Annotated in this window: 101 protein-coding genes and 3 tRNA genes (1 of these 104 running past the window's edge); 74 read left to right on the top strand and 30 right to left on the bottom strand. The window is 53.4% G+C overall.

Annotated features, from left to right (window positions below):
* The 8 genes from ACT3R4_RS06430 to ACT3R4_RS06395 all read left to right on the top strand — a co-directional run.
* Window positions 1-388: the 3' portion of a type IV pilus inner membrane component PilO gene (locus tag ACT3R4_RS06430; protein ID WP_193056484.1), read on the top strand. 335 nt of this gene lie to the left of the window's left edge; only the last 388 of its 723 coding nucleotides appear in the window; its start codon lies off the left edge, out of view; its stop codon occupies window positions 386-388.
* Window positions 385-915, top strand: a complete 531-nt coding sequence (locus ACT3R4_RS06425; RefSeq protein ID WP_319643842.1) for a pilus assembly protein PilP — start codon at window positions 385-387, stop codon at window positions 913-915. Before ACT3R4_RS06430 ends, ACT3R4_RS06425 begins: the two co-directional genes overlap by 4 nt.
* A gap of 60 nt (window positions 916-975) precedes the next feature.
* Entirely contained in the window at window positions 976-3,015 is a 2,040-nt protein-coding gene (pilQ, locus tag ACT3R4_RS06420; RefSeq protein WP_193056485.1) for a type IV pilus secretin PilQ, read from the top strand.
* A complete protein-coding gene (gene aroK / locus ACT3R4_RS06415; protein ID WP_192526567.1) occupies window positions 3,015-3,581 on the top strand; it encodes a shikimate kinase AroK in 567 nt (188 codons plus the stop codon). The genes pilQ and aroK overlap by 1 nt, the downstream gene beginning before the upstream one ends.
* Window positions 3,578-4,684: a 3-dehydroquinate synthase gene (gene aroB, locus ACT3R4_RS06410; protein ID WP_172118668.1), complete on the top strand. Its 1,107-nt coding sequence runs from the start codon at window positions 3,578-3,580 to the stop codon at window positions 4,682-4,684. Before aroK ends, aroB begins: the two co-directional genes overlap by 4 nt.
* Window positions 4,685-5,294: 610 nt before the next feature.
* Entirely contained in the window at window positions 5,295-6,494 is a 1,200-nt protein-coding gene (gene ltrA / locus ACT3R4_RS06405; protein WP_441678023.1) for a group II intron reverse transcriptase/maturase, read from the top strand.
* Window positions 6,495-6,983: 489 nt separating this feature from the next.
* On the top strand, window positions 6,984-11,426 hold the full coding sequence (gltB, locus tag ACT3R4_RS06400; RefSeq protein ID WP_441678021.1) for a glutamate synthase large subunit: 4,443 nt from the start codon (window positions 6,984-6,986) through the stop codon (window positions 11,424-11,426).
* 33 nt (window positions 11,427-11,459) lie between these two features.
* Window positions 11,460-12,878 (top strand): FAD-dependent oxidoreductase, encoded by a 1,419-nt coding sequence (locus ACT3R4_RS06395; protein ID WP_441678019.1) that lies wholly within the window; start codon window positions 11,460-11,462, stop codon window positions 12,876-12,878.
* 98 nt (window positions 12,879-12,976) lie between these two features.
* Here the strand turns inward: ACT3R4_RS06395 and ACT3R4_RS06390 are convergent, their stop codons facing one another.
* Entirely contained in the window at window positions 12,977-13,912 is a 936-nt protein-coding gene (locus tag ACT3R4_RS06390) for a helix-turn-helix transcriptional regulator (RefSeq protein WP_192537406.1), read from the bottom strand.
* 405 nt (window positions 13,913-14,317) lie between these two features.
* On the opposite strand from ACT3R4_RS06390, the gene ACT3R4_RS06385 reads away from it, so the two are divergent.
* From ACT3R4_RS06385 to ACT3R4_RS06375, 3 genes are all read left to right on the top strand, one after another.
* Window positions 14,318-16,066 carry an ABC transporter ATP-binding protein gene (locus ACT3R4_RS06385; RefSeq protein ID WP_192537405.1) on the top strand — a complete coding sequence of 583 codons (1,749 nt, stop codon included), beginning with the start codon at window positions 14,318-14,320 and terminating at the stop codon, window positions 16,064-16,066.
* Window positions 16,063-17,808 carry an ABC transporter ATP-binding protein gene (locus tag ACT3R4_RS06380; RefSeq protein ID WP_087107924.1) on the top strand — a complete coding sequence of 582 codons (1,746 nt, stop codon included), beginning with the start codon at window positions 16,063-16,065 and terminating at the stop codon, window positions 17,806-17,808. Before ACT3R4_RS06385 ends, ACT3R4_RS06380 begins: the two co-directional genes overlap by 4 nt.
* A gap of 68 nt (window positions 17,809-17,876) precedes the next feature.
* Entirely contained in the window at window positions 17,877-19,118 is a 1,242-nt protein-coding gene (locus tag ACT3R4_RS06375; RefSeq protein ID WP_087107926.1) for an MFS transporter, read from the top strand.
* A 72-nt stretch (window positions 19,119-19,190) separates the two neighbouring features.
* Here ACT3R4_RS06375 and ACT3R4_RS06370 read toward each other — a convergent pair whose 3' ends face one another.
* Genes ACT3R4_RS06370 through ACT3R4_RS06360 form a run of 3 tightly spaced genes read right to left on the bottom strand, consistent with a single transcriptional unit; the run spans window position 19,191 to window position 23,808 of the window.
* Entirely contained in the window at window positions 19,191-20,228 is a 1,038-nt protein-coding gene (locus tag ACT3R4_RS06370; RefSeq protein WP_087107928.1) for an HlyD family secretion protein, read from the bottom strand.
* Window positions 20,229-20,233: 5 nt separating this feature from the next.
* Complete coding sequence (locus ACT3R4_RS06365) at window positions 20,234-21,766, bottom strand: MFS transporter (protein WP_087107930.1); 1,533 nt, start codon at window positions 21,764-21,766, stop codon at window positions 20,234-20,236.
* 17 nt (window positions 21,767-21,783) lie between these two features.
* Window positions 21,784-23,808 (bottom strand): TonB-dependent receptor, encoded by a 2,025-nt coding sequence (locus ACT3R4_RS06360; protein WP_217883853.1) that lies wholly within the window; start codon window positions 23,806-23,808, stop codon window positions 21,784-21,786.
* 319 nt (window positions 23,809-24,127) lie between these two features.
* Between ACT3R4_RS06360 and ACT3R4_RS06355 the strand changes: the two genes are divergently transcribed.
* The 4 genes from ACT3R4_RS06355 to ACT3R4_RS06340 all read left to right on the top strand — a co-directional run bounded on the left by ACT3R4_RS06355 (window position 24,128) and on the right by ACT3R4_RS06340 (window position 30,041).
* On the top strand, window positions 24,128-25,783 hold the full coding sequence (locus ACT3R4_RS06355; RefSeq protein ID WP_192526570.1) for a CTP synthase: 1,656 nt from the start codon (window positions 24,128-24,130) through the stop codon (window positions 25,781-25,783).
* 11 nt (window positions 25,784-25,794) lie between these two features.
* Window positions 25,795-26,658 carry a 3-deoxy-8-phosphooctulonate synthase gene (gene kdsA, locus ACT3R4_RS06350; protein ID WP_087107934.1) on the top strand — a complete coding sequence of 288 codons (864 nt, stop codon included), beginning with the start codon at window positions 25,795-25,797 and terminating at the stop codon, window positions 26,656-26,658.
* A 57-nt stretch (window positions 26,659-26,715) separates the two neighbouring features.
* The gene (eno, locus tag ACT3R4_RS06345) at window positions 26,716-28,005 is read left to right on the top strand and encodes a phosphopyruvate hydratase (RefSeq protein ID WP_087107936.1); all 1,290 of its coding nucleotides are present in this window, start codon (window positions 26,716-26,718) and stop codon (window positions 28,003-28,005) included.
* Window positions 28,006-28,649: 644 nt separating this feature from the next.
* Entirely contained in the window at window positions 28,650-30,041 is a 1,392-nt protein-coding gene (locus ACT3R4_RS06340) for an L-cystine transporter (RefSeq protein WP_193055333.1), read from the top strand.
* 167 nt (window positions 30,042-30,208) lie between these two features.
* Here ACT3R4_RS06340 and fdxA read toward each other — a convergent pair whose 3' ends face one another.
* Together fdxA and mutS are read right to left on the bottom strand one after the other, a co-directional pair.
* Complete coding sequence (fdxA, locus tag ACT3R4_RS06335) at window positions 30,209-30,532, bottom strand: ferredoxin FdxA (RefSeq protein ID WP_087107940.1); 324 nt, start codon at window positions 30,530-30,532, stop codon at window positions 30,209-30,211.
* 157 nt (window positions 30,533-30,689) lie between these two features.
* Window positions 30,690-33,278 carry a DNA mismatch repair protein MutS gene (gene mutS / locus ACT3R4_RS06330; protein WP_193055334.1) on the bottom strand — a complete coding sequence of 863 codons (2,589 nt, stop codon included), beginning with the start codon at window positions 33,276-33,278 and terminating at the stop codon, window positions 30,690-30,692.
* Between the two features lie 148 nt (window positions 33,279-33,426).
* On the opposite strand from mutS, the gene ACT3R4_RS06325 reads away from it, so the two are divergent.
* The 9 genes from ACT3R4_RS06325 (at window position 33,427) to ACT3R4_RS06285 (ending at window position 40,580) form a co-directional block, all read left to right on the top strand.
* Window positions 33,427-33,960: a CinA family protein gene (locus ACT3R4_RS06325; protein ID WP_193055335.1), complete on the top strand. Its 534-nt coding sequence runs from the start codon at window positions 33,427-33,429 to the stop codon at window positions 33,958-33,960.
* 88 nt (window positions 33,961-34,048) lie between these two features.
* Complete coding sequence (gene recA, locus ACT3R4_RS06320; protein WP_087107947.1) at window positions 34,049-35,110, top strand: recombinase RecA; 1,062 nt, start codon at window positions 34,049-34,051, stop codon at window positions 35,108-35,110.
* Window positions 35,111-35,115: 5 nt separating this feature from the next.
* Entirely contained in the window at window positions 35,116-35,577 is a 462-nt protein-coding gene (locus tag ACT3R4_RS06315) for a regulatory protein RecX (protein WP_193055336.1), read from the top strand.
* A 170-nt stretch (window positions 35,578-35,747) separates the two neighbouring features.
* The gene (alaS, locus tag ACT3R4_RS06310; RefSeq protein ID WP_441678015.1) at window positions 35,748-38,357 is read left to right on the top strand and encodes an alanine--tRNA ligase; all 2,610 of its coding nucleotides are present in this window, start codon (window positions 35,748-35,750) and stop codon (window positions 38,355-38,357) included.
* A gap of 98 nt (window positions 38,358-38,455) precedes the next feature.
* Window positions 38,456-39,706, top strand: coding sequence for an aspartate kinase (locus ACT3R4_RS06305; RefSeq protein ID WP_087107953.1), 1,251 nt, complete (start codon window positions 38,456-38,458; stop codon window positions 39,704-39,706).
* A 192-nt stretch (window positions 39,707-39,898) separates the two neighbouring features.
* A complete protein-coding gene (csrA, locus tag ACT3R4_RS06300; protein ID WP_087107955.1) occupies window positions 39,899-40,090 on the top strand; it encodes a carbon storage regulator CsrA in 192 nt (63 codons plus the stop codon).
* A 124-nt stretch (window positions 40,091-40,214) separates the two neighbouring features.
* Window positions 40,215-40,307: transfer RNA gene (locus ACT3R4_RS06295), tRNA-Ser, on the top strand.
* Between the two features lie 17 nt (window positions 40,308-40,324).
* Window positions 40,325-40,401 (top strand) — tRNA-Arg (locus ACT3R4_RS06290).
* Between the two features lie 102 nt (window positions 40,402-40,503).
* Window positions 40,504-40,580 (top strand) — tRNA-Arg (locus ACT3R4_RS06285).
* Between the two features lie 135 nt (window positions 40,581-40,715).
* On the opposite strand, the gene ACT3R4_RS06280 is transcribed toward ACT3R4_RS06285, so the two are convergent.
* Window positions 40,716-41,723, bottom strand: coding sequence for a tRNA dihydrouridine synthase (locus tag ACT3R4_RS06280; RefSeq protein WP_226913703.1), 1,008 nt, complete (start codon window positions 41,721-41,723; stop codon window positions 40,716-40,718).
* A gap of 126 nt (window positions 41,724-41,849) precedes the next feature.
* On the opposite strand from ACT3R4_RS06280, the gene ACT3R4_RS06275 reads away from it, so the two are divergent.
* The 3 genes from ACT3R4_RS06275 (at window position 41,850) to ACT3R4_RS06265 (ending at window position 45,341) form a co-directional block, all read left to right on the top strand.
* On the top strand, window positions 41,850-42,107 hold the full coding sequence (locus ACT3R4_RS06275; protein WP_193055338.1) for an OadG family protein: 258 nt from the start codon (window positions 41,850-41,852) through the stop codon (window positions 42,105-42,107).
* Window positions 42,108-42,198: 91 nt separating this feature from the next.
* On the top strand, window positions 42,199-44,007 hold the full coding sequence (gene oadA, locus ACT3R4_RS06270; protein ID WP_193055339.1) for a sodium-extruding oxaloacetate decarboxylase subunit alpha: 1,809 nt from the start codon (window positions 42,199-42,201) through the stop codon (window positions 44,005-44,007).
* A gap of 11 nt (window positions 44,008-44,018) precedes the next feature.
* The gene (locus tag ACT3R4_RS06265) at window positions 44,019-45,341 is read left to right on the top strand and encodes a sodium ion-translocating decarboxylase subunit beta (protein ID WP_087107962.1); all 1,323 of its coding nucleotides are present in this window, start codon (window positions 44,019-44,021) and stop codon (window positions 45,339-45,341) included.
* A gap of 43 nt (window positions 45,342-45,384) precedes the next feature.
* On the opposite strand, the gene ACT3R4_RS06260 is transcribed toward ACT3R4_RS06265, so the two are convergent.
* Window positions 45,385-46,047, bottom strand: coding sequence for an IMPACT family protein (locus ACT3R4_RS06260; protein WP_441678012.1), 663 nt, complete (start codon window positions 46,045-46,047; stop codon window positions 45,385-45,387).
* The gene (locus ACT3R4_RS06255; RefSeq protein WP_087107966.1) at window positions 46,048-46,485 is read right to left on the bottom strand and encodes a LexA family protein; all 438 of its coding nucleotides are present in this window, start codon (window positions 46,483-46,485) and stop codon (window positions 46,048-46,050) included. It lies immediately after the preceding gene.
* Window positions 46,486-46,753: 268 nt separating this feature from the next.
* Here ACT3R4_RS06255 and ccmA point away from each other — a divergent pair, with 268 nt between their 5' ends.
* From ccmA to smc, 10 genes are all read left to right on the top strand, one after another.
* A complete protein-coding gene (gene ccmA, locus ACT3R4_RS06250) occupies window positions 46,754-47,374 on the top strand; it encodes a cytochrome c biogenesis heme-transporting ATPase CcmA (RefSeq protein WP_193055340.1) in 621 nt (206 codons plus the stop codon).
* Between the two features lie 3 nt (window positions 47,375-47,377).
* Entirely contained in the window at window positions 47,378-48,106 is a 729-nt protein-coding gene (gene ccmB, locus ACT3R4_RS06245) for a heme exporter protein CcmB (protein ID WP_193055341.1), read from the top strand.
* Window positions 48,107-48,120: 14 nt separating this feature from the next.
* Window positions 48,121-48,867 carry a heme ABC transporter permease gene (locus tag ACT3R4_RS06240; RefSeq protein WP_193055342.1) on the top strand — a complete coding sequence of 249 codons (747 nt, stop codon included), beginning with the start codon at window positions 48,121-48,123 and terminating at the stop codon, window positions 48,865-48,867.
* Window positions 48,867-49,076, top strand: a complete 210-nt coding sequence (gene ccmD, locus ACT3R4_RS06235; RefSeq protein ID WP_193055343.1) for a heme exporter protein CcmD — start codon at window positions 48,867-48,869, stop codon at window positions 49,074-49,076. Before ACT3R4_RS06240 ends, ccmD begins: the two co-directional genes overlap by 1 nt.
* Entirely contained in the window at window positions 49,066-49,542 is a 477-nt protein-coding gene (gene ccmE / locus ACT3R4_RS06230) for a cytochrome c maturation protein CcmE (protein WP_193055344.1), read from the top strand. The genes ccmD and ccmE overlap by 11 nt, the downstream gene beginning before the upstream one ends.
* Before the next feature lie 49 nt (window positions 49,543-49,591).
* Complete coding sequence (locus ACT3R4_RS06225) at window positions 49,592-51,595, top strand: heme lyase CcmF/NrfE family subunit (RefSeq protein ID WP_193055345.1); 2,004 nt, start codon at window positions 49,592-49,594, stop codon at window positions 51,593-51,595.
* A complete protein-coding gene (locus tag ACT3R4_RS06220) occupies window positions 51,592-52,119 on the top strand; it encodes a DsbE family thiol:disulfide interchange protein (RefSeq protein WP_193055346.1) in 528 nt (175 codons plus the stop codon). Before ACT3R4_RS06225 ends, ACT3R4_RS06220 begins: the two co-directional genes overlap by 4 nt.
* Window positions 52,110-52,577 carry a cytochrome c-type biogenesis protein gene (locus ACT3R4_RS06215; RefSeq protein ID WP_193055347.1) on the top strand — a complete coding sequence of 156 codons (468 nt, stop codon included), beginning with the start codon at window positions 52,110-52,112 and terminating at the stop codon, window positions 52,575-52,577. Before ACT3R4_RS06220 ends, ACT3R4_RS06215 begins: the two co-directional genes overlap by 10 nt.
* Entirely contained in the window at window positions 52,574-53,464 is an 891-nt protein-coding gene (ccmI, locus tag ACT3R4_RS06210) for a c-type cytochrome biogenesis protein CcmI (protein WP_193055348.1), read from the top strand. The genes ACT3R4_RS06215 and ccmI overlap by 4 nt, the downstream gene beginning before the upstream one ends.
* Window positions 53,465-53,547: 83 nt before the next feature.
* Entirely contained in the window at window positions 53,548-57,042 is a 3,495-nt protein-coding gene (gene smc / locus ACT3R4_RS06205) for a chromosome segregation protein SMC (RefSeq protein ID WP_193055349.1), read from the top strand.
* A gap of 8 nt (window positions 57,043-57,050) precedes the next feature.
* Here smc and ACT3R4_RS06200 read toward each other — a convergent pair whose 3' ends face one another.
* Complete coding sequence (locus ACT3R4_RS06200) at window positions 57,051-58,220, bottom strand: mandelate racemase/muconate lactonizing enzyme family protein (RefSeq protein WP_193055350.1); 1,170 nt, start codon at window positions 58,218-58,220, stop codon at window positions 57,051-57,053.
* 78 nt (window positions 58,221-58,298) lie between these two features.
* On the opposite strand from ACT3R4_RS06200, the gene ACT3R4_RS06195 reads away from it, so the two are divergent.
* The 4 genes from ACT3R4_RS06195 to ACT3R4_RS06180 all read left to right on the top strand — a co-directional run bounded on the left by ACT3R4_RS06195 (window position 58,299) and on the right by ACT3R4_RS06180 (window position 63,880).
* Window positions 58,299-59,198 (top strand): LysR family transcriptional regulator, encoded by a 900-nt coding sequence (locus ACT3R4_RS06195; RefSeq protein WP_442353072.1) that lies wholly within the window; start codon window positions 58,299-58,301, stop codon window positions 59,196-59,198.
* 512 nt (window positions 59,199-59,710) lie between these two features.
* Window positions 59,711-61,465 carry a cell division protein ZipA gene (gene zipA, locus ACT3R4_RS06190; RefSeq protein WP_193055352.1) on the top strand — a complete coding sequence of 585 codons (1,755 nt, stop codon included), beginning with the start codon at window positions 59,711-59,713 and terminating at the stop codon, window positions 61,463-61,465.
* Between the two features lie 109 nt (window positions 61,466-61,574).
* Window positions 61,575-63,611 carry an NAD-dependent DNA ligase LigA gene (gene ligA, locus ACT3R4_RS06185; protein ID WP_193055353.1) on the top strand — a complete coding sequence of 679 codons (2,037 nt, stop codon included), beginning with the start codon at window positions 61,575-61,577 and terminating at the stop codon, window positions 63,609-63,611.
* The gene (locus tag ACT3R4_RS06180; protein WP_172118191.1) at window positions 63,608-63,880 is read left to right on the top strand and encodes a YheU family protein; all 273 of its coding nucleotides are present in this window, start codon (window positions 63,608-63,610) and stop codon (window positions 63,878-63,880) included. Before ligA ends, ACT3R4_RS06180 begins: the two co-directional genes overlap by 4 nt.
* Here ACT3R4_RS06180 and mnmC read toward each other — a convergent pair.
* Window positions 63,874-65,871: a bifunctional tRNA (5-methylaminomethyl-2-thiouridine)(34)-methyltransferase MnmC2/FAD-dependent 5-carboxymethylaminomethyl-2-thiouridine(34) oxidoreductase MnmC1 gene (gene mnmC / locus ACT3R4_RS06175; protein WP_441678005.1), complete on the bottom strand. Its 1,998-nt coding sequence runs from the start codon at window positions 65,869-65,871 to the stop codon at window positions 63,874-63,876. The two genes, ACT3R4_RS06180 and mnmC, sit on opposite strands and share 7 nt — an antisense overlap.
* 156 nt (window positions 65,872-66,027) lie before the next feature.
* Entirely contained in the window at window positions 66,028-66,327 is a 300-nt protein-coding gene (locus tag ACT3R4_RS06170; protein WP_172118189.1) for a YciI family protein, read from the bottom strand.
* Between the two features lie 199 nt (window positions 66,328-66,526).
* Between ACT3R4_RS06170 and ACT3R4_RS06165 the strand changes: the two genes are divergently transcribed.
* From ACT3R4_RS06165 to ACT3R4_RS06155, 3 genes are all read left to right on the top strand, one after another.
* Window positions 66,527-67,468 carry a PHP domain-containing protein gene (locus ACT3R4_RS06165; RefSeq protein ID WP_193055355.1) on the top strand — a complete coding sequence of 314 codons (942 nt, stop codon included), beginning with the start codon at window positions 66,527-66,529 and terminating at the stop codon, window positions 67,466-67,468.
* A 64-nt stretch (window positions 67,469-67,532) separates the two neighbouring features.
* On the top strand, window positions 67,533-68,156 hold the full coding sequence (locus tag ACT3R4_RS06160) for an L-threonylcarbamoyladenylate synthase (RefSeq protein WP_087108002.1): 624 nt from the start codon (window positions 67,533-67,535) through the stop codon (window positions 68,154-68,156).
* Between the two features lie 229 nt (window positions 68,157-68,385).
* Window positions 68,386-69,162 (top strand): 5'-nucleotidase, lipoprotein e(P4) family, encoded by a 777-nt coding sequence (locus tag ACT3R4_RS06155; RefSeq protein ID WP_172118187.1) that lies wholly within the window; start codon window positions 68,386-68,388, stop codon window positions 69,160-69,162.
* Window positions 69,163-69,216: 54 nt separating this feature from the next.
* Here ACT3R4_RS06155 and ACT3R4_RS06150 read toward each other — a convergent pair whose 3' ends face one another.
* Together ACT3R4_RS06150 and ACT3R4_RS06145 are read right to left on the bottom strand one after the other, a co-directional pair.
* On the bottom strand, window positions 69,217-70,092 hold the full coding sequence (locus tag ACT3R4_RS06150; protein ID WP_193055356.1) for an ion transporter: 876 nt from the start codon (window positions 70,090-70,092) through the stop codon (window positions 69,217-69,219).
* A gap of 88 nt (window positions 70,093-70,180) precedes the next feature.
* Window positions 70,181-71,098 carry a CYTH domain-containing protein gene (locus ACT3R4_RS06145; RefSeq protein WP_193055357.1) on the bottom strand — a complete coding sequence of 306 codons (918 nt, stop codon included), beginning with the start codon at window positions 71,096-71,098 and terminating at the stop codon, window positions 70,181-70,183.
* Between the two features lie 137 nt (window positions 71,099-71,235).
* Between ACT3R4_RS06145 and ACT3R4_RS06140 the strand changes: the two genes are divergently transcribed.
* The 3 genes from ACT3R4_RS06140 to argA all read left to right on the top strand — a co-directional run bounded on the left by ACT3R4_RS06140 (window position 71,236) and on the right by argA (window position 74,696).
* A complete protein-coding gene (locus ACT3R4_RS06140; RefSeq protein WP_193055358.1) occupies window positions 71,236-71,916 on the top strand; it encodes a TIGR00153 family protein in 681 nt (226 codons plus the stop codon).
* Between the two features lie 9 nt (window positions 71,917-71,925).
* Entirely contained in the window at window positions 71,926-73,191 is a 1,266-nt protein-coding gene (locus tag ACT3R4_RS06135) for an inorganic phosphate transporter (RefSeq protein WP_193055359.1), read from the top strand.
* 188 nt (window positions 73,192-73,379) lie between these two features.
* Window positions 73,380-74,696 carry an amino-acid N-acetyltransferase gene (argA, locus tag ACT3R4_RS06130; protein WP_193055360.1) on the top strand — a complete coding sequence of 439 codons (1,317 nt, stop codon included), beginning with the start codon at window positions 73,380-73,382 and terminating at the stop codon, window positions 74,694-74,696.
* 159 nt (window positions 74,697-74,855) lie between these two features.
* Here the strand turns inward: argA and ACT3R4_RS06125 are convergent, their stop codons facing one another.
* Complete coding sequence (locus ACT3R4_RS06125; RefSeq protein WP_193055361.1) at window positions 74,856-75,710, bottom strand: SDR family oxidoreductase; 855 nt, start codon at window positions 75,708-75,710, stop codon at window positions 74,856-74,858.
* Window positions 75,711-76,425: 715 nt separating this feature from the next.
* On the opposite strand from ACT3R4_RS06125, the gene ACT3R4_RS06120 reads away from it, so the two are divergent.
* The 3 genes from ACT3R4_RS06120 (at window position 76,426) to ACT3R4_RS06110 (ending at window position 78,782) form a co-directional block, all read left to right on the top strand.
* A complete protein-coding gene (locus ACT3R4_RS06120; protein ID WP_193055362.1) occupies window positions 76,426-77,091 on the top strand; it encodes a hypothetical protein in 666 nt (221 codons plus the stop codon).
* A gap of 93 nt (window positions 77,092-77,184) precedes the next feature.
* Window positions 77,185-77,622, top strand: coding sequence for a phage holin family protein (locus tag ACT3R4_RS06115; RefSeq protein WP_193055363.1), 438 nt, complete (start codon window positions 77,185-77,187; stop codon window positions 77,620-77,622).
* Complete coding sequence (locus tag ACT3R4_RS06110; protein ID WP_193055364.1) at window positions 77,619-78,782, top strand: DUF3618 domain-containing protein; 1,164 nt, start codon at window positions 77,619-77,621, stop codon at window positions 78,780-78,782. The genes ACT3R4_RS06115 and ACT3R4_RS06110 overlap by 4 nt, the downstream gene beginning before the upstream one ends.
* A 112-nt stretch (window positions 78,783-78,894) precedes the next feature.
* Here the strand turns inward: ACT3R4_RS06110 and ACT3R4_RS06105 are convergent, their stop codons facing one another.
* Entirely contained in the window at window positions 78,895-79,827 is a 933-nt protein-coding gene (locus tag ACT3R4_RS06105; protein ID WP_193055365.1) for a MurR/RpiR family transcriptional regulator, read from the bottom strand.
* Between the two features lie 193 nt (window positions 79,828-80,020).
* Between ACT3R4_RS06105 and ACT3R4_RS06100 the strand changes: the two genes are divergently transcribed.
* Both ACT3R4_RS06100 and ACT3R4_RS06095 read left to right on the top strand, forming a co-directional pair.
* Window positions 80,021-81,346 (top strand): aspartate aminotransferase family protein, encoded by a 1,326-nt coding sequence (locus ACT3R4_RS06100; RefSeq protein ID WP_193055366.1) that lies wholly within the window; start codon window positions 80,021-80,023, stop codon window positions 81,344-81,346.
* Between the two features lie 38 nt (window positions 81,347-81,384).
* Window positions 81,385-81,957, top strand: coding sequence for a carboxymuconolactone decarboxylase family protein (locus ACT3R4_RS06095; RefSeq protein ID WP_193055367.1), 573 nt, complete (start codon window positions 81,385-81,387; stop codon window positions 81,955-81,957).
* A gap of 19 nt (window positions 81,958-81,976) precedes the next feature.
* Here the strand turns inward: ACT3R4_RS06095 and xseA are convergent, their stop codons facing one another.
* A complete protein-coding gene (xseA, locus tag ACT3R4_RS06090; RefSeq protein WP_441678003.1) occupies window positions 81,977-83,317 on the bottom strand; it encodes an exodeoxyribonuclease VII large subunit in 1,341 nt (446 codons plus the stop codon).
* A 109-nt stretch (window positions 83,318-83,426) separates the two neighbouring features.
* Between xseA and ACT3R4_RS06085 the strand changes: the two genes are divergently transcribed.
* Complete coding sequence (locus ACT3R4_RS06085; protein WP_441678002.1) at window positions 83,427-83,939, top strand: opioid growth factor receptor-related protein; 513 nt, start codon at window positions 83,427-83,429, stop codon at window positions 83,937-83,939.
* Window positions 83,940-83,959: 20 nt separating this feature from the next.
* Here the strand turns inward: ACT3R4_RS06085 and ACT3R4_RS06080 are convergent, their stop codons facing one another.
* Window positions 83,960-84,712, bottom strand: coding sequence for a hypothetical protein (locus ACT3R4_RS06080; protein WP_172118174.1), 753 nt, complete (start codon window positions 84,710-84,712; stop codon window positions 83,960-83,962).
* 106 nt (window positions 84,713-84,818) lie between these two features.
* A complete protein-coding gene (locus ACT3R4_RS06075; RefSeq protein ID WP_441678000.1) occupies window positions 84,819-86,549 on the bottom strand; it encodes an SWIM zinc finger family protein in 1,731 nt (576 codons plus the stop codon).
* Window positions 86,550-86,765: 216 nt separating this feature from the next.
* On the opposite strand from ACT3R4_RS06075, the gene guaB reads away from it, so the two are divergent.
* The 3 genes from guaB to ACT3R4_RS06060 all read left to right on the top strand — a co-directional run bounded on the left by guaB (window position 86,766) and on the right by ACT3R4_RS06060 (window position 91,402).
* Window positions 86,766-88,235 carry an IMP dehydrogenase gene (gene guaB, locus ACT3R4_RS06070; protein WP_172118172.1) on the top strand — a complete coding sequence of 490 codons (1,470 nt, stop codon included), beginning with the start codon at window positions 86,766-86,768 and terminating at the stop codon, window positions 88,233-88,235.
* Window positions 88,236-88,329: 94 nt separating this feature from the next.
* Complete coding sequence (guaA, locus tag ACT3R4_RS06065) at window positions 88,330-89,907, top strand: glutamine-hydrolyzing GMP synthase (protein WP_441677998.1); 1,578 nt, start codon at window positions 88,330-88,332, stop codon at window positions 89,905-89,907.
* A gap of 307 nt (window positions 89,908-90,214) precedes the next feature.
* Window positions 90,215-91,402 (top strand): tyrosine-type recombinase/integrase, encoded by a 1,188-nt coding sequence (locus tag ACT3R4_RS06060; RefSeq protein ID WP_441677996.1) that lies wholly within the window; start codon window positions 90,215-90,217, stop codon window positions 91,400-91,402.
* Between the two features lie 247 nt (window positions 91,403-91,649).
* On the opposite strand, the gene ACT3R4_RS06055 is transcribed toward ACT3R4_RS06060, so the two are convergent.
* The 5 genes from ACT3R4_RS06055 to ACT3R4_RS06035 form a co-directional block, all read right to left on the bottom strand.
* Window positions 91,650-91,961, bottom strand: coding sequence for a hypothetical protein (locus ACT3R4_RS06055; RefSeq protein ID WP_213971709.1), 312 nt, complete (start codon window positions 91,959-91,961; stop codon window positions 91,650-91,652).
* Window positions 91,958-92,584 carry a nucleotidyltransferase domain-containing protein gene (locus ACT3R4_RS06050; protein ID WP_238117414.1) on the bottom strand — a complete coding sequence of 209 codons (627 nt, stop codon included), beginning with the start codon at window positions 92,582-92,584 and terminating at the stop codon, window positions 91,958-91,960. The genes ACT3R4_RS06055 and ACT3R4_RS06050 overlap by 4 nt, the downstream gene beginning before the upstream one ends.
* Window positions 92,585-92,586: 2 nt before the next feature.
* Complete coding sequence (locus tag ACT3R4_RS06045) at window positions 92,587-93,396, bottom strand: pentapeptide repeat-containing protein (RefSeq protein WP_441677993.1); 810 nt, start codon at window positions 93,394-93,396, stop codon at window positions 92,587-92,589.
* A 155-nt stretch (window positions 93,397-93,551) separates the two neighbouring features.
* Window positions 93,552-94,061, bottom strand: coding sequence for a ClbS/DfsB family four-helix bundle protein (locus ACT3R4_RS06040; protein ID WP_441677991.1), 510 nt, complete (start codon window positions 94,059-94,061; stop codon window positions 93,552-93,554).
* Window positions 94,062-94,457: 396 nt separating this feature from the next.
* Window positions 94,458-95,600, bottom strand: coding sequence for a hypothetical protein (locus ACT3R4_RS06035; protein WP_441677989.1), 1,143 nt, complete (start codon window positions 95,598-95,600; stop codon window positions 94,458-94,460).
* A 199-nt stretch (window positions 95,601-95,799) separates the two neighbouring features.
* Here ACT3R4_RS06035 and ACT3R4_RS06030 point away from each other — a divergent pair, with 199 nt between their 5' ends.
* From ACT3R4_RS06030 to ACT3R4_RS05960, 15 genes are all read left to right on the top strand, one after another.
* A complete protein-coding gene (locus tag ACT3R4_RS06030; protein ID WP_089111233.1) occupies window positions 95,800-96,024 on the top strand; it encodes a helix-turn-helix transcriptional regulator in 225 nt (74 codons plus the stop codon).
* A gap of 12 nt (window positions 96,025-96,036) precedes the next feature.
* Window positions 96,037-97,044 (top strand): replication protein RepA, encoded by a 1,008-nt coding sequence (locus ACT3R4_RS06025; protein ID WP_441677987.1) that lies wholly within the window; start codon window positions 96,037-96,039, stop codon window positions 97,042-97,044.
* 968 nt (window positions 97,045-98,012) lie between these two features.
* Complete coding sequence (gene traJ / locus ACT3R4_RS06020) at window positions 98,013-98,387, top strand: conjugal transfer transcriptional regulator TraJ (protein WP_001929520.1); 375 nt, start codon at window positions 98,013-98,015, stop codon at window positions 98,385-98,387.
* Window positions 98,384-100,144, top strand: a complete 1,761-nt coding sequence (gene traI, locus ACT3R4_RS06015) for a TraI/MobA(P) family conjugative relaxase (protein ID WP_441677985.1) — start codon at window positions 98,384-98,386, stop codon at window positions 100,142-100,144. The genes traJ and traI overlap by 4 nt, the downstream gene beginning before the upstream one ends.
* 237 nt (window positions 100,145-100,381) lie before the next feature.
* The gene (trbJ, locus tag ACT3R4_RS06010; RefSeq protein ID WP_065770638.1) at window positions 100,382-101,155 is read left to right on the top strand and encodes a P-type conjugative transfer protein TrbJ; all 774 of its coding nucleotides are present in this window, start codon (window positions 100,382-100,384) and stop codon (window positions 101,153-101,155) included.
* Window positions 101,156-101,157: 2 nt separating this feature from the next.
* Entirely contained in the window at window positions 101,158-101,355 is a 198-nt protein-coding gene (locus ACT3R4_RS06005; RefSeq protein ID WP_025795234.1) for a hypothetical protein, read from the top strand.
* 2 nt (window positions 101,356-101,357) lie between these two features.
* Window positions 101,358-102,650, top strand: a complete 1,293-nt coding sequence (gene trbL, locus ACT3R4_RS06000; protein WP_441677983.1) for a P-type conjugative transfer protein TrbL — start codon at window positions 101,358-101,360, stop codon at window positions 102,648-102,650.
* Window positions 102,625-102,903, top strand: a complete 279-nt coding sequence (locus tag ACT3R4_RS05995) for a hypothetical protein (protein WP_441677981.1) — start codon at window positions 102,625-102,627, stop codon at window positions 102,901-102,903. Before trbL ends, ACT3R4_RS05995 begins: the two co-directional genes overlap by 26 nt.
* Before the next feature lie 20 nt (window positions 102,904-102,923).
* A complete protein-coding gene (locus ACT3R4_RS05990; protein WP_441677979.1) occupies window positions 102,924-103,178 on the top strand; it encodes a hypothetical protein in 255 nt (84 codons plus the stop codon).
* A gap of 131 nt (window positions 103,179-103,309) precedes the next feature.
* On the top strand, window positions 103,310-104,098 hold the full coding sequence (locus ACT3R4_RS05985) for a hypothetical protein (RefSeq protein ID WP_144166405.1): 789 nt from the start codon (window positions 103,310-103,312) through the stop codon (window positions 104,096-104,098).
* Complete coding sequence (locus ACT3R4_RS05980) at window positions 104,091-104,366, top strand: hypothetical protein (RefSeq protein WP_441677977.1); 276 nt, start codon at window positions 104,091-104,093, stop codon at window positions 104,364-104,366. The genes ACT3R4_RS05985 and ACT3R4_RS05980 overlap by 8 nt, the downstream gene beginning before the upstream one ends.
* An 83-nt stretch (window positions 104,367-104,449) precedes the next feature.
* Window positions 104,450-107,377, top strand: a complete 2,928-nt coding sequence (locus tag ACT3R4_RS05975; RefSeq protein ID WP_441677975.1) for a DEAD/DEAH box helicase — start codon at window positions 104,450-104,452, stop codon at window positions 107,375-107,377.
* A 15-nt stretch (window positions 107,378-107,392) separates the two neighbouring features.
* Window positions 107,393-107,578, top strand: a complete 186-nt coding sequence (locus tag ACT3R4_RS05970; RefSeq protein ID WP_441677973.1) for a hypothetical protein — start codon at window positions 107,393-107,395, stop codon at window positions 107,576-107,578.
* Window positions 107,579-107,726: 148 nt separating this feature from the next.
* Window positions 107,727-108,470, top strand: a complete 744-nt coding sequence (locus ACT3R4_RS05965) for a zeta toxin family protein (protein ID WP_441677972.1) — start codon at window positions 107,727-107,729, stop codon at window positions 108,468-108,470.
* Window positions 108,467-108,616 carry a hypothetical protein gene (locus tag ACT3R4_RS05960; protein WP_441677970.1) on the top strand — a complete coding sequence of 50 codons (150 nt, stop codon included), beginning with the start codon at window positions 108,467-108,469 and terminating at the stop codon, window positions 108,614-108,616. The genes ACT3R4_RS05965 and ACT3R4_RS05960 overlap by 4 nt, the downstream gene beginning before the upstream one ends.
* A 398-nt stretch (window positions 108,617-109,014) precedes the next feature.
* Here ACT3R4_RS05960 and ACT3R4_RS05955 read toward each other — a convergent pair whose 3' ends face one another.
* The 5 genes from ACT3R4_RS05955 to ACT3R4_RS05935 all read right to left on the bottom strand — a co-directional run bounded on the left by ACT3R4_RS05955 (window position 109,015) and on the right by ACT3R4_RS05935 (window position 112,070).
* Window positions 109,015-109,860, bottom strand: coding sequence for a hypothetical protein (locus ACT3R4_RS05955; RefSeq protein ID WP_441677968.1), 846 nt, complete (start codon window positions 109,858-109,860; stop codon window positions 109,015-109,017).
* 44 nt (window positions 109,861-109,904) lie between these two features.
* The gene (locus ACT3R4_RS05950; RefSeq protein ID WP_441677966.1) at window positions 109,905-110,255 is read right to left on the bottom strand and encodes a hypothetical protein; all 351 of its coding nucleotides are present in this window, start codon (window positions 110,253-110,255) and stop codon (window positions 109,905-109,907) included.
* 30 nt (window positions 110,256-110,285) lie between these two features.
* A complete protein-coding gene (locus ACT3R4_RS05945; protein ID WP_441677964.1) occupies window positions 110,286-110,474 on the bottom strand; it encodes a hypothetical protein in 189 nt (62 codons plus the stop codon).
* An 11-nt stretch (window positions 110,475-110,485) separates the two neighbouring features.
* Window positions 110,486-110,896: a hypothetical protein gene (locus ACT3R4_RS05940; protein WP_441677962.1), complete on the bottom strand. Its 411-nt coding sequence runs from the start codon at window positions 110,894-110,896 to the stop codon at window positions 110,486-110,488.
* 232 nt (window positions 110,897-111,128) lie between these two features.
* Window positions 111,129-112,070, bottom strand: coding sequence for a LysR family transcriptional regulator (locus ACT3R4_RS05935; protein ID WP_192539878.1), 942 nt, complete (start codon window positions 112,068-112,070; stop codon window positions 111,129-111,131).
* 46 nt (window positions 112,071-112,116) lie between these two features.
* Between ACT3R4_RS05935 and ACT3R4_RS05930 the strand changes: the two genes are divergently transcribed.
* From ACT3R4_RS05930 to ACT3R4_RS05920, 3 genes are read left to right on the top strand one after another with little or no spacing between them, the layout of a single operon-like run.
* On the top strand, window positions 112,117-113,100 hold the full coding sequence (locus ACT3R4_RS05930; protein ID WP_192539877.1) for an aldo/keto reductase: 984 nt from the start codon (window positions 112,117-112,119) through the stop codon (window positions 113,098-113,100).
* The gene (locus ACT3R4_RS05925) at window positions 113,097-113,477 is read left to right on the top strand and encodes a carboxymuconolactone decarboxylase family protein (RefSeq protein WP_192539876.1); all 381 of its coding nucleotides are present in this window, start codon (window positions 113,097-113,099) and stop codon (window positions 113,475-113,477) included. The genes ACT3R4_RS05930 and ACT3R4_RS05925 overlap by 4 nt, the downstream gene beginning before the upstream one ends.
* Window positions 113,478-113,506: 29 nt before the next feature.
* Complete coding sequence (locus ACT3R4_RS05920) at window positions 113,507-114,694, top strand: MFS transporter (RefSeq protein WP_192539875.1); 1,188 nt, start codon at window positions 113,507-113,509, stop codon at window positions 114,692-114,694.
* 179 nt (window positions 114,695-114,873) lie between these two features.
* On the opposite strand, the gene ACT3R4_RS05915 is transcribed toward ACT3R4_RS05920, so the two are convergent.
* A partial coding sequence (locus ACT3R4_RS05915; RefSeq protein WP_496201207.1) for a hypothetical protein occupies window positions 114,874-115,343 on the bottom strand: 470 nt, incomplete at its 5' end.

Below are 115,343 nucleotides of genomic sequence, written 5' to 3'. Positions count from 1 at the left end.
GCGTGCCCTGTTAACACTCCAGGCGGCGCTTCCAGCGTTACGGGATAGCATTAGAGACGCTGCTGATGAGAACCAGCTCACCATCGATGATATTTATCTGCGTCCTGTCGTTAGCCAAGTGTCAGAACATCCTATTGATATTCAGGTAGTAGGCGATTATCACCAGTTGGCGCAGTTTGTTACTGATATTAGTCGGTTGGAACACCTTGTCACGCAGCATGACATTACGCTTGCGCCGATTGATCAAGCTGCGAGCAGATTGTCTCTGTCGTTTGTGGCTAAGGCCTATAGCGACGCTGATGCTGTCAGCCAGGATGAAAGCGAAGAGGCTGAAGGCGAAAAGGGTGGCGGCGAAAATAGCTTAAATCGGCGGGAGGAAGATCAGTGAAGTGGCTTGCCCGCGTGATGAGCTGCCTGGTCAGCGTCGTTTTGCTTTCTGGTTGTCATGGGCCTGAGCTTGATCAACTGGATGACACGCTCTCAAGGATTCGCCAAACCCCAGGCACTCCCTCCGCTTCGCGTATTGAGCCACTGGTTGTATATCCCGTAGAGGCGTATGGCTACTCAGACACGCGCAGTCCTTTTCAAGCAGTGCAGTCGCCTTTGCAGATAGCTGACGTAAACCAGGATGCCCCGCTGGTGCCTGACGCACAGCGAACCCCCGAGCCGCTTGAGCGTTTCTCTATTTCGGAGCTTCGCCTGGTGGGCACGCTGGTTATGGGAAAGCGCCATGTCGCGTTGATAGAAACGCCAGATGGGCATGTAACCAGTGCCCGTGCGGGAGACCATGCGGGCAGCAATGGCGGGCGTATCACGCATATTGAGGCGCACAAAGTCCGTATTACCGAGCGCATTACTACTCAGCAGGGGTGGCAAGAGCAGCAGGTTCTCCTTTCGCTGACATCGCCGCCATGATCAACCCAGGCAACTCGGTGAGCTTACCGAAAGCCTCTTTTTTTCTTATCGGAGCACGCCATGGCCGTGGTTAGTCGAATCATTATGCTTGTGTGGGTGGTACTGCCTTGGCAGGCAGTGGCGTCGGTGTTAACCGATATTGAGGTGCATCCTGTAAGTGCTGGCGCCGTGGATATTGATCTGCACTTCAGCGGTGGCGTCGCCAACGTTCAGGGTTATCGCCTGGAGGCTCCGCCACGCCTGGCGCTGGACCTGGTCGATACACAAAATGGCTTGGGTCATCGCCACATTGAGGTAGCGCGTGCGGGTGTAGAGCACATTAAGGTATTGGAAGGCAGTGGCCGTACGCGGTTAGTTATCGGCCTGGCCAACTCGTCGAATTACACCTCCCGGGTAATGGGGGATCGGCTACGAATTTCCTTGCGTGAATCGACAACGCTTGAATCGCCAATAGAGGGCTCCCTTGACGCCCTCCAGGGCCCGCAGATTAGCGCTATTGATTTTGAGCGTGGGGCTGATCAGGCAGGTCGCTTGCTGGTGACGTTTGACCGCGAAGGCGTCGTCGCAAGCGTTCAGGAAAGCGGCCATGCGAATGTATCGGGCGGCGAGGTAATTGCCACATTGCCTAACGTAACGCTGCCGGATGCGCTTAGCCAGATTTATGACGTCACCGATTTTGCGACACCGGTGATGCGGATCACCCCTCACGTTGATGCGCAGGGAGCGCGTTTGGCACTTACCATCGACGGCCCCTATACCATGCTCTCTTCACAACATGGCCGTGTGCTGAGTATCGAAGTGCAGCCTGCTGACCAGCAACGCTTGGCCGATCATGAGCTCCCGCAAGATAGTTTTAGTGGTGAGCGGATAAGCCTGAACGTCCAGGATATGGAGGTACGTGCGGTGCTGGTAACGCTTGCTGAATTTACGGGGCTAAACCTGATTGCCAGCGAAAGTGTGACCGGACGTATCACGCTGAACCTTAATGAGGTGCCCTGGGATCAAGCGCTTGCCTTGATGTTAAAAAGCCAAGGACTTGCAAGTCGTGAGCATGGCAACGTTATCCTGGTGGCGCCTGTCGCCGAGCTTGCTGAGCTTGAACGCCAGGAAATTGAGGCTCACCGCTATCATGAAGCACTGTCACCAACCATTGATGAATTTATCGAGGTTAAGTACGCGCGTGCTGAAGATCTTGCTCAGTTGCTGCAGGGTGAGGATGGCTTTGGGCTTCTGACCGAGAAAGGGCGGATCAGTGTCGACCCAAGAACCAATGCCTTATTGGTTCAGGACACGGCGAACCAGGTAAGTATTATCAAGCGTACTCTGGAGCGCCTGGATGTGCCGGTGCGTCAGGTGCAAATTGAAGCGCGCATCGTTATCGCCCGGGACACCGCTTCTCGAGCGCTAGGCGTTAACTGGGGCGCTTCGACGACGCGAGGTTTTCAGGCGTTGGATAACGGCAATGTTGGCGCGCGCAATATCAATCCGGATGGCTTGAACCGTGCCCGCAGCGGTTTAGCGGTAGACCTGGGCGCGCCTTCAGGGCCAGGTACAGGATTTAGCTTTGGTTACTTGTCCGGCGACATTTTGCTGGACCTGGAGCTTCGTGCGCTGGAAAGTGAAGGCAAAAGCCAAACCATCTCGCAGCCAAGGGTCATCACGGCCAATCAGCGTACGGCAATTATTCGCCAAGGCGAGGAGCGCGCATTTCAGAGTGTCGATGCGCAGGGAAACCCCGATACTGAATTTAAAGAGGCCGAGCTTTCGTTGGAAGTGACACCGCAGATTACGCCGGATAATCGTATTATCATGGACCTGGTGGTGAAAAATGATAGTTTCAGGGAGTCGGGATTTGGCGGAGAACCGCCCATCGATACCAATCAAATTGAAACGCAGGTGCTGGTCGATAATGGCCAAACGGTTGTATTGGGCGGCATTTTGACCACGGAACAATTAAACCAAATGACCAAAACACCGCTTTTGGGTGATATTCCTTTGCTCGGACACCTGTTTCGCTATACCGAAGAGAGCAATGAAAAGGTAGAGTTGTTAGTCTTTATTACTCCACGACTACTTGACGATGGCTTGGCGGTTCGCTGATGCAGGATTTACCCAACCTTTTTTTGATCGGCCCCATGGGGGCTGGTAAAAGCACAATAGGTCGCTTGTTGGCGGCAGAGCTTACGCGCACGTTTTATGATAGTGACCACGCCATACAGGATCGCTGCGGTGCGGATATCCCGTGGATCTTTGATGTAGAGGGTGAACCCGGTTTTCGCCAGCGTGAGCTGCAGATGATCGATGAGCTGACAAGGCTCTCCTGCGTGGTGATGGCAACCGGCGGCGGCGCCGTGCTGCACCAGGATAATCGCCGGATGCTGCGTGAGCGCGGAACGGTGATCTACCTGATGACCACGGTTGAACAGCAGCTTAAACGCACGGCGAAAGACCGTAATCGCCCGCTTCTTCAGTGCGCAAACCGGGAGCAGGTGCTCAACGATATGTTTGCTGCCCGCGACCCGCTTTATCGCGCCACCTCGGATATTTCAGTGCGCACGGATCGGCGTAGCCCGCGCGCCGTAGTCAATGAGATATTGCGCCGAGTGCGGCGTTTGACCGACCCGCTGGAAAATAGCGCCACGCTTAACTCAAAGGTATCCCAATGACACAGCCCGCCAGTGCTCAGCGTACACTTCATGTTGCGTTGGGTGATCGCAGTTATCCGATCCATATTGGCGCCGGCCTGCTGAGCGACCCAGAGGCGATAACGCCCTATCTGGCCGGTAAGCAGGTGATGGTGGTGACGAATGAAACCATCGCGCCCCTTTATCTGGAGGCACTGTGCGCCAATCTTCCTGACGATGTGGAGGTGCGTACCGTCGTTCTACCTGACGGGGAACAGTACAAGAGCATTGAGCAGGTTAGCCGCATTTGGGACGCGCTGTTGGAGGCAGGGTTTAACCGCCGCTGTACGCTGATTGCGTTAGGCGGCGGCGTAATTGGTGACATGGCTGGGTATGCCGCCGCGTCGTACCAGCGCGGCGTGGCCTTCATTCAGGTGCCCACCACGCTGCTTTCCCAGGTGGACTCTTCTGTCGGAGGGAAAACGGGCGTTAATCACCCGCTTGGCAAAAACATGATTGGTGCTTTCTGGCAGCCGAAAGCGGTACTGATCGACATTGCAACGCTTGCGACACTGCCCGAGCGAGAGCTTTCTGCCGGGCTTGCTGAAGTTATCAAGTATGGCTTTATTCGTGATGAAGCGTTTCTTGGCTGGCTTGAGGCCAATATGGCCGCGCTGCGTCATATTAGCCCCGACGCCATTGTCGAAGCCATCGCACGCAGTTGCCAGATTAAAGCCGACATTGTGGCCGATGACGAAACGGAGCAGGGCGTGCGCGCATTGCTCAATCTTGGTCATACCTTTGGTCACGCGATTGAGGCCCACCAGGGGTATGGCAACTGGCTGCACGGCGAAGCAGTCGGTGCAGGCATGGCCATGGCGGCTGCCCTTTCTCAGCAACTGGGGCGTATCAGTAGTGCTGATTTAACGCGTATCCAGGCGGTGATTGAAAGCGCTGGCCTTCCTCTTCATGCCCCAGCGGATATGCTAAGTGACGACTTTTTAGCCCGGATGCGTCTGGATAAGAAAAACGTGGATACCAGACTTCGGCTGGTGCTGCTAAACGCTACCGGCGATGCATGTGTTGATGACACGACGCCAGAGGCGTTAGTGCGTGCTTTGTTGGATAACTACCCACGGCTGTAACCCGCCTGTAAACGTATTTTGTGCTCACTAAGCCCACCGACAAGGTGGGTTTTTTTGTGCGCCCGGCACGGGCGCACTCCTGGAGGTGCAAGTCCTCCCGTAAGCTGGCCACAGCGAACGAAGCGAAGCGCAACTGCGGAAGGGTGACCAACCGTGGGAAGGAAGCGTGGAGCGTAAACCGCGAGCCGATGAACAAGAACCGGATAGGAGGCGCTGCCGAGCAGGGCGAGCGGGCAAGAAGCCGCGAAGCTCTTGTGGCCAAGGCGACGTAGCGTATATCCGGCGGTTGTGCGGTGAAGGAGTGTGTTCTTACCCGGGGAGATCTCGCCTTATGCCTGAAAGGGCAACGTGACCCCACGGAGCGAGAAGTCAGCAGAGGCCGTAGTAGCTCCTCGTTTTTTTTTTGGAGCAAAGGGCCGAACGAGAAGGAGCGTCAAACGTCTTGTCGATGAGATCAGTAACGCATCAGATGCCCGCGACTGCGGGGCGGGAGAAGGCATGCCAAGGTGAAACCTTGTCGTCCTGCTCCAGCGATGAAACTGGCCTCCCGCGACAAGTGCCGGAGGACGCAGGGCAAGGTCTGCTTGAGCGGGCCTTCGCAAGAGAGAACATGCTACGTGCATGGAAGCGCGTGCGTGCCAACAAGGGAGCAGCAGGCATCGATGGTCTGGATATTGCTCAGACCGCCGAGCACCTAAGGTGGGCCTGGCCCGATATTCGACAGCAGCTTCTTGCCAGTCGATATTATCCTCAGCCTGTCCGCCGAGTGGCTATTCCGAAGCCAGATGGAAGCGAACGAGAACTGGGGATACCCACCGTGACTGACCGTCTTATTCAACAGGCGCTGCTGCAAGTTCTACAACCGCTGATCGATCCCACTTTTAGCGAGCACAGTTACGGTTTCCGTCCGGGCCGCCGGGCCCATGATGCCGTACTAGCTGCTCAGAGCTACGCCCAGCAGGGTTACCACACCGTTGTCGATGTTGACTTGTCTCGATTCTTTGACCGAGTCAATCATGACATTCTGATAGACCGCCTGAGGAAACGCATCCAGGATACTCGTGTTATCCATCTGGTTCGTGCGTATTTGAATGCGGGAATAATGGAGGGAGGGGTGGTCATTCATCGGCATGAAGGGACGCCGCAGGGTGGCCCATTATCGCCGCTACTGGCCAATATCCTGCTGGATGAGGTGGATCGCACACTGGAACGTCGCGGACACCACTTTGCTCGCTATGCCGACGACTGCAACGTTTACGTGCGTAGTCAGAAAGCAGGGGAGCGAGTCATGGCTTTGCTACGTCGCTGTTACAGCAAGCTGCGCTTGACGATCAATGAGTCCAAAAGCGCGGTCACCAGCGTGTTTGGCCGCAAGTTCTTGGGCTACGCTCTATGGGAAGCCAAGGGTGGAGATGTCCGACGTGGTATATCAGCAAAAGCGTTGGGGGCATTTAAACAGCGGATTAGGCAGCTGACACGCCGAAATGGCGGGCGCAGCATCGCACAGGTCGTCGCCTCTCTGCGACGCTACCTTTTAGGCTGGCAAGGCTACTTTAAGCTGTCGCAAACACCTCGTATCTGGCGATCGCTGGACGGGTGGATACGACGACGGTTAAGAGCTTTGCACCTTAAGCAATGGCGTCGGGGTAAGACGATTTATCGTGAGCTGATGCGTCTTGGCGCTACGCCGAGGGTGGCACAATCGGTGGCGGCGTTGAGTCGTCGCTGGTGGCACAACAGCCTGTCGGGAGTCCATCATGTACTAACGGTGGCCTACTTTGATCGGCTGGGCGTGCCCCGTCTCTCATAACCTCAACTTCTCGAACCGCCCGGTGCGGACCCGCATGCCGGGTGGTGTGGCAGGGGACCGGTCAGCCATGCTGACCGCCCCTATGCCGATATGGCCCGATGTTACCAGGTGATGCGCCGAATAATGTTATTAGCATGCCGTATGCACTATCGGCATGGCTATATTAGGGGTGTTTAGACTAAAGTTTAACGCTCGACACCCTTCGTTGAAATAGCGTTATATGGCTTTTTAAGTGTTTGAAGTGTATGCATTTTTCGTTGAAGGGTGGTTTGCAACTATAGGATTTGAAAAGACTTTTCGGGGTTTTGATGTTGGCGGTGATTGCGCTGGCGGGGAGCAAGTCGCTATGCTGAGCGACCATTTTCTTGCGGCAGTGAATCGGGGAAACACCCAGTTATAGGCGGGTAGAGGTTTGTGTGTGAAAAGAAAAACCGTCTATTAAATCATAATAACGCTGCTAATAAAACACCTTTGACTAGAGGCACGCCCATGAATAAAGGTCTTCACCAGCCCGGCGAGTTTCGCGATAACTGCGGCTTTGGCCTTATTGCCCATATGGAAGGGCAGGCCAGTCACGATTTGCTGAAAACCGCTATCGAATCACTCACCTGTATGACGCATCGGGGCGGGATTGCCGCTGACGGTAAAACCGGTGATGGCTGTGGGTTGCTGCTTAAAATGCCGACCCGTTTTATGCGCGAAGCCGCACAAGACGCGCTGGAGATTACGCTGGGCGACCAGTTCGCCGTGGGCGTTGTTTTTCTACCCAACGATGATGCCCGTGCCGAGGCTGCGCGCGAGACGTTTGCGCGCGAGCTGAGTGTTCGTGGCCTAAATGTCGTCGGCTGGCGCGTTGTGCCCACTGATTCAAGCGTTTGTGGCCCCATGGCGCTTGACTGCCTGCCGCGTATCGAGCAGGTCTTTATCGAGCCCGGTGAGAGCGAGCAGTTCACTGTTGATCTGTTTATGGCGCGCCGTTATACCGAGCAGGCTTTACGGGCCGAAGAAGACTTTTATGTCGCATCGCTCTCCTCTGACGTGGTGTCGTATAAAGGCCTGGTCATGCCGGAAGATCTTCCGGCGTTTTATAAAGACTTAAACGACCCGCGTCTGGAAACTGCTATCTGTGTTTTCCACCAGCGCTTTTCAACCAATACGGCGCCGCGCTGGCCGCTGGCACAGCCGTTTCGACTGTTGGCGCACAACGGTGAAATCAATACGATTGAGGCTAACCGCGGTTGGGCGAACTCACGCAAAGCCAACTTTGTTAACGAGCGCCTGCCCGATATCGCCCAGTTGGATGAAATCGTTAATACCACGGGGTCCGACTCTTCCAGCATGGACAATATGCTGGAAGTGCTGCTGACGGGTGGGATGGAGCTGCACCGTGCGGTACGCATGATGGTACCGCCTGCCTGGCAGAACGTTGAAACCATGGATGCTGAGCTGCGCGCCTTCTACGAGTACAACTCCATGCACATGGAGCCGTGGGATGGTCCGGCGGGTGTGGTCATGACCGATGGCCGCCAAGCGGTGTGTATGCTGGACCGTAACGGCCTGCGTCCCGCTCGTTGGGTCATCACCAAAAACGGCTATATCACCCTGGCATCTGAAATTGGTACTTACGGTTACAAGCCTGAGGACGTGGTCGCCAAAGGCCGCGTAGGCCCTGGTCAAATGCTGGCGGTTGATACCCAAACCGGCGAAGTGCTGCATACCCGGGATATTGATGACCGCCTGAAGTCTGCTTATCCCTATAAGCGCTGGCTCAAGCAGGAAGCCAACTATCTGGAATCCGCGCTCACCGAGCTTGCACGCTTCCAGACCATGGAGGCTGATGCGCTGAACGTGCACCAGAAGATGTTCCAGGTGACGTTTGAAGAGCGTGACCAGGTGCTGCGCCCGCTGGCCGAAAGTGGCCAGGAAGCCGTGGGTTCCATGGGTGATGACACCCCCATGGCGGTGCTTTCTAGCCGTCCGCGCCTGTTAACCGACTTCTTCCGCCAGAAGTTTGCTCAGGTAACCAACCCGCCGATTGATCCGCTGCGTGAAGCCATCGTGATGTCGCTGGAAACCTGCTGCGGTGCTGAGCTTAACGTTTTCAAGGCAACGCCTGAGCACGCGCATCGGTTGATCCTGACTACACCGGTACTTTCACCACGTAAATTTACCGCGCTGGTTAGCCAGGACGACCCGGCCTTTGCAAGCCACACGCTGTCAATGGGCTACGACCCGGAACAGCAGAGCTTAAAGCAGGCGCTGAATGCGCTCTGCCAAGAGGCCGAAGCCCAGGTGAAAGCGGGCAAGGTGATCCTGGTACTTACCGATGCGGAGCTGCCCAAGGACATTATTCCTATTCAGGCGCCGCTCGCCGTTGGCGCGGTGCATACGCACCTGGGCCGCCTGGCATTGCGTCCCAACGCCAATATTATCGTTGAGACTGGCTACGCCCGGGATGCCCACCAGATGGCTGTGCTGTTTGGTATCGGTGCGACCGCCGTGTATCCGTGGCTTGCCTATCAGATTATGGCCGATATGCACCGTACGGGTGAGCTTACCGGCAACCCGGCCGACGACCGTGAGAACTATCGCAAAGGCTTGCAAAAAGGCCTGTTCAAGATTCTCTCTAAAATGGGCATCTCAACGCTGGCCTCCTATCGTGGCTCCATGCTGTTTGAAGCCGTAGGCCTTTCTGATGACGTGATGGATACCTGCTTTGCAGGCATGGCATCGCGTATTCAGGGCGCGGGTTTTACCGAGCTGCAAATGCAGCAGGAGCTGTTGGCCAAGGATGCCTGGATTACCCGTAAAGGGATCTCCCAAGGCGGTATGTTCAAGTATGTGCATGGTCATGAGTACCATGCCTATAACCCTGATGTGGTGAAGTCGCTGCAGGCTGCCGTGCAGGAGGGCAGCTACGCCAAGTGGAAGGCGTTTGCTCAGCTGGTTAATGAGCGCCCTGTTGCCACTATTCGTGATTTGCTGACGCTAAAGCCTGCCGCGACGCCGTTGCCGCTTGAAGAGGTCGAGCCGGTTGAAGCGCTGTTGCCGCGCTTTGATAGTGCCGGGATGTCGCTGGGAGCGCTCTCTCCTGAAGCGCACGAGGCGCTGGCCCAGGCAATGAACGAGGCGGGCGGGCGCTCCAACTCGGGTGAGGGCGGCGAAGACCCGGCCCGTTACGGGACGATCCGCAGCTCTAAAATCAAGCAGATCGCCTCGGGGCGCTTTGGAGTAACGCCTGCTTACCTGGTCAATGCAGAAGTGCTGCAGATTAAAGTCGCCCAGGGCGCGAAGCCGGGCGAAGGTGGCCAGCTACCTGGTGGCAAGGTCAACCAACTTATTGCGCGTCTGCGCCACGCGGTGCCTGGCGTCACGCTGATTTCACCGCCGCCGCACCACGATATTTACTCAATTGAAGACCTCGCGCAGCTGATCTTTGATCTTAAACAGATCAATCCGGATGCGCAGGTGTCGGTCAAGCTGGTATCTGAGCCGGGGATTGGCACTATCGCCACCGGCGTTGCCAAGGCTTACGCCGACCTGATCACCGTGTCGGGTTACGACGGCGGCACCGCAGCAAGCCCGCTGACCTCTATCAAGCATGCGGGCTCCCCTTGGGAGCTGGGCCTGCCTGAGGTGCACCAGGCGCTGCGTATCAACGGTCTGCGCGACAAGATTCGCCTGCAAACCGACGGCGGCCTCAAAACCGGATTGGACGTGGTCAAAGCGGCCATTCTGGGGGCGGAAAGCTTTGGTTTTGGTACCGCACCGATGGTGGCGCTGGGCTGTAAGTTCTTGCGCATTTGCCACTTGAACAACTGCGCTACCGGGGTCGCTACTCAGGATGACTTCCTGCGCGGCGAGCATTTCCGCGGCACGGTGGATATGGTCAAAAACTACTTCCGCTTTATCGCTGAAGAAGTGCGTGAGCTGATGGCTATGCTGGGCGTGCGCCAACTGACCGACCTGATTGGGCGTACTGACCTGCTGGAAGTGCTTGAAGGCAACACGGCAAGCCAGCGCAAGCTCGACCTGATGCCGTTATTGGCCAATGACTTTGTACCCGCCGAAGCCCCTCAGTTCTGCACGGTGAGCCGTAACGTGCCGCACGACCCGGGGGCCAAAAACCAGGAAGTGTTGGCGGCGCTGAAAGATGCCATTGAGCATCAAACCGGCGGTGAGTTCAGCTTTACGATCACCAACTGCGACCGCAGCGTTGGCGCACTTACCTCCGGCGCTATCGCCAAGCGTTATGGGGAAGAGGGCCTGGAAAGCGCGCCCGTTACTGCACGCTTTACCGGTGTGGCAGGGCAGAGCTTCGGCGTCTGGAATGCCCGAGGCCTTAACCTGTACCTGGAAGGCGATGCTAACGACTACGTGGGTAAGGGCATGAACGGCGGCAAAATCGTTATCGTGCCACCCAGAGTCAGCCAGTTCGAAAGCTATAAAACCGCGATTATCGGTAACACCTGCCTGTATGGCGCAACCGGCGGCACGTTGATGGCTGCGGGCACCGCTGGCGAGCGGTTCGCGGTGCGTAACTCCGGCGCCACGGCGGTGATTGAGGGCGCAGGCGACCACTGCTGCGAATACATGACCGGCGGCCTGGTATGTGTGCTGGGTGAGACGGGCGTTAACTTTGGCGCAGGCATGACCGGTGGGTTCGCTTATGTGCTGGATGAAGACCGCACCTTCGTGGACAAGTACAACCACGAGCTGGTCGAAATTCATCGCGTCAGTACCGAAGCCATGGAGGCCTACCGCCGCCATCTTCGCGAGCTGATTAGCACCTACGTCGAAGAGACGGGTTCTAGCCGTGGGGCAGCGATTTTAGAAGACTTTAGCGACTACTTGCGTCATTTCTGGCTGGTGAAGCCAAAAGCGGCGAGCCTGGGTAGCCTGCTGGATCAATCTCGGCGTCAGCCGCAATAAACCGCCTGTGTCTACGCTTCGAGGAGAAATATCATGGCTAACCGTTTAAATAACGATTTCCAGTTTGTTGATGTGGGTCGTCAAGACCCACAGAAAAAAGCCGCCCATGCGCGTGCCAAAGAGTTCGCCGAGATTTACGAGCCGTTCAAACCCACTGATGCGGCAAGCCAGGCGCACCGCTGCCTGCACTGCGGCAACCCGTACTGTGAGTGGAAGTGCCCGGTTCACAACTATATTCCCAACTGGCTGCAGTTGGTGGTGGAAGGCAACATCATTGAAGCCGCTGAGCTTTCGCATAAAACCAACTCGTTGCCGGAAGTGTGTGGCCGCGTATGCCCGCAAGATCGGCTGTGTGAAGGCGACTGTACGCTTAACGACGGCTTTGGCGCGGTCACCATTGGCTCGGTTGAGAAGTATATTACCGATACCGCGTTTGCCATGGGCTGGCGCCCGGACATGTCCAAGGTCGTGTGGACAGATAAAAAAGTCGCCATTGTAGGCGCAGGCCCTGCCGGGCTTGGTTGCGCTGATATTCTGGCGCGCAACGGCGTTAAACCCGTGGTGTTTGATAAGTACCCGGAAATCGGTGGCCTGCTAACCTTCGGCATTCCTGAGTTCAAGCTTGAAAAGAACGTCATGGAGCGTCGCCGGGCGGTGTTCGAGGAAATGGGCATTGAATTTCGTCTGAACACTGAAATCGGCACGGATATCGAGTTCGACACGCTGCTTCAGGAGTACGACGCGGTTTTCCTGGGCATGGGAACCTATAAGTACATGGAAGGCGGCTTCCCCGGGGAAGACTTGCCCGGCGTATATAAAGCGCTCGATTTCCTGATCGCTAACGTCAACCGCTGCCTGGGATTCGAAAAAGATCCAAACGATTACATCTCGATGGAAGGCAAGCGCGTCGTTGTTCTCGGCGGTGGCGATACCGCCATGGACTGTAACCGCACCTCGATCCGACAGGGTGCTGCGAGCGTTACCTGTGCTTATCGCCGTGACGAAGAGAACATGCCCGGCTCTCGCCGTGAAGTAACCAACGCGCGCGAAGAGGGCGTTGAGTTCCTGTTCAACCGCCAGCCGGTGGCGGTGGTGGGCGAAGAGAAGGTCGAAGGCGTGAAGGTTGTGCGCACTCGACTCGGCGAGCCTGACGAAAACGGTCGCCGCCGCCCTGAGGTGGTACCAGGTTCTGAAGAGATTATTGCCGCCGATGCCGTGGTCGTAGCGTTTGGTTTCCAGGCAAGCCCTGCGCCCTGGTTTGAGGGCTCGCGCATTGATCTGAACGAGCGTGACCTGGTAAAAGCCCCAGAGCACGGCCAGTTCGCCTTTCAGACCAGCAATGAAAAAATCTTTGCCGGCGGCGATATGGTGCGCGGCTCTGACCTGGTGGTCACGGCTATTTATGAAGGCCGCCAGGCCGCAGAAGGCATCATGAACTACCTGGGCGTGTAATTCACCTTTACTCCAGCTGTCCGGGGCCTTAATTGGCTCCGCGACTACCCCGGCATCAGGCAAACGCGAGACTCCCCAGCCTTTGATTCGACATACTGCTAGTGTGCTCCTCGCACCGATTTCGGCGTACAGCCGAAAAACTTTGTGAAGGCGGCAGTGAAATTATTTGGGTGCTGGTAGCCGACCTGATAGGCCGATTCCGATACCCGATATCCTGCGGCCAGTAATTCTTGCGCTCGCTGCATGCGCATTGCTAGCAGGTGTTGGGCAGGGCTTGTGTCATAGGCTTGGCGAAAGCACCCCTTGAGTTTGTATTCACTGATACCAAGTTTGGCGCACAAGTAGGCATTGTTTAGAGGCTGATCCAAGTGCGCACGCATATAGGCTTCGATTCTTTCAAGCAAGTCCACGTCTCGCCCGATAATTCGTTCTTTCTGCCCCTCCGCAGGGGTTAGCAGGTTGAGTTGTTCGCCGAGTAAGCTGAGGGCATGGATACGCTGGCGTAATCCGTCCTGCTCACCTACCCACGGGTGCTTGTAAAAGCTTAGATGTTGACTGGCGCGGCTGTTAACGTGAGATAGTTGGCGAAAGCTTTCATTGTGACGCAAGGGCTTACCGAGCAGTTGGTCACAGCGCTGTGGTCCGATATAACGCCTTAATGCCGATTCCGATACCACTAATCGTAACTGCTGAGTCTGCTTGTCGGCGGCGTAGCGGCGCTCACCACCCCCTTCCTGAAATACAGACACTGTCGTTTGGTTAGCCGAGAAGTGCAGACGATTGCCTGTACGGTCAAGAAACTCTGATTGACCAGATAAGCCGAAAGTAATCACCAGGGTGCGCTCATTGCCTTCGTGTTGACAGACTTCACGTAATACACGTCCAGACGAGATTTTGGAACGAACAACGGAAAAGCCTGCTTCGCAATCCAGCCGCTCAATCAGGGTATGGCGATGGGGTAAATCGCACTTATGGGAAACCCATTCAGTTAGATGTTGAGCAGTGGTCAACGTTGGGCGTGACAAATTATTCACAGCAAAGCCTTCCTTATTTCCATCCTACTGAGTGCTCTCTATTGCAGAGCATCCAATCATTGCAGAACCAGTCGCCTTGTGATTGAGCTCATAAGAGCACAAGCCCCATAGGCATAAAAACAGCCTAGTCGGAATAGGATATGAATAACGCTGGATGCAATATTAAATGAGAATGATGTGTATTTATTTTGAAAGTATCATTCGTTGACTGCTCAGCCAAGTGGAAGTTGCCGCTTACACACCGTCTGAGTTGGTGTTGAGCGGGGAGTGTGTTTTTAGGGCATATCCGTTTCAGTGTATGTGGTCAAAAGAGGAGGAACTGATGATTTCGATCCTTGTAATATCATCGCTGACAGGCAAATACCCATCATTAGTCTCTGCGCTGACTAACGCGAAGGAGAATTCATGAACCCGGTTCTCTGGCGCTTGTCGCGGCCTTTGCGTCCTTCGATTTTACTGGCTGCGTTCGGCCAAGTGGTTGTCACCGCCTGTCATGTTGGTCAGGCGCTATGCTTAGCCAGTGCTTTGGCCGGGCTATTCGCTGACCAGCCATTGTCCGAACTATGGTGGCCGCTGTCGGTTTTTTTTGTTTTTACTTGGCTACGCATCGTGCTGATGGGGTTGTCTGAAGCACTCGCTATGCGTGTGGCAGGGCTTGCCCGGCACTACTTGCGTCAGCGCCTGATTGGTCAGGTATTACGTGTGGCGGCTGATCCGGCCAGCGACCGAGATAGCGGGGAACTGAGTACCACCTTGGTGCAGTCGGTGGAAGCCTTGCAAGCCTATTACAGCCGTTATGTGCCTGCAGTGCTGGGTGCGGTGTTTGGTGGCGGGGGTGTGCTACTGCTAATGGCGTATTTCGATAGCCGTTCTGCCCTTGTGGCTGCTCTTGCTGCGCTGGCGCTACCCTTTACTGATCGCCTCTGGTTGCGTTGGCGGCGCGCTTCTGCAGGTGGGTTGTTCGCGAGTATGGGGCGTTTTTCCGCGTATTTGCTCGACAGCTTGCGCGGCGTCACCACGCTCAAGGCCTTCAATGCTCAGACCCGGCGCCGTCAGGTACTCAGTCAACAGGCACGGGATCTGCGTGAGCAGGCCATGGGTGTGCTTTACGCCATTCTCATGCGTAACGGCGCAACAGGGCTGCTTAGCTTGGGTGGTTTAGCGTTGGTGACTGCGCTTAGCGCTCAGCGCGCCGTTGCCGGTGAGCTATCGCCGTTTGCGTTGTTGGCCGTTGTGCTGCTGGCCCGCGAGGCCTTCGGTACGCTGGAAAAGCTTGATAAGACCTTCCACATTGCATGGTCGGGTAATGCGGCGGCGGCCCCCGTCATTCGTTTACTTGACGCTATACCTGGGGTGCCAGAGCCGATTGAGGCCCGGGCTTTACCGACCCATCATGGAGTGGCCTTTGATAGCGTTAGTTATACCTGGCCGGGTGGCTGCGAACCTGCGTTGCACAATGTGAATTTTACGCTTGAGCCTGGTGAGTTCGTGGCTGTGGTAGGGCCCTCTGGCGCAGGAAAATCGACCCTGGCAGCTCTATTGATGCGCTTTGTTGCACCTGACTGCGGCCGCGTCAGCCTGGGCGGCGTTGATCTTCGCGATTTGCGCGTCAATGACGTATACGAAAACGTCAGTGGCGTGTTCCAACATAGTGTGCTGCTGCATGGCAGCATCGAAGAGAACTTGAGGATGGGGGCTCCTCAAGCCAGTGATGAGGATCTGGCTGAGGCATGCCGGGTAGCGTCACTGGAATCGTGGATTTCAAGTCTTGAAAAAGGCGTTGCCACTGCCGTGGGAGAAGGCGGCGCGCGACTTTCTGGCGGTCAGCGACAGCGCATAGCTATCGCACGTGCTTGGCTAAAAAATACACCGGTCATGGTGTTGGACGAGGCGACCGCGAACGTGGACGTTGCCAGCGAAACCCACATTGGAGAGGCCATCGAGCGGCTTCGCGGTCAGCGTTCGCTACTGGTGATTGCACATCGTCTAGCCAACGTTCGGAATGCCGACCGCATTCTGGTGCTTGATCGTGGTCGTTTAGTTGAGATCGGTGATCACCACAACCTACTGACCCGAAATGGCCTCTATGCGCGCCTCTGGAACCGGCAGCACGCCCACGAAGCGTCGCCCCAAACCGAGGAAGAACTAATATGAAAGTCAATGTCCACGAAATTCCCCAGGGGCCGCGTAGCACATGGGGTGACCTGTTACGCCTTTCCGCTGGCCAGCCGCGCCTGCTAGCACTCACTATCGCTGCTACGCTCATTGCCCAGGCTGGCATGGTGACAAGCCTTGCGTTGGGTGCCTGGCTAGCAGGTTTGGCGCTGACGGGTGCACCGGAGAGCCTCTGGCAACCCGTGCTTTGGGGCATGCTTGTCAGCGCCGTTGCTGGGGCCGGTGGTCGCTGGTGGCAGGCACATATCTCCCATGCCTTTGCTTTTGCTCTGATCGAAACGCTGCAGGTGGGCATTTACGACGGTCTAGAGCGTGCCGCCCCAGGTGGTTTGTCCGACACCCGCAGCGGCGAGCAGGCCAACGTGGCGCTGAACGATGCTCAGGCGCTGGAACACTTTTTTGCCCACACCCTGGCCGATACCATCGCTGCAGTTGTGGTACCGCTGTTGGCACTGCTGGCGCTGGCCTGGATACAGCCTTGGCTTACTTTAGTGTTACTGCCATTTCTGCCGACTCTGACCAGCGTGCCATTCTGGCTGGGGGAGCGTGCTTTTCGCCAGGGGCGCGAGATGAATGCCGCGCTAGCGGGACTAAACGCTGAAGTGATTGAGGGCATTGAGGCGCGTCGAGAGATCCTCTTGTTCAATCAGGAGGCGGCTTGGCGCGCTCGGCTGGGGCAGTATCTGGCGCGGCTGAAGAGCGAGCAGCGTCGTTACGCCTTGCGAACAGGCGCGGAGCAAGGCGGTATAGAGCTGATCCAGTCCTTAGCATTGATCACCGCGCTGGTGGCCAGCGCAGTGTTGCTTGAATATCAAGCCCTAGCGTTGGCTCAAGTTCCGCTATCGGTCGTGCTGGTAGGCGCGGCACTGCTACCTTTGGCAGAGGTAGCGCGCAGTGCCAGCCAACTGGGTGCAGTGCGCGCCAGTGCGGCACGGGTGTTGGCGTTGCTGCATCAGCGTTCGCCGATTCAGGACAATGGCCAGCGATTGCCTAAGGATGCCAGCATCGAATTCAACCAAGTGGTGTTCGCCCATTCCGAGCGCCCTGTGCTGCAGGGTGTCAACTTCCGGGTAGAAACGGGTGAGATGGTCGCACTGGTTGGCCCCTCAGGATCTGGCAAGACCACCTGCGCCAACTTACTAATGCGCTTCTATGAGGTGCAGAGCGGCACAGTGAAGCTGGGCAGCGAAGATCTGCGTGATATTCCCCTATCCGAGCTGCGCCACTGGATCGCCTGGGTTGGTCAGGAGGCCTACTTGTTTGACGACAGTATCGAGGGCAACTTGCGCTTGGGCAAACCAGAGGCGACGCAGCAGGAAATCGAAATCGCTGCGCATCAGGCCCAGGCCCACGATTTCATTCAGGCCCTACCTGAGGGCTACCAAACGCGTTGCGGCGCGAATGGTGCGCGGCTTTCAGGTGGTCAGCGTCAGCGTATCGCCATCGCCCGGGCACTGCTGTCTCAAGCGCCCGTGCTGGTAATGGATGAAGCTTCATCCAGCCTCGATGCTGACAGTGAACATGCCCTGCAGCAGGCCTTGTTGGCGCTTCGTGGGCAGTACACGCTACTGGTGGTAGCACATCGTCCAAGCACCATTGCTCAGGCTGACAGGGTCGTACTCCTGCAGGATGGCTGCATTCTCGATCAGGGCTCTCATGAGCAGTTGCTGCACCGTTGCGAGCAATATGTCCAGTTGCTCGCGCAGCCAGCCAGCGCTTAAAAACACATGCTTAGCAACGAGTACCTTAAGCGTTTAGCTCCAGAAACTTAAAACCTGGGAATACCGACATGAAAGCCCCCGCCATTTCGTACTGGTCGTTGCAGTTGCTGCTCGGCTGGATCAACTTCGCTATGACCGCACCAATGATCTATCTCTACCTAGGGTTACCGCTGGTGATGCGCCAGCAGGGGTGGTCCGGCACCGCCATCGGCCTCTTCCAATTGGCAGGGTTGCCGGCCGTGCTCAAGTTCGTATTGGCTGCTCCGGTAGATCGCTGGGCGCGAGATACCGCCGGTTATCGGCGCTGGAGCTTAGTACTGTTGGTCGGTTATGCCGCAAGCCTTGTAGCGCTGGCGGGGCTCGACATAGGAAAAACGGGCTTCACGACGTTATTCGCCCTGGCGATGCTGGCTAGCTTATTCGGCACTTGGGCCGACGCGCCGGTCAATGCCTTGGCTATTCGCTGTTTACCCGAGACTGAACGTATGCGCGCAGGCACTATCCGTTCAGCCGCCAGTTCATTGGGGGCAGTGTTCGGGGGTGGTGCGATGCTCATTTTGCATGATCGTGTTGGCTGGTCTTGGCCGTTCTTTGTGCTGGGGGTTGGACTGTTGTTGGCCCTTGTCGGACTTTATCTCATACGCCCAGTGCATCTTGATACGATAGCGACACCCAAACGCTCAGAGGTGGGGGTGCGCCAATGGGTTGGCTATTTCGCTTCTGCTCAGCGTCGCCGTTGGGTGGTCGTGTTGATGCTCTATTTCCCCTTTATTGGCACTGCCTGGGTATACCTTAAACCGTTACTGCTCGATCAAGGACTGCCGTCCGGTCAGGTGGCCGTGGTAGCTGGTTTGCTGGGTGGCGTGGTCGGTGCTTTGGGCAGTCTGCTAGGCGGTTATGTCACTTACCGTCGTGGTTTGCACTATGCCCTGCCTGGCTTTGCAATGCTCGCCCTCGTTGCCTTGGCTGCATTATCGGCGGCGTTGGCCAGCCATGCGAGCTTGCCGTTGCTAACTGCCTGCACCGTGCTTCTGGCGCTGGCCATGGGCGCCTCGGCTGGATTAGTGTTTGGCATGATGATGTACTACACCCGTGAAGGTTTGACGGCTGTGGACTATGGTCTGCAATCGAGTCTATTCGTGCTCACGCGTACGGTTGTGCCCATGCTCGCAGGGCTGCTGCTTGACCATTTCGGGTATCTGGGCATGTTAAGCGCTCTGATGGCTGGCATGCTGGGAATAGGTTACTGGAGCCTGCGATTTGTGCGGGGCATGGGCGAGATGCCACCAAAGATGGGGCGTGTCGCCTGATTCCCGAACCGTTGTGGTCACTATAGTGGGGTACTGCGGAGCTAGGTCGGTTGTGCTGAGAACATCGTGATGTTAGCCGTGTCCGGTGTCGACTTCCGGCACCACTGACATGCCGACTTTTAACTGTTGGGCTTGAGGTTGACCTGGATCGATGGCGATGCGCACCGGTAGACGTTGGACGATCTTGGTGAAATTACCTGTGGCGTTGTGGGGTTGAATGGCTGAAAAGCTCACCGAGCTGGCTGGGCCTAGGCTATCCACTCTGCCGGTTAGGGTGATGTTGGGGAGAGCATCGATGGTGAAACTTACCGGTTGGCTGGGCCGCATACGGGCGATTTGTGTTTCACGGAAATTGGCGGTGATATAGAGATTGTCCAGAGGAACTAAGGTCAGCAGCGTTTCACCGATTTTCATATAGCCGCCGAGGCGCACCACTTTCTGAGCGACGATACCTTTCACCGGTGCTGTAATGTGGGTGTAGGATAATGCCAATTCCGCTGCGTCCAGTTTGGCCTGAGCGATGTTTTGCGCCGCTTGGGCTTTCTCTAGGTCGGCCTGCAACACTTCCAACGCCTGTTGGGTAGCGGTATAGGCGGCCTGGTCGCCGATCAGGGTGGCCCTTGATGCAGCTAACTCTGCCTCTGCCCTTTGCAGCGACTGAACGGTACCGGCACCGCGGGCGCGCAGGTTGAGGTAGCGTTCTCGCTCCTGTCGAGCCAGTGTCACTGCGGCCTGATCGACGTCAAGTTTTGCCTGTGCTTGATGAATGCGACTTTCCTGACGCACGATTTGCGCTTGTAGACTGACGATTTCCGCAGCTGCCTGGGCCAGTCCAGCACTTGCTTCTTCCACCTTAGCTCGTGTATCGCTGTCATCGATCTCTACTAGCAGGTCGCCGACGCTCACCGTCTGGTTTTCTTCCACCAGTACCCGCTGTACACGACCGGCAACCTGCGACGCCACCCGTGTTAGATCTGCCTGTATATAAGCATCGTTGGTGGATTGATATCTGGCGGCGCTTTCCGGGCGGTTCAGCGCATAGACACCCGTAATTGCCAGGGCCAGGAGTATCAGAATGAAAGGAGTTCGCAAGCGACGTAATGAGGTCATGGCTATTATTCCGGTGAACGAGAGGGAGGTGACGGTGGCGTTACGGGCGTGAGACAGAGCGTCAGCGGAATCAGCATCAGGGCAAGCACGCTAAGTGCCCGGTAAGCGTCGGCGGTGGCCAGCGTGACGGCTTGGGTAGTGACGGCGTCGGACAACGTCATCAGTTGGTCTTCATGCATTCCTAGGGCGGCGCCAGCTCGAGCCATGCTGTCCAGCAACATGTCGCTGTGAAAATGGCTTTGAATCAGTATCAACTGAGTGACCAGCGCGCTGCCCAGGGCGGTGCCGAAGGCGCGCAGCATATTCACCAGCCCGGATACGAAGGGGCCTTCCATTGGCTGTACCACACTGGTAGCCAGAAATAGCAGTGAGACCACCGCCATTGGCTGGCCGATCGCTTGCAGTGCTTGTACAGCGACGAACTGGTGCCACATCCATTCACTGGTGATTTGGGCGCCTAGCCAGCAGGCTATCGCCACAATCAGCAGGCCAGTGGCAAATACCTTGCGTGCATCCATCCAAGGCTGGTATAGAAGCAGAGCCACCAGGGAGCCGAGCACCAACTGTGGTAGCCCGATGGTGAGCCCAACGGCACTGGATTGCAGTGGTCTATAACCTTGCACTTGGGCGAGAAAATTAAGCGGCAGTAGAGCGCCGGACATCAGCACAACCAACAGCCCAACAAACAGGGTGAAGCCCAGCCCAAGGTTGCGCCGGGAAAGCAGTTGAAGGCGGATAAAAGGGCTGGGATGATGCCACTCGCTGAGCAGACCGGCGAAGGTGGCGATTAGGCCGCCAGCAAGTGCACTGCAGATCAGTGTTGAATGAAACCAGCCAAGACGTACACCCTGACTGAGAACTATCGCAAGCAGCGCTAATCCGGTAACCAGACAAATATGGCCGATCCAGTTGCCCTGACCGAAGCGCTCATGGCGTGGTGGATCCTGAGGGAGGCCCCATGCACATAGCGCTAAGCTGAACATACCCAGCGGAACGATTTGCCAGTAGACCCACCGCCAGTCGAACAACTGATCTGTCCACACGCCAGCCAGCCACACCGCCAGATTGGGTGCTAGGGTGGCAGTCATGGCGAATAGCGCCAAACCGTGCAGGCGAATATGAAACGGCAGAAAACGCAGCGCTGCCATCATCAGTGTCGGGATCAGACCGCCAGCGACGGCACCTTGCAGACCGCGCAGTAGGAGCATGGACGGTAGCGACTGGGCAAAGGGCAGTAGTAATCCGAGCAGCGTGGCAGCGGAGATTAACACCAGTTGATAACGGCGCAGTGATAGGGTGATGGCGAACCAGGCGGCAAACGGTTGTACCGTGATTTCGCCAACGAGATAGACGGTATCCAGCCAGGAGGCAGCGTCGGCACCCAAACCATGGGCGCCGCGAATATCTGGCAATGATAAGGCAGGAACCCGGTTGTTAAATCCTGCCATGATGGCTGCGATGAATACGCCGGTCAGCCCGGCGATAAGCCGAGGGCCAAAAACAGGCTGGGCTGGGGTGGCGGTGCGGGTATTAGGCATGGAGAGCGCTCCGGCGATCACAATCGCCAAGTGAAGCGCATTCCTACCTCCCGGGGCGGGCTGTAGATGGTGACGAAGCCGTTCTGGTAGCCCACGGCGTCATAGCGCTTATCGCCGATGTTGTCGGCGTAGGCGGCGAGCTCCCAATCACCTAACTGATAGCCAGCGACCAAGTTGAGCAGTGCATAGTCGTTACGCTCGTATTGGTTGGCGGCGTCTAGGTAGACTTTGCTGCTACCGACCAGGCTGCCCTGGGTGTACCAGCCTTCTGGATCGTCGTAGCGTAGGCTCAAATAACCGGTAAAATCGGGAGCGAAAGGATTGTGATTACCAGCGTAGTCGGCTGAGCCATCTTGGAATTGATCAAATCGGGTATGGTTCCAGGCTAACCCCCCTTTAATTTGCCACCCATCGCCAAGCAGATAGTCAAGGTCGAGTTCTACCCCTTTAGAGGTGGCTGTGGCAGCATTGGTGATGTACATCATGCCGGCGGTGGGCATTTGCATGACTTGCATGTTGTCGATGTCCATCAGATAGGCGGCGAGAGAGTAACGCAGGCGCCCTTCGGCTAGCCAACCCTTAGCGCCGGTCTCGTAGGACCAAGTTTTCTCTGGACCGAAGGACTGATAGTTCGTTGCGGGGGATAATATATTGAACCCACCGCTACGCACGCCTCGCGAGATACTGGCGTACCACTGATTGCGTGGGCTGATTTCATATTGCAACGCGATCTTGGGCGAAAAGTGCGACCATGATTCCGACCGGCTTGCCGCACCACGTGGGTGTAGTTCCACCTGATTGTGCTCAATGCGCCCACCGGTAGAAAGGCGCCAGTGTTGTGCCAAGGGTAGGTTCCAATGGGTAAACAGGGCTGTCGTTTGGCTTTCCTGATTGGCATGAAGATCCACAGAGCCCATCATATTTTTGCTGATACTATGCAGCCGGTTATCACTGCTATCGCCGTAGACGCCGAGCAACCACTCTGTCTCGCCAAGAGCACCCTCTAAGCGAAGCTCCTGGGATAGCGTGCGTAGCCGGTTGTCACGACCTACGTGCAAGATATCCTCGGCCCTGAAATCGGTATCCTGCTGTATATGATCCCGGAAATCATTCCAGGCAGTGACGGAATGGAGACTCAAGTCCGAGGCGAATTCATGTTCCGCGGTTAGTGCTAGGGTTTGCCCCCAGGATCGGTTCCAACTTGGGGTGCCTGAGGCAACAGTGGCACGATGCGCGCTAGGTGCCCCCCAGCGGGATGCACCATCATCATACTCTTGGCGCGTATAGCGCAGTGCCAAATCAGTCGCATCACCAGGCGTCCAGCGCAGCCCTAGGTTGAGATCGTGCCGATTGCGGTCATCTTCATTACTGCCGGTGTGGATGTTGTCGATAAAACCATCCTCACTCGACGTGCTAACCGCAATACTGGCATAGAGATTGTCCTGAACGATGGGGTGACTGACGGCGAAGCGAACGGCTCGATGGCCATGGTTGCCGGCTTCACCGCTAACAGTGGCGCGAGGTTGGTTGTCCATCGGCTGGGTGTGGATAGCAATGACGCCAGCTTCGGCATTACTGCCATAGAGTGTGGACTGAGGGCCGCGTAGTATCTCGATTCGGTCGACGTTAAGTAGGCTGCTCTCGAATCCCTGAGCAGACAGTGTTGGTACACCATCCACCAGAAGCAACGTTGAGGTGGAAAAGGTGTTGAAGTTAGCCGTTAGTCCCCTCATTACGGGAGAATTCATGCCGGCCTGTCCGAATGGCTGAAACGATAACCCAGGAACCCGTCCCTCTAACTGTTCGAGGCTGGTCAGGCCCGCTGCTTCAATTTCAGAACCATCAATCACCGCGACACTGGCAGCCACATTTTCCAGTGGCTGCTCGGTTTTTTCCGCGGTCACCGTTATCGGTGTGAGGGTGGCGGGGGCTTCACCCTCTGTCGTTATTGCTGAGTTTGTCGTATTCGCCCACCCGGGGACGGCTTGCAGGCAACTCATCATGGCTGCCAAATGGAAAATTCGACGTCGCTTGTGCTGCATCTTTCGTTTCCCCTTATTCCCTTATGTTATTTCATTACGTGCTAATTTCCCCGCTACAATCTCATCGGTACGGGGAGTACGCTGAGAACAAGGATACTCTTAAGGCAAATAGTAATCATTGCTATTAAGTATGGTGGTTGGCGGTTTACCTATGAATGTATGCAAGCGCAGGGCTGGGGCAGCTGCCCATTCTGGTTCGGCCGAGCTGATTTTGACTGCTCAGTTCAAATTGAGCCTTGGGGCGTAGTCTGCTATTCTGTCGTCCCATCCTGGTGTGGCTTTCTGTTACGCCTTTTGATCACGTTTCGACAGGTTTTCCATGACACGATATATCTTCGTGACCGGCGGCGTTGTGTCCTCTCTTGGCAAGGGCATCGCGTCGGCCTCGCTGGCGGCGATTTTAGAGGCCCGCGGCCTTAAGGTCACCATGCTCAAGCTCGACCCGTACATCAACGTGGACCCGGGCACCATGAGCCCTTTCCAGCACGGCGAGGTGTTCGTCACCGAGGATGGCGCCGAGACCGATCTGGACCTGGGCCACTACGAACGCTTTATTCGTACCAAGATGACCCAGCGCAACAACTTCACCACAGGCCGTGTTTACGAGCACGTGCTGCGCAAAGAGCGCCGTGGCGATTACCTGGGTGGCACGGTACAGGTCATCCCGCACATCACCGATGAAATCAAGCAGCGCGTTTATGCCGGCGGTGAAGGTTTCGACGTGGCGCTGGTAGAAATCGGTGGCACGGTAGGTGATATCGAATCGCTGCCGTTTTTGGAGTCTATTCGCCAGATTCGTAGCGAGCAGGGTGCTAATCGCGCGCTGTTTATGCACCTGACGCTGGTGCCGTATATCAAGACGGCGGGCGAGACGAAAACCAAGCCTACCCAGCACAGCGTTAAAGAGCTGCGCTCGATTGGTATTCAGCCGGATATTCTGATTTGCCGCAGCGAAGTCGAGCTTGAAGAGAGCGAACGCCGCAAAATCGCGTTGTTTACCAACGTTGAAGAGCGTGCGGTCGTACCGCTTCAGGACGCAGATACCATCTACCGTATCCCGCTGATGCTTCATGAACACGGCCTGGACGATATCGTCTGCGATAAGCTGCGCCTTGATGCCGAGCCCGCCGATCTTTCCGAGTGGGTGAAAGTGCTGGACTCCAAGCTTAATCCGCTCAAGTCCGTAAGTATCGCCATGGTCGGTAAGTACATGGAACTGCTGGATGCGTACAAGTCGCTTAATGAAGCGCTGATCCACGCTGGTATTCAAGGGCGTATCAAGGTCAACGTCGACTATATCGACGCTGAAGACATCGAGCGCCACGGCACTGAGCGTCTGGCAGGTAAAGATGCGATTCTGGTACCTGGCGGCTTTGGTGAGCGCGGCGTGGAAGGCAAAATTCTGACCGCCCAGTTTGCGCGTGAAAATAACGTGCCTTATCTGGGTATCTGCTTGGGTATGCAGGTAGCGGTGATTGAGTTTGCGCGTAACGTGGCGGGTTGGAAAGATGCCAACTCCACCGAGTTTACCCACGATACTCAGCACCCGGTGGTCGGCCTGATTACTGAATGGCTGAACGCTGAAGGTAAAATCGAGCTGCGTGATGCGGCGTCCGATTTGGGCGGCACCATGCGCCTGGGCGGCCAGGTATGCCACCTGACCTCGGGCAGTAAAGCACGCGAAGCCTACGGCTCTGATGAGATTGTCGAGCGCCACCGTCACCGCTTTGAAGTCAATAACCAGTTTATTGATGAGCTGGAAAAAACCGGCCTGGTGATTTCGGGTAAAAGTGTCGATCAGTCGCTGGTCGAAATGGTTGAGCTTGCGGATCACCCCTGGTACGTGGCGTGTCAGTTCCATCCAGAGTTTACCTCCACCCCGCGTGACGGGCATCCGCTCTTCTCGGGTTTTGTGAACGCAGCGCTTGAGTACAAAACAGCGCGGACCAGAACTCACACGACACCTCAGGAATAAGGGGGAAGCCAATGTCTTCTCAAGCACCTTTCCAAGAGCGTCATATCAACATTGCCGGCCTAACCGCCGGCAATTCTTTGCCTCTCATGTTGCTGGGAGGCATGAATGTACTGGAGTCGGCAGAACTTGCCGATGAAGTCGCCCAAGCCTACGTTAGCGTGACGCAAAAGCTCGGCATGCCTTATGTGTTTAAGGCAAGCTTTGACAAAGCCAATCGCAGCTCGATTCATTCGTACCGTGGTCCAGGAATCGAGAAAGGCTTGCAGATACTCGCTGATATTAAGTCGCGTTACGGTGTGCCGATCATCACCGATGTCCACGAACCCTGGCAGGCGGCTCAAGCGGCAGAAGTGGCGGATATTATTCAGCTGCCTGCTTTCCTGGCACGTCAGACGGATCTCGTGGTAGCGATGGCCAAAACCGGTGCGGCGATCAATATCAAAAAGCCCCAGTTTCTGGCGCCTCATGAAATGCGCCATATTCTCAGCAAGTTTCAGGAAGCCGGTAATGATCGCCTGATGCTGTGCGAGCGCGGTTCAAGCTTTGGCTATAACAACCTGATTGTCGATATGCTTGGGTTTGGCGATATGAAGCAGACTGGCTACCCGGTGTTCTTCGACGTTACCCATGCGCTGCAACGCCCCGGCGGGCGTGCTGATAGTGCGGATGGGCGGCGTGCCCAGGTCGCCGAGCTTGCCCGTGCAGGCGTTGGCGTCGGGCTTGCGGGGCTGTTTTTAGAAGCGCATCCTGATCCGGATAACGCCAAGTGCGATGGTCCCTGTGCGTTACCGCTTGACCAGCTTGAGCCATTTTTAACGCAGCTATCTCAGCTTGATTCATTGGTGAAAAATTTTGCGCCGTTGACCATTCGCTGATCGCGGCCATCATGCGATACATAACCTTCTAATAGACCGCCAACCAAGGAGACTGTCATGACCAAAATTGTAGATATCAGTGCACTGGAAGTACTCGATTCACGCGGTAACCCGACGGTGCTAGCGCGTGTGCGCCTTGAAAGTGGGGCAACGGGCGAAGCCTGCGCACCCAGCGGTGCTTCGACCGGTTCGCGTGAAGCGCTTGAGCTACGTGATGGCGACAAAGCACGCTATCTCGGTAAAGGTGTACTGACAGCTGTCGATGCGGTCAATGGCAAAATCCGTGAGGCGCTGCTTGGTATGGACGCGCGCGATCAGCGCGGTCTGGACGATGCCATGCTGGCGCTGGATGGCACTGACAACAAAGCCACTCTGGGTGCGAATGCAATTCTCGCGGTATCGCTGGCGGCCGCTAAAGCCGCGGCTAACGCCAAGGGCGTGCCGCTTTATGCACACATTGCCGAGCTTTACGGTCAGCCAGGTCAGTACAGCATGCCCGTGCCGATGATGAACATCATCAACGGCGGCGAGCATGCGGATAACAACGTGGATATTCAGGAGTTTATGGTGCAGCCGGTCGGCGCCAAAAACTTCCGTGAAGGCCTGCGTATGGGCGCTGAAATTTTCCACGCGCTGAAGAAGGTACTGTCTGCCAAAGGCCTGTCTACCTCTGTGGGCGATGAGGGTGGCTTTGCCCCTGACTTGGCGTCCAATGCGGATGCCTTGGCTGTTATCAAGCAGGCGGTGGCGGATGCTGGTTATTCGCTAGGCAGTGATGTCACGCTGGCACTCGACTGCGCGTCGTCTGAGTTCTACAAGGATGGCCAGTACAATCTTTCCGGTGAAGGTAAAAGCTACGATGCACAAGGCTTTACTGACTACCTGGCGGGCTTGTGCGAGGACTATCCGATTGTCTCTATTGAAGACGGTATGGATGAGTCGGATTGGGATGGCTGGAAAGCCCTCACCGATAAGCTGGGCGATAAAGTGCAGCTGGTGGGCGACGATCTGTTCGTTACCAATACCAAAATTCTTAAGCGCGGTATAGACGAGCAGATTGGTAACTCGATTTTGATCAAGTTTAACCAAATCGGTTCGCTGTCTGAAACGCTGGACGCCATCAAGATGGCTCAGGATGCAGGCTTTACTGCGGTTATTTCGCACCGCTCTGGTGAAACAGAAGACACCACCATTGCTGATTTAGCGGTGGGCACCTGTGCAGGCCAGATTAAAACCGGCTCCTTATGCCGCTCTGACCGGGTTGCCAAATATAACCGCTTGTTAGTAATTGAGTCAGAGCTTGGCGATGTCGCTTATCCCGGCTTGAAGGCTATCAAGGGTCAATAACGGGGTTTGTTAGCAGCCTTGTAAGAAATGTCTCAAGATTTTGTAAGACATGTCCTACAAAAACCGACGAAAATCGCTCGATATGGGTAGGAAAAATAGAAGTTTTCGTCTAATTTAAGTTTATCTAATTGATTTTAAGTTGTTTTTTATTGAAGGGCAGGCCGCTTAGGCTTGCCCTTTTTGTTAGAAGCCGCCTTGAGATGACGTTGTTATCTGCCACAATGCATTCAGGACAGGGGAGGCAGGGATGCTTTAGACAGAATGCAACGCAATGGGGTGTAAACAGGCACACCGAATGACACACTGAGGTGAATTTCGGTAGGGAAGTGGCCTGAGGAAGTTGACACATGGAGCGGTCAAAGGAAGTGTTTGGAGCGGGCGACCTAAGGGTCGCCTTTTTTTGTGCTTACGTTTTATACCTACGTACGTTGAATACCTGGCAAGAGGGTTGTTCCCGGTGTTTCTTACAACCGGCCGACGCAACCAGCCAAATGATTCCTAGGTTATAAGTAAAATCCATTTTTATTCTTCTTCGCTATTACTTACCATGGCCCGCAGAATTAGCAGGCTATGCTTCTGCTGCTGCGCTTGTCACACGGTACATCGTTGATGTGCCGTTTTTTGTTATTCAGGAGGTGCGTTACATGCATGGGTTGATTGCGATCAACGTGTTGGTCTTTATACTGGCGATTGCACTGCTGGCGCGTTGGCAGCGGCGTGGTGCCAGCCTGTCTCGCGTGGTGCTTGCAGGCCTGGTCGTTGGGGTGGTGCTTGGCGCGCTATTGCAATGGGGATACGCCGGTTCAGAGGTGCTTGAGGGCACCATCGACTGGGTAAACCTGGTAGGCGGTGGCTATGTCCAACTGTTAAAAATGATCATTATGCCGTTGGTGCTGGTGACCATTTTATCTGCTGTTACGCGCTTACATGATGCCAGTGCGCTGGGCAAGATTAGCCTGGGGGTACTTGGCATGCTCATGCTGACAACGGCGATTTCTGCCGTTATTGGCATTAGTATGACTCAGCTGTTTGGATTGTCTGCCGAGGGGCTGGTACAAGGCGCTCGCGAGCTGGAGCGCGGCCAAGCGATTGTCGAGCGCAGTGTTCAGGTGGCAGATCTGACCATCCCACAGCTTCTGCTCTCGTTTATTCCCAGCAATCCGTTTCAGGATTTAGCGGGCGCACGACCCACCTCCATTATCAGTGTGGTGATCTTTGCGACGTTTCTCGGCTTGGCCGCTCTGGGCATCAAGCGTGAAAATGCCGCGATTGGCGGCAAGCTTATCGAAGGCATCGATATTGTGCAGAAGTGGATCATGCGTTTGGTGCGCATGGTGATCCGCCTTACGCCCTACGGGGTACTGGCGTTAATGGCCAAAGTGGTTTCTACGTCGAACCTCAACGATATCTTTAATCTGCTCGGATTCGTCGTTGCCTCCTACGTTGGCTTGGCACTTATTCTGGTCATGCATGCACTATTTTTGATGGGCGTTGGGGTTAACCCCAAACGCTATTTTCAGAAGGTCTGGCCGGTACTCACCTTTGCCTTTACCTCACGTTCAAGCGCGGCCACGATTCCTTTGAATATCGAGGCGCAGGTAGACCGGATTGGCGTACCCCCTGCGATTGCCAACTTTTCAGCCTCCTTCGGAGCGACCATCGGCCAAAACGGTTGCGCGGGGCTTTATCCGGCCATGCTGGCCATGATGATTGCGCCCACGGTGGGGATTGATCCGTTTTCACTGGAGTTTCTGGCAACGCTGGTACTGGTCGTGACGCTGGCCTCGTTCGGCATTGCCGGTGTTGGCGGCGGGGCAACCTTTGCCGCGATTATCGTGCTCTCAACGCTTGATCTACCGATTGCTTTGGCGGGGCTTCTCATCTCGATTGAGCCGTTGATTGACATGGGCCGCACCGCCATCAACGTCAATGGTTCAATGACGGCGGGTACGGTGACCAGTCGTTTGCTCAAGCAGCACGACGCGGCTATTTTTGCTTCCAACGATGACCAGTTGGACGAGCCGAAAGCAGCGTGATTCAACCGACAAATTAAGCAAGCTACAAAAAGCCGCCTTCGGGTGGCTTTTTGCGTTTGTCACGTGCGTTATCCTTGAAGAGGAGGGACAAGCAGATATAAAAAAACCAGCGCGGACGCTGGTTTTTAAGCCGATGGCTAACGACACGGTACTAAAAGCGTGCTGTGTTATCGCTCCAGCTTGTCGATCTTGCCGCTCTTGCCATCCCACTCTTCGGCATCCGGCAAGGCATCTTTCTTTTCAGCGATGTTGGGCCACACTTCGGCCAGCTCAGCGTTGATCTCGATAAACGGTTCTTGCCCATCCGGCAGCTCATCCTCTGAGAAGATGGCTTCGGCCGGGCACTCAGGCTCGCATAGCGCACAGTCAATGCACTCATCCGGGTGAATCACCAGGAAGTTGGGGCCTTCATAAAAGCAATCGACCGGGCAAACCTCTACACAGTCGGTGTATTTGCATTGGATGCAGTTTTCGGTAACGACAAACGTCATCGCGCTATCCCTCTTGCGGGACCGGGGGAGGTCCCGGTCATAGGTCAATCATGAATGGTTATAAAACGGCTGTTTCTTATAAGCTAAAAAGTATGGGCGACATTCTAGTGGCGCCCATACCTCACGGCAAGCACTTGGCTATCTTCTCTTGTACCGGTTACAACAAATCTCGCCATTGATAGACCAATGCCAGCGCCTCGCGGGGCGATAAATCATCAATGTCGGCACGCTCCAGTGCTTCTAAAACCGGATGTGGCGCACTGGCAAATAGATCGTTTTGCTGAGGTGACGGGCTATTGGCAGGAGCCTGTTGTGCCGGGCCTGGGCGCGCCTGATGAGTGTCTACATCGCGCTGTTCCAGGGCAATCAACTTTTCACGGGCGCGCTTGATAACGTGGCTTGGAACACCGGCTAGTTGGGCGACCTGTAAGCCGTAGCTTTGGCTGGCCGGGCCTGCCTCAATGCGATGCATAAATACAATGCTATCGCCATGCTCTGTAGCGGTTAAATGAATATTTTCCACGCCTTCGGCCTGCTCGGGAAGGGCGGTCATTTCAAAGTAGTGCGTAGCAAAGAGCGTCAGTGCCTGCGCCTGCGCCAAGTGCTCAGCGCTTGCCCAGGCCAAGGAAAGTCCGTCGAAAGTACTGGTGCCCCGGCCGATTTCATCCATCAGCACCAGGCTATGCTCTGTGGCATTGTGCAGGATATTAGCCGTTTCGGTCATCTCGACCATAAAGGTGGAGCGCCCACCGGCAAGGTCATCCGAGGAGCCTATGCGGGTGAATATCCGGTCGACAGGACCAATCTCAGCCGCATCGGCAGGCACAAAGCTACCGCTATGGGCTAGCAGCGCGATCAAGGCGGTCTGGCGCATATAGGTCGATTTACCGCCCATATTGGGGCCGGTAATAATCAGCATGTGACGATCAGGCGAAAGCACAACGTCATTGGGCACAAACGGCTTGTCGCTGACTTGTTCTACCACTGGGTGGCGGCCAGCGGTAATGCTAATGCCGGTCGCGTCGCTCAGGGTCGGGCGCACCCAGTTAAGCGCATCGGCACGTTCGGCAAATGCACACAGTACATCAAGTTCGGCAAGCGCCCGGGAAGTGCTTTGTAGCGCCATGAGATGTTCGTTGAGTTCGCTTAGCAGGCGCTCATACAGCCACTTTTCACGGGTCAGTGCGCGTGACTTGGCGGAAAGCGCTTTGTCCTCAAACTCCTTGAGCTCGGGGATAATAAACCGCTCAGCATTTTTCAGCGTTTGGCGGCGGATGTAATCAGCCGGTGCTTGCTGGGCCTGGGAGCGGGGTAGCTCTATAAAGTAGCCGTGCACCCGGTTGTAACCCACCTTGAGGTTGGCAAGGCCAGTACGCTCACGCTCACGTAGCTCCAGTTGAACCAGGTAACTGCCAGCGTTTTCGGCCATACCGCGATGTTCGTCAAGCTCGGCATCATAGCCATCGGCAATCACACCGCCATCGCGGATCACCACCGGTGGGTTCTCGATCAACGCCCGGCTCAACTGGTCGGCGATATCTGGATAGGGGCGAATATGCGGACGCAAATTATCCAGCGTACTGCCGCTTTCTACGCCACCTAACTGCTGCTCAAGTGCTGGCAACGTATTAAGGGCGTCTCTTAAGCGGGCCAGGTCGCGTGGGCGGGCGCTATAGAGCGCGACGCGGGCCAAAATACGCTCTACATCACCCACATCATTGAGTGTGTCGCGTAGCGTCATGTATGCAGCATCGAGGCTTAAAAGCGCCACCCCCGCCTGGCGGCCCTGCACGGTTTCACGCTGGCGTAGGGGGCGATTCAACCAGCGCTTTAAAAGCCGCGACCCCATGGCGGTGGTGCAGGTGTCCAGTACGCTGGCAAGCGTATTGTCCGTGCTACCGCCAAGGTTGATGTCGATTTCTAAATTACGTCGGCTGGCAGCATCAATGACCACCGCATCATCACGGTTTTCAACGCTGAGTGCCGTTACGTGGGGCAAGCGCGAACGTTGAGTATCACGGGCATAGTCAATCAGTACCCCGGCGGCCACCAAAGCGGTGGTAAGGTGGGCGCAGCCAAATCCACGCAGGTCCTGAACTTCAAATTGGTCGCACAGGCTGCGATTGGCGCTTTCCAAATCAAACAGCCACTCGCCCTGGCGACGCAAGCTGCGCTTCTGCGACCACACGTCGGGCAGCGTCAGGCTCTCAGGCACCAGTAGCTCGGCAGGTGAAAGGCGGGTCAGCTCGGCAAGCATTTCGGCTTCGCTCTCGACTTCCAGCACGCTAAAACGCCCGCTGGATAGCTCAAGCCACGCAAGCCCCCAGCGGTCGCTGCCGGGTGCCAACGCGACCAGCACGTTGTCGCGCCGGGCATCCAGGAGCGCCTCATCATGCAGTGTGCCGGGTGTTACGATGCGCACGACTTGCCGCTCAACCGGACCCTTGCTGGTTGCCGGGTCACCAATTTGCTCGCAAATGGCCACGGATTCACCGGTAGCCACCAAGCGGGCCAGGTAGCCTTCGGCGCTATGATAAGGAACGCCCGCCATCGGGATGGGTTTGCCACCGGATTGGCCACGCTGGGTAAGCGTGATATCCAACAGCGCAGCCGCGCGCTTGGCATCATCAAAAAACAGCTCGTAGAAGTCCCCCATCCGGTAGAACAGAAGGACGTCAGGGTGTTCGCGTTTGATCTTTAAATACTGCGTGATCATGGGCGTATTGGGGGGGATGGCCTGTGACATGGGCGTCCTGATTGAGCGTGGCGTAAGCGCATCTCGCTTACGGCATGTTCATTAAATAAAAGCGTTAAATACGTTCTTTGAGCGATTTCGTTGAGAAAGCTAAACGCAGTATTCTACGCTGACTGATATCTTACATGAAGGAGCGACCATGACGCCCAGCATAACGAGCCTAAAAAATCTGGATTTGTCCCTGCTGGCGCAGCGGCTTGGAAAGCTTTGCCAGCAGTTGGATATAGAGGTGACCACGGCAGAGTCGTGTACCGGTGGCGGCATTGCCAGTGCGATCACCTCGGCTGCCGGCAGCTCGGCCTACTTCACAACGGGTTACGTGACGTATGCTAATGCGGCTAAAACGCGGCTGATCGGCGTCTCAGACGTTACACTACACGCCCATGGCGCTGTCAGTGAAGCGGTGGTGAATGCCATGGTGGCCGGTGCCTGCCGTGATAGCGGCGCGCAGTTGGGCGTGGCGGTCAGTGGTGTGGCAGGCCCCGAGGGCGGCAGCGATGAAAAGCCGGTGGGTACGGTGTGGCTGGCCTGGGGCGATGTTAATCACCAGGACGCCAAATGTTTTCATTTTCCCGGTGATCGCCAAGCGGTACGCGAGCAGGCCGTTCGCGAGGCGTTGGCAGGGTTGGTGGCGCGCCTGGATATGCTGGCTGAGGGTCAGGAAGAGAAATAATCGTTAAAAACCACGTTGAGGATTTGTTTAGCGACGAATTTTTGGCATAATACTGGTTAATTATACAGTCTGTGATGAGGGTGTTTGCATGGCTCAGGATGACAACCGTACGAAAGCGCTAAACGCCGCACTTAGCCAAATTGATCGTCAGTTCGGAAAAGGCACGGTAATGCGCTTGGGTGACGCGCCTCGCGTTGTGATGCCGTCAGTATCCACTGGCTCGCTGGGGCTGGATATTGCGCTTGGCATTGGAGGATTACCCTTTGGCCGAGTAGTCGAAATCTTTGGCCCTGAATCCTCCGGTAAAACCACCCTGACGCTTTCCGTGATTGCTCAAGCACAGAAGCAGGGCAAGGTGTGTGCGTTTGTTGATGCCGAGCATGCGCTTGATCCAAGCTATGCGGAAAAACTGGGTGTTAACCTCGATGATCTGCTGGTTTCCCAGCCAGACACGGGTGAACAGGCGCTTGAAATCACCGATATGCTGGTGCGCTCAGGCGGCGTTGACGTGATTATTATCGACTCCGTGGCAGCGCTTACTCCGCGTGCGGAGATCGAAGGGGAGATGGGGGATACCCACGTAGGCCTGCAAGCACGTTTGATGTCTCAGGCGCTGCGTAAAATCACCGGTAATATTAAAAACGCCAACTGTTTAGTGGTCTTTATCAACCAGATTCGCATGAAAATCGGCGTTATGTTTGGTAGCCCGGAAACCACTACAGGCGGTAACGCACTGAAATTCTACTCCAGTGTTCGGTTGGATATTCGCCGCACCGGCTCGGTGAAATCGGGCGATGAAGTCACCGGTAACGAAACGCGCGTTAAAGTAGTTAAAAACAAGGTAGCTCCGCCGTTCCGTCAGGCCGAGTTCCAGATTCTTTACGGCAAGGGTATCTACCATGCCGGTGAGGTGGTCGACTTGGGCGTACAGTGCAACCTGGTCGACAAGGCGGGTGCCTGGTATAGCTATAAAGGCAGCAAAATCGGTCAGGGCAAGGCAAACGCGGCTCAGTACCTTGAAGAGCATCCGGCCATTATGGAGGAGATCGAAAGCCAGATCCGCGAACAGTTGCTTGCCAAGCCTGACCCCAAGAAAGAAGAGGCATCGGCTGCTGATGTTGCCGCCGATGCTGACGACGACCTGCTGTAACGCTTATGTTTGCTTCGTCACGTGATGCCACCCCACGCGACATCGCACTACAGCTGCTATCTCGGCGCGAGTACTCTCGCGCTGAGATAGCGCAAAAGCTAAAACAAAAAGCCGTTGCTACTGCTGACATTGAGGCGTGCCTGGACACCCTTGAAGAGCAGGGGCTTCAGTCAGACGTCCGCTTTGCTGAAAGCTTTATCCGTTCACGCATTATGCGCGGTCAGGGCGTGATACGGATTAAAGGCGAGCTGCGTCAACGCGGCATCAGTCAGGAAATATTGACGGAAACTCTCGCCGCCGTAGAAGAGAATGAAGGTGTCGATTGGTTTGAACTGGCCCGTGATACCCTTTCGCGGCGCTTTTCCTCCCCCGGTGAATCCCCCAAAGAGCGCGCTAAACGTGAGCGCTTTCTAGCGTCACGAGGCTTCGATTTTGAACAAATTCGTTACGCGCTCTCTTGCCTGTAAAGCCTTCTTTCATCACTATTGTGGGTTATCGTTTTCTGACGTCTTTAGCTCTTAGCCATTAACTGCCGCTTTAGTCGTTAGACAACTGCGCTATAATGGCGCTTTTGCGACCCCAGCGGGTAGCGGCGACAGCGCCCTGGGGCATCATGCTTTATTGTTACGGATACCCTATGAGAAGCGCAGAGATCAGACAGGCCTTTTTATCCTTTTTCGAAGAGCAAGGGCATACCATTGTGCCCACAAGCTCTCTGGTGCCAGGTAACGACCCGACATTGCTGTTTACCAACGCGGGCATGGTGCCGTTCAAAGATGTGTTTCTTGGCCGTGACCCACGCCCTTATGTGCGTGCCACCTCGTCTCAGCGCTGCGTGCGTGCCGGTGGTAAGCATAACGACCTGGATAACGTTGGCTATACCGCCCGCCACCATACGTTTTTTGAGATGCTGGGTAACTTCAGCTTTGGCGATTACTTCAAGCGGGACGCTATCCGCTTTGCGTGGACGTTTTTAACCGAAACGCTGGGTCTGCCTAAAGAGAAGCTGTGGGTCACCGTACATATTAGCGATGACGAGGCCGAGCGCATCTGGAAAGATGAAATCGGCATCGACCCGGAGCGCTTCTCCAGGCTTGATGAAGATAACTTCTGGCAAATGGGCGATACCGGCCCCTGCGGCCCCAGCTCAGAAGTCTTCTTTGATCACGGCCCTGACGTATGGGGTGGTCCTCCCGGCAGCGCTGACGAAGATGGTGACCGCTACATTGAGATCTGGAATCTGGTCTTTATGCAGTTTGATCGCGATGCCCAGGGCACGCTGAACCCGCTGCCCAAGCCCTCTATTGATACCGGTATGGGGCTTGAGCGGGTAGCGGCCGTTATGCAGGGCGTGCACTCCAACTACGAAATCGATCTGTTCCAGAATTTGCTCCAGGCGGCCGCCAAGGCGACCGGGCATGCCGATATGGCAACGCCTTCGCTACGCGTTATTGCGGACCATATTCGTTCGTGTGCATTTTTAATCGCCGACGGCGTGCTGCCTTCAAATGAAGGCCGTGGTTATGTGCTGCGGCGCATTATCCGCCGAGCGGTTCGTCATGGTCACAAGCTGGGCGCCACCAAGCCGTTCTTCTATACCCTGGTGGATGCACTGGATGCCGAGATGGGCGATGCCTATCCCGAACTGCGTGAGGCGAGCGCCCAAATTGCCCGTATTTTGCTGAAAGAAGAGGAGCAGTTTGCGCGCACGCTGGACCACGGCATGGGCTTATTGAATACCGCGCTTGAGGAGCTTGATGGTAACGTGCTGTCGGGTGAAACCGTGTTCAAACTGTATGACACGTACGGTTTCCCGTTTGACCTTACGGCGGATGTTTGCCGTGAGCGTGGTGTGACGTTGGATGAAGTTGGTTTCCAGCGCGAGCTTGACGCTCAGCGCGAGCGTGCCCGTGCGGCCAGCCAGTTTGGCGCCGACTACAGCGCCTCTATTGAACTGGATGGCGAAACCCAGTTTACGGGGTATGACCAGCTTGAAGATCAGTCCACGGTAACTGCTATTGTGGATAGCGAAGGCAACGCCCTTGTTACGCTGGAAGCAGGCCAGAAAGGCACTGTCGTATTAGACCGTACCGCGTTTTATGGTGAATCGGGCGGCCAGGTGGGCGATACCGGCTACTTATACGTAGAGGGCGGCCGCTTCGAAGTTACCGATACACAAAAGCAGAACGGTCATCATCTGCACCAAGGCGTGATGATAGAAGGCACGTTGAACGTGGGGGCCAGCGTTCGTGGCGAGGTTGATGCCAGCTTGCGCTCTGCGACCATTCGCAAACACTCGGCCACCCACCTGCTGCACAAAGCCTTGCGCATGGTGTTGGGCGATCACGTGCAGCAGAAAGGCTCACTGGTAAATGCTGAACGTCTGCGCTTCGATTTCAGCCACTTCGAGCCTCTGAGTGCTGATCAGTTGGCAGAGGTGGAGCGTCTGGTTAACGAGCAGATCCTTGCTAATGCGCCGACGTACGTTGAGCAGATGAGCCTGGAGCAAGCCAAGGCCAAAGGGGCTGCGGCGTTGTTTGAAGCCAAGTATGCGGAAAATGTTCGCGTATTGACGATCGGTGCTGACGGCTTTTCGATTGAACTGTGTGGCGGTACTCACGTTGCACGAAGTGGTGATATCGGCTGCTGCCATATCGTCAGTGAAGTAGGTATTGCCTCTGGCGTGCGGCGCATTGAAGCCATTACCGGCGAGAATGCGTTGGCGTACTTCCGCGAGCAGGAAGCGCGCGTGCAGCGGTTGGGTGATCGCTTGAAAACCAAGCCCGAGCAGGTGGAAGCCCGCGTAGAGTCATTGGTCGAGCGTAATCGCAGCCTGGAAAAAGAGCTTGAGCAGTTGAAGGCTAAGCTGGCAAGCGCTGCGGGTAGCGACATGCTGAGCCAGGCGCAGGAGATCGGCGGCGTTAAGCTGCTGGCGACTCAGTTGGAGGGAGTATCCGGTAAGGATCTGCGTGGCGTGCTTGACCAACTTAAAAACAAGATTGGCTCTGGCGTTATTATCCTGGGCGTTGCCGATGAGGCGGCGGGCAAGGTCAGTCTGATTGCAGGCGTGACTCAAGACCTGACCGAGCGCGTTAAAGCCGGTGAGCTGGTTAACCATGTCGCCTCGCAAGTTGGCGGTAAAGGCGGTGGTCGTGCTGACATGGCGCAGGCGGGTGGCAGTCAGCCAGAAGCGCTGGCTGGCGCGTTAAGTAGCGTCCCCGCGTGGCTGGAAAACATACTTAGCTAATCACAAAGGCCGGTGGCAATTATCTGCAACCGGCCTTTTGCTAACTTAATATAACTACTTTCATCCTCCATTCCCGAACGAATAGGAAAAAACGGCATATGGCACTATACGTACAGAAGTTCGGTGGCACCTCGGTAGGTTCTGTTGACCGTATCAAAGCCGTGGCGGAAAAGGTCAAGGGCTTTCGTGACCAGGGCCACCAGGTCGTGGTCGTGGTCTCCGCCATGAGCGGAGAGACCAACCGGTTGACCGATATGGCCAATGCGCTTAACGATGACCCCGCCCCGCGTGAAATGGATATGCTGCTCTCGACCGGTGAGCAGGTAACGATTTCATTGCTCGCCATGGCGCTCCAGCAGGTTGGCGTTGCGGCCACTTCGCACACCGGTGCCCAGGTCGGTATTCATACTGACAATGCTTACACCAAAGCGCGTATTCAGCGCATTGAAACCGAAGACCTTAAGGCTGACCTCGATGCAGGCAAGGTCGTGGTTGTGGCTGGTTTTCAGGGCGTTGATGAAGACGGCAATATCACTACGCTAGGACGTGGTGGCTCGGACACTACCGGGGTAGCGCTTGCTGCGGCACTCGGCGCCGATGAGTGCCAGATCTATACTGACGTTGATGGGGTTTACACCACTGACCCCCGCGTATGCACCAAGGCACAGCGCCTGGAGTGCATTACGGTGGAAGAAATGCTGGAGCTTGCAAGCCTGGGCTCCAAAGTGCTGCAAATTCGTGCGGTAGAGTTTGCGGGCAAGTACAACGTTCCCCTACGGGTACTGTCGAGCTTTGAAGATGGCCCCGGTACCCTAATTATTGCAGATGCTGACCAAGACGAGGACTCCATGGAAGAACCGCTGATTTCCGGTATCGCGTTTACCAAAAATGAAGCCAAACTGACACTGCTGCACACGCCCGATGTACCAGGTGTTGCGTCGCGCATTCTTGGCCCTATCGCTGATGCCAACATTGAAGTCGATATGATCGTGCAGAACGTAGCACCGGCGGGTGACTACACCGACTTTACCTTCACCGTGGCGAAGGGCGACTACAAGACCACCAAGAAGCTGCTTGAAGAAACGGTCATTCCTGACCTGGGCGGTGGTGAGCTGCGTGGCGATGACAATATCGCCAAGGTATCCTTGGTCGGTGTTGGCATGCGCTCTCACGCCGGTGTTGCCTCGAAGATGTTCCGCGTTTTGGCTGATGAAAACGTCAATATCCGTATGGTTTCCACCTCTGAAATTAAAATCTCAGTGGTGATTGATGAAAAGCATATGGAACTTGCCGTTAACGCGTTACACAAGGCATTTGGCCTGGATAAGTCAGATATAGAATCTGAATAACATTTCTGCCTTAAACCTTCTACGCTGAAAAGGTACTCGCTACTTGCCGGTGGTGAGCTTTCTTTCAACGGGAGGTTTGGGTGTCATGGAGTCAGAGGCATTGGTTAGCGCGCCGCTATGCCGCATAATGGCTTAGTGGCGCCTCTGGTGGACACAACCCGTTGTATAAAACGTCTGAGAAGGAGATCAGCCATGCTCATCCTAACCCGCCGAGTTGGCGAAACATTGATGATAGGTGATGAAATCACCGTCACAGTGTTAGGTGTGAAAGGTAATCAAGTGCGTATCGGCGTCAATGCGCCGAAAGACGTGGCTGTACACCGTGAAGAGATCTATCAGCGCATCCAGCGCGAGCGTAGCAGTGAAGAAAGCGAAGCAGAATAAATGGTCGCTTTTATCGCGCCCAATACAGGGCGTATCAACGGTAAGATGAAGCTGGCGCGAAAAAAATCGGCATAGGACTAGACAGCAGTCGCTGAAATCGGTAACATTCGCGCCGTGCTGTTGAGGAGAGGTGGCCGAGTGGCTGAAGGCGCTCCCCTGCTAAGGGAGTATAGGGTTTATAGCCCTATCGAGGGTTCGAATCCCTCTCTCTCCGCCAGCCGCACATTAGAAGATGCGCCCGTAGCTCAGCTGGATAGAGTACCTGACTACGAATCAGGGGGTCGGAGGTTCGAATCCTCCCGGGCGCGCCATCTTCTAACCTGATGTAAGGCGGAAGCCTATAAGTATTTCATTACAAGTATTTAAGCATAAGCACTTCATCATGTTTAGTAATGAGTATTTACATCACTAAAGCGCCCGTAGCTCAGCTGGATAGAGTACCTGACTACGAATCAGGGGGTCGGAGGTTCGAATCCTCCCGGGCGCGCCAGATTCTAAACCCGTTCTCTTTTATGAGAGCGGGTTTTCTGTTTTCTAGCCTGACCAGGGCGGCTCGCGCTTTGGTTTTGGATCGTTTTAAGCGCCCCGCATTGCGAGGGCGCTTTTTTTTGGTCAATGCGCTTGCTTAGTGGCAGCTGACAGCCGCCTCAGGGTGCGCTGTGTCGATGACCAGGCTTTTAAGCAGGGTGTCAAGGTCTGTTAGGCGTTTAACGCGCTGAAAGTGCTGGTTGGCTTCTTCATTGCCCTGACGCATCTGTGCGAGCCACTGCTTTACCAGCGAGACCACAACTCGGTCGGGTAGATGCTGCCGCTGAAGGTGCGCGTACTCCTTGATCACGCTGGCACGCATTGGCCATGTGGTTTCAGGCAGTCGTTCGCCGGTTCGCTGCCAGTGCCGGATACGTGGCGCAAGCCAGGGGTCTGCTAGCGCGCTACGGCCTAACATCACATCTCTGCAGCCTGACAGGGTGCGCGCTTTCCAGTACGCCTCCAGCGTCCATATATCGCCATTGGCAACCACGGGTATCGATACCTGCTGGCGCACTCGGCCGATCCACTCCCAGTGGGCCGGAGGGCGATAGCCTTCATCACGTGTGCGGCCGTGAACAACCAGACGAGCGGCACCGCCTGCCTGGGTCGCCTGGGCGCAGGCGACGGCTAAGCGCCGGTCTGAAAAGCCCAGGCGGATTTTAGCGGTGACCGGAATTTGACCCTCAAGTGCTTCGGAGACGGCCTTCACTGCCTGGTAGACGCGTTCAGGGCGGCGTAGTAACGAGGCGCCTCCATCATGCCGATTAACCAGCTTGGCCGGGCAGCCGAAATTCAAGTCCACGCTGACAGCGCCTAGCGCTAACGCCTGGCGAGCATTTTTAGCCAGCGCCTTGGGGTCAGAGCCAAGCAGTTGCAAATGCACGGGAATGCCGCTGGCGGTCGCAACAGGGCGGTTGGTAAGCTCAGGGCAGTGCTTGTAAAACACTCGGGGCGGGAGGCGCGTGTCGACCACGCGGACAAATTCGGTAACGGTCCAATCAAAGCCTGCCTCACGCGTTAATAAGTCGCGGGTGAGGGCGTCGATAACGCCCTCCATCGGGGCGAGGCCAATTTTTCCGTTTTGTAGTAAATTAACAACCATGACTTCCACTATGGCGCGATTGCGTTTTATGCTGGGTGTGGCAGGTTAGTGTATTACTTTGACGGCGCCAAGGGACTTTTAGAACCCTTTAAGCGTTAATTTATGCTCTACAACAAGAGAGACATTATGCAGAATGCAGAACTACTCCAGGAGGGGCTCGCAATTATGGGGCTTGGGATGGGCTTTGTTTTTGTTTTTCTTACTATTTTAGTCATTAGCGTTACGTTGATGTCAAAACTGTTAGGACGTTTTCAGCCGACGCCTGTGCCGACGTTAGCAGGTACAAAGCCTTCGTCTGCTCCCGCGTTGAGTGGCGAGGACGAGGAAGCGACTGCAGTTATCAGTGCTGCGGTGCATCGTTACCGCTCATTAAAGCGTCACTAATCGGTAATTTTTTAGTCAGCCTATCCCCTTATTTGCCTTTATTTTGTTAGTTTTACTACATATCAATAATTTTAACGTGTGAGCTACTGCTATGAATGAGACAAAACGCCCGCTGGGAATTACCGATGTGGTACTGCGTGATGCCCATCAATCACTGTTTGCGACCCGCTTGCGTCTGGACGATATGCTGCCCATCGCTGAAAAGCTGGATCGTGTTGGCTACTGGTCGCTAGAGACCTGGGGTGGCGCCACCTTTGATGCATGCATTCGTTATTTAGGCGAAGACCCATGGGAGCGTATTCGGGCATTAAAAGAGGCGATGCCCAATACGCCTCAAGCCATGCTACTGCGTGGTCAAAATCTGTTGGGCTATCGCCACTATGCGGATGACGTAGTCGATAAGTTTGTCGAACGGGCCAAAACCAACGGCGTTGATGTGTTCCGTGTGTTTGATGCCATGAATGACCCGCGCAACCTGAAGCGCGCGATTAAAGCGGTTCGTCAGGTGGGTGGGCATGCGCAGGGCACTATTTCCTACACGGTAAGCCCGGTACATACCCTGGATAGCTGGGTCGATCTAGCGACCAATATTGCCGAAATGGGCGCAGACTCGCTGGCTATCAAGGATATGGCGGGGCTGTTAACGCCTTACACCGCATTTGAGCTGGTAACGCGGCTGAAGAAAAATCTGTCTATTCCTGTTCACCTGCATTGCCATGCCACGACAGGACTTTCCACTTCCACCATTCTTAAGGCAGTCGAGGCCGGTATCGATAACGTCGATACCGCGATTTCGTCCATGTCGATGACGTATGGACATAGCCCCACAGAGTCCGTTGTTGCGATGCTCAAGGATACCGACCGTGATACCGGGCTGGACCTTGAACTGTTGGAAGACATCGCGGGCTATTTCCGTGAAGTACGTAAAAAGTACGCTGCTTTTGAAGGTTCGTTACGCGGCATCGATTCGCGCATTCTGGTGGCCCAGGTGCCAGGCGGCATGCTGACCAATATGGAAAGTCAGCTGAAAGAGCAGGGTGCGGGCGACAAGCTGGACGATGTGCTTGGCGAAATTCCTCGTGTGCGTGAAGACCTGGGATTTATTCCGCTGGTGACGCCCACGTCGCAAATCGTCGGTACCCAAGCGGTAATGAACGTGATGATGGGCGAGCGTTACAAGTCCATTTCCAAAGAGGTGCAGGCGCTGCTGAAAGGCGAATACGGCGCGGCACCCGCCCCCTTTAATACCGAGCTTCAAGCCCGCGTGCTGGAGGGCGGTCAGCCGATTACCTGTCGCCCGGCGGATAACCTTGCACCTGAAATGCAAAAGCTGGCGGCAGAGCTTAAAGAGAAAGCCGGCGCCGAGCAGGTACGCTTGGCAGAGGGCGAGTGTGAAATAGATGATGTCCTCACCTACGCCTTGTTCCCGCAAATCGGTCTGAAGTTTCTTAAAAATCGTGATAACGCGGACGCTTTCGAACCTGCGCCCCAGGTGGCTGGTAGCGAGCCTGCCAAGCCTCCGGTGGTTACTCAAGACAGTGCGCCAGAGGCGGCACGTGGCCCTGAAACCTATACCGTAAAGCTCAATGGCAAAGCGTTTGTAGTGGAAGTTTCTGAAGGCGGCGATATTGGCCAGGTGCAAGAGCAGTCGCCTGCGCCTGCGGCGAGCCCCGCCCCGGCGGCCAGCCGTGGTGAAGCCATAGAAGCACCGCTTGCTGGCAATATCTTCAAGGTGAATGTGCGCCCTGGCGACCAGGTAGCGGATGGGGAAGTGGTCATCATTCTTGAAGCTATGAAAATGGAAACCGAAATTCGCGCCAGCAGTGCCGGCACGGTATCGAAAGTCAATGTTAGTGAAGGCGACAGCGTAGCTGTTGGCGACGTACTGATTGAGCTTTAAGGGCCTCGGGAATGGATAAGCTAGTCACGTTATGGGAGGGCTCGGGGCTTTATAACCTTGAGCTTGGCCAGGTGGTCATGATCGGGGTCGGGCTGCTGCTGCTCTATTTGGCGATCCATAAGAAATTTGAGCCGCTGTTGTTGGTGCCGATTGGTTTTGGGGGGATTCTTGCCAATATTCCCGAAGCTGGCCTTGCGATTTCAGCGCTGGACCAGGCCATTGAGGTTGGCAAGCCTGCCGTGCTTCAGCAGGTTGGTGCCGCGCTGGGCGTAATGCTGGATCCTTTGGCAGGTATTGATGCGTGGCGTGAAACGCTCAAAGTAGTTGCCCATGGTGAGGTAGCGCCAGAGCAGCTGCGTGCCGCTAAGGATATTGCGACAAGCGTCGGTTACAGCAATGGCATGCTGTATAACTTCTATTCAGTGGCCATTGCATCGGGTATCGCACCGCTGTTGATCTTTATGGGCGTGGGTGCCATGACTGACTTTGGCCCGCTGCTTGCCAACCCTCGTACGCTGTTTCTAGGTGCTGCGGCCCAGTTTGGTATTTTCGCCACGCTGTTTGGTGCCGTTGTGCTGACCTCCATGGGCATCATGGACTTCTCGCTGAACCAGGCGGCAGCGATCGGGATTATCGGCGGCGCCGATGGGCCAACGTCTATCTATGTGTCCAGCGTGCTTGCTCCAGAGCTATTGGGTGCTATCGCGGTGGCGGCCTACGCGTACATGGCGCTGGTGCCGTTAATCCAGCCACCTATTATGCGGCTGTTAACCACTGAAAAAGAGCGTCAGATAAAAATGACGCAGCTGCGCCCCGTCTCCAGGCTGGAAAAAGTGATCTTTCCTCTCATGCTGTTGATCCTGGTCGCGCTGTTTCTACCCGACGCAGCACCGCTTCTGGGGATGTTCTGCTTTGGTAATTTGATGCGCGAATGCGGCGTGGTAGAGCGGCTTTCGGATACCGCCCAGAACGCGCTGATCAACATCGTGACGATCGTTCTAGGGCTTTCTGTTGGTTCAAAGCTGATGGCGGAAAGCTTCTTGACGGTGGAAACCCTCGGGATTCTGGGGCTGGGTATCGTGGCCTTCGGAATTGGTACCGCCGCCGGCGTGTTAATGGCCAAGCTGATGAACCTAATGAGCCGTATGCCGATTAATCCGCTGATAGGTGCTGCCGGGGTATCCGCTGTGCCTATGGCGGCGCGTGTAGCTAATAAGGTCGGTCTGGAATCCAATCCGCATAACTTCTTGTTGATGCATGCGATGGGTCCAAACGTGGCAGGAGTAATTGGTTCTGCCGTGGCTGCCGGGGTAATGATTAAATATTTGGGATAAATAGACAGGATTGACGGGGAAGCAGAAGTGCCCCATGCACGGCTTACGGTTTACACCGTAAGCCGTTTTTGGTTTCGGGGGCGGGTGCGTTTACCGGGGTAACGTCCAGCGTGCACTTTAGGCGATTTTCCAAGGGGGAAAGGTCGAACGTCTGGTCGCGGGGCCAGCCAATGGTGAGCTGAACACCTTCGCCATCGTAGTTGACGTGTTCAATGGGGATGGCCTTTTCGTCGCACCAGGCGCGGGCGATCGCCTCGCTGGCAAAGGTAAGGCGTAGCGTGTAGGCGTCTCGCTCAATCACTTCACGCGTCGGTAAGGTTTCCAACGCATGGCTGATGGCTTGAGCGTAAGCCCGTGCCAGCCCGCCGGTGCCTAGCTTGGTGCCGCCGAAGTAGCGCGTCACGACACCGCCGATTTCACCCATTTGGCTGCCTTGAAGTACCTGGTACATTGGCCGACCGGCCGTGCCGCCAGGCTCGCCATCATCGGAAAAACCAATCAGTGTTTGCTCCCCAGGCGGCCCAGCAATATAAGCCGTACAGTGATGGCTGGCATTGGGGTGAGCAGCTCTTGCCGCTTCAAGAAGTGCACTAAAAGCGGCCACATCTGGCGCATGGCATAGCCACGCCAGAAACTGGCTTTTTTCGACCTCTATCTCGGCGGTATGCCACTGCGAGGCAGCTAAATCAGGAACTTGATAACGCAATCAGTGCTCCATAAGGCCATAAGAATTGGCAGCAAGGTCGTTGGCACTATCCTGCGCCACACCCATTACCATTCCTAACACTTGAATATCGCAATTGTGCAAAAAGAGATCCGGCGCTTGGGTATCGGCAGGCCATAAATGTACGCCAAAGCGACTGATCGAGAGCTGCTTCAACGCAACAGGTTGCTGATTGATGTGAGCGACGGCGGTTTCTTCGTGGGTATCGCATTGAAAACGCCGAATAATAATGACATCTCCATCAAACAAGTTGCAATCACGCATTCGGTTGCCGCGTATTTTGAGGGCGTAGGTATTGTGCCGCGTTCTGCGTGGTGCTGTTTTAAAGGCGCGTGCCGATTGAATGCCTTTAGGTGCGCAGGACGCGCTGCTCAATACGGTAGAACCGGCGTGAGTTGGTGCTGACATCGATATATTCATAGGAAATTCTCCAATGCAGCGCCCTTTCCCTAGGCGTTTAGTAGTGGCAAGCCAGCAGGTTGTTGGCATGTCTTTTCATACAGTGTTTTAGTATACAGCTGTTTTTGCATACAGTGGTAGTGCTGTTTTTATCCAGTGCCTTTTGCTATTCAAGATGCTGGTCCCGTCGGCACGCTTGGTGCATTCTCACGGCCGCTGCGATTGGCTGGAGATAACGTGGCTTTCCGTGTAGAGTTTTGGCTAACTATCAACCTGTTGGGAGATACCTTTGAGCCTGTGCCTGCAAGCACGACAACTAGCCTGCGAGCGTGATGGGCGCTGGCTATTTGAAGGGCTCGATCTCACGATTCGCAGCGGTGACATCGTTCGAATTGAAGGCCCCAATGGCAGCGGCAAGACCACGCTGTTAAAGCTGCTGGCAGGTCAACTGAGTGATTACCAAGGCGAGCTTTTCTGGAACGGCGCGCCACTTCGCAAGGTGCGTGAACATTATCTGGCCAACCTGCTGTATCTGGGGCATTCGCCAGGCATCAAGGCTGGGCTTTCACCGCTTGAAAACCTGGCCTGGTACCAGGCGCTAAGCGGCGAGCGGGGTAATGAATCGCAGCGCCTGAGCGCTTTGGAGCAAGTAGGGCTTGGCGGTTTTGAGGACGTATTGGTCGGCCAGCTGTCGGCGGGTCAGCAGCGCCGTGTGGCGCTGGCCCGGTTAACGCTGACGCGCCGTCCGCTCTGGGTGCTTGACGAGCCGTTTTCCGCCATTGACCACCAAGGCGTAGCCGCGCTTGAAGCGCAGCTTTCAGCTCACGCTCAAGCTGGGGGGAGCATTCTGGTAACCACTCACCATGCGCTGAATGCTTCGCCCGCCGCTCGCTGTATTCAACTGGGATAAACAATGACGCAGGGGCAGAAGGCGACCACTACACTACTTGAAACGCCGGTGCCGGGCGGGCTGTGGATCGCCTTTACCGCCACCCTCAAGCGTGATGTAACACTGATGTTCAGACGCCGCGGCGAACTGTTCAATCCGCTGGTCTTCTTCGCGCTGGTGATAACGCTGTTCCCAATCGGCATTTCACCCGACCGCGCCGTACTTGCGCTGATCGCGCCAGGTCTTTTGTGGGTAGCGGCGCTTCTGGCGGCGCTTTTGTCGCTGGATAGCCTGTTTCGCACCGATTATGACGACGGCAGCCTTGAGCAGATGCTGCTCGCGCCTCAGCCGCTAGCCGCGCTTAGCCTGGCCAAGGTACTTGCCCACTGGTTGTTGACCGGGCTGCCGCTGGCGCTGGTTGCGCCGCTTCTGGGTGTGACGCTGGCCCTGCCTCCGGGCAGCTACGCGGTGCTTGCGCTTTCGCTTTTGCTGGGCAGCGCCAGCTTGAGCCTGCTTGGCGCGATTGGTGCGGCGCTAACCGTTGGTATCGCGCGGGGCGGCGTACTGCTGTCGCTGCTTATACTGCCGCTGTATATACCGGTGCTTATTTTTGGGGTCGGGGCGGTGCAGGCTGCTGTCATCGGTGAAGGCGTTGCGGCGCACCTGGCCATGCTCGGGGCCCTGCTGGCTGCGTCGCTACTGTTGGCTCCCTGGGCGATTGCCGCCTCGCTACGCATCAGTATCAACGGTTGAGGACAGAACACGTCATGTGGACCTTTATTCATAAATGGGGCTCGCCCAAATGGTTTTATGCAATGAGTGCAAAGGTGCAGCCCTGGTGCTGGGCAGTCTCCCTGGTACTCATTGCGACCGGCACGGTATGGGGGTTAGCCTTTGCACCCACCGAGGTGAATCAGGGGCAGGGCGATAGCTTCAGGATCATTTATGTCCACGTGCCCGCCGCCTTTCTTGCCCAGTCGGTGTTTGTTTCGATGGCGGCGGCGAGCCTGGTCTTCATGGTATGGAAGATCAAGGTGGCGGATATGGCCGCGACAGTTATGGCGCCGTTTGGGGCGGTGATGACGTTTGTGGCGCTTTTTTCCGGAGCGGTGTGGGGTGTGCCCACCTGGGGTACCTGGTGGATGTGGGATGCCCGACTGACCTCCATGCTGATTCTGTTGTTCCTGTTTCTGGGGGTGATCGCCCTGCGCAGCGCTTTTACCCGTCGTGAGGGGGGGGCAAAAGCGGCTTCGGTACTGGCCATGGTTGGGGTCATCAATATTCCGATTATCAAGTACTCGGTGGACTGGTGGTTTACGCTCCACCAGTCGGCGACCTTTACGTTGACGTCGCGGCCCCTCATGCCCACGGAAATGTGGCTGCCGTTACTGATCATGGTGCTGGGCTTCTACTGGTTTTTTATCGCTCTTACACTGATGCGTACGCGGAATGAAATCCTGCGTCGGGAAATTGATAAGCGTTGGGTCAGGGATTTGATCAGGGAGGCGCGGTAATGGCATTTACATCGTTTGGCGCGTTCTTGGCCATGGGCGGACACGGCCCTTACGTGTGGGCGGCCTGGGGCGTCACGGCACTTTTGATGGTTGCCTGCATCATTCATGCTCGTTTTGAGCGCCGCCAACTGGCCAGTGCTGTAAAACGCCGTGCCCGGCGTGGTGACCGTCATCCACCCCATCAAACGAGACATGCTGATGACACCTAAACGTCGCCAGAAGCTGGTGATCATTCTCGGCGCGCTGGCGCTAGCCGCCGTGGCGGTAGGCCTCACGCTCTATGCCCTGCGCGCTAATATCAACCTGTTCTACAGTCCGGTGCAGATTGCCCAGGGTGACGCGCCCATCGAGCGGACAATCCGTGCAGGCGGTATGGTAAAGGAGGGCTCGGTTGTCCGTGACCCGCAAAGCCTGAACGTCGAGTTCCTGGTAACCGACTACGTGGACGAGCTTGCGGTGGCCTATAACGGCATCCTGCCGGATCTGTTTCGCGAAGGGCAGGGCGTGGTAGTGGTAGGCAAACTGTCTACAGACGGGCGGTTTATCGCTGACAAGGTGCTTGCTCGCCACGATGAAAACTACATGCCGCCCGAAGTGTCGCAAGCGTTAGAAGAGGCAGGTTACTCGCCTGCTGATTATCAGGACCAACCGGTTGAAGCAGCCAAGCGTGAATAGGTTGAGCCAATGTCCTATACCCTAGAGTCCGTGTCATGCTGGAGTGCCGATGTTGGTAAAACTGATCCCTGAGCTTGGGCACTTCGCGTTAATTATTGCCCTGCTAATGGCAGTATTGCAGGGCGTAATGCCATTAGCCGGGGCGGCCACGCGCAGGCCGCTTTGGATGGCATATGGTCATCCCATGGCCACGGGGCAGTTTCTGTTTATCGCAGCGGCTTATGTGTGCCTAACCGCCAGCTACGCGCTGGATGACTTCAGTGTGGCGAACGTCGCCAACAACTCCAACTCGCTGTTGCCCTGGTACTACAAGCTCAGTGCGGTGTGGGGCAACCATGAAGGGTCGGTGCTGTTGTGGAGCCTGATGCTGGCGGGCTGGGGGTATGCCGCTTCGCGCTTCTCAGGCGGCCTGCCTCGCGACATGGTAGCGCGGGTACAGGGTGTGATGGGCTTGATTAGCGTGGGATTCTTACTGTTTATCCTGCTGACGTCCAATCCCTTCGAGCGGCTTTTGCCCAACGTGCCTCACGATGGCGCGGACCTTAATCCGCTGCTTCAGGATATTGGCTTGATTGTTCACCCGCCGATGCTCTACATGGGCTATGTCGGGTTTTCCGTCGTGTTTGCCTTCGCCATTGCCGCGCTGCTGGGTGGGCGGTTGGATGCGGCCTGGACGCGCTGGGCGCGCCCCTGGACCAATATTGCCTGGGCCTTTTTGACGGTAGGTATTGCATTGGGCAGCTGGTGGGCCTACTACGAACTCGGCTGGGGAGGCTGGTGGTTCTGGGACCCGGTGGAAAATGCCTCGCTACTGCCCTGGCTAACCGGCACCGCGCTGATCCATTCGCTGGCCGTCACCGAAAAGCGCGGCTCGTTTAAAAGCTGGACCGTACTGCTGGCCATTTTTACCTTTTCGCTATCGCTGCTGGGTACCTTTCTGGTGCGTTCTGGTGTACTTACCTCGGTGCACGCGTTTGCCAATGACCCCTCACGCGGCTTGTTTATTCTGGTGCTGCTGACGATCACCGTGACGCTTTCTCTACTGATATTTGCGCTGCGCGCGCCCCGCGTGAGCCATCATGCGAGCTTCAACTGGCTATCACGAGATTCGCTGCTGCTTATCAACAATATTCTATTGGTCATCATGACCGTGACGATTTTGCTGGGTACGCTCTACCCGCTGATTTTAGACTCGCTCAACCTGGGTAAAATCAGCGTGGGCCCGCCGTACTTTAATGCGCTTTTTGTACCGCTGACGGTTGTGATGTGTCTCTTTATGGGGCTTGGTCCGGTCGCTCGCTGGAAGAGCATGCCAGCCAGTGAACTGCGCCGTAAATTGTGGCTTGCTGGCGTCGCTGCGCTGGTGCTGGGTATGGTGTTGCCGCTGATATACACCGGTGAATGGAACCTGTGGGCCTCATTGGGTATTGTGGCTGCGCTGTGGATCGTGCTGCCGATTGGGAGGGACATGTGGGATAAAACCCGCCACGGCGCTAGCCGCCTGGCGGGTTTGCGCAAGCTTTCCCTAGCGTATTGGGGCATGGTGCTCGGGCATGTGGGAATTGCAGTGACGATTATTGGTGTGGCCGTGGTGTCCAACTATGCCACTGAGCGCACGGTGCGTATGGCGCCGGGCACCGAGCTTGACGTCGCGGGCTATCAGTTCACGTTGACGGAGCTTAAAAGCCGCCGAGGCGCCAACTTTATGGCCGATACGGCCGTCATTCAGGTGCGCAATATCGAATCAGGGCGTGGTTTTATTATGCGCCCTGAGAAGCGCTTTTATCTGGCAACGGGTATGCCCATGAGCCAGGTCGCGCTACGCCCCGGCCTGTTTCGGGATCTTTACGTTGCCATGGGTGAAGATTTGGAGGATGGCAGTTGGGCCATGCGCATTCAATATAAGCCTTTTGTACGCTGGCTTTGGTTGGGCGGTTTGTTGATGGCGTTAGGCGGCATACTGGCAATAGTGGATAAGCGCTATCGCCGAACCAGAACGGCCGACCGTGCCGACGTGGCCCGCTCGCCCAAAACGCAGGAAGCCGCGCTATGAGCCGTCGACTATGGCTGTTACTGCTACCGCTGGGTTTTCTTCTGGTGGCGCTGTTTTTATATCAGCGTTTGCAGCATGACCCGTCAGCCCGGGACTCGGCGCTGATGGCACGTGAGTTCCCGACATTTGAGGCCACCACGCTGCGTGATGAAGGCACCCTGGTTGATCAAACGCTGCTCAAGGGGGAAGTCTCACTGGTTAATGTGTGGGGCGAATGGTGCCCGGCCTGCAAGCAGGAAATGCCCCAGCTTTTGGCATTGGCCGACCAGGGTGTTCGTATGGTCGGGGTGAACTATCGCGATACCCGCGAAAAAGGAATGCACTTTTTAAACGAGTTTGGCGACCCGTTTGAAGTGAATATCTTTGACCCTGACGGCAGCCTGGGCTTTGACCTTGGCGTTTATGGCGCGCCTGAAACGTTTCTGGTCGATGCCGGCGGAATTATTCGCTATCACCATAAAGGCGATATCTCTCCTCAGGATGTGGCCGAGCGTATTTTGCCGGAGGTAGCCAAATGGCGTTAATACGTACCCTGGCCGTGCTCTTCCTGCTGTTGTCGACAAGCGTCGTGGCGGAGGGAATCGAGCTGCGTGAGTTTGACGACCCGGTGCTGGCGCAGCGTTATCACGCATTAACCGCGTCCATGCGCTGCCCGCTGTGTGAAAACCAGGCCATCAATGATTCGAACTCGCCTATCTCCGCCGATATGCGGGAACGGGTGTATCAAATGCTGCAGGATGGGCGCTCCGATAGCGAAGTGGTCAATCACATGGTAGAGCGCTTTGGCGACTATGTTCTCTATAATCCGCGCCTGGAGAGCCGCACCTATCTTCTGTGGGGGCTGCCCATTGGGTTAGGCGTCGGGGGTGTTTTGATCGTGCTGCTGATTGTACGCGCACGGCGCCATGCGTCTGCCAAGGCGCTAAGTGCTGAAGAGCGCGCTCGGCTGGATGCGCTGATTCAGCGCAGGAGATCCTCATGACGCTTTTATGGGTCGCCATGGCGATTGTCATGTTGCCAGCGATTGTCTTGCTACTTTCCCCGCTGCGTAAGGCGCATGCGCTTTATGACCAGCAACGCGCATATGAAGCCAACGACACTTCGGCCGAGCAGAACGTGGCCATTTTTCAGCGTCGGCTTGTCTCGTTAGAGGCGGCTCATGCGCGTGGCGATGTTAGTGCCGCGCAGTTTGAAGAAGGAACGCTGGAACTTGAGCGTAGCCTTCTGGAAGATACTGCCACGCTGGCCGTACGACCGCTACAATCGCCCCTTGCCGGGCGTTTAGCTGTGCCATTGATTGCCTTGAGCGTGGTGGCCATCAGTCTTTTTTGGTACCTGGAAGAAGGGGCCGAGGGTGATCTTGCCCTGTATGGCGTTCAGCAGGAATTACTCAACGACCCCGGCGCTACTCCAGACACGTATATTCGTCGTATGGAAGAGCAGGCCGCGCTTCAGCCGGGCAATGCCAACGTGTGGGCCTCGCTGTTTCCGCTGTATCGCGATACCGGCCAGGAAGATAACGCCATCGATGCGCTGGAACGGCTCATCGCGCTGGAAGGCCGGCTCCCTGCACTGCTCGCCCAGCTTGCGCAAATTCGCTTCTTTATGGCAGGACGTGAGCTGACCCCGGATGTGCAGCGTTTGGTGAATGAAACGCTGGCTCAGGACCCACGCCAACCAACGGTGCTCGGTCTGTTAGGCATTCACGCGTTTGATAACGGTGATTACGAGGGCGCAATGGAGCGCTGGCGGCGCGCGCTGGCAACGGTCAACGATCCGAACACGGCCGACTCGCTACGCGAAGGTATCCGCGCGGCCCAGGAACGCTTGGCCGATACATCCGAAACAGCGGCGGCTGATGAGCCTTGAGCCAATCACCGCTGCCGAAGTCGTTATGAATCATGTATTTTGAATACGTCTCATGTTTATAAATAATTTTTTGTAGGATTGGCATGCGCTTAACCTCTATCCGCCTTGTTGGATTCAAGTCGTTTGTCGATCCGGTCACGGTGCCCTTCGACGGTAATATGACCGCGATTGTCGGCCCCAATGGCTGTGGCAAGTCCAATATTATCGACGCCGTGCGCTGGGTGATGGGCGAGTCCTCCGCTAAAACCCTGCGTGGCGAGTCCATGGCCGACGTTATCTTTAATGGCTCGACTGGGCGCAAGCCGGTGGGCCAGGCGTCTATTGAGCTCAAGTTCGACAATCGCGACGGCACCATGGGTGGCGTGTATGCCCAATACGCGGAAATCGTGGTCAAACGGTTAGTGACCCGCGACGGCCAGTCCAACTACTTCTTCAATGGCCAAAAGTGCCGTCGACGGGATATCGCCGACCTGTTTATGGGCACCGGGCTTGGCCCGCGCTCCTACGCGATTATCGGCCAGGGCATGATCTCGCGATTGATTGAAGCTCGCCCCGATGATTTGCGCTCAACGCTTGAAGAAGCTGCGGGCATTTCTAAATACAAGGAGCGCCGCCGCGAAACCGAAAATCGTATGCGGCGCACCCAGGAAAACCTTGAGCGTTTGGACGATATTCGCGAGGAGCTGGATAAACAGCTTGAGCGCTTAAAGCGCCAGGCCGAGGCGGCCAAACGCTATCAGGAGTTAAAGCAGCAGGAGTACCGGCTTAAAGGCGAGCTGGCACTGCTACGCGGGCGCACCTTGCGAGTAGAGCAGTCGCAGCAGGAGAGCCGGGTTCGTGAGCTGGAAATCTCAGTTGAAAAAGATGTGTTTGGCGTACGCCAGTGCGAAACCCGCCTGGAGCAAGCTCGTGAGCAGCACGATGAGCTGGCTGAGGTACTGGAGCGCCACCAGCAGCAGTTTTTTGAAACCACCACGCGCATTGCACGGCTGGAGCAGGACCAGGCCCACCGGCGTAGCCGTGAGGCCCAGCTAGCCAGCGATATTGCCACTGCACGGCGCGAACTGGATGAGCAACGCCTGGTGAGCGAAGGCGACCGGGAGCGTCTTGCCGCCATCGACGAACGCTTTGAGGATCTGGCGCCCGAACACGAAGCGCTGGAAGAGCAGCTGGACGCCCTGGAACAGGCCCTCGCCGATGCTACCCCCGCCATGGAAGCCGCCGAGCAGCAGTGGTCGGACGCCGAAAATCGCTGGCGCGATGCCAGCCGCGAAGCCGACCGCAGCCAGGACCAGCTGCGCGATTTAGAGCAGCGTATTCAACGCCTACAGGCAGAAAGCCAGCGGCGGCGTCAGCAGCGCGGCGATTTGGCGGATTTGAGCGCGCTACGCGAAGAGCATGCTCAGTTCCAGGCACAGTTGGAAGAAGCCGAAGCGCGTTCCGAAGCCTTCACCCAAACGCGTGAACAGTGGCAGCAGCAGTACAGCGATGCCAAACAGCGTTATCAACAGGCAACGCTTACCCGTGATGATAAACGCGCTGAATTGAGCCAGCGCCAGGGTGAACTATCCTCGCTACAGACCCTGATGGATGCCGCGCTGGCCGACCACGACCCGGACATGGAAGCAACTCTGGCAACCCACGGGCTAAGTAATGCCCCCCGCCTGGGTGAAACCCTCAGCGTGACACCCGGTTGGGAGACGGTCATTTCCTGGCTGTTGGCGCCCTGGTTGAATGCTCGACTGGTCGCAAGCCACCAGCTTGCCGCGTTGCCGCAGGCGCTGGCTACCGACTGGTGTTTGATTGATGAGCAAGCGCCCGCCGCTTCAACCCAGGGCCAGCGGCTGGATTCACTGGTAAGCGGCGCTGGTGCGATAGGTGAATGGTTAGCAAGTATTCACTACGTTGAGTCCGGCGCCGAGGCTGAGCAGCTTGCGCCCGGCCTTGCAGCGGGAGAAAGCGTTGTTAGCCGTGACGGCGTTTGGCGGGGGCGCGGCTGGCTGCATCAGCAGGCCAATGGCGAAGGCGTTGATGCCTTACTGGTAACGCGACGCCGTTTCAAGGAGCTGGACGCCCTGCGCGAGCAGGATGAAGACGCGCTGGCGCTGGCTGAAGAGCAGTGCGAAACGACCAGTGAGACTATTGAAGCCCTGGAGCTTTCCCGTGAACAGCAGGCTGAGCAGGAGCGTGGTCATGCTGCAAGCGTTCAGCAGTTGGCCATTAAAGAGCGTAGCGCTGCCCAAAAGCTGGAGCATTTGGAGAGCCGGGCCACCGAGCTTGATGCGGAGCTTGGGCAACTGCAAGAGGATGAAGCGGCGTTAACGCTTACCCTGGAGGAGCAGCGCGCCCGCTGGAATGTGGCGATGGAAACGCTGGAAACCACTGCACAAGCACGCGAAGAGGCCAGCGAGCAGCGTGGCCGCCAGCGCGAACAGCGCGACCAGCTGACTCAGCAACACGGCCCGTTAAAAGCACAGCAGCAAACGCTGGCGTTAGAGCGTGAGCGGTTAACCGCTGAGCGGAGTAGTTTGCGCGCCCAGCAGACGCGCTCAAGCGACAGCGAAGAGCGCTTGACGCTACGCATAGCAGAGCTAGAAGCGTCGCGGGAAACGCTACTTGAGCCGGACGAGTTGGCCGGTGAAGAGCTTGAAGAGCTACTACATCAGCGTGAGCAGCAGGAGCGCCGCCTTAACGAAACGCGCCAGCAGGCCCAGTCGCTGGCAGAACAGCTGCGCAATGATGAGCTGGCCCGCCAGCAGCACGAACGCAATCTTGAACAGAGCCGCGAGCAGCTTCAGCAGCGGCGTATGGATGTTCAGGCGCTGGCGCTAAAAGCGGCCACGCAAGATGAGCAACTGGCCGAACTGGGGCATGACGCCGATGCCCTGGCCGAGAACCTGCCAAGCGATGCCAGTGAACAGGTTTGGCAGGAGCGTTTGGAAAGCACCGGCGAGAAGATACGCCGCCTGGGCGCCATTAATCTGGCAGCGATTGAGGAGTACGACCAGCAGGCCGAGCGACGCAACTATTTGGAAGCCCAGCACGCCGAACTGACCGAAGCGCTGGAAACCCTGGAGCGAGCGATCAAGCGTATCGACCAGGAAACGCGGGTACGTTTCAAGGAAACGTTTGATCAAGTGAATAGCGGTTTGCAGGAACTCTTTCCCCGCGTGTTTGGCGGTGGGGCGGCCTGGCTAACGCTCACAGGTGATGATTTATTGGAAACCGGGGTGGCGATCATGGCGCGTCCACCGGGCAAGAAGAACAGCACGATTCATCTGCTCTCCGGTGGGGAAAAAGCACTTACCGCGCTTTCGTTGGTGTTCTCGATCTTCCAGCTCAACCCCGCGCCGTTCTGTATGCTCGATGAAGTTGACGCGCCGCTGGATGATGCCAACGTGGGGCGATACGCCAAGCTCGTAAAAGAGATGTCGGAAAACGTTCAGTTCATCTATATCACCCACAACAAGATTGCCATGGAAGCCGCCGAGCGCCTGATGGGGGTGACCATGCAGGAACCCGGCGTGTCGCGCTTGGTATCGGTGGGGATTGATGAAGCTGCGGCGCTGGTGGATTAAGCCTCAGCTTAGCCTTCGCCCAGCTCGCGCATCACTGCATACAGCCTGGATTTGGCTTCAAAGCCTACGCCCGGAATATCGGGCAGGCCGACGTAGCCATTTTCAACCTGAATGCCGTCAGCGAAGCCACCAAACGGCTGGAAGACATCCGGATAGGATTCGTTGCCGCCCAGGTGCAAGCCAGCGGCGATATTCAGTGACATTTGGTGGCCGCCGTGGGGTACTACGCGGCGCGATGACCAGCCAAGCTCATCCATCACTTTCAGCGTGCGCATGTACTCCACCAGCCCGTAAGAGAGGGCGCAGTCGAACTGCACGAAATCGCGGTCGGCACGCATGCCTCCATGGCGTAGCAAGTTGCGGGCGTCCTGGTGCGAGAACAGGTTTTCGCCGGTCGCCATGGGTAATTCATAATGGTTGGCAAGCTCCGCCTGAAGCGCGTAATCCAGCGGGTCACCGGCTTCTTCGTACCAGAAGAGGTTATAAGGCTTTAGCGCTTCGGCGTAAGCAATCGCCGTTTTCAGGTCAAAGCGCCCGTTAGCATCTACTGCCAAGCGGCTGCCATCGCCTACGACTTCAAGCACGGCTTCGATACGCTGAATATCTTCCTCAAGCGGTGCGCCGCCAATCTTCATTTTTAACACGTTGTAGCCACGCGCCAGGTAGCTGCGCATTTCGTCCTGCAGCCTGGTGTGGTCTTTACCAGGGTAGTAGTAGCCGCCAGCCGCATACACCCAGACCTTATCGTCGGCTTGGCCGTTTCGATAACGCTCGGCAAGCAGCTGGTAGAGCGGTTTGCCCTCAATTTTGGCGACTGCATCCCAAATTGCCATGTCGATCGTGCCTACCGCGACCGAGCGCTCACCGTGCCCGCCGGGCTTTTCGTTTTTCATCAGGGTGTCCCAGATAGCAAACGGGTCCAGGTTGTCGCGGGCGTGATCAATGAGCGTGTCGGGGTTGGCCTCGGTGATTCTATCCAGAAAGCGGTCACGCATGAGCGCTCCCTGGCCATAGCGCCCGTTGGAGTTAAAACCGTAGCCAATCACGGGTTTACCGTCGCGTATCACATCAGTGATGACGGCCACGACCGAACAGGTCATTTTGGAAAAATCGATATAAGCGTTGGCAATCGGGGAGGCAATCGAAACGGTTTTCTCGCGAATATCCACAATACGCATGGCAAGCTCCTTGGTGGTCAAGTGCTTAACCCTATGCGTGACAAGGGGGGCTGCCCAATGCTATTACTAGGTGCTCCCATGCTGAAACGGCATTGCCCCATGGAACTCGTCTGGTTAGAAGACTTTACCGCCCTTGCCGAGCACGGCAGTTTTGTACGTGCTGCAAACGCCCGACATATTACCCAGCCCGCGTTCAGCCGACGGATCCGCGCGTTTGAACAGTGGATGGGCGTTAGTCTGTTTATTCGCACCCCACAGGGCACCACGCTCACCGACGCCGGTAAACACATACAGGCCAGTGCGTTTGACGCGATTGGCCGACTGTACCGCTTGCGGGCTGAAGCACAGCAAATTGCCGGGGAAGCGACCCGAACGTTGCAGTTTGCAGCGACGCACTCGCTGTCATTTACGTTCTTCCCCCGTTGGATAAGAGCCCTGGAGCAGGGAGCGCCCATGGAGGCCGTGCGCCTTCACTCGGATACAATGTCCACGTGTGAGCAGTTGTTGTTACAAGGTGACTGCCAGTTCTTGTTAAGCCATCGGCATTGCGCTGTTCCCTCACGGTTATCGCCTGACCAGTTTGAGAGTATAAAGGTGGGCGAGGATTCGCTGATTCCACTGGTGGGAAAAGAATTAAGCAGTTCTCAGTGCCTGGAAGTGTTGCCTTACCTGGGATATACCGATGCTTCGGGATTAGGCCGTGTTGTTAACCACTGGCTTAATGAAAATGCCACTTCTCTTATAAGTGCACCTCGCTTTACCAGCCACTTGGCTGCGGTGTTGATGTCCATGGTGTTGGAAAATAAAGGCCTGGCATGGATACCTAAAAGCCTTTCAGAACAAGAGATTAGCGATGGAAGGTTGGTGCGTGCATTAGATGATTCGTGGGACATCCCGTTAGAAATACACCTGACCCGACCACGTGTATTAGCCAGCCACTTTGCGAACGCATTCTGGCAAAAGCTGTCCAACGGTTAAGCAAATAACTGCTACAACTGTTAACAAATTGAGTAGAAATAATAAAAAAATGTGTAAAAACGCTCAACTTATCTATATTGATCATTATAAAATTGTGGTTAATGCTATGGTAGATTTACCTTGAACTAGTGTGGCTGAGCTGGATTAAAGCCTTTTGCTGTTTTTATATACAGTAGTGGTAGGTTGGTTGTTAAGCTCGCTTCGCTTTAAGGATTAAGTAAACATTAAGTAAGATAGATGCAGTACATATACACCAGGATTAAAGAGCAGATTCACGACCTGAATAATAGCAACTGAGTCTGATCACGATGAACGTCAATATTGCTTAGAAAACGTCAGGAACTGTACTTAGGAACTGTGCTTAGGAACCGTGCCATGACGTAGAAATCGCTAAAAAATGGCTCTATTTATAGTAACCGCGCTATGCTAGTGGTATTTATTTACCACCTGAAAGGTTTTCACTCAGGTATGGCGCTTTAGTAACCGGTTAAATGACCCATGGAATGTTCGACATGGAACTAAGAGAATGGTTAATCATTTTAGGACTGGCGTTGGTGTCGCTCATCGTAGTCGACGGTGTACGACGACTCCAACGCCAGCGGCGCGTCCCTCGTCTGGACCAGGCGGTTAAGGATCTTCCCGAGGCGAAGCTAACCGAGCTGGATGATGAGGCTAAAGAAGCCGAAATTAGCTGGGAGCTTCCGAACGGTGGCGCACGTGTCGTTAAACCTGCGGACTATAGTGGGGTCGGCGCGAAACCCAAGTTGGAACGTCAAGACCATCCAGGGCCTTCCAGAGTGCTATCCGAATTTAGGCGCTCCTTTGCCAATGCGGTCCCTAAGCGTAAAGCGACTGCTCCGCCAGTGGATACAGCAGCATCTGCACAGCCTCAGCGCCAGGCCGCTGCGCCTAAAGCACGCCCGGCTGACATTGATCGTCGAGAGCCAAGCATCTTCCCGAATAGCGACGCTCCAGCTGACGTGAGCCAGGTTGAACCCCAGCCAACGGCACAAGCCAATCCTGTTAACACTCAGCCGGTAGACAAAACAGCGTCAGAAGCGCATGCGCCTATTGCCGAGCAAGTGCCAACCCAAAGCAAGCCACACACTGGAGAGCCGTCTATCTCCCTATCTACTGCCAACGAAGAGTCCGTTGCTGCGAAAGAAGAGCCTGTCGCGGTGAATGAATCCGTCGCGGTGAATAAGGAGAGCCCTGCTGAGCCGGTCCTCGCTGTTGAAACAGACGCCGATCCTGTGTTGCGTGCAGAGCCAGAAGATGCCGCTTCGGCCAGGGCGCCCAAGCGTCGTCAACTGCGTGAAGATACGGCCGGCGAGTATGACGAGCTGGATGATGATGCCGTTGATGAGTATCGGCTGGTTGATTTTGAGGGTATGGGCCGCTCGCTTAAACGTCGCCTGATACAGCGTCGTCAGGAAAAAGCCCGTAAGAAAGCTGAAAAGGCCAAGCGTGCTGAAGCCGCCGCCAAGCTGAAAGCAGAGCGCAAAGCGCTTGAAGCCGAGCAGCGCCGTGAAGCAAAAGAAGCTGCCGAGGCAGAAAAAGCCCGCATTGCCCAGGAACAGGCCGAAGCCCGCGAAGCCGCCGAAATTGCTGCGGAAGCGCAACGGGCCGCTGCACGCCATGACGAGTCTGAACCTGCTTATGCGCATGAAACATCAGCGGATCAGTACGATGACTATGAAGCCTACGATGAAGCGCCGGTGCGTGGCTCGCGTGATAATGTCGTACGTGCTCACCCAACGCTTGAAAAAGCGTTGCGTCATGATGTGCCGGGTGAACATGCCAAAGAAACATTGACCAACGCCGATGAGGTGGTGGTTATCAGCGTGCTCTCCCGGGACCCGGAAGGCTTCGATGGCAGCAAGTTGCTGGAGCTCATTATGGCGTGCGGTCTACGCTACAGCCGTGCCATGGGTGTGTTCCACCGCTTTGAAACAGAAAGTGACGACAGCGAACTTCAGTTCTCAATGATTAACGTGGTCAAGCCTGGCACGTTCCCTATTGAAGAGATGGGTGAGTTTGTAACGCCAGGGATCACCTTCCTGATGCCCTTGCCAGGAGCAGTCGACAGCTCTGCAGCCTTTGAAGCCATGGTGGAAACCGCTATGGCCGTGGTTCGCCATATGAGTGGCGAGCTGAAGGATGAAAATCGCAGCGTCATGACGGCTCAAACCATTGAGTTTGCCCGCCAGCGGGTGCATGAGTTTGAACGCCGCCACCGCCTGCATCGCCACATGCAAGCCCACTAAGTAGCGCTTGCTGTTAAACACCCGCCTTCTTGCAGAAGGCGGGTGTTTTTGTTCCAGGATGTGTCTTTTTTGTGATTGATTTTAGCCCGTACGATGGAAACCAACGTTAATGAGTCAGCCTGACCCCCAAGTGTTGGAAGCAGTCACCCAGCTGCGCGCCGAGCTTGATGAAGCCAACTACCGTTACTACGTATTGGATGAGCCAACGTTATCAGACGCTGACTACGACCGGAGGCTGCAACGCTTAAAGCAGCTGGAAGCTGAAAACCCAACGCTCGTCTCTCCGGATTCACCGACTCAGCGCGTGGGTGCGGCGCCTGCTGATGGCTTTCCTTCGGTCGCCCACGCCATCCCCATGCTCTCGCTGGATAACGCGTTTAGCGGTGACGACATCGTGGCCTTTGCTGAGCGCGTCGCAGAGCGCTTGGAGTGCGCAGCAAATGACGTTGAGTTTACCTGTGAGCCGAAGCTTGATGGCGCTGCGGTATCGCTGGTGTATGAGCAGGGCGTGCTGGTGAGTGGCGCCACCCGTGGCGATGGCCGCACTGGGGAGGGCATTACCTCTAACCTGCGTACGCTGCGCTCGGTGCCTTTAAAGCTAATGGGCAAGCAGATCCCTGAGCTTTTGGAAGTGCGCGGTGAAGTCATCATGCGCCACCAAGGCTTTGAAGCGCTTAACGAGCGTGCACGCGAGGAGGGTAGCAAGGTATTTGCCAACCCGCGTAACGCCGCTGCCGGTAGTTTACGTCAGTTGAACCCGGAGATTACTGCTACCCGCCCACTGGAATTTCATGCCTATCAGGCGGCGCGTCTGGAACCGGACATGGGCGACACCACGCATAGCGAACTGATGGATCGACTGGTAACGCTGGGCTTTCGCGCCAGCGCGGAGCTAAAGGTGCTGACCGGCCCGCAGGCGGTCGTTGAGTATTGCGAGCAGTTGGGTGAGAAGCGCGACCAGTTGGGCTACGACATCGACGGCGTGGTGATCAAGGTGAATGCACTGCGCTATCAGCGTGAGCTTGGGTTTGTGGCTCGCGCTCCCCGCTGGGCAACGGCATTTAAGTACCCCGCTCAGGAAGAGATCACCACGCTTAATGACGTTGAGTTTCAGGTAGGCCGTACGGGTGCCATCACGCCAGTGGCAAGGCTTGAGCCCGTTAGCGTGGCAGGCGTTACCGTATCCAACGCGACGCTGCACAACGCCGATGAAATCACCCGCCTGGATGTCATGATTGGCGATACAGTGGCTATTCGCCGCGCAGGCGATGTGATTCCCCAAGTGGTCCGGGTCGATAAGGAAAAACGCCCAATAGACGCGCAGCCGATTGTGTTCCCCGAGCACTGCCCGGTGTGCGGTTCGGATATCGAGCGCGTGGCAGGCGAAGCGGTAGCGCGCTGCTCGGGTGGGCTTTTCTGCGCTGCCCAGCGTAAAGAAGCGCTCAAACACTTCTCTAGCCGCAAGGCCCTGGATGTAGATGGCCTGGGCGTCAAACTGATCGACCAGCTGGTAGAGCTGGATTGGGTGAAAACACCTGCCGATCTGTTTCACCTGACGGTTGAGCAATGGCAGAGCTTGCCGCGTATGGGCGAAAAATCGTCCATTAATCTGGTCAACGCGCTGGATAAAGCTCGTCATACGACGCTCGCTCGGTTTATCTACGCGTTGGGCATTCGCGAGGTGGGTGAGGCCACAGCAGCCAACCTGGCGAGCCATTTTGGAACGTTGCAAGCGCTTCAAGCAGCCGAACAGGCCGCGCTTGAGGCGGTCAACGATGTTGGCCCCATTGTGGCGGCCCACGTGCACACCTTTTTCCGCCAGCCCCATAACCAGGAGACCCTGGCTGCCTTGATTGAGGCAGGCGTCACCTGGCAGGAAGCCGACGTTACCCAAGGCCCTACGCCGCTAGAAGGCCAAACCTGGGTACTGACGGGCGCCATGGAAAGCATGACCCGTGACGAGGGTAAGGCTCGGCTACAGGCGCTTGGCGCCAAAGTAGCGGGTAGCGTTTCGAAAAAGACCACGGCGCTGGTCGCCGGTGAAGCGGCCGGTAGTAAGTTAACCAAAGCGGAACAGCTGGGCGTAGAGGTTGTGGATGAAGCCACCTTTATTGAGCGCCTTGCGCAGTGGGAGCAGAGCGAATGAGCCGTTTCATTGAAGTACCCGCCCGCATGTTGCCGCCGGAAACCCTCGATGCGTTGCTGGAGGCGTTTGTTACCCGGCAGGGTTATGACACCACCGATACCGGCACGGGGATGAAAGGGTGGGTCGACGAGCTGAAACAGCAGTTGGCACGTAGTGAACTGATTATTGCCCATGACCTAAAGCTTGAAATGACCGAAGTAATGACCCTGGCGCAGTGGCGTTCCTTCGGTCGTGATCTGGCAGACGATGAGGAAGAGGGTGACTACTGACCGCGAATAATCGCGCTGATAATACGCCGCCCGGGATGCAGATGGTCGGCCAACTGAGCCTCAATCGGCATGGGGTCGTCAAGCAGCCGGGAGGCAATAAGCTCGGCGCATAACGGCGCACTGGAAAGCCCGCGGGAGCCGTGGGCGGTAGATATCCACAACCCTGGGCAGTGCTCACCCGGGGCGTTTGGCACTCGCGAGGCATCTTTTGCCAGCACGGCATAGGCTGACTGCCAGGCCGAGGCGTTGGGGACTGGGCCTGCATAGGGCGTTTTATCAGGGCTTGCTGCACGTACCGCCGCGCGCCCTTCAAGCGCCTGTGGAGTCAGGTGGGTGCCTGCGCTTTCAAGTTCTGCCACCAGTGCTGGAAGTGTTTGGCGAAGCTCGTCAATATTGCGCTGGTGGTCGGTATCGGTCACGTCGGTAGAAGCATTGTTGGGCACGAAGCTTGCCCCAAAGGTAAGCACCCCTTCAATGGCGGGCGACACATAGCCACCGGCGCATACCACCCGCTCCGGGCCTTTTACGCCGGCGGGAAGCCTCACCTCACTGACCTGGCCGCGCACCTGTTGGAGCGGCAGATTGGCCGTCTGAGCATACATATTGGCGTAGTGAGCGCTTGCAATCACCACCTGGTCTGCACTTATCGTATTTCCATCAGCAAGTGCGAGCTGCCAGCGGTCATCTTCACGCGTAAGGGACGTAACATCGCCCTGTCTCAGCGTGATATTAGGCGTTTGGAGTAAGTGCTCACATAGCGCCTTGGGCCGCACCCAGCCTGCGTGTGGATAAAACAGGGCGTGTTCAGCGTTAATGGTAATACCGGCTTTCTCACTCAACCCTTGGGTAAGCGGCGACACCACGCTTTCGGGCAGCACATGCTGCTCGCTAAAGCGCTGCTGGCGCTTGGTCTCTTTCGCGTTGGTGGCCAGTTGCACGACGCCGCAGGGCTGCCAAAGCGTTGGAACCTTGAACTGATTAAGCCAGCGCTGGCTGTATAAAAGGCCGGAGAGGTAAAACCGGCTTTGGTGGTTGGTGTCGGCCGCAAGCTTCACATAAAGCGCCCCCTGGCGGTTACCCGAGCCGCCTGCGCCGGGTGCTTCGCGCTCGATCACCGTCACATTAACGCCACGCCTGGCAAGTGCTGCTGCCACGCTGCACCCAGCGATCCCTGCCCCGATAACCGCCACCTGCTGCGTGGGAAGAGGCGCTGGCGGCGTAAACCAGGGCGTTGCCTCACGGCGCTTATCGGTAGGCGGTGTGTCAATCATGCCTGCCAGTATTTCGCGCTTATGCCCGCAGCCCGGGACTTTTTTCCAGCTAAAGCCTGCCGCTTTCAAGCCCCGCTTAACAATGCCCGCGCAGGTGAACGTGGCAAAGGTGGCCCCCGGCCGAGAGCGCGCCGCCATGGCCTCAAACAGCTCGGGCTGCCACATTTGTGGATTTTTAGAAGGTGCAAAGCCGTCCAGAAACCAGGCATCGACCTGACCATCTAAAAGCGTCAGCCGCTCGGTGGTATCGCCATAATGCAGATCCAGCGTCACGCGGTCGCTCAGGTGCAGGCGGTGTACGCCGCTAACGGGTGAGGGCCACTGCTCGCAAAGCCGCTGTGAATAACCGGCAAGCGACGGCCAGGCGCGTAGGGCGCGCTCAAGCGATACCTGATCCAAGGGATACTTTTCTGTGGATAAAAAATGCAGCCGTGCCCCGGTTGGCGCGTGCTGCTCAAAGCAGGCCCAGGCACACAGCATATTAAGGCCCGTGCCAAAGCCGGTTTCCCCGATCACAAAGGCGCGCGTGTTTTCCCAAGCGGCAAATCGCTCAGGCAAGCGGTTGGTATTTAAAAAAACGTGCTCGGTTTCTTCAAGACCGCCCTCACGGGAAAAGTACACGTCATCAAAATCATCCGAGTGCGGTGAAGTGTCACTCCAGGTGAGTAATGGCGCGCTTAACGCCGTTAAAGGGGGTAAATCAGTAAGGCGTTGAGGCACGCGGATATCCGTAATGACTGAAGTGGTTAAAAAATAATCAATTTGTTAATCAGGGCGCTATCTCTGGCTTAGCGAAAAGCGTCCGCCGGGTTTGCACAGAGTTTTCCACAGGCTCTGTGAATTAGCAGGCGGACCCTCCACACTCGCCCTAATCGGTCAAGGCAAAACTTTCTTGAACGGCTTAACAATTACCTTGGCATAGACACCTGCAATGATGTATGGATCGGCGTCAGCCCAGCCCTGAGCGGCTTCCAAACTGTCGAATTCAGCCACCACCAGGCTGCCGCTAAAACCCGCGTCGCCGGGGTTTTCAGTATCCGCAGCGGGGTGCGGGCCCGCGAGCACCAAGCGACCTTCATCGCGTAGCGTTTCCAAGCGTGCCAAATGGTCCGGGCGGGCCGCCAGGCGGCGTTCAAGGCTATTCGATACGTCTTCACTAATAATGGCGTAGAGCATGGGGATAACTCCTTAAAAGCATGTAGTAAAGCGCCCTATGCAGCATTGACCGCATCTACATAAGCGCGCACCATGGCGAGCGTTTGTAAATCGTCCCACGCGCAGCGCTGTGAACACCAGGTCTTTTGAACACAGCACTTTATAACTGTTCGTGGTAGACATCCCTATTCTGACAAACTCGCCACATGACGTCATGCCCATGCCTCTACTTCCTGCAACGTTACTTCCTGCGGTGTTTGATGCCGATCAGCGCTACACGGCTGACCTGCATATGCACTCAACGGCGTCGGATGGCGCGTTAACCCCCACGGAGTTGGTGTCGCTGTGCGCAGCGCGTGGCCTTACCCACATGGCGCTGACAGACCATGACACCATGGACGGCATCGACGAGGCTGGAAAGGCGGCGGTACAAGCCGGGCTATGCCTGGTGCCTGGCTGCGAGTTATCCACTCGCTGGCAAGGCATTAACATCCACGTCGTGGCGCTGATGCCCGGTGGCCTGCAAGGTCCGCTGGTTGAAGGGCTTGAACAGCAGCGGCTGGCGCGTATTCAGCGCGCAGAAGTGATAGCCGAGCGGTTAGAGAAAGTGGGCCTTAAAAATGCCTTGGAAAAAGCCCGGGAGCAGGCAGGCAGTGACCGCCCGCTAGGCCGGCCTGATTTTGCCCGCGCGTTAGTGGCCGAGGGGGTTGTGGCCGATTGGGCCACTGCGTTTAAACGCTACCTTGGCAGCGGTAAAAAAGGCGATGTTAAAGCTCACTGGCCAGAAATCAGCGAAGTCGTCGAGTGGGTGGTGGCCTCTGGTGGCGTTGCGGTGATTGCCCACCCTTTACGCTACGGCTTAACCCGGCGTAAGCGAGGGCAGTTAATGGATACCTTTCAGGCCGCAGGTGGTGACGCGGTTGAATTGGTGAGTGGCCAGCAGAACCCGGATGTCACAAGGGACCTGGCTCGTCAAATGGTCGAGCGTGGGCTTTACGCCTCGTTAGGCAGCGACTTCCACTTTCCCGGCAGCCACGCCGCCCCTGGCAGCATGTGCATGGTGCCGCGCACGGCCGCGCCGCCCATTTGGCAGCACCCTCGCTTAGCGCATTTACGCAATGCCCCCGCTGGTCCATTAGCCGCTGCGTCAGCTATGGTATGAGTAAGCGTTTGATAAAAGCGAATACCCTAATGGACTGAAACGCGCCCACGGGCAGGAGCAGACAATGAGCCAATATTTCCAGATTCATCCAGAAAACCCACAAAAGCGCCTGATTGATCAAGCGATTGAGATTATTCGCAAAGGCGGTGTGGTGGCTTATCCCACTGACTCAGGTTACGCGTTAGGCTGTCATCTGGGCGAAAAGAAGGCTATTGAAAAGATCAAGTGGTTGCGCTCGCTGGATGACAAGCACAACTTTACGCTGATGTGCTCGGACCTTTCGGAAATTGGCACTTACGCCAAGGTAGATAATGCGGTGTTTCGGCTGCTGAAAGCGCATACGCCAGGACCGTACACCTACATTCTGGATGCCACGACAGAAGTCCCGCGCCTGCTGCTGCACCCCAAACGGCGCTCCATTGGCGTACGCGTACCTGATCACCGGATTGCTCATGCGCTACTGCAAGCGCTTGGCGAACCGCTAATGAGCGTTACGCTGATTCCGGTGGGGGAGGACCTTCCCATGAGCGACCCAGAGGAAATTCGTGACCGCTTTGAAGCGCATTTGGACCTGATTATTGACGGTGGCGCCTGCCACCTGGACCCCACCAGCGTCATCGACCTGCGAGAGCTACCGCCCAAAATTGTCCGTGCCGGACGCGGTGACACGGCTCCCTTCGCCAACTGACTTACCCACGCCATGCTCTGGCAGCTGCTAGGCATGGCGCGATCTGTTTATCTGCACTCCCGATGTAAATCTATCGTCACCTTTCATGCCAGTTATACTCTATTTTTATTATTTGAATGACCAATAAAAATAAATTAGGCTAAAAACGCCAAATGTTCATAATAATTTTTTATAAATTGAGTGGAATTCGCTTTCCGCCCGATCATCATAAAAAAATGGAGAGTGCTTAATGACGATGTTCCGTTATCGCAGTGCCGTTATTGCTTCGGCTTTCGCAAGTCTGGCAGCGTTACCTGTGTCTGTTAATGCTGTGGCCAGCGACAGTGCCGCTTGTGAGATGAATGAGTACGCAATGGGGCTTCGCTACCAGCAGCAGGCTGCCGAAGTCATCGCGTTGCAGCGGCAGGGGTTCGAGCTGGCAACGTACCGCTTGAAGGACCAGATAGCTGCCCATGGTGAAGACGCTGAGCTGGCTATCATTACCGATCTTGATGAAACCGTTATTGATAACAGTGCGTTATTGGTGCGCGATATGCAGGCGTGTCACGACTTTACGACTTGGGACACGTGGAAACACTGGGAGCGCGAAGGTGAGCCGAGCCTGATCCCGGGCGCCAGAGCTTTTTTGGAATTTGCTGATGAGCAGGGCGTTGCCATCTATTATGTCTCTGACCGCTATGAGGAAAACAAGTCGGCAACGCTAGCCACTCTGGAGACGTTAGGGTTACCCCAAGTGTCCGAGCAGAGCGTTATGCTGCTGGGGCCGCCCAAAGGCGAGCGTCGGGCCGTCGTGGCCGAGCAGTACGCGCTGGTGATGCAACTGGGCGATACGCTTCACGACTTTTCTGACGTGTTTGCTGGCGTTGAGCTGGAGGAGCAGAAACGGCTGGTAGATGAAAACGCTGAACGGTTTGGGCAGGACTGGATCGTGTTCCCCAATGCGACCTATGGCAGCTGGCGCAACGCTGAGCTTGATGTCTGGCAGGCTCCCTTCGAAGACAATTAAGCAAGACATTAAGCAGAGGCCGCCTGAACCGGCGGCCTTTTTCGCTTGAGGCGATTACATCTCTTCAGTCTGTTTCTCTTTGCGCGGGTCTTCACTGTTTTCATCCAGCCAGGTGCCACAACGAAGGCAGTAGAGTGCGTCTTTTTCGTGACGGTCGTGGCCGCATCCTGGGCACGCTTCATCGGAGTAGCGGTCTTCACGGATAGAGCGGATGACCTGGGCTGAAAAAATGCCGGTAGGCACGGCGATAATCGAGTAGCCAATCAGGATGAGAAGCACAGTAATCGCTTTGCCAAGCGCTGTGCCCGGCACGATATCGCCATACCCCACCGTGGTAACGCTGACCACCGCCCAGTAGATCGACATGGGAATACTGGTAAAGCCGCTTTCCGGCGACTCGATGGTATACATCAGCGCGGCAAACATGGTGACAACCATAAAAATACTGCAGAAAAACAGCAGTACCTGGCGCACGCTACGCTTTAATGCTTCGATCAGCAGTCGTCCTTCGCCCACAAATTCCATCAGGCGCAGGATACGGAAAATGCGCAGCACGCGGAGTATGCGAATAATCACCAGCGCATGAAAGCCGGGCATCAGCAGTACCAGCCAGGCTGGCAGGATGGAGATTAGATCGACCACGCCATAAAAGCTTTTCAGATAGACCGTGGGACGTTCAAGGCAGTAGATGCGTACCGCAAGCTCCACGGTGAACAGAATCGTAAAGCCCCACTCCAGGTAGTAGAAAAGCCAGCCATACTCCTGGGAAACCTCCTGAACACTGCCGAGCAGAATGACGGCGACGCTGCCCAAAATCATCACAATCAGCGCAATATCGAATCCCTTGGCAGTGGGCGTGTCGGACTCGAAAATAACGTGAAACAGCTGTGTGCGAAGCCCTTCCGCGGCAGGGGTCAGGTTAAAACTCATGGCGATCCTGATGAAATGAGCAATCACTTATCACAGTGATTAGGTCTATGGGCAAACGTGCTTGAATCTATCTAAAACAACGTGAAGGTTAGCTTAGCTCGCGTTGCAGCGCTAAACGATGGGAAAGCGTCAGGAGCGTTACGCCATAGGCAATACGGGGTTGACCAGCGTCATCTAGCGCTGTGGATAGGTGAGCCGCCTGGGACTTCATGTCCTCGGGCAGTGATGCGTGTTCGGCCAACCGGGTCAGCGCCTCATGGGTAAGGTTTAGGAACGGGCGCTGCTGGTTGTCGTGGTAGGCATCAAGGGCAAGCGTTGCCCGGTGTAGCCATTCAGCAGGTGTCGTGGCGTTAGGAAGCGGCCACTGTTGGGCGCGCAAGGCGTTACCCCGCGATGCCTTGCTGCTATCAGATGGGCGAAGCGGAACCTGTTCTGCTAGCGCAATCGCCAGCGACCAGAGCGCTTGCGGGTCACCGTTTTTAAGCTCCAGTTCTACTTCACAAATGGGCGTGCGGTAGCCACCACTTTCAATTTCGCCTTCATCCAGTACCAGCTCAATCTGGCTGCCCTGCCAGTCGAGCTGCCAGCTATATCGGGTAAAGTCGGTGCGCAGTATGGGGGCTAGATGCGTTAGTCGTTCTCTGAGCACTTTGTGGGCAGGCCCATTATTGACTGGCTCGTCACTGAAAGGGGGAAGCTCAGCGAGACCTGCCTGGTCGAGTTCAGCGCGTGCGACCGGCCACTCCCACTCCTGGCGGCTGGATAATCCGCCACCCCCCTGGCCCGCCGTTTTTACCGTTTGCAGCACGCGGCCATCAACTTGACGAAGACGCACTGCGATTCGTGCGTTGGCCATGTCATGGGTCGGTGTGTCGAAGTAGGTATTGGCTAAGGTCTGGATTAACGGTGTTTTTGTGTCGAGCAAAGAGTGGTGCTTGAGCGCCTCAATACTGGCTTGGGCAAGCGCAAGTTTTATCTCTACTTCGATTGGTGTTGCATTTTTCATGACAATAGCCACTCTTAAACGTGAAGTACTGGTTAAATTTTTGCTACCAATATGAAGTTTTCATGACGGCGGCGAGCGCACTCTTTATACTGGCGTCGCCATTTCCAGGCTCCCCCGAAAACAGGCTAAAAGGCTCTATGGTTACCTCCAACCCTTTTTCCGCGATGTTTGGCCGCTCGCCATTCCAGCCGCTGCTGGCCCACATCGTCAAGGCCAATGAATGCGCCGACCAACTGTTACCGTTTTTTGAAGCATCGCTTGCTGGCGATTGGGATACCGCCACTGAGCTGCGTGAAAACGTAACCCGTTTAGAACACGAAGCGGATGTGCTGAAAACGGATCTACGGCTCAACCTGCCCAGCACCATGTTTCTGCCGGTTTCACGGTCTGATCTACTGGATTTGATTAGTGTCCAGGACAAAATCGCCAACAAGGTGCGCGACATTACCGGCATTATGCTAGGCCGTAAAATGCGCGTGCCTGATGAGCTCGCTGATCCGATGCGCGATTATATGGCGACTAGCGTGGCATGTGTGGCCCAAGCGCGCCAGGCCCTTGAAGAGCTGATGGAGCTTTTAGAGTCAGGCTTTGGGCGTAACGTCGCGGATGTTATGAGCAACATGATCCGTGAGCTGCATAACCTTGAACACCAGGCAGATAGTCAGCAGGTGGCCATTCGTCGCCAGCTGTTTCAGCTTGAAAGCCAGCTACCGCCCGTCGATGTGATCTTTCTTTACAAGATTATCGAATGGGTGGGTGAAGTGTCTGACCGTGCTGAGCGCGTAGGCAGTCGCTTGCAGATTTTGACCGCACGCTAAGGGAAACCAATGCAAATTATTGCCCAGTACGGCGAGATATTTATTATTCTGGCCTGTTTATTTGGCTTTTTCATGGCGTGGGGCGTCGGCGCAAACGATGTTGCCAACGCCATGGGAACGTCGGTGGGGTCGAAAGCGATCACCATCAAGCAAGCCATCATCATTGCTGTTATTTTCGAATTTTTAGGCGCCTGGCTTGCCGGTGGTGAGGTTACCGCCACCATTCGTGGCGGCATCATTGATCCCAACCTGCTTGAAGCCAACCCACAGTTTTTGGTTTACGGCATGCTGTCAGCGCTGTTGGCGGCAGGCATTTGGCTGATGGTCGCTTCTGCCCGCGGCTGGCCGGTGTCGACCACACACTCCATTGTTGGTGCCATTGTCGGTTTCGCGGCGGTAGGTCTAGGCGTTGATGCGGTGGCCTGGGACAAGGTCGGCCAGATTGCCTCTAGTTGGGCTATTTCTCCGCTGATTGCCGGTACCATCGGCTATATGCTGTTTAAGTCGGTACACCACTTGATTTTCGAGAGTTCAGATCCGTTAGCGGCGGCCAAGCGCTATGTGCCGGGCTATATATTTTTGGTCGGCTTTATTGTTGCCATGGTGACGCTGACCAAAGGCCTTTCCCATGTTGGTCTGCATCTTAGCTTCAGCGAAAGCCTGCTGCTTTCGATTCTGATTGGTGTGCTGATCATGGGCCTTGGCATAGTAATGCAGCGGCGTATCAAGTACACCAAGAACGCCAATGACCACTTTGGCTATGCCAATGTTGAGCGTGTTTTCGGCGTGCTGATGATCTTTACCGCGTGTGCCATGGCCTTTGCTCACGGTTCCAACGATGTCGCCAATGCGGTGGGGCCGCTGGCCGCCGTCATAAGTGTCGTGCGCAGCGAAGGTATGATTGATAGCGCGGCGTTGGTGCCCTGGTGGGTGCTGGTATTGGGCGGCGCGGGTATCGTCGTTGGTCTGGTGACGTATGGGCGTCGGGTAATTGCGACCGTGGGCACCGGGATCACCGAGCTCACCCCTAGCCGTGGCTTTGCCGCAACGCTTGCCGCTGCGAGTACCGTCGTCGTTGCCTCGGGCACGGGCCTGCCAATTTCAACGACCCATACGCTGGTCGGCGCGGTGTTGGGTGTCGGGCTGGCGCGCGGTATGGCGGCACTTAACCTGCGCGTTATTGGCACCATTGTTGTCTCTTGGTTGATTACCCTGCCCGCCGGTGCAGGCTTAGCGATTGTGTTCTTCTTTATGTTTAAAGGCATGTTCGGCTAACGGTGTAACAGGCGGCGCCACCCGGCGCACGCCCGCACAAAAAGCCTCAAGATCAGCGGCACCTTCATGCAGATTTGCGCTAGCCGATTTGCAATAGAAGGTGCCGCTGTTTTTTGCGCTCTGGTAAAGTAGCGCGAGTAGTGTTGTAAACGTCGTTTTTTCTTTCACCTGCTGCCGGAGAGCGGCCCTTGGATAAGCATTTCCCCTTTGTTGATTGGTTTCGTAACGCATCCCCCTACATTAATGCGCACCGGGGGCGAACCTTCGTCATCTTGATTGAAGGCGAAGCCATGGCGTCTGGCCGTGGGGAGCAATTGATTCAGGATTTAGCCCTGCTGCATACCTTGGGCGTGCGCTTGGTGGTGGTATTTGGCACCCGCCCGCAAGTGCAGGAAGCGCTTGGCCAGGCCGGTGTTGAACCCATGCGCATTAACGGACGCTGGGTGGCCGACCGCGCCGTAATGACCCATGTAGAGCAGGTCGCGGCCCACCAGCGGCTTTGGCTTGAAGCACGGTTATCGCTTGGCCTGCCCAGCACGCCGCTTCACGGTGTAGAGCTTAGCGTGATTTCCGGTAACCTGGTCACCGCCAAGCCCTTGGGTGTTCGGGAGGGGGTGGACTTTGATCATAGCGGCGAAGTACGCCGCGTTCGGGCTGGCGCCATTGAAGGGCTGCTCGATAAGGGCTCGCTGGTACTCCTGCCGCCACTGGGTTTCTCAAGCACCGGCGAAGTGTTCGACCTGGACGCCGCAGAAGTTGCCCAGCATGCCGCCGTAGCGCTCAAGGCCGACAAGTTGATCCTGCTGGGCGAATCAGAAGGCTTACAGGATGAGGGGGGCGCCTTGCTGCGCCAGCTAACGCCAGGCGATGCTGAACCCCGGCTTGAGAGCGCGCTGCCCGGCAGCGAGCTTGCCCGCCACCTTCAAGCTGCGTGCAACGCTGCACGAGAGGGGGTGGCCCGCACCCACCTGTTGTCGTGGCGCAATCACGATGCGCTGCTGGGTGAGCTTTTTACCCGCGACGGCGTGGGCACCATGATTACCCAGCACCGCTACGAGCAGCTACGCCCGGCTAAGCTCAACGATATTGCAGGGCTTCTGGAGCTGCTTGAACCGCTGGAGCGCCGCGGCATGCTAGTGGCGCGCTCGCGTGAGCGTTTGGAGCATGAAATTGATGACTATATGGTTATCGAGCGCGATGGCATGGTGATTGGCTGTGCCGCGCTGCACGTGTTCCCTAACACCACAGTTGCCGAGTTGGCCTGCGTGGCCGTGCACGGTAACTACCGTGGGGGCGAACGCGGTGAACGCTTAATGGAAGCGCTGGAGCGCCGCGCACGCCAGTGCGGTGTCAGCGAAATATTTGTATTAACCACCCACACGGCCCACTGGTTTGTGGAGCACGGCTTTCAGACCGCCAGCCTTGAAGAGTTACCCCCTTTAAAGCGCGAAGCCTATAACCACGCACGTAAATCGAAGGTATTACTGAAAACGCTGAAAGTTTAGCTAATAACGTAGCGTGTGGTAAGCGCAGCGCACCCGCGGGAGCAGCGCGCAGCGGTGCCGGGGTTGAAGTTTGATGGTGCACTTGGGCGGCAAAGCCGCCCAGCTCTCTTGCATCTTTTGGCCTTTAACACCTTTTGGTTTTTAACACCTGTGCCGGGCTTACGTATTTAAAATAACCCCACCGTTCAGGTGTATCGTCTGCCCCGTCATGTACGAAGACTCTTCGCTTGCCAGGTACACATAGGCAGGCCCCATTTCGCTCGGTTGCCCGGCGCGATTCATGGGTACTTGCCCGCCAAACTCGGCGACTTTCTCATCGTCAAAGCTTGCGGGGATCAGCGGTGTCCATACCGGGCCTGGGGCAACAGCGTTCACCCGAATGCCGCGACCGACCAGCGACATGGCAAGCGAGCGCATTAAACCCTGGATAGCCCCTTTAGTGGCGCTGTAATCGATCAGTGTGTTGTTGCCTTTAAAGGCATTAATGGAGGAGGTGGCAATAATGGTATCGCCTTCCTCCAGATGAGGTAACGCTGCCTTGGAAAGGTAGAAATGGCTAAACAGGTTGGTCTGGAAGGTACGCGTTATCTGCTCGTCGGGGATCTCGGTCAGATCGCTCCAGTCGTACTGTTCGGCCGCATTGTTGACCAGAATATTAAGCTTGCCGAAGTGGTCCAGCGTTTTTTTAACGATGTCACGACAAAAGGCGGGGTCAGCTACATCGCCCTGTAATACCAGGCAGCGGCGACCTTCCGCTTCCACCAGGGCTTGCGTATCTTCGGCATCTTTAGGCTCTTTAAGGTGAACAATCACGCTATCGGCGCCTTCACGGGCGTAATGTACCGCTACCGCGCGCCCAATACCGCTATCACCGCCGGTAATAATCGCTACCTTATCAACAAGCTTATCGGTGCCTTTATAGCTATCACGAATAAATTCAGGTTCCGGACGCATTTCGTGCTCATCACCGGGCTGTTTATTCTGGTGCTGAGGAGGCTGTTTCTGGTCGCTCATGTGCAGTGACTCCTTGTTGGGACGTTAATCCTTCCTCTACGAAAAGCCGTGGCCTAATCGTATTTCTGCGTTACTTACACTAGCGCAAGGTTTTATCAAGAGCCAATTCAAGTGTGTTTGATTTATAAAAGATTGAATTGTTATAAAGTTCGGGGTTGATGGCTGAAGGGTTTTTTATAGGCTTGAGCTGGTATAGATGAGTTGTTTGTCCTTTTAATCTTTTTTATCAACCATGTGATGCGTTTGCTGAGGTTTGATATTTATTTAAGTAGATATTTAAAGGATGGGTTAGGTGTTTTAGACCCTGATGAACAAAGGTCATCAGCTTGAGAGGATGCCGCTATTCATGCCTGCTGGATGTGAGGGAGGGTAGCAGTGGTGGGAGGTTGAGGCGGATTGGTTGATGTTTGTTAAAGGCTGGTTTTTGCTTTTAATTAAATGTTTTTTGATATTGGTTAAATAGCGGTGCCGTAAGGGTGTGCCCAAGGTTATAAATTGACAGGGAGTGTTGGGTAACTATAGTGAAAAAGCCGATTTATATTAAACAACTATTTGGGTGGTGAGCTCGTTATCTAGTGCGTGTGTTTAATTGATTAGCGGTTCAGTTCGTTTTGTTTCAAGCCACTGTTTGTTAACTGCTTGTTAATAAGTGTTTGTTAGTGCGTGCTGGTTAACAAGTACGTTAACGCGTGAAACGACAAGGAGGAAGTAACAAATGAATGATTATGGAAAACAGGCTGACCCAGGTTCTTCAAATACCGACTCGCTCAAACAGCAAGGGCGCGACGCGGCACATGACGTAGGTGAAGCGGCTCAGCATCAGGCTGAAAGCTTTTACAATCAGCAGCGTGATACCGCCACCGAGCAATCGCAAAAATTTACCAGCGCTTTTCGTAAGATGGCTGATGAGTTTGATCATCAAGATCAGCCGTACTTCTCACAGCAGGCGAGAAAGTTTGCCGATACAGCTGATCGTTTTTCAGAAAAGCTACGCAACAAGGACTTAAACAGCATCTGCCAGGAAGCGAAAAGCTTCAGCGAACGTGAGCCTGCCTTGTTCTTTGGCGGGGCAATTGCGGCTGGTTTTTTGGTGACACGCTTCTTGCGTAGCTCAGGCAAGCATTCGCACTCATCTGGCGGTTCAAACCGTTATTCAAACGGCCCAGGTAGTTATGCTCATCCGTCATCGGGTGCTTATTCAAGCCATGAGTCTCCTACGCCTGAGAACCCGGAAGGTGGCGTGATGGGTGGGGCATCTTCGCGTGCCTCGGACCCCACACAGCAACGCTCAGCGCCTACGGCAACGCCCGGCGGCACGGCTGATACCACTACTGCTACGCCAGGTTCAACCAATAAGCCCGGTGACTCCGGTCGGCTGTAGCTGGCCTGTGTAGCCGCCAGCTGTGGATCAACCTGTCGCCAGGTTTAAAAGATTGAGTTGAAGGCCCTTAATCAAGGGCAAGAGAGGTTATGAATGGATTCAGATCACAATACGCCCCCACAAGGCGCGTCGGTCGGCTCGCTTTTATCGACGGTGATGCAGGAAATAACGTCGTTAGTGCGCAACGAAACCGAGCTTGCCAAGGCAGAGGTGTCGGAAAAAACGCATCAGGTCATGATCACCTTGGCGGCCATTGCGGTCGCAGGCGCGGTGCTTTTAGGCGGCTTTCTCACGCTGCTTGCCGCCCTTGTCTTTATGCTCAATGAGGTGCTTCCTCCTGATATGACGCCTTGGCTCTCTGCCATTATCGTAGGCGTGGTGGTATCGGTAATTGGCATCGTGATGCTTAAAAGTGGGCTTGCCAAACTTCAGGCGCGCAGCCTGGTGCCTGACCGCACGTTGCATAGCCTACAGGCCGACAGGGAGCTCGCCAAAGAGCATAGGCATAACGTCAAGGAGGATTTGAAATGAGCGATCACAGCCATAACGACAGCCACAGCGATATCCATAACCAGCGCGACCACCATGACCATCGCAGCACTGAAGAGATTGAAAAGGACATTCATCGCTCACGTGAACGCCTTGACGCCACGCTGCATGAAATTGAGGAGCGCTTCTCTCCTCAACAGCTGTTAAACAGCTCTTATGATTATATTCGTCATGGCGGTGCTAACGAGTTTGCATCCAACCTGGGCGCAACAATCAAGCAGCACCCGCTACCGTTTTTGATGACCACTGCCGGTCTTGGTTGGTTGATGCTTTCCCAGCGTCACCCGAACCATGAACGGCGCCATCAGCATGCATCTTCGCACCGCTATGCAGATGAACATGCGGTGAGCGGCTCGCCGGGAGTGCCGGTTCATGAAGGCACGCATACCGATGATGGAACGCCTATCTATAGCGGTACGCCAGGCTACGTTGCCGGTAATCCAGCACAGCATGGCAGTAGCAAAGGCCGTATGAGCAGCATGAAAGAGGGCGCGAAAGACAAGGCTCATCATATTAGCCAAAAGGCCAGAGATACCGCTCACCACCTTGGCGACAAAGCACATCATCTTGGCGAAAAGGCACAGCACATGGGAGGCAGTATGCGAGACACCACATCCCACCTTCAGCACGGCACGCGGGATCACCTGCACAACATGTCGGATCGCGCTCGCCACGCGGGCAGTCAATCCTCTGAGTTTATTCAGGAGCATCCGCTGGTGGTCGGTGCGCTAGGGTTTGCGCTGGGTGCTGCGTTAGCGGGGCTGTTCCCCACGACGCGTAAAGAGGATGAATACATGGGCGAATACCGCGACCGCGCCTTGCACAAGGCATCCGAAGCGGGCCACGAGCAGGTGGATAAAGCCCAGCAAAAGATTCATGAGAAAGCCGAGCACATGAAAGAAGATGCGCATTCTGACCACACGCATTCGACGTCCGGCCAGCCTTCAGCGTCTTATGCAACGCCGGGCACGCCATCAAGCAGTAGCCCCACAGGTCATGGCTCAGCTTCAAGCATTAGCGCAAGCACCACGGGCGCCACGCCGAATACGGCCAAGGGAGTCACCGAACCCGGCCTTGCAGGCTCCAGTACGCCCTCCGGTAATACGCAAGGCAACGACACCTTGACGCCGCCCAGGCGTTAATCAGGCAAGCAGACGCTCTTATCTTGTCGCGCAGTGCCCGGCCTTGGCTGGGCACTTTTTTATGGGCAGCATTAATGCTTTTTGCGCCCGAAGCCAGCCAAAGCGGTAGCGTTCACTCTCGCCGGGGGAGCGCATTCGAGTAGGTATTAAGATGCGCAAGATGGTCATCGGCGTCCTGCAGCGCTTCTAGCGTGGCAGGGCGGTCACGCTCGGCCAGCAGTGTGCAGAGCACTTCCGAAACGGCCAGCGCAGGGGCCAGAGTATGAAAGAAGCTGTAGCTCTCAGTGGTGCAGGAAACCGTATGCTCGGAAATACTCACCAGCGGTGATACCTCGCTATCGGTGATCGAGAGAACCGCTAGGCCTTTATCTTTTGCTAACTGCGCAAGCATTAGCGTATCGCGCGCGTAGGGGTTGATGGATATGGCCAGCAGCACCTCATCCGGTTTTGCACGAATCAGGGCATCGCCCCCCGTGCCAGCAGGCCCATCAAGATGTACCGAGCGCTCGCCCAATAGCGACATAACGTAATGAAAATGCCAGGCCACCGCATGGCTTGAACGTAACCCCAGCACATAGATTTTTTTGGCTGCCGCGAGCCTTTCGGCCATGGCGGTCAAGCGCTGCAGTGGCTCAGGCTCGCAAAGCGCGGCTATCTGGGTGCTTAACCCGTGCAGCATGTGATGCGCAATATCACTGCCTGGCGCGCTTACCGCCTGACCATCACGTTGGCGCACCTTGGCCGCAAAGCCATCGCTTCGCTGACGCACTGTTTGTGCATAGTGGGCGCGAATTTCGTTATAGCCCTGAAAGCCCAGCACCTTGGCAAGCCGCGTCATGGTCGCCGGTTGAACCGCCGCCAAGCGCGCCAATTCGCGCATGGACACCAAGGCCACTTCTTCCGGATGCTCAAGTAGGTAGCGCGCGGCCTGTTGCAGCTGTGCTGACATGCCATCGAACTGTGCAATGATCTGCTCTCTTAACGGATCACTCTGGGATACAGGACTTTTTGACGCAGAGCTTTTTGATATAGGGCTTTTTGACATAGCAGAGCTGCCTCTTGAATACGCCCAAGGGCTTTAGATGATTGCGCACGAGGGTAAGGGCGCTTTTCGATAAAACAATGATCCAATTGTTTTAATTTTTCAATTAAAGATTTGTATGTTGCATTGGCGCCCTCGGTCGTGTCACTCTTGTTCTAAATAGGGTGGTTGATGGTCATCTGAAGAGGAAAGGGCTATGACGCGTATTCTTCACCGCAGTATTGGTCAGGCGTTACCGCATGCGGCGTCAGCGCAGGGCGTTTATATCACTGATACCGAAGGCCGCCGCTACCTGGATGGTTCGGGTGGGGCGGCGGTGACGAGTGTGGGGCACGGCCATCCGGAAGTGCTGGAGGCCATGCGCGCCCAGATTGATAACCTCTGCTACGCCCATACCGGATTTTTCACCACGGATGCTGCCGAGGAACTGGCTGAGCAGCTGGTGAACCTGGCGCCAGACGGGCTGGATTATGTCTATCTGGTATCCGGTGGTTCAGAGGCGGTAGAGGCCGCGTTAAAAATGGCCCGCCAGTATTTTGTTGAAACCGGCAGGCCAGAGCGGCGGCATATTATTGCCCGGCGCCAGAGCTATCACGGCAATACCCTGGGCGCGCTTGCCACTGGCGGCAACGCCATGCGTAGGCAGCAGTTTCAGCCGCTTTTGCCTCAAACGCACCATGTTTCACCCTGCTACGCCTACCGTGACAAGGCAAGCGACGAATCTTTTGAGGCGTACGCCGCCAGGCTTGCCGATGAGCTTGAGGCCAAGATTCTTGAGCTGGGCCCTGAAAGCGTCATGGCGTTTGTGGCCGAACCGGTGGTGGGGGCGACCCTTGGCGCGGTGGCCGCTGAGGCCGATTACTTCAAGCGAGTGCGTAAAATCTGCGATCAACATGGCATCCTGCTGATTCTTGATGAAGTCATGTGCGGCATGGGGCGCACGGGCACTCTGTTCGCCTGCGAGCAGGACGGCATCACGCCGGATATTCTCACCGTGGCCAAAGGCCTGGGCGGCGGCTATCAGCCGATTGGGGCCGTGCTCTTGTCATCCGCTATTTATGAGAGCTTCGCCAACGGCTCCGGCCTTTTTCAACATGGGCATACGTATCTTGGTCACCCGGTCGCGGCGGCTGCGGCGAACAAGGTTGTCGAGATCATCGCACGGCCTGAAACACTGGCGAATGTAAACGCCATGGGCGCGCGCTTGCAAAGCGGCCTTGAAGCGGCGCTGGGTGCGTCACCTTACGTAGGTGATATTCGGGGTAGGGGATTGTTTCGAGGCATTGAGCTGGTGGCCGACCGCGAGCTAAAGACACCGTTTGATTCCGCTCGAAAAATCCACGCCAGGATCAAGCGCCAGGCCATGGCACGGGGCCTGATCAGCTATCCCATGGGCGGTACCATTGATGGCGTGTATGGCGATCACGTGCTGCTCGCGCCGCCGTATACGATTAATGCAGACGAGATTGATCTCCTCATTGAGCGGATTACCCAAGCGATTGACGCCGCAATAGCCGAATAACGGGCGCGAGAGCCAAATAATACAAGAGGAAATACACCATGAAGCAGTCCCCCTGCCCGCCGATGAGCGACGCCGATTGGCCAGAAGCGTTTACAGAGTTACGTGAAGGTTTTGCAGGCGCGATGAACGTCTACCGCACCATGGCACACCATCCGACCCTGCTAAACGCCTGGGCGCCGTTGCGGCAGCACGTGGTGAAGGACAATGCCTTGGGCCCCGAGTTAACCGAGGTGGTGATTCTACGTGCCGGTTTTCGCCTGGGGTCGGCCTATGAGTGGGCCCACCATGTCAGTCGTGCGCTGGCGCTAGGATTTTCTGATGCGAGGATAAATGCTATTCGTGGCGTGCCTGAATCAATTAACGGCGTTGATGGCCTGATTGTTAACGCGGTAGATGCGCTACTCGACAAGCGTATGCTGGCAAGCGATCAGGAAGAAACATTGGCCGAGGCGATTGGGCGTGAAGCCGTGATCGACCTGATGGCCATGGTCGGCTTCTATTCGGTGCTGGGGTATTTGCTCAAAACTTACGACACGCCGATTGATGAGGGTATTCAAGAAGAGGCGCGGTTGAACCCAGGCCTGTTTTCGCTAACGCCACCTTCAGCGTAACCAGCGAAGGTTGATCTGCTTACTTAAACCGCCGCTTTACCTCGACATTCAACCTGCCTTCACCCAGGCGCAGCGAGAGCTTCTGGCCGGGTTTGGTCTCCTCGGCGCGGCGCACGACCTGGCCCTTTTCATCCTGAGCAATGGCGTAGCCCCGGCCCAGTACGGCCAGTGGGCTAATCGCATTAAGCTCCCGTGCGGCGCTGGTTAAACGCGCCTGCTGACGTTGAAGCTGGCGCTGCATGGCGTTTTCCATACGGCGGTGCAATTGGCCCACCCGTTCGCTTTCTGCACGGTGCAGGCGCGCCATGTCCTGGCTCGCCAAGCGCTTGCCCAGCTGCGTTACGCTTGCCTGCTGCTGAGTAAGCGTTTGCTGCATAGCGCGATTTAAACGCTGGGCAAGGGTCGCCACGTGCTGGCGCTGGCGGTTTAGCTGCTCGCCGGGATGGCGAAGCCGTGCGCGCAGGCTATCCAGCTGCTGGCTATCGCGCTCCAACCGGCGCTGCATGGCGCGGTGAAGGCGGTGTTGCTGATCCACTAACTGGCGCTTCAAGGCGTGTTGGTCCGGCACCAGGCGCTCGGCGGCAGCGGAAGGGGTCGGGGCGCGAACATCGGCGGCAAAATCGGCAAGCGTGACATCCACTTCATGGCCCACCGCCGACATCACCGGCAGGCGTGAATGAAAAATCGCCCGTGCCAGGTGCTCGTTATTAAACGCCCACAAATCTTCCAGGCTGCCGCCGCCCCGTGTGATTAACACCACATCGCGCTCAGGGTCCAACCGTGCCTGGCGGTTGAGTAGCCCAAGTGCTGCGATCATCGCGGGGGCGGCTTCCTCGCCCTGTACGGGCACTGGAATCAGCGTCACATCTGCCAAGGGCCAGCGCGCCGCTAAAACGGCCAGCACATCACGAATGGCCGCGCCGGTAGCTGAGCTTAAAATCAGAATTTTGCGTGGCGGAAAGGGCAGGGGGCGCGTATTGGCAAACACGCCCTCGGCATCCAGCTGGGCTTTGAGGCGCTCAAAGGCGGCCAGCAGCTCGCCCAGCCCGGCCGCCTGCACGGCTTCGGCAATCAGCTGGTAGTCACCGCGCGGTTCAAACAGCGACACTTGCCCGCGCAGTTTTACCTGGTCACCATCGCGCATCGGCGCCGATACAAAACGCGCCCGCTGACGAAACAGCGCGCAGCGCACCTGGGCGCGGTCATCTTTAAGCGTGAAGTAGATATGCCCGGACGCCGGGCGCGAAACGTTAGAAAGCTCGCCTTCCACCCACACCTCGCCCACATCGCGTTCAAGGGTTTGCTTGGCGCGCTGGTTGAGTTGGCTGACGGAGAGTGCAGTGGGCGTTGGTGCGTTCATTGCTATCCCTTGCTTTAGGGAACCCAGGAATCTTGACGGCTAGTCGAGTAAAGTGGTGTCGCTACTTCAAGGTATCATTGTATTACCGAGGGAATCACGAGGAAATGCTATGAGTCACCAGCTTACACCGCTGATCGCTTTTTACCGTAGCGAGGCACCAGATCATAAAGGGCGCTATATCAATGCCATTTGGGCTTTGTCGCACTTTTGGTTGGAGCACACCCATGATTATATTCAATGGCTTTTTCCCATTCCTGAAGCTGGTCGTTTTAACGCTTTTGCCCCGCGACTGACTGATGTCGAGCGTGAAGTATTTCACGACGAGAGTGCGTTACGCGAGCAGCAGCGCGTGTCGTTGGATGTGATGTTACGTTTTTTGGGTTTAGTGCGGGACGGGCTCACCATTACCGCCCAACCGAGCCTCAATATCCGTGATCATGTATGGCTCAAAGCGGGTGGGCATAATCACCTGCGCATCTCGCGGATGATTCGTTCTTTGGCACTTTGCCACCAGTGCGATCTGGCGCTGGCTCTTCAGCAAGCCGTCATACACATTGGTACCGAGCAGGGCATCGTCTCGAATGCCTCGATCCAGTATTGGAGCGAGGCACATAGGGAGTAGCCTGTATTATTCGGTTATTGTTACTGGCATGCCGCAATAATAGAAAAGCCGTAAAGCCTTACGTCTGGCGTTCCTTCAACGAGACAGCCTCTTCGGCGTGATGTGGTCACTGGGTCTGTCAGTGGCTGGAAGTAGCTGAAGTGGTGGCTCGCGGGGTCATCACTATCCACGTCGGTATCTAGCTGAGATACGATCCTTTCGTGTGTTGCAGCGCTGAGTGCTTCCCATTGCTCCATGTTGCCCTTCTGTCTGTTATCTACATGCAGGTAGAGGGCGATAGGGAGCTTGATAACCTTCTTCTTTAGTGCTTTTCCCAGGCTTGTTTCATCAAGCTCGATGAGCTGATTGACGGCTTTTTGCCACGGGCGAACGAGTCGCTGTGTAGTTGTTGTGTACTCTTCACCAGGTTGACGACCATTCACAGAAGCACGAATGACTTTCAGTTCGACGAGGAAACTGGTGCTGCGATAGTCGAAAATGATATCCACTCGGCCTTTGCCGCTGGCGTCATCTGTCTGACGAGATACCTGTACTTCAGTGGCAATGTGGCCGATCTGGCTATTAAAGCCATCACTGAGCAGCGCCTTGATAAAGGTACCGTAGAGTTCCCGCTCATTGGGAATACGTGTATTGCGAATGAAATGACGCGTATCTGGATCGTCAAGCGCTTCCCCCAACGCACTGCATAATATCACCATCATATCGCGCGAAACACGTGCCCCCGTGATGTTATCCGGATTGCTGTAGTAGAGCTGCTTGGGTTGGTCTGCCATTGTTATTACCTTTTATTAATAATAAACAGCATGATACACCTTGTAGCCATATTATTCGCTCAAGGGTCTGTTTGGCGCGCTGGTTGAGTTGGCTGACGGCTACCTCTTATTTGAGGATGTCTGGAAAGGCTTCATTCAACCACTTAATAAAGTTCCGCTTGGCTTTAAATTCGCTATGTAGCTGCGCCAGCATGTGCGCAAAAGCAGTGTATTGAGCTGGCGTTTCCAAGCTCTTTTGTAGCTCTTTCAGTAATGCGATGCCTTGGCGATAGCCCTGATTATTGGTTTGTTCTATATATAGCCGTACCAGCCGCAGGTAGAGCGGTATCTGGGCATCGGGAGAGGGCAGGGCTTTGGCTAATTGGTACAGCAAGTGCGCTGATACTTTATGCTCAGCGCACAATGCTTGGGCATCGTCCAAACGATCCTCGTGCAAGTAAATTTCCAATAAGCTGTCTTTTGCCCGTTGTACTTGGTAGAAAGGCATCTTCTCCGACGGTTGGGTGATGCATTTTAATAACCAGTCACAGGCCTGTTGGCGATAATCGGTGGCTAGCTGATGTGCTTCTATTAGCGTTACTAGCTGCCGGTAATCTTCCAACTGCTGGGTATGCTGATAGATCCCCCACTGTTGCTCTGCCGCCGCGTCTGCTTCGCCGCGATGCAGCTTTAGGCGTATCTCAAGCCGGTTGCGTTCAAGCCGCCAGCGATGGTTGTTTTTTGCCTCGCACTCAGCAGCATACGTTAGCCACGCTGCCACTTGGTCCCAGGCTTCATACGCTATACACAGCTCAGCAGCCTCTAGGCAGTCCTTCTCATCGCTGATGGTTTTCTGATACAGCGCCAGTATTGCGGGCAGGTCACCGGCGGCTTGCGCACGTTTGAGTAACGGCTCGCGCAGGCGAGTCAATCGGTAGCGATCATCCCATTCCATGGTGGCTGTTTGGTTCGGCAGTTCATCCAGGGCTTGTTGCAGGCGCTCATGATAGGCATTTTGGCTCGCTTGGTTCAGCACATCCAAATAGGCATCAGGAATGGGTGGGTAGCGATCCTCTTCCCCGCCAAATGATTTTTCATAGAGGTAGTCTGCTAGTTTGTCGGCAGGCCAATCGAGCCGCTTTACGGTCTTAATATGCAAGGTGTGCAAGAGGTGTTCGCAGTGGAAACGGAAGCCGCCGGAGTCATCAATGGTTTCCAGCGCTTTATCCATGCGCGCGAGTGCGTAGTCCACCAGTGCCAGGCTTTTTACTGAGGGGAGTTGCGGCACTTGTTCGGCCAACTGTTCAAGAACGGCTTCTGCCTTACTGAAATAGTGGCTCACTTGAGAATAGCGGAACAACCCACGATTGATGGGAAACGCAGCGGTGATGCGTTTTTTCAGCGCTTTATGATCCAGCACGCCAAGTGCTGCATCCGCCTTCAACGACCACTGTTGGTACAGCACAGGGTCATTTTCAATAAGCGATAACAGAGCCTCGACCAGCGAGGGTTTGTCTAACGACTCAACGTAAGCGTGAATGCGATCTGAAGTGTCGCCTTCTACCCGTTGTGCTTGCTTGGCTTGCTCTGCGCGGAACGCTAGCGCAACGGCCACGCAGTGCTTGCAGAAATCAATGCCTTCGGAGGCAGGGCAATTACAACCTCCGCTCAAACCTTGCTTGGTTAACGTCAATGTCACATGGTAAAGCTCGCTGCCCTCGACGTCAGCGCTAATGGTGGAACCGCTTTTATCCCAATGGATCACCATGCCCTGTTGGTAATATTGAACCCCTCGGGAAAAAGCCGCATCACCCGCCAACATAATCAGCTGTGAGTCTGAAATTAACGTCTCATCCATTGTCGCCACCCGACATTTCTATAGAGCTAAATGACGTATAGGTTAACATTAACTGCAGGGTAATAGCCGTCACAGAGTATGCGCTAGCAGTGAGCCAAGCAGGAGTAGTGACGTTGAATAGGGGCAGTAGCATTGCTGGGGAACCCCTCAAAACGCTATAATGGGGGATTAACTTTTCACGCCCCTTCTTCCCACATCAAATTGGGTGTTGCCGCTATGCTACGTATGGCCCAAGAAGCGCTTACGTTCGATGACGTACTTCTCGTTCCTGGCTTCTCCGATATCCTCCCCAAGGATGTCAGTCTCAAAACTCGCCTGACCCGTAATCTCTCGCTTAATATCCCGCTCGTTTCTGCTGCGATGGACACCGTGACCGAAGCGCGTCTGGCGATTGCGATGGCTCAGGAAGGCGGCATCGGCATCATTCACAAGAACATGACCATGGCCCAGCAGGCCACGGAAGTGCGCAAGGTCAAAAAGCACGAAAGCGTCATTGTTAAAGACCCGGTCACCGTTAGCCCCAAGGCCAAGCTTGAAGACCTTCTCGCTATGGCGAAAGAGAACGGCTTCTCCGGCTTCCCGGTGGTGGAAGGCGAAACGCTGGTAGGTATCGTGACCGAGCGTGACATGCGCTTCCAGCCGAATGTAGGCGACAGCGTGGCCGATATCATGACCCCGCGTGATCGGCTGGTTACCGTTAAGGAAGGCACTGACCTTGAAGCCAGCAAAGCCAAGATGCGCGAACACCGCATTGAGAAAATGCTGATTGTCGATGACGCCTTCCACCTGCGTGGCCTGGTTACCTTCCAGGATATCGAAAAAGCCCGCACCTACCCGATGGCCGCTAAAGACAGCGATGGCCGCCTGTTAGTAGGCGCCGCCGTAGGCACCGGCCCAGAAACCCCGGACCGTGTTATCGCACTGGCGGAAGCAGGCGTTGACGTGATCATTGTCGATACCGCTCACGGCCATTCCCAGGGCGTTATTGACCGCGTTAGCTGGATCAAAGAGCACTACCCGGACATTCAGGTCATCGGCGGCAACATTGCCACCGGCGCCGCTGCCAAAGCATTGGCCGAGGCGGGTGCTGATGGTGTGAAAGTGGGCATCGGCCCGGGCTCCATCTGCACCACGCGCATTGTGGCCGGTGTGGGCGTGCCGCAAATCACCGCCGTTTCCAACGTGGCCGCCGCACTTAAAGAGTATGACATTCCGTTGATTGCCGACGGTGGCGTACGCTTCTCTGGCGACCTGGCCAAGGCAATTGCCGCTGGCGCAAGCGCGGTGATGGTTGGTGGCCTGCTGGCCGGTACCGAAGAAGCGCCGGGCGAAGTCGAGCTGTTCCAGGGGCGTACTTATAAAGCCTACCGTGGCATGGGCTCCATGGGCGCCATGGCCCAGAACCAGGGCAGCGCCGACCGCTACTTCCAGGATAAGGACGCTGGTGCCGAGAAGCTGGTGCCCGAAGGCATCGAAGGCCGCGTACCGTATAAAGGCATGATGAGCGCCATTGTTCACCAGATGATGGGCGGGCTGCGCGCCTCCATGGGCTACACCGGCTGCCGCGATATTCAGGAAATGCGCACCAAGCCGGAATTTGTCCAGATTACCGGTGCTGGTTTTAACGAATCCCACGTTCACGACGTGCAGATCACCAAAGAAGCTCCCAACTACCGGGTGAGCTAACCAGCGCTTTAAGTAACACGGCGGCGGGCATTGCTCCGCCGCTTGCTTTTCGGCCTTACCAGCAGCACCTCCACTGCTTACTCGAGATACCGCCATGAATGATATCCACGCCCACAAAATCCTGATTCTCGACTTCGGCTCGCAGTACACCCAGTTGATCGCCCGCCGGGTACGCGAAATTGGCGTATTTTCTGAGGTTCGCGCCTTCGATATCACCGAAGAAGAGATCCGCGAGTACAACCCTAACGGCATCATCCTGGCCGGCGGCCCCGAGTCCGTGACCGAGCTGGATTCCCCGCGTGCGCCGCAGTGCGTGTTCGAAATGGGCCTGCCTGTGTTTGGCGTTTGCTACGGCATGCAGACCATGGCCGAGCAGTTGGGCGGTAAGGTGGAAGGCTCCAACAAGAGCGAGTTTGGCTATGCGCAAATCCGCATTGACGCTGAAAACGCGCTGTTCAAAGACATCAAAGATCACGTAGACACCGAAACCGGCAAAGCCCTGCTGGATGTGTGGATGAGCCACGGCGACAAGGTCGCCCAAGCGCCTGCCGAGTTCACCATTACCGCTTCCACACCCAGCTGCCCAATTGCCGCCATGGTCTGGGAAGAGAAGCAGTTCTACGGCGTACAGTTCCACCCGGAAGTCACCCACACCCTGCAAGGTCAGCGGATTCTTGAGCACTTCGTGCTGGATATCTGTAAAGCTGAAAAACGCTGGACGCCTGCCCAAATCATCGAAGACCAGGTACAGCGCGTACGCGAGCAGGTAGGCGACCGCCACGTACTGCTCGGCCTTTCCGGCGGTGTAGACTCTTCCGTAGTCGCCGCGCTGTTACACAAAGCGATTGGCGACCAGCTGACCTGCGTATTCGTAGATAACGGCCTGCTACGTAAAGCGGAAGGCGACCAGGTCATGGAAACCTTCGCCAAGCACATGGGCGTCAAGGTTATCCGTGTAGACGCCGAAGACCTATTCCTGGGCAAGCTTGCAGGCGAGAAAGACCCGGAAGCCAAGCGCAAAATCATCGGCAACACCTTCATCGACGTGTTCGATGAAGAAGCCAGCAAGATTGAAGGCGTCGAGTTCCTGGCCCAGGGCACTATCTACCCGGACGTAATCGAATCCGCCGCCTCCAAAACCGGCAAGGCGCACGTCATCAAATCCCACCACAACGTGGGTGGCCTGCCAGAAACCATGAAGCTCAAGCTGGTTGAACCGCTGCGCGAACTGTTCAAAGACGAAGTGCGCAAGCTTGGCCTGGAACTCGGCCTGCCCTACGACATGGTTTACCGCCACCCCTTCCCTGGGCCGGGCCTGGGCGTGCGTATTCTGGGTGAAGTGAAGAAAGAGTACGCCGACATCCTCCGCGAAGCCGACGCCATCTTCATCGAAGAGCTGCGCGCCTCCGGCTGGTACGAAAAAACCAGCCAGGCATTCGCCGTCTTCCTGCCGGTTAAATCCGTCGGCGTAGTAGGCGACGGCCGCCGCTACGAGTGGGTTATCGCCATTCGCGCAGTAGAAACCATCGACTTCATGACCGCCCGCTGGGCGCACCTGCCGTATGAGTTGTTGGAGAAGGTGTCCAACCGGATTATCAATGAGTTGGGTGGGGTGTCGCGGGTGACTTATGATGTGAGTAGTAAGCCGCCTGCTACTATTGAGTGGGAATAATCCTCCTTTAAGAAAGGTCTGGCATTAACAGGCACTAAATCAACCTTAAGTCCGCGTAATTGCGGACTTTTTTTGTTTTTAGCTTAGTCAATTTTGGCAATGTCTGGCAACGCCAAGCACGGTTTGACCGTGGTATTTTGATGGGTATGATTCATTGGTAATGCCATGGATTACGCCCGATACCATGCTGAGTGTTTTTGATGGGGCATGGTATTAATTTTTTATATCTATTTGTTTTATAAAGATTAACGTCTAGTTTTTTAGGGGTGTTTCAGCATGGTATCAAACAAGAATAATAGGTCGAAACATGCTGACTGATACCAAGCTACGCAATCTCAAACCCAAAGATAAACTTTACAAAGTCAATGATCGTGATGGCCTCTATGTTGCTGTCACCAAAGCGGGGTCTATCTCCTTTCGCTACAATTACTCGATCAATGGCAGACAAGAAACCATTACCTTTGGCCGCTATGGAATAGGAGGCATCACGTTAGCAGAAGCACGTGAGCGTCTCAATGAAGCGAAGAGAATGGTTACTGATGGAAAGTCACCGGCCAAAGAGAAAGCCCGTGCGAAGGCGAGAACGAAAGATACTGAAACCTTTGGTGCTTGGGCTATAAAATGGCTACGAGGTTATCAGATGGCTGATTCTACCCGGGATATGCGTCGCTCAGTCTATGCCCGAGAGCTCAAAGATAAATTTGGTAACTGGAAGCTCACAGAAATTACCCATGAAGATCTGCGAGCACTGACTGACTCGATAGTAGAGCGTGGTGCGCCCGCAACGGCTGTACACACGCGTGATATTGTACTTCAGGTGTATCGGTGGGCAATTGAACGGGGCCAGAAAGTTGAGAACCCGGCAGACTTGGTGAGGCCCGCAAGTATCGCTCGATTTGAGCCAAGAGACCGAACGTTAACACCGGCTGAAATCGGTTTGATGTATCGTTATATGGAAAAAGTTGGAACCACGCCTTCGATTCGTGCTGCGGTAAAATTGCTATTGCTAACTATGGTGCGCAAAAGCGAATTAACCAATGCGACTTGGAGTGAAATTAACTTTAGCGAAGCGCTGTGGACGATTCCGAAAGAAAGAATGAAACGGCGAAAGCCTCACTTGGTGTTTTTGTCACGCCAGGCGATGGACATTCTTATTGCCTTGAAGACATTTGCCGGTGGGTCTGATTATATTCTTCCTTCCCGTTATGACTCCGATGCCCCAATGAGCAGTGCGACAATGAATCGTGTATTGGCTTTAACGTACAAGGCTGCGCAGAAGGATGGGCAGTCACTAAGTAAGTTTGGGCCGCATGACCTACGTAGAACAGCGAGCACTTTGCTGCATGAGGCAGGATACAACACGGATTGGATAGAAAAGTGCCTGGCACACGAACAGAAAGGGGTGAGGGCAGTTTACAATAAAGCCGAGTACCGAGAACAGCGCGCGGCCATGTTGCAGGACTGGGCTGACATGATTGATGAGTGGACCACTTAGTATCTTGCTATCAATTATACGAGTAACACAATTATACGAGTAAGTCTTAACTTGATCTGTCAGATTTGATGAGAAATTAATCATATCTGACAGCCATCTAAGTATCATTTTTGACTCGTCTCATTTTAAGCTTGTTAAGGTAACTGACATTCAACGTAACTGATTTTTGGACATAAACGCGTTAGATTAATGACTCTAACGCGCTTATCTGAGATTAGATAAAGTATCTTGAAACCTTAAACACTTGTTAGCCAGCATTTTGTCGAAGAGCACTCATTTCTCGACTTATTTGAATTAAAAGATCTTCTACATCTTTTGATAGTTTCTTGTAGTCTTCCGTAACTTGCTCCTGACTTTTATTAGCCAAGAAGAATAGCTTCTTAGAAGTCTGAATAATTAGATTAACATGCACTGCCTTAGGGTCTATTTGGTTTATAGAAACCCATCTGTTGATCGATTTTTCTGTCAAGCTGAATAGAGGTTCTCCATATAAGTGGAAACTATTTACAATCTTCACAGCTTCTCGCTGAGATTCAATTCTATTTCTAAACTCACTCATACTTTATCGACTCTTTTTATCAATGACTGCATCCAGCATTTTATTTGGGGAAGACTTTCAATAGCTGCAAACACTTGAGGCTCTGTAAGAGAGCTTCCAACACCTCGTGTGCAGAGAATTCTAGCAGACTCTAGCACATCGAATACTTCTCTATCGATTGGGACACTTAAAGCACCTAAGTTTATGCTAGAGCGTCTTGAAAAATCAGGACGTTCTAAATATGCCAACGAGTAACATGAAGCAAAGTTTCTCATTGCCAAAAACACTGTTGATAAATCAAACTCCCGGGACAACGCCGACTCATTTATTGAGTAACATGCTGACTTGAATATTTCATAGAACTTAACACAATCAGACTCACCATCAGAATAAGCGCTAGGGCAACCCAATTCACTCAAGAAGTTCGAGCTATCTTGTGAGAATACTAATTTCGACTCCAAATGAAGGTGCCAAGCAAAAGGATTACCTTGCTCCCAGAGTTCTTTGATTCGGTCATACGAATAAATTGAATAATCCGATGGATTTATGTGATCTAATTGACCATTTGCAATGATCAACATGTCAACATCAGAGCCTATGTCAATTTCACCTCTACATATAGAACCAAAAGCATAAATATGCACAATTATCTCCTATTAAAACGTTTAATGATAATTGACATAAAGAAGCCAAACATGATCAGTCTTGTTGCAAATACTAGAGCTAAGAAAGCACCAGAATATTCAGATGTCCCATTTATACCAAATAAAATTTGAGGAGACTTTATAAATGATGCCCAGTAATTACTAACCATATTTGGGTCACCGTAATGAATCACGTCGTACATTGTTATTGATAGTAGAACTAAAAATACAGCCCTAAACAGCTTGTATGCGCTCTCACCATTCCCCCAAATGAAATCTAATAGTTTGAACTCCAGCCATTCCACAAAGAGAGACGCCCTAACAAATCCCTTATATTTCTGTCTATAATACGACTCTTTTGAGCTCCAAGCCTTGTGTAGATGAACTTCTGTAGCCTTTAACTCGATACTAATAGCTTTATTAGCAGCTTTAGCGTCACCAAGCTGCTGATAGTTCGTCCGCAGAGAGCGCGCAAATTTCAACTTTAGATTTTCAGAGCTGGGACAACCACTTTCTAAAATATCTGTATCAATTTGAGTTTTTTCAAAAGTTGCATAATCGAACTTACACCCATTGAAAGCTGAACCGACTAGATTACTATTTATGAACCTGCAGCCCGTAAAATCACAAGACTCAAAAGTACAGTTTCTTAGGTACGCAGCGTCAAAAATGCAATACTTGAAATCTACATTTGTAAAAACGATGCGCAGCCCGACAAGGCGCACAAAAAGAGTGTTAGAGTAACCACTACCAACCTCTTCCTCCTTAAACATCTTGTCAGTTAGAGTTTTACTTTGACTATCATCTAACATGTAATATTAACTCTCGTTTATAGATTTATCATGCTGGCTAACGCCCGCTTAAGGGGCAGCCAACGCTACTACTAACTTTCCGCATAACACCGTAATCACAAAAACCAACGCATAGCAAAAATGCCGCGCGTTGGCTGTCCCTCTTGAAGCGTTTGTTATGTGAATTCTCGATTGAAACGCCTAACTTTTGTACGCACATTTTTCATAGGTGATGACGTATTAAACTGAATCATGCGCCCCAAAGTCCATTGTTCATACCACGTAACACTATATAAGTCATGATCACTTAAGCTTGAAATGAGTAAAAGTATCTCGTTAACCGTAGACACAAGTTCAATGAGTAAATCATTGTATTTCCAATCACGATACTCTTCGTGGAAGCTTTCAGCGAGTGAACCTAATTGGTTCCATTTATAACCAGTTTCTGGGAAATCTACATGTTGGTGTCGAGATCTTAGCTGATGCCATTTAAGAACCAGTTTTCCCCAACCAATCAAGTAAGCCACTGTATCACTAACACTAATGACCGTACCTTTCACGTTTCCCTCTACTCCAGATTTGCGAGCTTTACTTTCCGGAATTGAACGATAGTCAGCCATGAGTTTCGGAAATATTGAGTTTATAGCTAACTCTAATTCATCTTTATTTTTTGGCACAGAAGACATTTTGATCTCCATTCACATAACGCTTTCTATGCGGCTTTTAGCCGCCTTTCATATTCCTATGATGCAACCTTTTTAATACCACATCAACGTGTAATCAATAGGTTAATGAAAGTTAACGGAGGTTAGATTGCATGATGCCTTATAATTTCAGAAAAATGCTGCTACCCAAACTCCTTCGGATAACTTTTGATAGGGGAAAGTACTGTGAACTAAGTGAGCGAGAACTTTTGATCTGAATTGTTTTGGGGCAGAAACAAGTTAGGCGAACGTCTGCTTTGCTCAGTTGAACTAATAATTGCGCCAAGTTATCGTAATGATCCCCTCCTTGAACGTTCATACCTGCCTGTCAGATGAAACCCCGTTACTTTTGAGTCAAATTTTAGCGGCTAAATTAACTCATAGAAAAAATTCATCTCGAACAGATGAAAGCGCCTTAGATACGGTTTGGTGAATTATGTGCTGACCAGTGTATTCTGAAAGTTCTTGAGCAATCTCTTTTTGACTAAGCTTTCTTTGTTTCAAAACTAGTATTCTTTTCTTGTTATCAGTGATCCTCGAATCGACCATTCTTCGAGCTATGTTTCGAATTTTGTCAATATCACCGGAAGAAATCATAGTTCCTTCATTAGTCAGAGAATCCGAAATCTCATGTAAGCGATGGAGCATAGTTGTATCGACTTTTATTTGATTGCCAAATGTTTTGCGTACATAGTTCATATAAGCTTCAGCTTGTTCTGACGTGACCATTTTCCCCTGAAGGTAGAGATAGAAATATTCGTCTATGAGTTCATCACCTGACATAGCATTACGCTTATCTGGTTTGGCTACTTGTCGGCGTAATCTTAATACTTCGGTTTCAAACTGATTTTGAGAGCGTTTTGCTCGTTTATAAGCCGAAGTATTATTTTTCTTTTGTTTATGGAGTGAGCAAAAATTATGGCTTAGAGCCATTAATTTTATATCGTCTAGATCTTTATATTGAATGATATTCTTATCTAATGATTCTATAAATGACGTTAATTCTGTTTTTTCGCCGCAGAACTCACATAAAGTCTGCTTTCTAGTAGTATTAATTTTTACATCAGTTGAGTACTCTTGGAATTTCGGCCGTCTTAGATAACACATCCAAACTAGATTTATTATTGCTTCTAAAGTGGCGATAAATCGTCTATCTATTTCAGTGCCAGAACTATTGTATTCGATGAAAAATGCTAGATGCCTTTTTATTTCCTTATGGGCTTCTTGAAAACCTAACTCTTTAATCAATAAGCTTAAAGATATCTTTTTGTCTTGTTTTGGAAAGAAATATTGATACTTCTCAGGAAGATTATTAATAAATCTTGAAATGCTATTGTCTAATGATTTGTGAATTAAGTTAATAATATTCCTACGCGTAGAGTACTGAGAATATGGCCCCCATTCATCCCGGAATCTTTTGATAGCCTGAGATACAAACTCATCACAGCCTTTATCTATGATTAAAAAATTGTATAAGCCTAAGCGCTTTGCTGCATCTTTTTCTGACTCAATACTATCCATATCATTACCCAGTCTCAACATGCGATTTTTATAAAGTTTCACTATAAGAATTTATCTGTTAATTGGCAATAAAAGGAAATGTCTTGTAATGGCATGCTAAGGCTAGCATTCATATTCCACCTTTCTGTCCTGAATCTAAGATTAAACTTTTATCGTGTTTGGCATGATTAAACCTCTTACAGCAAGTAGAGGTATTACCATGCATGAACTAGCACATAAGACACTGATTAATAGAAAAACATTACTGCGTATGGTTCCGCTATCTGATCGAACCATCTATAACCTGGAACAGCGTGGGGAGTTCCCTCGCCGTATTGTTCTGACCAGCCGAAGTGTTGCTTGGGACCTAACTGAGGTTGAGAACTGGATAGAAGAAAAACGTAGGTCTGCGTTAAAAGCCGCAAGACCTGGTTTTATTTGGTAAGTCTGAGTCCACATGACGATTAAAGATGTAACGGATGTTCAGGCTAAGGGAACCACTCGGCGAAAAAGTGCCTCGGTTACCAGCGGTAAGCTAGAGATCAGCACGAAATATATCGACAACATCATAGCAATCCAGGAGCGCAGTGCTCAGGAAGCGAATGAACTCGGTTTTATCGCTCGGCTTCTGATTCAAGCAACTATACCGCATAGTAAGCCCAAATCGAATGAGTGGAGCCGCAAGAATGGTCATTTCACAATGCACATGATGGCCCCCTCATCTGTAGGTTTGCCTTACGGTTGCTATGCACGTTTGTTGTTGGTTTGGGTCAGTACACAAGCAGTAAGAAATAAGTCAAGACTGGACAGTGGTTTTATCACTGAACAGGAAGCACGCAAGCTTGATCTGGGACATTCTCAAAGACGTTTTATGGAAGAGCTAGGGCTAGGTTCAACTGGAGGCGAAAATGGAACCATTGGTCCTTTTCGAGAACAAATGCGGCGATTATTTAAAACGACGATCAGTGTTAGCTATACAGAGCTAAATGATGAAAGTGGATATATTTGTGAAGATGAAACTGGAGCCAGAGTTGCTGATATTTCCCATATTTGGTGGAGTACGAAGCAACCTGATCAAGATTCACTATGGGAATCTTGGGTGGAACTGTCGCCTAAATTTTTTCAATTGATTACTGATAAACCGGTCCCTCTGGATATGAGAGTGTTGCGGTTGATTAAGCGTTCTCCGATGGCTTTAGACATATATTGTTGGGCGACTTATCGGGTGAGTTACTTAAAGCGAGCCACAATTATTCCGTGGTCAGGTTTGATGGAGCAAATGGGGTCTAATTATGCCAATGTAAAAAGCTTTAAGCAGCGGTTTAAGGATGGACTGAAAAAGGTACAGCAGGCATGGCCAGAGCTAGATGCTACTCCAACCGAAAAAGGGTTGCTTTTGAAGCCTAGTGCTCCTCAAGTACCTCGTCAGACAAAGCGACAGGTTTCACGGGATATTGAAGTGTGATGAAACAGTATGTACGCACCATTCTTGATGTTAGTAAGCCTGGGTGTTTAGAAAGTTATCCACGCATGTTCTGTTTCCCTTTAAAGGGGGGATTTTGCGCATGTTCTGTTTCTGGCTGCGCATGTTTTGTTTCTGAGTGCGCATGTTCTGTTTCTAGAAAGGCTAAAAAGCTTTTTAATAACATGTGGTTGCAGAACCTCCTATAGTCTTTCCTGTAGGTATACCTATATAAAAAAATAAACCTGTAGTTGAACAAACAAATATTGTGGATAACTTTGATCAATAGGTTGCTCAAAAGTGTCAATGAAATCATTTTTTTGGAAGTTGTATTTTTTTAACTATATGAAGATAAAGTAATTTTTATTATTTTCACCTTGGCGTCTAAGCATTTATTGACATTTGAGGGGCAGTCAAACACGAAGGCTTTGAATTTACCATAGGACGGACAGTGTTAAGAAAGCGATGTTTGTCTGTGTCGTGATCAAAACTGTCAATGAAATCATTTTTTTGGAAGTTATGTATTTTTTATGGTGGTTACCTTGGTGTTTAAACATTCATTGACACTTGAGGGGCAGTTAAATACGAAGGCTTTGAATTTAGCCTAGAGCGGAAAGTGTTAGGAAAGTGGTGTTTTTCTGTGTCGTGATATTGAGTAAAGCCAATACACATAAATCGCTGTAAGGCCGCTATTTTAGCGCTATTCAGTCGCTATAAGTACGCTGTCATACCGCTATAAGTATCTGACTTATCAGGTAAACATAGTTTACACAGGAATAAACAGTTAAATACAGAGAAATGCACAAGGGCATGCATAACTTTCCGTGATAAAACCAAAGTTGAAATGCGGGCAGGATGTGTGAAGTAGGCCCTCCATGCAAGCATGGCGAAGCCTCTTCACTTATGACTTATTCGCACCTTCGGCACTCAACGTTGATCCTGCCCTGCGGGGCCTGAGAGAGGATACACAGATGGAGAACAACACAAATAAGACGACGAGAAAGAATAGTCCTCCGATTAAGGTCTATTGCCTACCGGAAGAGCGTGCGCTGATCGAATCCATGTCAGCACAGGCGGGGCTCAGTGCTTCGACCTATTTGCGCGAAGTCGGCCAAGGCTATCGTATCCAGGGAATTACCGAAGCAGAGCATGTACGCGAGTTAGTGCGGGTTAATGGTGACTTAGGACGTCTGGGTGGATTGCTGAAGTTATGGCTTAGTAATGATGCCAAGGTGGCACATGTTGGGGCCAATACGATCTTGGCAGTGCTTAATCGTATCGAGGCGACGCAAGATCAAATGAGTTCACTTATGGAGTCTATTCTTCGCCCGAGGGCGGACCAATGATCGCCAAGCATGTACCGATGCGTTCTCAGGGGAAATCTGACTTTGCAGGCTTGGTGAATTACATCACCGATCACCAGAGCAAAGAACATCGACTTGGTAGCGTTCGTTTAAATAACTGTGAAGCGGAAACCGTGCGCGATGCGATCAGTGAGGTGTTGGCGACTCAGTTTGCGAACACCCGAGCAAAGAGTGATAAAACCTACCACCTCATAGTGAGCTTTCCTAATGGTGAACAGTTAGAAGCGCATACTTTAGCCGCGATAGAAGAGCGCCTTTGCCAAGGCTTGGACTATGGCGAGCATCAGCGTGTCAGTGCTGTGCACAACGATACGGACAATCAACATATCCATATCGCGATCAATAAAATTCATCCTGCGCGTAACACAATCCATGAGCCTTATTACCCACATAAAAAGCTAGCGGAAATGTGCGAGGCCATCGAGCAGGATTTTGGTTTGCAGCAGGATAATCACATACCGCGCAAGCGCGGGGCCGAATCGCGTGCCATGGATATGGAGCGGCATTCGGGTATTGAAAGCTTAGTGGGTTGGGTGAAGCGCGAATGCATGAACGAGATTAAATCAGCCAATAGCTGGCAGGCGTTGCACCAGGTCATGCAGGACAATGGTTTGCAGTTAAGAACCAGAGGAAATGGTCTAGTGATCGTTGCCGACGGTGAAGCGATCATCAAAGCAAGCACCTTAGGACGTGAGTTTTCTAAACCCAAACTCGAAGCGCGCCTTGGTCCCTTTGAAGCGACTGCATCGGATTCTGTTAAGCCGAACCGCCAATATACACACCGACCTGTTCGCTTGAAGGTGAATACCACCGAGCTATATGCCCGTTATCAAGCAGAGCAGAAACATGCCGCAGAGAGTAAAACGCAAGCCCTTGAACAGGCTCGTCGTAATAAAGATCGACAGATTGATAACGCCAAGAGGAAAGGGCGTGGCCGTCGCGCAGCGATTAAGTTGACCGGTAGCAATAAGCTTACTAAGAAGCTTTTGTACAAACAGGCCAGCGATGCATTGAAAAGCGAGCTTGAGCGTATTCACAAGCGTTACCAAGAGCAACGGCAAACGATATATCAAAGCAATAAACGCCAAGCCTGGGCGGATTGGTTAAAAAGCCAAGCATTGCAGGGAGATAGCGAAGCCCTCAAAGCGCTACGTAGCCGAGAGTCTGCACAAAAGCTTAAAGGCAACACACTGAACGGGGATGCAGTTCAGGCAGAGCTCAAAGGAACGGTCGATACGATTACGAAAAAAGGCACCATTATTTATCGAGCAGGTAACAGCGCCGTGCGTGATGATGGTGAGCGTCTACAAGTGTCGACGGCTTCCAACCAAACCAGTGTCTTAGCTGCACTAAAGGTAGCAATAGAGCGTTACGGTAATCGTATTACCGTGAATGGTTCGCCTGAGTTCAAGGCGCGAGTAATCAAGGCGGCGGTAGATGGCAATCTGTCTATCAAATTTGCCGATCAAGGACTAGAACGCCGCCGTCAGGCATTAATAGCTCAGAACAAAAAGGCCAAACGGTCAGATAAGCACGGCGTGTTACCGATTGGCAAAGTGCCACCTTCACGCCGTGGCCGGTTGCAGAATCTATCTCAGTTAGAGGTTTTAGCTATTCAGTCAGGCCCTGTAACTGAAAAAGCGGCGGTCATGCCAGCACTAGAGCAGCGTAAAGCTAAGCTACAAGCTGAGCAGGCAGCTAAAAAAGCGAAACGACAACAAAAGAGCCGCTCACGTTGATGTGATGGCATAGGAATCGACGGAAGCCCTAACCGCTTCGGTTGGTAATGACACCGATGTTTAACCCTATTTGACCGCGCGTTTAACGGTGTCGCGCTGGTCGGGCGCCGAGATAGTAAGTGGCGAGCTAGCTCTGTACAGGCCCACATTCACCGCTGGTAACGGCAGGAGTAGAGATCAAGTTTCTACAGGTTGGTGAATGCAACTTTTAGTCATAACTACTAAGAGTAATTAACCATGCTAAAACGAAAAATTTTAGCGGCTAAAATTCCCGTGCTTGCCATCTCCTTGGCGTTAAACCTTTCTAATCCTGTATATGCGGGGATTCCGGTTGCTGATGGTACGAATCTAGTTCAGAACATCATGTCGGCAATGGAAGCTGTTACACAGACTGCTAAACAAATTCAGCAGTATCAAACCCAGTTGCAGCAGTACGAAAATATGCTGCAAAACTCGATGGCCCCAGCTTCTTATATTTGGGACCAGGCGCAGCGCACCATCAACGATCTGAACCAGGCGACCAACACGCTCGCCTATTACCAGAACCAGCTTGGCAGCCTCGATGCTTACCTAGGCAAGTTCCAGGACGTGGCCTATTACCGCAGCTCTCCTTGTTTCTCGGCAGCGGGGTGCAGCGATGCAGAACGGGCCGCAATGACCGAGAACCGACGCCTTGCGTCTGAATCGCAGAAAAAGGCCAACGACGCACTGTTTAGGAGTCTGGAGCAGCAGCAAGATAACTTGGAAGCCGATGCCCGTCAGCTTAACCGCCTGCAATCTGGTGCTCAGAGCGCGGACGGCCAATTGGCGGCTATTGGCTACGCTAACCAGCTCGCCAGCAACCAGGCTAACCAGCTCCTGCAAATCCGTAGCCTGCTGATTGCTCAGCAGAATGCCGTTGGCACTCGAATGCAGGCGGATGCTGACCGCGAAGCTCAATATCAAGCGTCTCGTGAAAGGTTGTTCGATATGGGCGAGCCAACCGACCGTTCAGAAAACAGGGGGTTTTAATCATGAAGAATATCACCCGAGTTTTTATCGTTAGCGCGTTGGCCTCTTTTGCTATGGTGGGGTGCGGCGAAGATGACGGGCCAAAGCCTGCAACGATCAACTGTGACAACCCGAACCTGACGAAAGAGCAGAAGGAAAAAGGGAACTGTCTTTGGGATATGGGTGAACCCACGGATCGCTCCAAGAACAAGGGGTTCTAATCATGATCAAGATATTTATTCGGCTTGTCATGCTCCTGGCAGTTGTACTTACTTCGCAAACAGCATCAGCGGCCATTGAGCCTAATGGTGTCTTAGATGAAGTGGCTGTGCGTTTCATGACAGCAAGTGCTACTTGGGGCACGGTAATTACAAACTATGCTGCCTGGCTATTCTGGACGCTGGGCACTATATCCCTTGTTTGGACTGGTGGGACCTTAATCCTTAAACAAGCGGATATAAGGGAGTTTTTCGCTGAGTTCGTCCGCTTCATCTTGACGTTTGGTTTCTTTCTCTGGTTACTCAGAAACGGCCCAGACTTTGCCACGTCAATTATCGATTCATTGAGAACGATCGGTGCTCAAGCCGGTGGCCTTTCGAGAGACCTAACCCCGTCAGAGCCTATTAGTATTGCGTTCGACATTATTGTGAAAGCTGGTAAGTCATACAGCATCACCAGCCCGATAGATAACTTGTCTATCTTCTTAATCACGCTAGCAATTTTGGCATGTATGGCGGTAGTGGCGGCAAATTTGTTGTTGGCTTTGGTGACGGCTTGGATATTGGTCTATGCCGGTGTTTTCGTGTTGGGGTTTGGTGGTTCGCGTTGGACTTCAGATATAGCAATCAACTACTTCAAAAGTGTATTAGGCGTTGCTTTGAAATTGATGACAATGACGTTGCTTATTGGCATTGCCATGTCGATCATGGACGGTTTCTATGCCGATCTATCCAATGATGCTCCCATGCGTGAATTGTTGGTGATCTTTGTCGTTTCATTGGTTCTCGTGATGCTCATTCACTCCGTTCCCAATGTGGTCGCTAGCCTGATTCCTGGAGGTGGTACGGCGACGGGTGCTGGCAGTATTAGTGCTGGGGCGATGGCCGGAGCGGCTGTTGCCACTGGTGGTATGGCTGCCGGTGCCGCAATGGCTACCGCCGGCGGTGCATCTGCTATTCAGGCTGCATTTACAAAAGCGGGTGAGAACGTAGCGAATAATACTGACGTTATGTCGAGCCTGGGCGGTGCATTTAGTGGCGGTGGTGATTCTGACGAGGCTGGCTCCTTCTCCCAAGCTTCCGGTCAATCTTCTAGCGGTGGCGAATCCCCTGGCGGCTTTAAAGGTAGCGCTGTAAAAGCGGGGCGTATTGCTGCGGATACCGGTGCGAATTTGATGAAGGGAATGGGTGATATGGCCGGGGATAGAATCAGCGGCACTACCGGAGGTCGTCTAGCTAGTTCGATCCGAAACAATATGAAAGATAACGCGGATGATGACGATAAGGAGGGGGACTGACGAGGCTTCCCCTGCATTTGACAACGATAGCTTAGGCGGTGGCGGCACTGGCTGGATGAATCAAACTGGCGGCTTTGATGGCCTATCCAGTGAGGATCAAGAAGAAGCCCGCCAAGCACACGCAGAATGGCAAGAGCGCGATCCGGAAAAGCACACCTTCGACATTGAATACTACGTTTCATACGCTCAGGAACGCCAGCAGGAGCGCAACGAAGAGGTTGCCAGTTTTGTTAAAAAAGGCCGCATGGCCTAACTAGATAAGGATTACTGATTATGGAGTTTAGCTTTCCACCTCAAAACCTTGCGGAGGTATTTGGTTTCTTTGCAGTGATGTTCATTGTGATGCTGGCCTTCTATTTTTTGGGGCAGTGGCTGCACAGTACCGGACACGGCCCGAAGATGAAAGCCATTGCCGACACAATGGAGGTATTTCAAAACAGGTTGGCCGGACGTGCTTACAAGGACATGACGAGATCGTTCGATCAAATCGACAAAATGAGACGCTGGCCGTTTGGTCACCACAAGTAGTCAGAAAGTACACGTGCACCGGCCTGAATTTTCACAAATACGGAATATGAAACATGATCTATTCCATAGCATTCGTTGATATGAAATCATAATATGTTCATAAAGTTAACTAACATAAAGTGTGACCTGTTATGCCAATTTCATTTAAACCGATTGAAGAAAAAGATAGTTGGTTTGGGGCGGCTTGGTCAGTTGATGATGAAGATGAATTAGCTAGCATCATCGCTCGTGTTGCTATTGGGCAGTCTAGGGTTGCGGAGAGAATTCTTAAAGCTACCAGTTCTTCTCACGTTAATTACCCAAAAAGCGGATATGATGCTGCCAGACAGCTATTGACAGTTAAGTCAGGCGAAAAGCCATATCATAGAGATGGTTGGGTGTTTCAGGTTATTTCATGGGTAGCAGCTCACCAATCCTATAAAAACGCTTATATAAGAGCACCTCAAATGATTAAAGCAGATAAAGGCCTAGATGGTTTTCTTATTGAAAATGACTCTAAAGGTATATCAAAAGCCGTTATTCTTGAGGATAAAGCTACAGAGAACCCAAGGAATAAAATCAAAAATTCAGTTTTACCCGAATTTGAAATCTTTGAAAAAGGTGAGCGAGATAACGAGCTAATCGCTTCAGTAGTATCATTGCTTGAGCGGTCGGGATGTGCAGACCCTGATAGTGTAGTCGCTGAGATCTTATGGGATGAAAAGCGAGCATATCGAATTGCTGTAACTGTTGGAGACTCCCATTCTACCCAAACAGGATTGCGGGGCTTATTTAAAGACTATGATGTTTCAGTTGTTGGTGATCGGAGCAAGCGTAGGGGGGATATTCTCCACAAAAATAGCTTTAGAAACTGGATAGACATATTGTCCAAAAAGGCAATAGCGATTATCAATATGGAAGAGAGTAACAGTAATGTATGATTCAATAACCTCACAGTTAATTCAGTCTACCCCCGATCTTCCTGGATTAGATCGAGAGTCTCTTCCTGACTACTTATCTAAAGCATATGCTGAAATTGTTTCTAGTCGTGTCTTATTGAGAAATGGAGAGGCTAATATAGACGACTTGATTGAAACGGTTAAATTTTCTTTGCGTTTAGCAAGAACCAATGAGGCTTTAGTTTCAATATCCCCGAACGTGAAGATAAAAAATCTGCAAGCTTTGTTGCCGCTACAGCATACCAATTAGCCTATCAAGCAACCGTATTACGCCATTCTAATATTACTTATTCATATATTGGTTTGAAATCTATCAGCCCAGATGTATCAGCAATGCTACTATTTCTCATTGCTGAGGCATTTGCGGATGCTTCAGAAATAAGCCGCATAATAAAGTTACCAGAAAATGATTTACTACAGCGTGAATTAATATGGCATTTAATAATGCTATCTCAAGGAAATGTGGAAAAAATTACTGCCCGTAGACGTCCTTCTCAAAAAAAACTTGTAATAGGAGAAGGCGGTCAATTGGCCAGTAATGCTTTATATTATAGAATTTTACGTGGTGTTCGCGCTCTTGCTTTTATTTTACAAGGGCGTCGTATTAAAGGAATGGCTGATCCAATTGCTGTTTTTTCTGAAGTAAAAGAATTAGCATCATCAACCGTTGATATTCCCTTCCAATCTAAAACTCTCGAGAGTCAAGAACTCTTTCCCGGACCATTTCATTTAGCTAGCTTATTAATAGCTACAGGAAATGCATTGTTGGATAGTGCTGTCGTAAAAATACTACCTCCCAATGGAGTTGATAAAGGATTATGGCTAGATGCTATGAAGGCTGTGGCAAGTACTCGTCCATACCTATGGAAAAATCATAAGGATGCGATTGAACGTGGTTATTTAAATAGTGGTGTATCCGCAGCAATTGGTTTTCCTACCGGTTCAGGGAAATCAACAACAGCACAACTTAAGCTTCATGCGACTCTACTTAGAGGGTGTAAAGCTGTATTTTTAGCTCCTACACATGCTCTAGTGGACCAGACTGCTCGAGATTTGAAAAAGGTATTTCCAAGAGCTGGAGTCAAAGGAGAGAGAGCTGATGATTTTGGTCTGTTAGATAGCGGTAATGACTTGCCAGATATAATGGTAATGACTCCAGAAGCATGTCTACTTGCAACACATTTGGATCCCGAAAGGTTTGTTGATGTTGGAGTATTCATTTTCGATGAATGCCATTTAATACACCCTAAAAGCAGTGAAGATAGACGTGCTATAGATGCAATGCTATGTATTCTAGGGTTTGTTAGAGTGGCTCCTGATGCCGATATTGTATTAATGTCTGCAATGATGAAGAATACGAAAGAATTAAGTCATTGGCTATCTGAGTTAACTAACCGTTTATCTATCTCGTTAGATAACTCCTGGAAACCTACTCGTCAATTAAGAGGTTGTATAGTTTATGACTCCAATCGTTTAAGCACACTTGAAAATCTACTCAGGAACGAGAGAACAAAAAAAACTAAAGGTAGCGTCCCAGCTAAGTTAAAGCGACAATTAACAGCTACACCATTAGCATTTTTTAGTGTTAAACAAACCTGGGCTTCTATGGACCGTCGTGACTACGCAAAAGTCCCTTTTTCCTCAAAATCATTAGAGCTATCAACGAATTCCCGATGGGGGCTCACTCCAAACTCTGGAGTTGTTGCATCTTCGATAGCCGCCGAAGCAGCTAAGGCAGGCATTAGAACTCTAGTATTCTCGCAATCAATTCCAAACGCAGTATCAATAGCCGAAAAAGCATCGACTAACATTTCTCCGTGTAGTTTAGATTTAACAGGTGATGAAAAAAAAGCTTATGAGATTGCAGTAGATGAAATAGGTTCTCCTGAAAAGCTGTATATAAAGCTGAGTAATGGAAAACTTGTAAATCGCGCTGGATGTCATCATGGGCAGTTATTACCAGAAGAAAGATTTCTCGCAGAGTCATTATACAAACGTGAAGGAGCATTAGCTGTATTGGCCGCTACACCAACTTTAGGTCAAGGGATGAACTTGCCTGCGGATTTAGTAATCATTGCCGAAGATAGTCAGTTTAATATGGCTTCTGGTAGTCGTGATATCCTCAAACCAGAAGATTTATTGAACTCAGCTGGGCGAGCTGGAAGAGCTGGTGAAAGTGCTACAGGTATTGTATTAGTAATTCCAGGGAAAGTCGTAGGACTAAATGATCAAGAAAGGACAATAGGAAACCGTTGGACCACCCTCCGTGAAATCTTTGGCCAATCAGATCAGTGTATTATTTTGGATGATCCTCTAACATCGATAATGGACCGTATCCACAATCAAGTAGAAGAAGTTGGAGATCTAGAACGATATGTAGTTGCAAGGCTAGCTGAGGCAGAAAAAGACGAAGAGGGAACATCAGAAGTAACTCATGGATTAAAAAGAAGCTTTGCGGCTTTTAGACAAAAGCAAAAGGGCAATACTGAATGGATTGTTAGTCGAATAGCTGCCGCTCGATCTATTCTAGATAATAATGATGTTGATTCCAGTGAGGAATCTCAGGCATTACGCGATCTAGCTTCTATGTTAGGTATGCCTGAAGATGTATTAAAAGAACTTGTTGATTCTTTGGTTTCTGATGATTTTACAAGCTTTGAAACAGTAGAGCAATTTGTTAAATGGATGTTTAAATGGCTTTCTAGGCATCCTCACAGTATGTATCGTCTTTTAAAGCCAGAGAATTTCGAGTCACTATTTGATAATAGTTATAATTCGCTACAGGATGATGTTGAAAAAGCAAAATTCGCAATTCCTTTGATATCTTCTGGTCTATCTCTGTGGATGCAGGGTAAGACGCTGATTGAAATACAAAAAGTTTTTTCTTCAAAAACAAGAGATTTGAAATACACCACAAGTGCAAGAAAGTTTGTTATCAGAATGGTTCCTGACTTAGCACATTTAATGAGTGTACCTCTTCAGGTTTTGCTAAGGTATGTCAACGATGGAACTACAAATTTGTCAGATGCTAGTCCCGCATTAAACTATGCTAGCCTTGCCGTCAGGAGAGGGCTTAATAGCGCTGAAATGGTCGCTTATGCTGTTCAGAAAGAAGGTAAAAGCTCGTCTCGCCGTGAGTTACATAGAGGCTTTTTAAAGATTCAACCATACCTAGGTAATGCTGGTGTCGGTGAAAAATTGATAGAATTAGAATCGCGTGTTAAACATGCTATGTTGCAAAAAAATACCAGCTGGGACTAAAAGAGTTTAGTAATAATGAAAGTAGACAAGCCATATGTATATAAACTGACTGAAACTCAGATTTATGAGCTTCGTCGTGATATGGCCGAGTCTTCAGCTTGGGCCAAGGCAGAGCTAAAACGCCGACGAACTGCAAAAAATCAAAAAAATTCTGCGCATGGTATCGATGATGGTATTGAGAAAAGTCACCTTTCTAACTAGCTGTTATATAGATTTATTTTCTGCTCATTGATATTCGAGTGGGAGTGATGGCTATCCGGTATTGGTAGATCGCTGAATCTTTAGGGGCCACTCGTTCATGCGATTGGCCCTTTGCTTAAAGGTATGCTGGCCATAAACGGAGAAAGGCATGGCTGATGGTGAAACGATCAAAGCCAATGCGATAGCGTTCGCGAAGCTTAACAAGAAGCGTATCGCTCGTGAAAGAACGGATATTGAGCAGTATGAGCCTGAAGAACGGCCTATCTCTATTTTTATGGCCGGTTCGCCTGGGGCGGGTAAGACCGAGATAGCCAAAGAATATGTAGCAGCGTTGAATGATATCGAATCTCAAGGGGTTGAGGGTCTAGGTAGTATCCTGCGCATCGACCCAGATGATCTGCGAGAAGAGCTCCCCGGCTATAATGGCAGCAACTCCAGGCTGTTTCAGGGCGCAATTTCGATACTCATCGATAGAATTCACGACGTAATGCTCAAGCAACGGCAGTCCTTCATTCTGGATGGCACGCTGGCAAGCTTCGATATTGCCAGCAAGAATATCGCTCGCTCATTGAAGCGAGAACGCGACGTTCAAATTTTCTATGTCTATCAGCACCCACTGCTGGCGTGGCAGTTCGTTTGTAGTCGCGAGAAGATCGAAGGTCGTAACATTCCGCTTGAGAGCTTCATTGAGCAGTTTCTTGGCGTTCAAGAGGTAGTGAACCGGGTCAAGCAGGAGTTTGGTTCGCAAGTCACTCTCGATGTCATCGTCAAGGACACGGATGGAACGAACCAGCACTGGGAGTCGGATGTTGATTCGATTGATGCTTTGCTGCCCGAGCGCTACACTCATGAACAGTTAAAAAGCCTACTCTCAGGCGAGGATGAACCATGAATGATCGCATGTCGAAATCGACTCCTTTGACCTACTTTGCGCGTCGTGCGAGTGCTGAGCAGAAGCAAGCGGTGCGTAATAAAGTCATCAGCAATGCTATCGCACGTCAAAAACGCATTCTTGAGCAAGCTAAAGAAATTAACTGATAGCTAATCTGTTTAGTACTATTTTTCCCTTGGCCCGCCGTTGAGCGGGCTTTGTGCTTCTATGCCTATTTTATGATTGCTTGAGCCAAGCAGGCCGATCATCTTAAAAGGCAGGTTTTTTAATATCACAAGGTTACAGTTCGTCAATGAACCAAGTTTCTCATAATAGTCTTGTTGCTTTTATCTGGAAAATTGCCGACAACTGCTTGCGCGATATCTATGTGCGTGGCAAGTAGCGCAATGTCATCCTGCCTATGGTGGTACTGCGTTAGAGATTGTTCTTTATGAGGAAGAGTGTTGGTGCGATTTTTCGAAATCGCACCATTTTTTTCAATCGCGAATAATTTCCTTGAGGCTAATGGAGTCAATGGGGTAGCTGTAATTTGACTGCCTCTCTTTTAATTACTCTCCCTTTGCCGACTATTAACTGATAACTCAGAAGTGTCGAGTTCGAACTCCTCATCGATGTTCAGTTTCTTCAAGATAGCTGGTAAAACCTGGTGAATTATTCTCATACCCACTAACAGTTCGTTCATGTATATGTCGGGATGTAGCTGAGCCGTATTGACACCCAAACTCTCTGCTTCGGCTGAGTGATCTAGCTCGTCAGAAGAATCGTATACCATATCCATTAGTTCGGCTTTGAGAGGGATTCGGCCTTGAAAGGCTGCTTCTTTTACAATGAGCATCCATTTTTCATAGTCACTAATGACTTCATGCCGAAATTTGTTGAATTTTGGTGCTAGCTCTTGATCAACTTCAACCTTGGTAGCAGCTAAAGAAAGTAAGCATGGTTCTATGTTTTCGGCGGGTGAAGAAAAGAGATCGAGTCGATCATCATGAATAATATGGCCAACATAGGCGGCGTAAAAACCATAAACGCTGTTTAAAGATGAGTACATGTCGTAAATCAACGAAGCCAGTGGGTACTCTCTAAAATCAAGCTCTTCGTCGTCTTCGCTTATAAAGCTTTCATTCAGTCCTTGTGGAAATTCCTTGGGGATGGTGACGCCCATGTCAGCTAACGTATTTAGTGTGCTGCTTAGTAGCAGATCAATATCGTCTTCCAAGGGTTGTGTGTAATACCCGGTTTCAGCACCCTCTCGAGCTAGCTCGGCCAAGTTCTGAGTCAGCGTTTTCCACTTCATACAGTTTTCTACAGACCCGCAAAAGAGTACATCGGAAGGGTCTAGCTCGCCGACTTTCGTCAGCTCTCGAAATTTGTTTTGCATGGCGAACGACATATGCTCGCCATTTTTCCATTTAGTAATTTGCGTTGGTGAAACGTTCAGCAGAGATCCATTCGGAAACGGTTCTCGTCCAGCTGATGAGGGGTACCTATTAGCGTGTTGTGTGGAAATCTCTTGTGAGATAGACAAGGCTGGGCTGGGCGAGGACGAAATGCGAGTGCAGTGGCATCCCAGCGATGAGGTGAAATGCGGTGAGCATTGATCTTGGTGGTTAGTTCTTCTATGTCGTTATCTGAGAGACCCAGTCCCGGTATCAGCTTTAATGTTCCCGGAAGAATGTGCTCGGGAATCTCGAGCATAGCGTTGAGTTGACTAACTGTAATGGCCTTCTTGTCGGCGGTAAAGTCGACAAACTTGTCTGAAACAAGAATCAAAGTTTCGCAGGTCATGTAAACCTCCTAAAAGCTTTTCATATTCCATTAGGCTGCCAAGTGTGGTAGCGCCCGATAGGTTTTAGTGTAAAGCCCCTCTGAACCACCAGTGATATATTGATCGCCAGCCTGCTGGACGATTTCAAGATAGCGATCCGAGGCAAAAACCGCGTTGTAGCTTTCGGGGTTCGCTGAGAAACCTGAGACAAACATCACACCGGGCTGTCCGCTGATCACAGAGTGATACGCTAGGAAGGCTGAACATCGTCTGCATTACGCACTACATCGAAGATCGTCTCTTCGCGCCACTGACGGTATTCGTCCATCGCCTCTGGCTTGACCTCAACATGTCTTAATTGAATGTAGGGGGTTGTTGGAAGAAGTGTGGCGATATCTTTGGGTGCTTCAATAAAATCCAGCAGCTCTCGGCGTACGTCTCCGACAAGATACTCTGAGAATTTCTGAGCAATCGACATAGTTGTGGCAGTCAAAGCCGTGAGTTCAAGATTGGCTTCGAGAGCCCGAAGCTCTAACACTTCGGACTCGTCAAGTGAGATAAAAATGCGAGACGCATCATTATCTCCTAATTTGGTAGCGAGTGCGTCTGCCTGACCGGATTTTACGAAATACCGAGAAATCAAAAGGGTTTGAGAAGGCATAGGTTTCTCCATGGCGAATCGTTGCAGTTAGATAAAGCTCTCAACGAGAATGGAATGTTTAAACTCGCCAATTCCGTCGGAGTGCCATGGAAAGATTGCGACTTTTAGAAAGGTCAGTCTTTAACAAATTTTCTTAATTAGTTTTTCAAAAATGGAAAATATTGATGACCAACATCCTTATGCTGGCTAAATCTATGGGGAGGAGAATTTGAATGGTAAGCAGATACGTCGCTTATCCACTGAGCCGTTCATGATGTCGAGCCACCAAATCTGTGAGAAAGTCAGCAAGTGCTCTGACACGCCGCGATCTTGCAAGGTCTGTTTGGATAACTAGATAGATTGGCTGGTCGACCCCAATGTCTGAGTCGATGCAGATTAGTCCCCTATCGCGTGCAATGAAGTGAGGCAGCACGGCAAGCCCAAGCCCCGCCTTAGTTGCGGATACTTGTGTAGCAAGTGAAGTCGTGGTCAGGGCTGGTTTGCGTCCTCGTAGAATCCGCTCTACCCATTGAGCGCCAGGAAGATGTGTCTGCATCTCCCCCCAAGTGATAAAGGTATCCGTATCGTAGTCACCCTGATCAGGGTTTAATTCTCGGCGTGACTCGTAGTCCGGGCTGCAATAAAGGCCGTACCCTAAGGTACCCAGACGGCGCAGAGTGACATTGCCCCTTTCGGGTCGAACCATCCGTACCGCAAGATCGGCATCTCTTCGATGCAAATTAATGGTCGAGATATCAGTCACAACTTCCACTAAAAGCTCTGGATATTCCGCTCGAAATGCCGGGAGTGCTGGCAGTATTAACTCCGTAGCCAGATTTTCGGCTGTGGCTAGCCGCACTTGACCACTTATCTGCGCTTGAGTGTCCGCGCCCGATGAGAAAGCCTGTGCAGCCGCTTCCATTACTTCAGCCTTCTCTACGAGATCGGCGCCATCCTCAGTTAACTGGTAGCCCGATTGCTGACGTATAAAAAGAGGAAGTTTCAGGGCAGTTTCGAGCCGCTCGATTCTACGTGAGAGTGTCGCTATGCCAATGTTGAGTTCCAAAGCAGCCGCACTCAGCGTTCCGCAGCGCGCTACGGCAAGAAATGCCCGAGTATCGTCCCAAACCAGTCCTCGGGGCATGCTATTTCCGATAATGGAAATCTCTTTGTCAATATCTTGCATTTTTTCCATTTTTTGATCCTGTCAAGCTGTAACCTCCATGATTAAGGAGGTCGTTATGAAAAAGCGAACGCTTGGAAAAGACTTCACCGTTTCGGCAATTGGTTTGGGCTGCATGGGTATGAGCGAGTTCTATGGGCCTCGAGATGATAGTGAGTCTTTGCGGGTTTTGGAGCGAGCTGTAGAGCTTGGGGTCGACTTTTTTGATACAGCAGATATGTATGGGCCGCATCATAACGAAGAGCTGATTGGAAAGTTCCTTTCACGTAGCAAGTCTCAAATTCGAATTGCAAGCAAGTTCGGCATTGTGCGCGACCCAGGGGAGTACAAACGGACTTTGGATAATAGCGCTGACTATGCGCGCCAGTCTTGTGAAGCCTCGCTTCGTCGGCTCGGTGTGGAACAAATTGACCTTTACTATATTCATCGCATCAATCCTGAAGAACCGATCGAAGAGACCATTGGTGGGCTGGAGCGACTTGTCCAATCTGGGAAAATTGCTCGTATAGGCTTATGTGAAGTCAGCGCTGAAACTCTGCGTCGTGCTCATGCAGTACATCCTATCACTGCAGTGCAAACTGAATATTCTCTTTGGTCGCGCGAAGTAGAGAGAGCCGTGTTGCCGACCTGTCGTGATCTAGGTATTGGCTTCGTTCCTTATTCTCCGCTTGGCCGCGGATTCCTAACTGGCCGGTTTCAAAACACCGCTGAACTCGACAATGATGATTTTCGCGCTAATTTACCTCGTTTTGCAAAGGAAGCGATTGGATCCAACCGGCGAATTGCCGACGTGATTGCTGAACTGGCAGAGCATAAGGGTTGCACACCTGCCCAGCTCTCGCTGGCTTGGCTATTGGCACAAGGGCAAGACATCGTGCCGATACCCGGCACCAAGCAACTGCACTATCTCGAAGAGAATGTCGCTGCAGCGAGCATCACGCTCAGTGTGGACGAGCAGCGGCAACTCGAAAAGGCCACGGCATCGTTGCCTGTAATAGGCGAACGCTACACCTCAGAAGGCATGAAAGGAGTGAACGTATGAGTGTTCCGACTTCTAATCGACGTACCCAAGCGTTATCCCTCCTTGAGAGGCTTGAGCCTAGTGCACCTGAACGCGTTGCGCAAAATCTTGATGAGTTTCACGACGACGCAACTGAGATACTACTGGGTTTTGCTTTTACCGATGTAGTGGCTCGTGAAGGGATCTCGCTACATACGCGCGAAATGCTCACTATCGCTATGCTCGCAGCAATGGGTACGGCTCCGGGGCAGCTCGAGTTTCACATGCGAGCCGCGTTGAATACTGGGGTAACTCGTGAAGAGATTGTCGAAATCGTTCTGCAGGTGGCGGTCTATGCGGGTATCCCCGCGTCGATGAATGCTATTACAGCGGCGAAATCCGCCTTCACGTCCGTCTAACTTTTTTGAACAGAGAAAAGGAGGTTGGCATGTCTGCTCAAAAAACAACTTGGCAAGACTGGGTGGCTGTAACGGCTCTTGGCGTAGGTAGCTTCACTATTGTTACCACGGAGCTGGCGCCGATTGGTTTGCTCTCTAATATCGGTAGTTCTCTCGGAACGTCTACTTCGCAGACGGGCCTGATTGTTACTCTCTATGCATGGATAGCTGTTGCAGCTGCGCTTTTTTCTGCTGTCGTTCTTTCCCGCATGCCGCGGCGTCCACTTTTAGTTTGCCTGATGTTAATCCTTGCTCTGTCCAGTGGGGTTGCCGCCATGGCTGAAACATTCCCTGCGCTCATGGGCGCGCGAGTGATTGGTGCGTTAGCACATGGTGCCTTCTGGGCAATGATCGGTACTATCGGTGCTCAGATTGTGCCTCCCCATCGCGTAGGACTTGCCACATCCATCATCTTTGGAGGCGTATCGGCTGCCAGCGTGCTGGGCGTGCCGCTAGCGAATTTGTTGGGCTCTCTCAATGGTTGGCGTGCAGCTTTTACTGCTGTCGCGGTATTGTCATTTGGTGTCGCAGTCGTGTGTTTCGCCACACTGCCTAAGCTTCCTGGGAACGAAGGTTTCGGTGCCGCTGCCATGGGACGTGTTCTATCTAATCAGCGTTTTATGTGTATCTTTGCCGCCACTGCGCTTGTAGTTACCTCTCATTTCATGGCATTCACTTACATCGAGCCCTACCTTGTTAGGCAAAGCGAGATCACGCCATCAGTGATTGCGTATTTACTTCTGGCGTTTGGTGGTGCTGGATTGGCAGCAAATGTGGTGACCGCTAGCTTGATCGACCGCTGGCTCAAATCGGTTCTGATGGTTGCCCTTTGCCTCGCTTCGGCAGCTCTGTGGCTGTTGTCTATGTTATCGGATGTTATGGGCCTATGGGGCACGGTATTAATGCTTATTATTTGGGGTGGAGGCATCGGCGCTGTTTTGGTGGGATTCCAGACTTGGATTCTTAAGGAAGCTGGTGATGACGCTCTACCGGCCTCTGCAATTTATGTCGCCATTTTTAATGCGGCGATAGGACTTGGTGCAATGCTTGGAGCTATCGTGCTGTCGACATCTGGGCTTAATGAGATCTATCTATTCGCCGCTGTTGCGACAGCTCTGGGTACCGCTACTATTGCATTAATGTCTGGCCCAACGGTTGCAACCTCTCAAGCAGAATAGTTAAAGTCTAATTTATCAAAGCGGTGGGCCAGTTTTATTGGCCTGCCGATTTTTCTATCTTCTTTGCCCATTAGTCAACGTCAATTTATAGCTGGGTTCATAAGCGTGAAAGGCGGTTTAACCCTAAAATATTGAGCACGATTCAAAATAATTTTAAGGCCAGAGCCGTATGAAGATTACTATTCATTGTTAATTTTTATTAACCAGGAGCTTTCTACCATAAGGCATGATGCTGCTACTTTCCTAAGGCTTTCAGCTTCCTCAGGCTTAAAAACAGTATCTTTATTACAAAGTAGTACAGAACCACCGGCAGAGTACAGCTGTTTAGCAACTATGTATTCATCATTGCTATATTTATCTTCCTTCGCTCTCCACGTCTTGTCCAAGAAAACTCGACGAGAGTTTATGTCAGGCAAGTAGTAGACTCTGTTAGTAGAGTCATTCATACCTAGTAAACCTGCCACATTAAAAGCTGCAACACCAGCCGTTGCTGGTATAATTAATATCAGAACGACTGAAAACAAAAATATTCCAAATGTTACGGCCTGAATTTTCTTTTTAAACTCATTATCGTTTGGAAGAAAATAAAAAAAAGCTGGTATAAAAGTTGCTAGCACGCCGGTGGTGATATAAAAAATAGATTTGTATG

Origin of the sequence: Halomonas sp. AOP7-E1-9 (assembly GCF_052376035.1) — a bacterium.
Classification (GTDB): Bacteria; Pseudomonadota; Gammaproteobacteria; order Pseudomonadales; family Halomonadaceae; genus Vreelandella; species Vreelandella citrativorans.
The sequence above is the reverse complement of the archived record's forward strand: the minus strand, read 5'-3'. Positions and strand labels throughout refer to the sequence as shown.

Bases quoted from the DNA above. Each gene is read 5' to 3' on its own strand.
- pilQ (WP_193056485.1), top strand. From the start codon at position 976: ATGGCCGTGGTTAGTCGAATCATTATGCTTGTGTGGGTGGTACTGCCT.
- aroK (WP_192526567.1), top strand. From the start codon at position 3,015: ATGCAGGATTTACCCAACCTTTTTTTGATCGGCCCCATGGGGGCTGGT.
- aroB (WP_172118668.1), top strand. From the start codon at position 3,578: ATGACACAGCCCGCCAGTGCTCAGCGTACACTTCATGTTGCGTTGGGT.
- ltrA (WP_441678023.1), top strand. From the start codon at position 5,295: ATGCTACGTGCATGGAAGCGCGTGCGTGCCAACAAGGGAGCAGCAGGC.
- gltB (WP_441678021.1), top strand. From the start codon at position 6,984: ATGAATAAAGGTCTTCACCAGCCCGGCGAGTTTCGCGATAACTGCGGC.
- ACT3R4_RS06395 (WP_441678019.1), top strand. From the start codon at position 11,460: ATGGCTAACCGTTTAAATAACGATTTCCAGTTTGTTGATGTGGGTCGT.
- ACT3R4_RS06385 (WP_192537405.1), top strand. From the start codon at position 14,318: ATGAACCCGGTTCTCTGGCGCTTGTCGCGGCCTTTGCGTCCTTCGATT.
- ACT3R4_RS06380 (WP_087107924.1), top strand. From the start codon at position 16,063: ATGAAAGTCAATGTCCACGAAATTCCCCAGGGGCCGCGTAGCACATGG.
- ACT3R4_RS06375 (WP_087107926.1), top strand. From the start codon at position 17,877: ATGAAAGCCCCCGCCATTTCGTACTGGTCGTTGCAGTTGCTGCTCGGC.
- ACT3R4_RS06370 (WP_087107928.1), bottom strand. From the start codon at position 20,228: ATGACCTCATTACGTCGCTTGCGAACTCCTTTCATTCTGATACTCCTG.
- ACT3R4_RS06365 (WP_087107930.1), bottom strand. From the start codon at position 21,766: ATGCCTAATACCCGCACCGCCACCCCAGCCCAGCCTGTTTTTGGCCCT.
- ACT3R4_RS06360 (WP_217883853.1), bottom strand. From the start codon at position 23,808: ATGCAGCACAAGCGACGTCGAATTTTCCATTTGGCAGCCATGATGAGT.
- ACT3R4_RS06355 (WP_192526570.1), top strand. From the start codon at position 24,128: ATGACACGATATATCTTCGTGACCGGCGGCGTTGTGTCCTCTCTTGGC.
- kdsA (WP_087107934.1), top strand. From the start codon at position 25,795: ATGTCTTCTCAAGCACCTTTCCAAGAGCGTCATATCAACATTGCCGGC.
- eno (WP_087107936.1), top strand. From the start codon at position 26,716: ATGACCAAAATTGTAGATATCAGTGCACTGGAAGTACTCGATTCACGC.
- ACT3R4_RS06340 (WP_193055333.1), top strand. From the start codon at position 28,650: ATGCATGGGTTGATTGCGATCAACGTGTTGGTCTTTATACTGGCGATT.
- fdxA (WP_087107940.1), bottom strand. From the start codon at position 30,532: ATGACGTTTGTCGTTACCGAAAACTGCATCCAATGCAAATACACCGAC.
- mutS (WP_193055334.1), bottom strand. From the start codon at position 33,278: ATGTCACAGGCCATCCCCCCCAATACGCCCATGATCACGCAGTATTTA.
- ACT3R4_RS06325 (WP_193055335.1), top strand. From the start codon at position 33,427: ATGACGCCCAGCATAACGAGCCTAAAAAATCTGGATTTGTCCCTGCTG.
- recA (WP_087107947.1), top strand. From the start codon at position 34,049: ATGGCTCAGGATGACAACCGTACGAAAGCGCTAAACGCCGCACTTAGC.
- ACT3R4_RS06315 (WP_193055336.1), top strand. From the start codon at position 35,116: ATGTTTGCTTCGTCACGTGATGCCACCCCACGCGACATCGCACTACAG.
- alaS (WP_441678015.1), top strand. From the start codon at position 35,748: ATGAGAAGCGCAGAGATCAGACAGGCCTTTTTATCCTTTTTCGAAGAG.
- ACT3R4_RS06305 (WP_087107953.1), top strand. From the start codon at position 38,456: ATGGCACTATACGTACAGAAGTTCGGTGGCACCTCGGTAGGTTCTGTT.
- csrA (WP_087107955.1), top strand. From the start codon at position 39,899: ATGCTCATCCTAACCCGCCGAGTTGGCGAAACATTGATGATAGGTGAT.
- ACT3R4_RS06280 (WP_226913703.1), bottom strand. From the start codon at position 41,723: ATGGTTGTTAATTTACTACAAAACGGAAAAATTGGCCTCGCCCCGATG.
- ACT3R4_RS06275 (WP_193055338.1), top strand. From the start codon at position 41,850: ATGCAGAATGCAGAACTACTCCAGGAGGGGCTCGCAATTATGGGGCTT.
- oadA (WP_193055339.1), top strand. From the start codon at position 42,199: ATGAATGAGACAAAACGCCCGCTGGGAATTACCGATGTGGTACTGCGT.
- ACT3R4_RS06265 (WP_087107962.1), top strand. From the start codon at position 44,019: ATGGATAAGCTAGTCACGTTATGGGAGGGCTCGGGGCTTTATAACCTT.
- ACT3R4_RS06255 (WP_087107966.1), bottom strand. From the start codon at position 46,485: ATGAATATATCGATGTCAGCACCAACTCACGCCGGTTCTACCGTATTG.
- ccmB (WP_193055341.1), top strand. From the start codon at position 47,378: ATGACGCAGGGGCAGAAGGCGACCACTACACTACTTGAAACGCCGGTG.
- ACT3R4_RS06240 (WP_193055342.1), top strand. From the start codon at position 48,121: ATGTGGACCTTTATTCATAAATGGGGCTCGCCCAAATGGTTTTATGCA.
- ccmD (WP_193055343.1), top strand. From the start codon at position 48,867: ATGGCATTTACATCGTTTGGCGCGTTCTTGGCCATGGGCGGACACGGC.
- ccmE (WP_193055344.1), top strand. From the start codon at position 49,066: ATGACACCTAAACGTCGCCAGAAGCTGGTGATCATTCTCGGCGCGCTG.
- ACT3R4_RS06225 (WP_193055345.1), top strand. From the start codon at position 49,592: ATGTTGGTAAAACTGATCCCTGAGCTTGGGCACTTCGCGTTAATTATT.
- ACT3R4_RS06220 (WP_193055346.1), top strand. From the start codon at position 51,592: ATGAGCCGTCGACTATGGCTGTTACTGCTACCGCTGGGTTTTCTTCTG.
- ACT3R4_RS06215 (WP_193055347.1), top strand. From the start codon at position 52,110: ATGGCGTTAATACGTACCCTGGCCGTGCTCTTCCTGCTGTTGTCGACA.
- ccmI (WP_193055348.1), top strand. From the start codon at position 52,574: ATGACGCTTTTATGGGTCGCCATGGCGATTGTCATGTTGCCAGCGATT.
- smc (WP_193055349.1), top strand. From the start codon at position 53,548: ATGCGCTTAACCTCTATCCGCCTTGTTGGATTCAAGTCGTTTGTCGAT.
- ACT3R4_RS06200 (WP_193055350.1), bottom strand. From the start codon at position 58,220: ATGCGTATTGTGGATATTCGCGAGAAAACCGTTTCGATTGCCTCCCCG.
- ACT3R4_RS06195 (WP_442353072.1), top strand. From the start codon at position 58,299: ATGCTGAAACGGCATTGCCCCATGGAACTCGTCTGGTTAGAAGACTTT.
- zipA (WP_193055352.1), top strand. From the start codon at position 59,711: ATGGAACTAAGAGAATGGTTAATCATTTTAGGACTGGCGTTGGTGTCG.
- ligA (WP_193055353.1), top strand. From the start codon at position 61,575: ATGAGTCAGCCTGACCCCCAAGTGTTGGAAGCAGTCACCCAGCTGCGC.
- ACT3R4_RS06180 (WP_172118191.1), top strand. From the start codon at position 63,608: ATGAGCCGTTTCATTGAAGTACCCGCCCGCATGTTGCCGCCGGAAACC.
- ACT3R4_RS06170 (WP_172118189.1), bottom strand. From the start codon at position 66,327: ATGCTCTACGCCATTATTAGTGAAGACGTATCGAATAGCCTTGAACGC.
- ACT3R4_RS06165 (WP_193055355.1), top strand. From the start codon at position 66,527: ATGCCTCTACTTCCTGCAACGTTACTTCCTGCGGTGTTTGATGCCGAT.
- ACT3R4_RS06160 (WP_087108002.1), top strand. From the start codon at position 67,533: ATGAGCCAATATTTCCAGATTCATCCAGAAAACCCACAAAAGCGCCTG.
- ACT3R4_RS06155 (WP_172118187.1), top strand. From the start codon at position 68,386: ATGACGATGTTCCGTTATCGCAGTGCCGTTATTGCTTCGGCTTTCGCA.
- ACT3R4_RS06150 (WP_193055356.1), bottom strand. From the start codon at position 70,092: ATGAGTTTTAACCTGACCCCTGCCGCGGAAGGGCTTCGCACACAGCTG.
- ACT3R4_RS06145 (WP_193055357.1), bottom strand. From the start codon at position 71,098: ATGAAAAATGCAACACCAATCGAAGTAGAGATAAAACTTGCGCTTGCC.
- ACT3R4_RS06140 (WP_193055358.1), top strand. From the start codon at position 71,236: ATGGTTACCTCCAACCCTTTTTCCGCGATGTTTGGCCGCTCGCCATTC.
- ACT3R4_RS06135 (WP_193055359.1), top strand. From the start codon at position 71,926: ATGCAAATTATTGCCCAGTACGGCGAGATATTTATTATTCTGGCCTGT.
- ACT3R4_RS06125 (WP_193055361.1), bottom strand. From the start codon at position 75,710: ATGAGCGACCAGAAACAGCCTCCTCAGCACCAGAATAAACAGCCCGGT.
- ACT3R4_RS06120 (WP_193055362.1), top strand. From the start codon at position 76,426: ATGAATGATTATGGAAAACAGGCTGACCCAGGTTCTTCAAATACCGAC.
- ACT3R4_RS06115 (WP_193055363.1), top strand. From the start codon at position 77,185: ATGGATTCAGATCACAATACGCCCCCACAAGGCGCGTCGGTCGGCTCG.
- ACT3R4_RS06110 (WP_193055364.1), top strand. From the start codon at position 77,619: ATGAGCGATCACAGCCATAACGACAGCCACAGCGATATCCATAACCAG.
- ACT3R4_RS06105 (WP_193055365.1), bottom strand. From the start codon at position 79,827: ATGTCAAAAAGCCCTATATCAAAAAGCTCTGCGTCAAAAAGTCCTGTA.
- ACT3R4_RS06100 (WP_193055366.1), top strand. From the start codon at position 80,021: ATGACGCGTATTCTTCACCGCAGTATTGGTCAGGCGTTACCGCATGCG.
- ACT3R4_RS06095 (WP_193055367.1), top strand. From the start codon at position 81,385: ATGAAGCAGTCCCCCTGCCCGCCGATGAGCGACGCCGATTGGCCAGAA.
- xseA (WP_441678003.1), bottom strand. From the start codon at position 83,317: ATGAACGCACCAACGCCCACTGCACTCTCCGTCAGCCAACTCAACCAG.
- ACT3R4_RS06085 (WP_441678002.1), top strand. From the start codon at position 83,427: ATGAGTCACCAGCTTACACCGCTGATCGCTTTTTACCGTAGCGAGGCA.
- ACT3R4_RS06080 (WP_172118174.1), bottom strand. From the start codon at position 84,712: ATGGCAGACCAACCCAAGCAGCTCTACTACAGCAATCCGGATAACATC.
- ACT3R4_RS06075 (WP_441678000.1), bottom strand. From the start codon at position 86,549: ATGGATGAGACGTTAATTTCAGACTCACAGCTGATTATGTTGGCGGGT.
- guaB (WP_172118172.1), top strand. From the start codon at position 86,766: ATGCTACGTATGGCCCAAGAAGCGCTTACGTTCGATGACGTACTTCTC.
- guaA (WP_441677998.1), top strand. From the start codon at position 88,330: ATGAATGATATCCACGCCCACAAAATCCTGATTCTCGACTTCGGCTCG.
- ACT3R4_RS06060 (WP_441677996.1), top strand. From the start codon at position 90,215: ATGCTGACTGATACCAAGCTACGCAATCTCAAACCCAAAGATAAACTT.
- ACT3R4_RS06055 (WP_213971709.1), bottom strand. From the start codon at position 91,961: ATGAGTGAGTTTAGAAATAGAATTGAATCTCAGCGAGAAGCTGTGAAG.
- ACT3R4_RS06045 (WP_441677993.1), bottom strand. From the start codon at position 93,396: ATGTTAGATGATAGTCAAAGTAAAACTCTAACTGACAAGATGTTTAAG.
- ACT3R4_RS06040 (WP_441677991.1), bottom strand. From the start codon at position 94,061: ATGTCTTCTGTGCCAAAAAATAAAGATGAATTAGAGTTAGCTATAAAC.
- ACT3R4_RS06035 (WP_441677989.1), bottom strand. From the start codon at position 95,600: ATGGATAGTATTGAGTCAGAAAAAGATGCAGCAAAGCGCTTAGGCTTA.
- ACT3R4_RS06030 (WP_089111233.1), top strand. From the start codon at position 95,800: ATGCATGAACTAGCACATAAGACACTGATTAATAGAAAAACATTACTG.
- ACT3R4_RS06025 (WP_441677987.1), top strand. From the start codon at position 96,037: ATGACGATTAAAGATGTAACGGATGTTCAGGCTAAGGGAACCACTCGG.
- traJ (WP_001929520.1), top strand. From the start codon at position 98,013: ATGGAGAACAACACAAATAAGACGACGAGAAAGAATAGTCCTCCGATT.
- traI (WP_441677985.1), top strand. From the start codon at position 98,384: ATGATCGCCAAGCATGTACCGATGCGTTCTCAGGGGAAATCTGACTTT.
- trbJ (WP_065770638.1), top strand. From the start codon at position 100,382: ATGCTAAAACGAAAAATTTTAGCGGCTAAAATTCCCGTGCTTGCCATC.
- ACT3R4_RS06005 (WP_025795234.1), top strand. From the start codon at position 101,158: ATGAAGAATATCACCCGAGTTTTTATCGTTAGCGCGTTGGCCTCTTTT.
- trbL (WP_441677983.1), top strand. From the start codon at position 101,358: ATGATCAAGATATTTATTCGGCTTGTCATGCTCCTGGCAGTTGTACTT.
- ACT3R4_RS05995 (WP_441677981.1), top strand. From the start codon at position 102,625: ATGATGACGATAAGGAGGGGGACTGACGAGGCTTCCCCTGCATTTGAC.
- ACT3R4_RS05990 (WP_441677979.1), top strand. From the start codon at position 102,924: ATGGAGTTTAGCTTTCCACCTCAAAACCTTGCGGAGGTATTTGGTTTC.
- ACT3R4_RS05985 (WP_144166405.1), top strand. From the start codon at position 103,310: ATGCCAATTTCATTTAAACCGATTGAAGAAAAAGATAGTTGGTTTGGG.
- ACT3R4_RS05980 (WP_441677977.1), top strand. From the start codon at position 104,091: ATGTATGATTCAATAACCTCACAGTTAATTCAGTCTACCCCCGATCTT.
- ACT3R4_RS05975 (WP_441677975.1), top strand. From the start codon at position 104,450: ATGCTACTATTTCTCATTGCTGAGGCATTTGCGGATGCTTCAGAAATA.
- ACT3R4_RS05970 (WP_441677973.1), top strand. From the start codon at position 107,393: ATGAAAGTAGACAAGCCATATGTATATAAACTGACTGAAACTCAGATT.
- ACT3R4_RS05965 (WP_441677972.1), top strand. From the start codon at position 107,727: ATGGCTGATGGTGAAACGATCAAAGCCAATGCGATAGCGTTCGCGAAG.
- ACT3R4_RS05960 (WP_441677970.1), top strand. From the start codon at position 108,467: ATGAATGATCGCATGTCGAAATCGACTCCTTTGACCTACTTTGCGCGT.
- ACT3R4_RS05955 (WP_441677968.1), bottom strand. From the start codon at position 109,860: ATGTCGTTCGCCATGCAAAACAAATTTCGAGAGCTGACGAAAGTCGGC.
- ACT3R4_RS05950 (WP_441677966.1), bottom strand. From the start codon at position 110,255: ATGACCTGCGAAACTTTGATTCTTGTTTCAGACAAGTTTGTCGACTTT.
- ACT3R4_RS05940 (WP_441677962.1), bottom strand. From the start codon at position 110,896: ATGCCTTCTCAAACCCTTTTGATTTCTCGGTATTTCGTAAAATCCGGT.
- ACT3R4_RS05935 (WP_192539878.1), bottom strand. From the start codon at position 112,070: ATGGAAAAAATGCAAGATATTGACAAAGAGATTTCCATTATCGGAAAT.
- ACT3R4_RS05930 (WP_192539877.1), top strand. From the start codon at position 112,117: ATGAAAAAGCGAACGCTTGGAAAAGACTTCACCGTTTCGGCAATTGGT.
- ACT3R4_RS05925 (WP_192539876.1), top strand. From the start codon at position 113,097: ATGAGTGTTCCGACTTCTAATCGACGTACCCAAGCGTTATCCCTCCTT.
- ACT3R4_RS05920 (WP_192539875.1), top strand. From the start codon at position 113,507: ATGTCTGCTCAAAAAACAACTTGGCAAGACTGGGTGGCTGTAACGGCT.